This is a genomic window from Pseudomonas sp. GD03842 (assembly GCF_029841165.1).
Classification (GTDB): Bacteria; Pseudomonadota; Gammaproteobacteria; order Pseudomonadales; family Pseudomonadaceae; genus Aquipseudomonas.
Map to the genome: position 1 here is coordinate 227,138 of NZ_JAOCEA010000001.1, position 114,785 is coordinate 341,922.

At 62.5% G+C, this 114,785-nt stretch carries 107 protein-coding genes, 1 tRNA gene, 2 pseudogenes and 1 riboswitch (2 of these 111 running past the window's edge); of the genes and pseudogenes, 81 read left to right on the forward strand and 29 right to left on the reverse strand.

What is annotated here, in order from left to right; genetic code table 11:
• The 15 genes from phnD to N5D61_RS01120 all read left to right on the forward strand — a co-directional run.
• Positions 1-530, forward strand: partial view of a phosphonate ABC transporter substrate-binding protein gene (gene phnD, locus N5D61_RS01050; RefSeq protein ID WP_279890187.1) — the 3' portion only. 475 nt of this gene lie to the left of the window's left edge; the window shows 530 of its 1,005 coding nt (coding positions 476-1,005); the start codon falls outside the window, past its left edge; its stop codon occupies positions 528-530.
• Between the two features lie 177 nt (positions 531-707).
• Positions 708-1,496: a phosphonate ABC transporter, permease protein PhnE gene (gene phnE, locus N5D61_RS01055; protein ID WP_279890189.1), complete on the forward strand. Its 789-nt coding sequence runs from the start codon at positions 708-710 to the stop codon at positions 1,494-1,496.
• A gap of 38 nt (positions 1,497-1,534) precedes the next feature.
• Complete coding sequence (phnF, locus tag N5D61_RS01060) at positions 1,535-2,239, forward strand: phosphonate metabolism transcriptional regulator PhnF (protein WP_279890191.1); 705 nt, start codon at positions 1,535-1,537, stop codon at positions 2,237-2,239.
• Between the two features lie 39 nt (positions 2,240-2,278).
• Positions 2,279-2,746: a phosphonate C-P lyase system protein PhnG gene (gene phnG / locus N5D61_RS01065; RefSeq protein ID WP_108239824.1), complete on the forward strand. Its 468-nt coding sequence runs from the start codon at positions 2,279-2,281 to the stop codon at positions 2,744-2,746.
• Positions 2,746-3,363, forward strand: a complete 618-nt coding sequence (gene phnH / locus N5D61_RS01070; RefSeq protein WP_279890194.1) for a phosphonate C-P lyase system protein PhnH — start codon at positions 2,746-2,748, stop codon at positions 3,361-3,363. Before phnG ends, phnH begins: the two co-directional genes overlap by 1 nt.
• Positions 3,363-4,436: a carbon-phosphorus lyase complex subunit PhnI gene (locus tag N5D61_RS01075; RefSeq protein ID WP_279890196.1), complete on the forward strand. Its 1,074-nt coding sequence runs from the start codon at positions 3,363-3,365 to the stop codon at positions 4,434-4,436. Before phnH ends, N5D61_RS01075 begins: the two co-directional genes overlap by 1 nt.
• Positions 4,433-5,320, forward strand: coding sequence for an alpha-D-ribose 1-methylphosphonate 5-phosphate C-P-lyase PhnJ (locus N5D61_RS01080; protein ID WP_108239772.1), 888 nt, complete (start codon positions 4,433-4,435; stop codon positions 5,318-5,320). Before N5D61_RS01075 ends, N5D61_RS01080 begins: the two co-directional genes overlap by 4 nt.
• Positions 5,317-6,132, forward strand: coding sequence for a phosphonate C-P lyase system protein PhnK (gene phnK / locus N5D61_RS01085; protein WP_279890197.1), 816 nt, complete (start codon positions 5,317-5,319; stop codon positions 6,130-6,132). Before N5D61_RS01080 ends, phnK begins: the two co-directional genes overlap by 4 nt.
• A gap of 23 nt (positions 6,133-6,155) precedes the next feature.
• Positions 6,156-6,887, forward strand: a complete 732-nt coding sequence (gene phnL, locus N5D61_RS01090; RefSeq protein ID WP_279890199.1) for a phosphonate C-P lyase system protein PhnL — start codon at positions 6,156-6,158, stop codon at positions 6,885-6,887.
• Positions 6,881-8,050: an alpha-D-ribose 1-methylphosphonate 5-triphosphate diphosphatase gene (locus N5D61_RS01095; RefSeq protein WP_279890200.1), complete on the forward strand. Its 1,170-nt coding sequence runs from the start codon at positions 6,881-6,883 to the stop codon at positions 8,048-8,050. Before phnL ends, N5D61_RS01095 begins: the two co-directional genes overlap by 7 nt.
• Entirely contained in the window at positions 8,050-8,616 is a 567-nt protein-coding gene (phnN, locus tag N5D61_RS01100) for a phosphonate metabolism protein/1,5-bisphosphokinase (PRPP-forming) PhnN (protein ID WP_279890202.1), read from the forward strand. The genes N5D61_RS01095 and phnN overlap by 1 nt, the downstream gene beginning before the upstream one ends.
• A complete protein-coding gene (phnP, locus tag N5D61_RS01105) occupies positions 8,607-9,356 on the forward strand; it encodes a phosphonate metabolism protein PhnP (RefSeq protein WP_279890204.1) in 750 nt (249 codons plus the stop codon). The genes phnN and phnP overlap by 10 nt, the downstream gene beginning before the upstream one ends.
• Positions 9,357-9,568: 212 nt before the next feature.
• On the forward strand, positions 9,569-10,390 hold the full coding sequence (locus N5D61_RS01110) for an alpha/beta hydrolase (protein WP_279890206.1): 822 nt from the start codon (positions 9,569-9,571) through the stop codon (positions 10,388-10,390).
• Positions 10,391-10,559: 169 nt separating this feature from the next.
• On the forward strand, positions 10,560-11,225 hold the full coding sequence (locus N5D61_RS01115) for a GntR family transcriptional regulator (protein WP_108239779.1): 666 nt from the start codon (positions 10,560-10,562) through the stop codon (positions 11,223-11,225).
• A 14-nt stretch (positions 11,226-11,239) separates the two neighbouring features.
• On the forward strand, positions 11,240-12,091 hold the full coding sequence (locus tag N5D61_RS01120) for a DUF1989 domain-containing protein (RefSeq protein WP_279890208.1): 852 nt from the start codon (positions 11,240-11,242) through the stop codon (positions 12,089-12,091).
• A 21-nt stretch (positions 12,092-12,112) separates the two neighbouring features.
• On the opposite strand, the gene N5D61_RS01125 is transcribed toward N5D61_RS01120, so the two are convergent.
• Together N5D61_RS01125 and N5D61_RS01130 are read right to left on the reverse strand one after the other, a co-directional pair.
• Positions 12,113-12,514 carry a hypothetical protein gene (locus tag N5D61_RS01125; protein ID WP_108239781.1) on the reverse strand — a complete coding sequence of 134 codons (402 nt, stop codon included), beginning with the start codon at positions 12,512-12,514 and terminating at the stop codon, positions 12,113-12,115.
• Between the two features lie 104 nt (positions 12,515-12,618).
• Complete coding sequence (locus N5D61_RS01130; RefSeq protein ID WP_279890210.1) at positions 12,619-12,867, reverse strand: DUF3203 family protein; 249 nt, start codon at positions 12,865-12,867, stop codon at positions 12,619-12,621.
• A 140-nt stretch (positions 12,868-13,007) separates the two neighbouring features.
• Here N5D61_RS01130 and N5D61_RS01135 point away from each other — a divergent pair, with 140 nt between their 5' ends.
• Positions 13,008-13,553 carry an MgtC/SapB family protein gene (locus N5D61_RS01135; protein ID WP_108239825.1) on the forward strand — a complete coding sequence of 182 codons (546 nt, stop codon included), beginning with the start codon at positions 13,008-13,010 and terminating at the stop codon, positions 13,551-13,553.
• Positions 13,554-13,560: 7 nt separating this feature from the next.
• Here N5D61_RS01135 and N5D61_RS01140 read toward each other — a convergent pair whose 3' ends face one another.
• Positions 13,561-13,752 (reverse strand): hypothetical protein, encoded by a 192-nt coding sequence (locus tag N5D61_RS01140; RefSeq protein ID WP_108239783.1) that lies wholly within the window; start codon positions 13,750-13,752, stop codon positions 13,561-13,563.
• A gap of 314 nt (positions 13,753-14,066) precedes the next feature.
• Here N5D61_RS01140 and N5D61_RS01145 point away from each other — a divergent pair, with 314 nt between their 5' ends.
• The 13 genes from N5D61_RS01145 (at position 14,067) to N5D61_RS01205 (ending at position 34,725) form a co-directional block, all read left to right on the forward strand.
• Positions 14,067-16,100 (forward strand): alpha-1,4-glucan--maltose-1-phosphate maltosyltransferase, encoded by a 2,034-nt coding sequence (locus N5D61_RS01145; RefSeq protein WP_279890213.1) that lies wholly within the window; start codon positions 14,067-14,069, stop codon positions 16,098-16,100.
• A gap of 19 nt (positions 16,101-16,119) precedes the next feature.
• Positions 16,120-19,440 (forward strand): maltose alpha-D-glucosyltransferase, encoded by a 3,321-nt coding sequence (gene treS, locus N5D61_RS01150; protein WP_279890215.1) that lies wholly within the window; start codon positions 16,120-16,122, stop codon positions 19,438-19,440.
• A 2-nt stretch (positions 19,441-19,442) separates the two neighbouring features.
• Positions 19,443-21,677 (forward strand): 1,4-alpha-glucan branching protein GlgB, encoded by a 2,235-nt coding sequence (gene glgB / locus N5D61_RS01155; RefSeq protein WP_108239786.1) that lies wholly within the window; start codon positions 19,443-19,445, stop codon positions 21,675-21,677.
• Between the two features lie 248 nt (positions 21,678-21,925).
• Positions 21,926-24,991 (forward strand): formate dehydrogenase-N subunit alpha, encoded by a 3,066-nt coding sequence (gene fdnG / locus N5D61_RS01160; protein ID WP_279890217.1) that lies wholly within the window; start codon positions 21,926-21,928, stop codon positions 24,989-24,991.
• Positions 24,992-25,960 (forward strand): formate dehydrogenase subunit beta, encoded by a 969-nt coding sequence (fdxH, locus tag N5D61_RS01165; protein ID WP_279890219.1) that lies wholly within the window; start codon positions 24,992-24,994, stop codon positions 25,958-25,960.
• Positions 25,957-26,625, forward strand: a complete 669-nt coding sequence (locus N5D61_RS01170) for a formate dehydrogenase subunit gamma (RefSeq protein WP_279890220.1) — start codon at positions 25,957-25,959, stop codon at positions 26,623-26,625. The genes fdxH and N5D61_RS01170 overlap by 4 nt, the downstream gene beginning before the upstream one ends.
• Complete coding sequence (gene fdhE / locus N5D61_RS01175) at positions 26,622-27,563, forward strand: formate dehydrogenase accessory protein FdhE (RefSeq protein WP_279890222.1); 942 nt, start codon at positions 26,622-26,624, stop codon at positions 27,561-27,563. Before N5D61_RS01170 ends, fdhE begins: the two co-directional genes overlap by 4 nt.
• Positions 27,564-27,662: 99 nt before the next feature.
• Positions 27,663-29,108 carry an L-seryl-tRNA(Sec) selenium transferase gene (selA, locus tag N5D61_RS01180; protein ID WP_279890223.1) on the forward strand — a complete coding sequence of 482 codons (1,446 nt, stop codon included), beginning with the start codon at positions 27,663-27,665 and terminating at the stop codon, positions 29,106-29,108.
• Complete coding sequence (gene selB / locus N5D61_RS01185; protein ID WP_279890226.1) at positions 29,105-31,033, forward strand: selenocysteine-specific translation elongation factor; 1,929 nt, start codon at positions 29,105-29,107, stop codon at positions 31,031-31,033. Before selA ends, selB begins: the two co-directional genes overlap by 4 nt.
• A gap of 8 nt (positions 31,034-31,041) precedes the next feature.
• Positions 31,042-31,137 (forward strand) — tRNA-Sec (locus tag N5D61_RS01190).
• Positions 31,138-31,270: 133 nt separating this feature from the next.
• Positions 31,271-32,143: an AraC family transcriptional regulator gene (locus tag N5D61_RS01195; RefSeq protein ID WP_279890228.1), complete on the forward strand. Its 873-nt coding sequence runs from the start codon at positions 31,271-31,273 to the stop codon at positions 32,141-32,143.
• Between the two features lie 425 nt (positions 32,144-32,568).
• A complete protein-coding gene (locus tag N5D61_RS01200; protein ID WP_279890229.1) occupies positions 32,569-34,092 on the forward strand; it encodes a winged helix-turn-helix domain-containing protein in 1,524 nt (507 codons plus the stop codon).
• A 15-nt stretch (positions 34,093-34,107) separates the two neighbouring features.
• Positions 34,108-34,725 (forward strand): response regulator, encoded by a 618-nt coding sequence (locus tag N5D61_RS01205; protein ID WP_218565121.1) that lies wholly within the window; start codon positions 34,108-34,110, stop codon positions 34,723-34,725.
• 217 nt (positions 34,726-34,942) lie between these two features.
• Here N5D61_RS01205 and N5D61_RS01210 read toward each other — a convergent pair whose 3' ends face one another.
• The 5 genes from N5D61_RS01210 to N5D61_RS01230 form a co-directional block, all read right to left on the reverse strand.
• Entirely contained in the window at positions 34,943-35,731 is a 789-nt protein-coding gene (locus tag N5D61_RS01210) for an ABC transporter ATP-binding protein (protein WP_279890231.1), read from the reverse strand.
• Positions 35,728-36,759 (reverse strand): iron chelate uptake ABC transporter family permease subunit, encoded by a 1,032-nt coding sequence (locus N5D61_RS01215; RefSeq protein ID WP_108239797.1) that lies wholly within the window; start codon positions 36,757-36,759, stop codon positions 35,728-35,730. Before N5D61_RS01215 ends, N5D61_RS01210 begins: the two co-directional genes overlap by 4 nt.
• On the reverse strand, positions 36,756-37,772 hold the full coding sequence (locus tag N5D61_RS01220) for an ABC transporter substrate-binding protein (RefSeq protein ID WP_279890233.1): 1,017 nt from the start codon (positions 37,770-37,772) through the stop codon (positions 36,756-36,758). The genes N5D61_RS01215 and N5D61_RS01220 overlap by 4 nt, the downstream gene beginning before the upstream one ends.
• Positions 37,773-37,896: 124 nt before the next feature.
• Positions 37,897-38,093, reverse strand: a riboswitch (cobalamin riboswitch).
• Positions 38,094-38,249: 156 nt separating this feature from the next.
• Complete coding sequence (locus tag N5D61_RS01225) at positions 38,250-38,981, reverse strand: aspartate/glutamate racemase family protein (RefSeq protein WP_279890235.1); 732 nt, start codon at positions 38,979-38,981, stop codon at positions 38,250-38,252.
• 272 nt (positions 38,982-39,253) lie between these two features.
• Positions 39,254-40,249: an aldo/keto reductase gene (locus tag N5D61_RS01230; protein ID WP_279890237.1), complete on the reverse strand. Its 996-nt coding sequence runs from the start codon at positions 40,247-40,249 to the stop codon at positions 39,254-39,256.
• Between the two features lie 170 nt (positions 40,250-40,419).
• Between N5D61_RS01230 and N5D61_RS01235 the strand changes: the two genes are divergently transcribed.
• On the forward strand, positions 40,420-40,977 hold the full coding sequence (locus N5D61_RS01235; protein WP_279890239.1) for an ATP-dependent Clp protease proteolytic subunit: 558 nt from the start codon (positions 40,420-40,422) through the stop codon (positions 40,975-40,977).
• Positions 40,978-41,015: 38 nt separating this feature from the next.
• Entirely contained in the window at positions 41,016-41,171 is a 156-nt protein-coding gene (locus tag N5D61_RS01240) for a hypothetical protein (RefSeq protein ID WP_279890537.1), read from the forward strand.
• A gap of 63 nt (positions 41,172-41,234) precedes the next feature.
• Here N5D61_RS01240 and N5D61_RS01245 read toward each other — a convergent pair whose 3' ends face one another.
• Complete coding sequence (locus N5D61_RS01245) at positions 41,235-41,420, reverse strand: general stress protein (RefSeq protein ID WP_108239802.1); 186 nt, start codon at positions 41,418-41,420, stop codon at positions 41,235-41,237.
• Positions 41,421-41,699: 279 nt separating this feature from the next.
• Between N5D61_RS01245 and N5D61_RS01250 the strand changes: the two genes are divergently transcribed.
• From N5D61_RS01250 to N5D61_RS01345, 20 genes are all read left to right on the forward strand, one after another.
• On the forward strand, positions 41,700-42,038 hold the full coding sequence (locus N5D61_RS01250) for a hypothetical protein (RefSeq protein ID WP_177411119.1): 339 nt from the start codon (positions 41,700-41,702) through the stop codon (positions 42,036-42,038).
• Positions 42,039-42,089: 51 nt separating this feature from the next.
• Positions 42,090-42,986 carry a harpin HrpZ family protein gene (locus tag N5D61_RS01255; RefSeq protein WP_108239804.1) on the forward strand — a complete coding sequence of 299 codons (897 nt, stop codon included), beginning with the start codon at positions 42,090-42,092 and terminating at the stop codon, positions 42,984-42,986.
• A gap of 38 nt (positions 42,987-43,024) precedes the next feature.
• Positions 43,025-43,399, forward strand: coding sequence for a type III secretion system inner rod subunit SctI (gene sctI, locus N5D61_RS01260; protein ID WP_108239805.1), 375 nt, complete (start codon positions 43,025-43,027; stop codon positions 43,397-43,399).
• A gap of 9 nt (positions 43,400-43,408) precedes the next feature.
• A complete protein-coding gene (gene sctJ, locus N5D61_RS01265; RefSeq protein WP_108239806.1) occupies positions 43,409-44,215 on the forward strand; it encodes a type III secretion inner membrane ring lipoprotein SctJ in 807 nt (268 codons plus the stop codon).
• A 5-nt stretch (positions 44,216-44,220) separates the two neighbouring features.
• Positions 44,221-44,745 (forward strand): type III secretion protein, encoded by a 525-nt coding sequence (locus N5D61_RS01270; RefSeq protein ID WP_279890243.1) that lies wholly within the window; start codon positions 44,221-44,223, stop codon positions 44,743-44,745.
• Positions 44,746-44,783: 38 nt separating this feature from the next.
• Positions 44,784-45,368, forward strand: a complete 585-nt coding sequence (gene sctL / locus N5D61_RS01275; protein ID WP_279890245.1) for a type III secretion system stator protein SctL — start codon at positions 44,784-44,786, stop codon at positions 45,366-45,368.
• Between the two features lie 88 nt (positions 45,369-45,456).
• Positions 45,457-45,681: a type III secretion protein gene (locus N5D61_RS01280; protein WP_108239808.1), complete on the forward strand. Its 225-nt coding sequence runs from the start codon at positions 45,457-45,459 to the stop codon at positions 45,679-45,681.
• Entirely contained in the window at positions 45,668-46,099 is a 432-nt protein-coding gene (locus N5D61_RS01285; protein ID WP_279890247.1) for a type III secretion protein, read from the forward strand. The genes N5D61_RS01280 and N5D61_RS01285 overlap by 14 nt, the downstream gene beginning before the upstream one ends.
• A 1-nt stretch (position 46,100) precedes the next feature.
• Positions 46,101-48,197 carry a type III secretion system outer membrane ring subunit SctC gene (gene sctC / locus N5D61_RS01290; RefSeq protein WP_279890249.1) on the forward strand — a complete coding sequence of 699 codons (2,097 nt, stop codon included), beginning with the start codon at positions 46,101-46,103 and terminating at the stop codon, positions 48,195-48,197.
• Positions 48,194-48,400 (forward strand): HrpT family type III secretion system protein, encoded by a 207-nt coding sequence (hrpT, locus tag N5D61_RS01295; RefSeq protein WP_108239811.1) that lies wholly within the window; start codon positions 48,194-48,196, stop codon positions 48,398-48,400. Before sctC ends, hrpT begins: the two co-directional genes overlap by 4 nt.
• 17 nt (positions 48,401-48,417) lie before the next feature.
• Positions 48,418-48,774 (forward strand): type III secretion protein HrpV, encoded by a 357-nt coding sequence (locus tag N5D61_RS01300; RefSeq protein ID WP_108239828.1) that lies wholly within the window; start codon positions 48,418-48,420, stop codon positions 48,772-48,774.
• 220 nt (positions 48,775-48,994) lie between these two features.
• Complete coding sequence (locus N5D61_RS01305) at positions 48,995-49,411, forward strand: DoxX family protein (protein ID WP_279890252.1); 417 nt, start codon at positions 48,995-48,997, stop codon at positions 49,409-49,411.
• Positions 49,404-50,036: an antibiotic biosynthesis monooxygenase gene (locus tag N5D61_RS01310; protein ID WP_279890254.1), complete on the forward strand. Its 633-nt coding sequence runs from the start codon at positions 49,404-49,406 to the stop codon at positions 50,034-50,036. Before N5D61_RS01305 ends, N5D61_RS01310 begins: the two co-directional genes overlap by 8 nt.
• 148 nt (positions 50,037-50,184) lie before the next feature.
• Complete coding sequence (locus tag N5D61_RS01315; RefSeq protein ID WP_108239829.1) at positions 50,185-52,023, forward strand: amidohydrolase; 1,839 nt, start codon at positions 50,185-50,187, stop codon at positions 52,021-52,023.
• A 126-nt stretch (positions 52,024-52,149) separates the two neighbouring features.
• Positions 52,150-52,770, forward strand: coding sequence for an isochorismate family cysteine hydrolase YcaC (gene ycaC / locus N5D61_RS01320; protein ID WP_108239814.1), 621 nt, complete (start codon positions 52,150-52,152; stop codon positions 52,768-52,770).
• Between the two features lie 223 nt (positions 52,771-52,993).
• Positions 52,994-53,404, forward strand: coding sequence for an SRPBCC family protein (locus N5D61_RS01325; protein ID WP_279890255.1), 411 nt, complete (start codon positions 52,994-52,996; stop codon positions 53,402-53,404).
• 171 nt (positions 53,405-53,575) lie between these two features.
• Positions 53,576-54,193, forward strand: coding sequence for a transcriptional repressor LexA (gene lexA / locus N5D61_RS01330; protein WP_279890257.1), 618 nt, complete (start codon positions 53,576-53,578; stop codon positions 54,191-54,193).
• Entirely contained in the window at positions 54,193-54,810 is a 618-nt protein-coding gene (imuA, locus tag N5D61_RS01335; RefSeq protein WP_279890526.1) for a translesion DNA synthesis-associated protein ImuA, read from the forward strand. Before lexA ends, imuA begins: the two co-directional genes overlap by 1 nt.
• 7 nt (positions 54,811-54,817) lie before the next feature.
• Positions 54,818-56,248, forward strand: a complete 1,431-nt coding sequence (locus N5D61_RS01340; RefSeq protein ID WP_108239818.1) for a DNA polymerase Y family protein — start codon at positions 54,818-54,820, stop codon at positions 56,246-56,248.
• The gene (locus N5D61_RS01345) at positions 56,245-59,346 is read left to right on the forward strand and encodes an error-prone DNA polymerase (RefSeq protein ID WP_279890258.1); all 3,102 of its coding nucleotides are present in this window, start codon (positions 56,245-56,247) and stop codon (positions 59,344-59,346) included. The genes N5D61_RS01340 and N5D61_RS01345 overlap by 4 nt, the downstream gene beginning before the upstream one ends.
• A 123-nt stretch (positions 59,347-59,469) precedes the next feature.
• Here the strand turns inward: N5D61_RS01345 and N5D61_RS01350 are convergent, their stop codons facing one another.
• Together N5D61_RS01350 and N5D61_RS01355 are read right to left on the reverse strand one after the other, a co-directional pair.
• Positions 59,470-60,237, reverse strand: a complete 768-nt coding sequence (locus tag N5D61_RS01350; protein ID WP_279890260.1) for a 2-keto-4-pentenoate hydratase — start codon at positions 60,235-60,237, stop codon at positions 59,470-59,472.
• A gap of 127 nt (positions 60,238-60,364) precedes the next feature.
• Positions 60,365-60,637, reverse strand: a complete 273-nt coding sequence (locus N5D61_RS01355) for a DUF2790 domain-containing protein (RefSeq protein WP_279890261.1) — start codon at positions 60,635-60,637, stop codon at positions 60,365-60,367.
• Between the two features lie 294 nt (positions 60,638-60,931).
• On the opposite strand from N5D61_RS01355, the gene N5D61_RS01360 reads away from it, so the two are divergent.
• From N5D61_RS01360 to N5D61_RS01370, 3 genes are all read left to right on the forward strand, one after another.
• On the forward strand, positions 60,932-62,164 hold the full coding sequence (locus tag N5D61_RS01360; RefSeq protein ID WP_279890262.1) for an MFS transporter: 1,233 nt from the start codon (positions 60,932-60,934) through the stop codon (positions 62,162-62,164).
• 82 nt (positions 62,165-62,246) lie between these two features.
• Positions 62,247-63,536 carry a HAMP domain-containing sensor histidine kinase gene (locus tag N5D61_RS01365; protein WP_279890264.1) on the forward strand — a complete coding sequence of 430 codons (1,290 nt, stop codon included), beginning with the start codon at positions 62,247-62,249 and terminating at the stop codon, positions 63,534-63,536.
• Positions 63,537-63,753: 217 nt separating this feature from the next.
• Positions 63,754-65,283: a phospholipid carrier-dependent glycosyltransferase gene (locus tag N5D61_RS01370; RefSeq protein ID WP_279890527.1), complete on the forward strand. Its 1,530-nt coding sequence runs from the start codon at positions 63,754-63,756 to the stop codon at positions 65,281-65,283.
• A 67-nt stretch (positions 65,284-65,350) separates the two neighbouring features.
• Here the strand turns inward: N5D61_RS01370 and N5D61_RS01375 are convergent, their stop codons facing one another.
• The 8 genes from N5D61_RS01375 to arnB are packed head-to-tail and all read right to left on the reverse strand — an operon-like array spanning position 65,351 to position 74,178.
• Positions 65,351-66,745 carry a UDP-glucose/GDP-mannose dehydrogenase family protein gene (locus N5D61_RS01375; RefSeq protein WP_279890265.1) on the reverse strand — a complete coding sequence of 465 codons (1,395 nt, stop codon included), beginning with the start codon at positions 66,743-66,745 and terminating at the stop codon, positions 65,351-65,353.
• Positions 66,742-67,158: a 4-amino-4-deoxy-L-arabinose-phosphoundecaprenol flippase subunit ArnF gene (arnF, locus tag N5D61_RS01380; protein WP_279890266.1), complete on the reverse strand. Its 417-nt coding sequence runs from the start codon at positions 67,156-67,158 to the stop codon at positions 66,742-66,744. Before arnF ends, N5D61_RS01375 begins: the two co-directional genes overlap by 4 nt.
• Positions 67,155-67,499 carry a 4-amino-4-deoxy-L-arabinose-phosphoundecaprenol flippase subunit ArnE gene (gene arnE / locus N5D61_RS01385; RefSeq protein WP_279890268.1) on the reverse strand — a complete coding sequence of 115 codons (345 nt, stop codon included), beginning with the start codon at positions 67,497-67,499 and terminating at the stop codon, positions 67,155-67,157. Before arnE ends, arnF begins: the two co-directional genes overlap by 4 nt.
• A complete protein-coding gene (gene arnT, locus N5D61_RS01390; RefSeq protein WP_279890270.1) occupies positions 67,496-69,142 on the reverse strand; it encodes a lipid IV(A) 4-amino-4-deoxy-L-arabinosyltransferase in 1,647 nt (548 codons plus the stop codon). The genes arnE and arnT overlap by 4 nt, the downstream gene beginning before the upstream one ends.
• Positions 69,139-70,026: a 4-deoxy-4-formamido-L-arabinose-phosphoundecaprenol deformylase gene (gene arnD / locus N5D61_RS01395; protein ID WP_279890529.1), complete on the reverse strand. Its 888-nt coding sequence runs from the start codon at positions 70,024-70,026 to the stop codon at positions 69,139-69,141. Before arnD ends, arnT begins: the two co-directional genes overlap by 4 nt.
• A complete protein-coding gene (arnA, locus tag N5D61_RS01400; protein WP_279890272.1) occupies positions 70,023-72,014 on the reverse strand; it encodes a bifunctional UDP-4-amino-4-deoxy-L-arabinose formyltransferase/UDP-glucuronic acid oxidase ArnA in 1,992 nt (663 codons plus the stop codon). The genes arnD and arnA overlap by 4 nt, the downstream gene beginning before the upstream one ends.
• A complete protein-coding gene (gene arnC, locus N5D61_RS01405; protein WP_108236446.1) occupies positions 72,011-73,021 on the reverse strand; it encodes an undecaprenyl-phosphate 4-deoxy-4-formamido-L-arabinose transferase in 1,011 nt (336 codons plus the stop codon). The genes arnA and arnC overlap by 4 nt, the downstream gene beginning before the upstream one ends.
• Positions 73,018-74,178 carry a UDP-4-amino-4-deoxy-L-arabinose aminotransferase gene (arnB, locus tag N5D61_RS01410; RefSeq protein ID WP_279890531.1) on the reverse strand — a complete coding sequence of 387 codons (1,161 nt, stop codon included), beginning with the start codon at positions 74,176-74,178 and terminating at the stop codon, positions 73,018-73,020. Before arnB ends, arnC begins: the two co-directional genes overlap by 4 nt.
• 744 nt (positions 74,179-74,922) lie before the next feature.
• On the opposite strand from arnB, the gene N5D61_RS01415 reads away from it, so the two are divergent.
• From N5D61_RS01415 to N5D61_RS01450, 8 genes are all read left to right on the forward strand, one after another.
• On the forward strand, positions 74,923-76,173 hold the full coding sequence (locus N5D61_RS01415) for an aspartate aminotransferase family protein (protein WP_279890275.1): 1,251 nt from the start codon (positions 74,923-74,925) through the stop codon (positions 76,171-76,173).
• Between the two features lie 340 nt (positions 76,174-76,513).
• Positions 76,514-77,194 carry a GntR family transcriptional regulator gene (locus tag N5D61_RS01420; RefSeq protein ID WP_108236448.1) on the forward strand — a complete coding sequence of 227 codons (681 nt, stop codon included), beginning with the start codon at positions 76,514-76,516 and terminating at the stop codon, positions 77,192-77,194.
• Positions 77,195-77,290: 96 nt separating this feature from the next.
• Positions 77,291-78,097, forward strand: coding sequence for an ABC transporter substrate-binding protein (locus N5D61_RS01425; protein ID WP_108236449.1), 807 nt, complete (start codon positions 77,291-77,293; stop codon positions 78,095-78,097).
• 24 nt (positions 78,098-78,121) lie between these two features.
• The gene (locus tag N5D61_RS01430; protein WP_108236450.1) at positions 78,122-78,889 is read left to right on the forward strand and encodes an amino acid ABC transporter permease; all 768 of its coding nucleotides are present in this window, start codon (positions 78,122-78,124) and stop codon (positions 78,887-78,889) included.
• Between the two features lies 1 nt (position 78,890).
• Positions 78,891-79,670, forward strand: coding sequence for an amino acid ABC transporter ATP-binding protein (locus N5D61_RS01435; RefSeq protein ID WP_108236451.1), 780 nt, complete (start codon positions 78,891-78,893; stop codon positions 79,668-79,670).
• A gap of 20 nt (positions 79,671-79,690) precedes the next feature.
• Positions 79,691-80,782, forward strand: a complete 1,092-nt coding sequence (locus tag N5D61_RS01440) for a polyamine ABC transporter substrate-binding protein (RefSeq protein WP_108236452.1) — start codon at positions 79,691-79,693, stop codon at positions 80,780-80,782.
• 25 nt (positions 80,783-80,807) lie between these two features.
• Positions 80,808-82,418: a gamma-glutamyltransferase family protein gene (locus tag N5D61_RS01445; RefSeq protein WP_279890280.1), complete on the forward strand. Its 1,611-nt coding sequence runs from the start codon at positions 80,808-80,810 to the stop codon at positions 82,416-82,418.
• A gap of 156 nt (positions 82,419-82,574) precedes the next feature.
• A complete protein-coding gene (locus tag N5D61_RS01450) occupies positions 82,575-83,255 on the forward strand; it encodes a GntR family transcriptional regulator (RefSeq protein ID WP_108236454.1) in 681 nt (226 codons plus the stop codon).
• Positions 83,256-83,368: 113 nt separating this feature from the next.
• Here the strand turns inward: N5D61_RS01450 and N5D61_RS01455 are convergent, their stop codons facing one another.
• On the reverse strand, positions 83,369-83,695 hold the full coding sequence (locus tag N5D61_RS01455; RefSeq protein WP_108236455.1) for an NIPSNAP family protein: 327 nt from the start codon (positions 83,693-83,695) through the stop codon (positions 83,369-83,371).
• Positions 83,696-83,863: 168 nt separating this feature from the next.
• On the opposite strand from N5D61_RS01455, the gene N5D61_RS01460 reads away from it, so the two are divergent.
• The 17 genes and pseudogenes from N5D61_RS01460 to N5D61_RS01540 all read left to right on the forward strand — a co-directional run bounded on the left by N5D61_RS01460 (position 83,864) and on the right by N5D61_RS01540 (position 101,097).
• Positions 83,864-84,745: an NAD(P)-dependent oxidoreductase gene (locus N5D61_RS01460; protein WP_279890281.1), complete on the forward strand. Its 882-nt coding sequence runs from the start codon at positions 83,864-83,866 to the stop codon at positions 84,743-84,745.
• Between the two features lie 13 nt (positions 84,746-84,758).
• On the forward strand, positions 84,759-86,186 hold the full coding sequence (locus tag N5D61_RS01465) for an aldehyde dehydrogenase family protein (RefSeq protein WP_108236457.1): 1,428 nt from the start codon (positions 84,759-84,761) through the stop codon (positions 86,184-86,186).
• 94 nt (positions 86,187-86,280) lie between these two features.
• A complete protein-coding gene (locus tag N5D61_RS01470) occupies positions 86,281-86,676 on the forward strand; it encodes a carboxymuconolactone decarboxylase family protein (RefSeq protein ID WP_108236752.1) in 396 nt (131 codons plus the stop codon).
• 70 nt (positions 86,677-86,746) lie between these two features.
• Complete coding sequence (locus tag N5D61_RS01475) at positions 86,747-88,087, forward strand: MFS transporter (protein ID WP_108236458.1); 1,341 nt, start codon at positions 86,747-86,749, stop codon at positions 88,085-88,087.
• A gap of 18 nt (positions 88,088-88,105) precedes the next feature.
• Entirely contained in the window at positions 88,106-89,017 is a 912-nt protein-coding gene (locus tag N5D61_RS01480) for an NAD(P)-dependent oxidoreductase (RefSeq protein WP_108236459.1), read from the forward strand.
• Positions 89,014-89,403, forward strand: a complete 390-nt coding sequence (locus tag N5D61_RS01485; protein ID WP_108236460.1) for a cupin domain-containing protein — start codon at positions 89,014-89,016, stop codon at positions 89,401-89,403. The genes N5D61_RS01480 and N5D61_RS01485 overlap by 4 nt, the downstream gene beginning before the upstream one ends.
• A 101-nt stretch (positions 89,404-89,504) precedes the next feature.
• A complete protein-coding gene (locus N5D61_RS01490; RefSeq protein WP_108236461.1) occupies positions 89,505-90,269 on the forward strand; it encodes a carboxymuconolactone decarboxylase family protein in 765 nt (254 codons plus the stop codon).
• An 89-nt stretch (positions 90,270-90,358) separates the two neighbouring features.
• Positions 90,359-91,201, forward strand: a complete 843-nt coding sequence (locus N5D61_RS01495; protein ID WP_108236462.1) for an N-acyl homoserine lactonase family protein — start codon at positions 90,359-90,361, stop codon at positions 91,199-91,201.
• Complete coding sequence (locus tag N5D61_RS01500; protein ID WP_108236463.1) at positions 91,198-91,965, forward strand: SDR family oxidoreductase; 768 nt, start codon at positions 91,198-91,200, stop codon at positions 91,963-91,965. Before N5D61_RS01495 ends, N5D61_RS01500 begins: the two co-directional genes overlap by 4 nt.
• Positions 91,966-92,013: 48 nt before the next feature.
• A complete protein-coding gene (locus N5D61_RS01505) occupies positions 92,014-93,378 on the forward strand; it encodes an MmgE/PrpD family protein (protein ID WP_218565090.1) in 1,365 nt (454 codons plus the stop codon).
• Positions 93,371-94,252, forward strand: coding sequence for an NAD(P)-dependent oxidoreductase (locus N5D61_RS01510; protein ID WP_108236465.1), 882 nt, complete (start codon positions 93,371-93,373; stop codon positions 94,250-94,252). The genes N5D61_RS01505 and N5D61_RS01510 overlap by 8 nt, the downstream gene beginning before the upstream one ends.
• 78 nt (positions 94,253-94,330) lie before the next feature.
• Positions 94,331-95,422: pseudogene (locus tag N5D61_RS01515) on the forward strand (transglycosylase SLT domain-containing protein); the annotation flags it as partial.
• Between the two features lie 1,074 nt (positions 95,423-96,496).
• Positions 96,497-97,444, forward strand: coding sequence for a sigma 54-interacting transcriptional regulator (locus N5D61_RS01520; RefSeq protein ID WP_108236467.1), 948 nt, complete (start codon positions 96,497-96,499; stop codon positions 97,442-97,444).
• An 87-nt stretch (positions 97,445-97,531) separates the two neighbouring features.
• Positions 97,532-98,443 (forward strand): sigma-54 dependent transcriptional regulator, encoded by a 912-nt coding sequence (locus N5D61_RS01525; RefSeq protein ID WP_108236468.1) that lies wholly within the window; start codon positions 97,532-97,534, stop codon positions 98,441-98,443.
• A gap of 177 nt (positions 98,444-98,620) precedes the next feature.
• A complete protein-coding gene (locus N5D61_RS01530) occupies positions 98,621-99,745 on the forward strand; it encodes a GGDEF domain-containing protein (RefSeq protein WP_108236469.1) in 1,125 nt (374 codons plus the stop codon).
• Between the two features lie 76 nt (positions 99,746-99,821).
• On the forward strand, positions 99,822-100,181 hold the full coding sequence (locus N5D61_RS01535) for a helix-turn-helix domain-containing protein (RefSeq protein ID WP_108236470.1): 360 nt from the start codon (positions 99,822-99,824) through the stop codon (positions 100,179-100,181).
• Positions 100,182-100,482: 301 nt separating this feature from the next.
• Positions 100,483-101,097, forward strand: a complete 615-nt coding sequence (locus tag N5D61_RS01540) for a hypothetical protein (protein WP_108236471.1) — start codon at positions 100,483-100,485, stop codon at positions 101,095-101,097.
• 177 nt (positions 101,098-101,274) lie between these two features.
• On the opposite strand, the gene N5D61_RS01545 is transcribed toward N5D61_RS01540, so the two are convergent.
• The 8 genes and pseudogenes from N5D61_RS01545 to N5D61_RS01580 form a co-directional block, all read right to left on the reverse strand.
• Positions 101,275-102,219, reverse strand: coding sequence for a carbohydrate kinase (locus N5D61_RS01545; protein ID WP_108236472.1), 945 nt, complete (start codon positions 102,217-102,219; stop codon positions 101,275-101,277).
• A 30-nt stretch (positions 102,220-102,249) separates the two neighbouring features.
• Positions 102,250-103,731, reverse strand: coding sequence for a xylulokinase (gene xylB, locus N5D61_RS01550; RefSeq protein WP_279890288.1), 1,482 nt, complete (start codon positions 103,729-103,731; stop codon positions 102,250-102,252).
• Between the two features lie 7 nt (positions 103,732-103,738).
• Positions 103,739-105,238, reverse strand: a complete 1,500-nt coding sequence (locus tag N5D61_RS01555; RefSeq protein WP_279890290.1) for a mannitol dehydrogenase family protein — start codon at positions 105,236-105,238, stop codon at positions 103,739-103,741.
• 34 nt (positions 105,239-105,272) lie between these two features.
• Positions 105,273-106,376: a sn-glycerol-3-phosphate ABC transporter ATP-binding protein UgpC gene (gene ugpC / locus N5D61_RS01560; RefSeq protein ID WP_279890292.1), complete on the reverse strand. Its 1,104-nt coding sequence runs from the start codon at positions 106,374-106,376 to the stop codon at positions 105,273-105,275.
• Positions 106,377-106,589: 213 nt separating this feature from the next.
• Positions 106,590-107,423, reverse strand: a complete 834-nt coding sequence (locus tag N5D61_RS01565; protein WP_279890294.1) for a carbohydrate ABC transporter permease — start codon at positions 107,421-107,423, stop codon at positions 106,590-106,592.
• Between the two features lie 10 nt (positions 107,424-107,433).
• Positions 107,434-108,291 (reverse strand): annotated as a pseudogene (locus N5D61_RS01570) (sugar ABC transporter permease); the annotation flags it as partial.
• A 153-nt stretch (positions 108,292-108,444) separates the two neighbouring features.
• Positions 108,445-109,770, reverse strand: coding sequence for a sugar ABC transporter substrate-binding protein (locus N5D61_RS01575; RefSeq protein WP_279890296.1), 1,326 nt, complete (start codon positions 109,768-109,770; stop codon positions 108,445-108,447).
• Positions 109,771-110,011: 241 nt separating this feature from the next.
• Positions 110,012-110,917, reverse strand: a complete 906-nt coding sequence (locus N5D61_RS01580) for an AraC family transcriptional regulator (RefSeq protein WP_108236477.1) — start codon at positions 110,915-110,917, stop codon at positions 110,012-110,014.
• 172 nt (positions 110,918-111,089) lie between these two features.
• Between N5D61_RS01580 and cobF the strand changes: the two genes are divergently transcribed.
• Positions 111,090-111,851, forward strand: a complete 762-nt coding sequence (gene cobF / locus N5D61_RS01585) for a precorrin-6A synthase (deacetylating) (protein ID WP_279890299.1) — start codon at positions 111,090-111,092, stop codon at positions 111,849-111,851.
• A gap of 66 nt (positions 111,852-111,917) precedes the next feature.
• Here cobF and N5D61_RS01590 read toward each other — a convergent pair whose 3' ends face one another.
• Positions 111,918-112,613, reverse strand: a complete 696-nt coding sequence (locus N5D61_RS01590) for a pirin family protein (protein ID WP_279890301.1) — start codon at positions 112,611-112,613, stop codon at positions 111,918-111,920.
• A gap of 270 nt (positions 112,614-112,883) precedes the next feature.
• Between N5D61_RS01590 and N5D61_RS01595 the strand changes: the two genes are divergently transcribed.
• Positions 112,884-114,785 carry the 5' portion of a UvrD-helicase domain-containing protein gene (locus N5D61_RS01595; protein WP_279890303.1) on the forward strand. It continues 612 nt past the right edge of the window, so the window shows 1,902 of its 2,514 coding nt (coding positions 1-1,902); its start codon is at positions 112,884-112,886; its stop codon lies off the right edge, out of view.

Genomic DNA, 114,785 nt, shown 5'->3' on the forward strand with positions numbered 1-114,785 from the left:
ACTACGTCTTCGCCAAGAACCACGTCGATGCCGCGACCGCCTTCAAGCGCACCCTGAACTCCAGTCACGAAGTCAACGCCCTGAGCGTCGCCAAGGGGCAGCTGGATGTCGCGACCTTCAACACCGAAAGCATGGACCGGCTGGAAGTGACCCAACCTGAAAGCGCGGCAAAGCTCAAAGTGATCTGGAAGTCGCCCATTATCCCGGCCGACCCGATGGTCTGGCGCAAAGGCCTGTCCGACGCGACCAAGAACAGGATTCGTGATTTCTTCTCCCACTACGGCGACACCGAGCAGGAGCAGGCCGTGTTGAAGAACATGCAAATGGGCCGATTCCTCAAATCCTCGGATGACCAGTTGCTGACCATTCGCCAGCTCGAACTGTTCAAGCAAAAAACCGAGACCCTCGCCAATACGAACCTCAGTGCCGACGAGAAGGCCAGCCGCCTGAAGGACATCGACGCGGGCCTGACGAAACTGCAGGACCGTCTCTCCGAACTGGAAAAACAGAGCACCGCCAAGGCGGGCTGAAGGGCTGCGCGGGAGGGCTGACCTGCTCGGCAGTGGGCCAGTCGCCTCAATCATCATCATCTTCGCGCTTTCGTTCGTCGGGCGATCCGAGCTCGCTGCTGCACCGCGCCGTGCTTTGCGCAGGGCGCAGGACAGCGCCGCGAGGGGCGTCGACGCAAGCGTCACGGGAATTCTGTCATGAGCACGCACGCTGTATACGCTGACGCCGTCGGCAAACGCACCTGGCCGCAGTACCTGGGCTGGGGTCTGTTTCTCGCGATGATGGCCTGGGCCTGGCAGGGCGCAGAAATGAACCCGCTGGCCCTGTACCGCGATGCCGGCAACATGGCCACGTTTGCCGCCGACTTTTTTCCGCCGGACTTTCATGGATGGCGCGCTTATTTCAAGGAAATGCTGGTCACCGTGCACATCGCCTTGTGGGGCACCTTTCTGGCGATCGTCTGTTCGGTGCCGCTGGGTGTGCTGTGCGCTGAAAACATCACGCCCTGGTGGGTTCATCAGCCGCTGCGCCGGGTCATGGACGCCTTTCGCTCCATCAACGAAATGGTCTTCGCCATGCTGTTCGTGGTCGCCGTGGGGTTGGGGCCCTTCGCCGGGGTCCTCGCGCTGTGGATCAGCACCACCGGCGTGCTCGCCAAGCTGTTCGCCGAAGCCGTGGAAGCGATCGACCCGGGCCCGGTCGAAGGCGTGCGTGCCACCGGTGCCAGCGCCCTGCAGGAGGTGATCTTCGGTGTGATCCCGCAGGTATTGCCGCTGTGGATTTCCTACGCCCTGTACCGCTTCGAATCCAACGTCCGTTCGGCGACCGTGGTGGGCATGGTCGGCGCGGGCGGGATCGGCGTGATCCTGTGGGAAAACATCCGCGCTTTCCAATTCACCCAGACCTGTTCCGTGTTGCTGGTGATCATCGTGGTGGTGAGCGTCATCGACATCGGTTCCCAACGCCTGCGCAAGCAGTTCATCTAACGACTCGACAGGAGAGGGTGCGAACCCTTTTTTAAACCATGCAGTTGTCTAGACAATCCGAGCCGGTCTACCGCGAACTCGCACAGACCTTGCGCAATGAGTTGAACCGTTATGTTGCTGGCGAATTCCTGCCGGCCGAAACCCGCCTTGCGACCCGTTTCGACGTCAACCGGCACACGGTGCGCCGGGCCATCGACGAACTGGTGCGAGAGGGCTGTCTGCTGCGTCGCCAAGGCAAGGGCACGCAAGTGTTGGGGCGGCCGCTGGTATACCCGGTCGCGGCCGAGTCGGCCTACAGCCAGTCGTTGTCTGCCCTGGGCCATGGTGTCGAAGCGGTCCTGCTGCAACGGCGGGCCTGCGTCGCGACGCGCGAGGAAGCCGAACACTTGGGCCTCGCCGAACACGCGCCGTTGATCGAGTTGCAGACCTTGCGCCGTCTCGACGGCCAACCGGTCAGCCTGATCCGCCATCGCTTCTGCGCCAGCCGCACGGAGCTGGTCGCTGACTACACCAGCGGCTCGGTGCGCCACTACCTGGCGTCCCGCGGTCTGCCGTTGACCCGTACTTTTAGCCTTATCGGCGCACGCCTGCCCAGCCGTGAGGAGGCCAGCGTGCTGTTGATGCCGCGTCATCTGCCAGCGTTAACCGTGTTGACGCTGTCGCGCGATGCCGACGGCACGCCGGTGGAAATCGCCCACTCCACCAGCCGTTCGGATCGCTTCCAATACCAGATCGTCACCTGACGGAGATGCACCGCCATGACCACTTCGAAGGATGCTTCGATGACTGCTTCATCCCCCCCTTCGCTAACCGCCGAACAGACTGCGCGCCAACGCTGGATCGGTGTGCTGTCCCGGACTTCACGCGCCGATCTGTTGCCGTTCGAGGCGGCGTTGCGCGATGTCGATTACCAAGTGATTCGCGCCCCCGAAATCGGCATGGCCCTCGTCCGCGGACGCATGGGCGGCACGGGCGCGGCGTTCAACCTGGGTGAAATGACGGTCACCCGCTGCGTGCTGCGTCTGGCGGACGGTCGCACCGGCTACAGCTACCTCGCCGGGCGCGACAAGACCCACGCCGAGTTGGCCGCGCTGGTCGACGCGCATCTGCAAGGCCCGCAACAAGCTCACTGGCTCGCTGAACTGATCGAACCACTGGCGCAGGCCCAGGCTGAGCGCCGCTCCCGTGAAAACGCCGAAACCGCTGCGACCAAGGTGGACTTCTTCACCCTGGTCAGAGGAGAAAACTGATGAGCACGACACTCGCAACGGCCTCGCTTTTGCAACCCGCTTTCGCCGATCCGGTGCTGGACGCCCAACGCAGCTTTCGGGCTGCGCTCAAGGCGCTGGCCGGGCCAGGGGTGGCTCAGCGCCTGGCGCCGAGCCAGCTTCCGCCACACCTCGAAGGGCTGGCATCGGCCAGCCACGCCCTGTGCCTGGCGTTACTGGACGTGGACACACCGCTGTGGCTCGCCCCGCGGTTCGACACCCAGGCGATCCGCGCCAACCTGACCTTTCACTGCGGTTGTCCGATCGTCGGCGACCGGCAGAACGCCCGCTTTGCGCTGCTCGACGACAGCCAATTGCATGACCTGACCGGCTTCGATCTGGGCAATGACCGCTACCCGGATCAGTCCTGCACGCTGTTGGTACAACTGCCGAGCCTGCAGGGCGGTCGGCCATTGGCCTGGCAAGGGCCGGGGATCGAAACCCGGCACGCCGCCAGCCTGCCGCTGCAGGAGGCTTTTTGGGTCGAGCGCGCGGCGCGTAACGACTTTCCACGAGGCATCGACGTGTTTTTCGTCGCAGGCAGCGACCTGATCGGCCTGCCGCGCAGCACCCAGGTGCTGTCCATGGGAGGTGCCTGATGTACGTCGCCGTCAAAGGGGGTGAGCAGGCGATCGACAACGCCCACGCACTGTTGGCCAAACAACGCCGGGGCGATACCGCCGTGGCCGAGTTGGCCGTAGCGCAGATTCGCCAGCAATTGCCGCTCGCCGTCGCCCGTGTGATGACCGAGGGTTCACTGTTCGATGAAGAACTTGCCGCGCTGGCCATCAAGCAAGCGGCGGGCGATCTGGTGGAGGCGATCTTCCTGCTGCGTGCCTACCGCACCACCTTGCCGCGCTTCGGCGCGAGCCTGCCCGTCGACACCTCGGCCATGCACATCCGCCGTCGATTGTCGGCGACGTTCAAGGACGTGCCGGGGGGGCAATTGCTGGGGCCGACCTTCGATTACACCCACCGTCTGCTGGATTTCACCTTGTTGGCCGAAGGCGAATTTCCCGCGCCACCCACCCGTGCCGACGCGCACGTCGACGCCTGCCCGCGGGTCTCCGGACTGCTGGCCAAAGAGGGGTTGATCAAGGAAGAACCGGACACCGGCGCCCCGGTTGCGGACATTACCCGTGAGCCGCTGGAGTACCCGACCAGCCGCGCCGAGCGCTTGCAGGCGCTGGCCCGAGGCGATGAGGGCTTTCTGTTGGCGCTGGGCTATTCGACCCAGCGCGGCTATGGCCGTAACCACCCGTTTGCCGGCGAAATCCGCGTCGGTCAGGTCGAGGTCTGGATCGAGCCGGAGGAACTGGGTTTTGCGATCACCCTCGGCGTCATCGACGTCACCGAGTGCGAGATGGTCAACCAGTTCGTCGGCTCGGCCACCGAACTGCCGCAGTTCACCCGCGGCTATGGCCTGACTTTTGGCCACGCCGAGCGCAAGGCGATGGCCATGGCCCTGGTGGATCGCGCGTTGAGAGCCGGTGAGTACGCCGAAGAGGTGATTTCGCCCGCGCAACAGGAAGAGTTCGTGCTGGCGCACTGCGACAACGTCGAAGCCTCGGGGTTTGTCTCGCATTTGAAACTGCCGCACTACGTCGACTTCCAGTCCGAGCTGGAACTGATTCGCAAATTGCGCACACCTGCAAAGGAGCCGGCCCAATGAATGCCGCCACGCACCCCCGTCGCCTGCCACCCACGTCACGCGACGAGGCTTACAACTTCGCTTATCTGGACGAACAGACCAAGCGCATGATCCGTCGTGGCTTGCTCAAGGCGGTGGCGATTCCCGGCTACCAAGTACCGTTCGGTGGCCGTGAAATGCCGCTGCCCTATGGGTGGGGCACCGGGGGGATGCAACTGACGGCAGCGATTCTGGGCGCCGACGACGTGCTGAAAGTCATCGACCAGGGTGCCGATGACACCACCAATGCGGTATCGATCCGGCGCTTTTTCGCCCGGACGGCGGGCGTCGAGACCACTGAGCGCACCCCGGAGGCGACGATCATTCAGACCCGTCACCGCATCCCCGAAACCCCGCTGCACGCCGACCAGATCCTGGTCTTCCAAGTGCCGATTCCGGACCCGCTGCGCTTCATCGAACCGTCGGAAAGCGAGACCCGCACCATGCACGCGCTCAACGATTACGGGGTCATGCACGTCAAACTCTACGAAGACATCGCCACCTTTGGCCATATCGCCACGGCTTACGCCTATCCGGTGATGGTCAATGAGCGCTACGTGATGGACCCGTCGCCCATCCCCAAATTCGATAACCCCAAGCTCGACATGAGCCCGGCCTTGATGGTGTTCGGTGCCGGGCGAGAGAAACGGCTGTATGCGGTGCCGCCCTTCACCCGCGTCACCAGCCTCGATTTCGAGGATCATCCCTTCGCCGTACAGCAATGGGCGCACCGCTGCGCCATCTGCGGCAGCGAGGGGTCATTCCTCGACGAGTTGATTCTCGATGATCAAGGCACGCAGCGCTTCGTCTGCTCGGACACCGATTACTGCGCCCAACAGGTCGCCGCGGGGAGGGCAGAACCATGAGCCTGCCGCAAAAGCACGTGGCACTCACGGCCGCCGAACACCACCTGCCGCTGCTCAAAGTCGCTGGCCTGAGCAAGCTGTACGGGCCCGAAAAAGGGTGTCAGGACGTGAGCTTCGAACTCTACCCCGGTGAGGTGCTGGGGATTGTCGGCGAGTCCGGCTCGGGCAAGTCGACGTTGCTGTCACTACTCAGCGGCCGTTGCGCCCCGGATCGAGGGCGCATCGATTACCGCGACAGCCAGAATCGCTGGCTGGACCTGTACAGCGCCAGCGAGGCCCAGCGCCGCACCCTGTTGCGCACCGAATGGGGCTTCGTCGAACAGAACCCCCGCGACGGCCTGCGCATGGCCGTCTCCGCAGGCGCCAACATCGGTGAACGGCTGATGGCGCAGGGCGTGCGCAACTACGCCCGACTGCGCGCTGCCGGGCTGGACTGGCTGAGTCAGGTGGAGATCGACCCGGCCCGCATCGACGACTTGCCGCGCACCTTTTCCGGCGGCATGCAGCAGCGGCTGCAGATCGCCCGCAACCTGGTGTCCTCCCCGCGCCTGGTGTTCATGGACGAACCCACCGGCGGGCTCGATGTGTCGGTCCAGGCCCGCTTGCTGGATTTGCTGCGCGGTCTGGTACGCGAGCTGGACCTGGCGGTGGTCATCGTCACCCACGACTTGGCCGTGGCGCGCCTGTTGGCCGACCGGCTGATGGTGATGCGACGTTCCCGCGTGGTGGAAACGGGGTTGACCGACCAGGTGCTCGACGACCCGCAGCACCCGTATTCGCAACTGCTGGTGTCCTCGGTGTTGCAACCATGAGCCGAGCCTTGGAAGGAGCTGTGATGAATCCGCTGATCGAGGTCCGTGGCCTCTCGAAAACTTTCACGCTGCACCCACAGAACGGGGTGGTGCTGAAGGTCTTGAATGACGTGAGTTTTTCCGTACAGGGCGGTGAATGCCTGGTCCTGCACGGGCATTCCGGTGCGGGCAAAAGCACCTTGCTGCGCACGGTGTACGGCAACTACCTGCCCGCGGGCGGGAGCATCCGCGTCAAGCACCACGAGCGCTGGCTTGAGCTGGTAGGGGCCTCACCTCGTGAGGTTCTCCAGGTCCGCCAGCATACGGTGGGCTACGTCAGCCAGTTCTTGCGCGTGATCCCGCGGGTTTCCACGCTGGATGTGGTGATGGAACCTGCGCTGGCCCGCGGCTGGAAGCGCGACGTAGCGACAGCCCGCGCCGAGCATCTGCTGAGCCGTCTGAACATCGCACCGCATTTGTGGCAACTGGCGCCGAGCACCTTCTCGGGCGGTGAACAACAGCGGGTCAACATCGCCCGAGGTTTCATGGTGCCGTGGCCGATCATGCTGCTGGACGAGCCCACGGCCTCGCTGGATGAGCGCAATCGCCACGAGGTGTTGGCGCTGATCACCGAAGCCAAGCAGGCGGGTGCCGCAGTGATGGGCATCTTCCACGATCGGCTGGCCCGCGAGGCGCTGGCTGACCGAGTGCTCGACATGACCCCCCTCCAGGCCATCGACGAGTCCCCGTGTTTGACGGAGAAGCAACCATGCTGAACGAACAGATCCTGACCAACGCCCGGATCGTCACCGCCGAGCAAGCCTTTACCGGCACCGTCGTGCTGCGCGATGGCCTGATCAGCGACGTGCAGGCCGGGGTCAGCCAGGTGCCGCGAGCGCTGGACCTGGACGGCGACTACCTGTTGCCCGGGCTCGTCGAGCTGCACACCGATAACCTGGAAAAACATTTGAGCCCGCGCCCGGGCGTGGATTGGCCCTCTGCATCGGCGGTCATGAGCCACGATGCGCAGATCATCGCTGCCGGCATTACCACCGTCTTCGATGCGCTGTCCATCGGTGACGTCAACCCCAAGGGCAAACGGATGCAGCAACTGCCCGGCATGGTCGAGGCGATCGCCAAAGCCAACGCCGAGGGGCTGACACGCGCCGAGCACCGCCTGCACTTGCGCTGCGAGGTCTGCCACCCGGACACCCTCAGCGTATTCCGCGATCTGGTGGATGAGCCGCTGGTGCAACTGGTGTCAGTGATGGACCATTCGCCGGGCCAGCGCCAATTCGCCCTGGAATCGAAGTACCGTGAGTACTACATGGGCAAATACCACATGAGCAGCGAGCAAATGGACGCGTTCATCGTCGAGCAGGTGGCGAATTCCAAGGTCTACAGCGACCGCTACCGCCAAGCCATCGTCGAGTTGTGCCTGGCCCGCGGGTTGTCGGTGGCCAGCCATGACGATGCGACGGTCGAGCATGTGGAGGAGTCGGCGGGTCATGGCATGACCATCGCCGAGTTTCCCACCACCCTCGCGGCCGCCCAGGCCTGTCGCCGCCTGGGCCTGAACGTGCTGATGGGGGCACCGAACATCGTGCGCGGCGGGTCGCATTCGGGCAATATCGCAGCGGCGACCCTTGCCAACGAAGGGCTACTGGATATTCTGTCGAGCGACTATTATCCGGCCAGTCTGTTGCAGGCGGCATTCACACTCGGCGCTCAATTGGAGGGCCAGCAAAACGGGCAGGCGCCGGGGGCCGGGTTGGCCCAGGCGGTGAACACCGTCAGCCTGGCACCGGCGCGCTCGGCGGGGCTGGACGATCGTGGCGAAATCCGCGCCGGGCTGCGCGGCGATCTGATCCACGCCCGGGCCGTGGGCAACCTGCCGGTGATCCAGCAGGTCTGGCGAGAAGCGAAGAGGGTTTTCTGATGGCGGGCAGGTTGATCTATCTCATCGGACCATCCGGTTCGGGCAAGGACAGCCTGCTGGATGCGGCCCGTGAACCGATGGCCGCGCGCGGCTGCCGGATTGTGCGCCGAGTCATCACCCGCTCGGCGGAGGCCAAGGGCGAGGCGGCGCATGCTGTCAGCGCAGAGCGCTTCGCCGAATTGCAGGAGCAGGGGGCCTTCGCCCTGAGCTGGTACGCCAACGGGCTGCACTACGGGATTCCGAACGAGATCGATCAATGGCTTGCCGACGGCCACGATGTGCTGATCAACGGCTCACGGGGGCATCTTGCCCACGCCAGGGCGCGTTACCCTGATTTGCTGGTGGTGTTGCTCAGCGTCGATCATGCCATCTTGCGCCAGCGCTTGCTGGCACGGGGCCGGGAGTCTGCCGAGGAAATCGAGAGTCGCCTGGCCCGTAACGCACAGTTCACCGATGAGCTGCTGGCCGACGACGCGGCGCTCCTGCTGTTGGACAATTCCGGCCCACTGGAGCAGACCGTCGCCCGCCTGTTGCAAGGCATCGACCGCGAGCACGCATGCGTCTGACGTTGCTCGGCACGGGGGATGCGCGGCAAGTTCCGGTCTACGGCTGTCCGTGCTCGGCGTGCGCAGCGGCCCATGCCGATCCACGCCTGCGCCGAGGACCGTGCTCGGCGCTGGTCGAGCTGGGCGATCAGCGCTGGTTGATCGACAGCGGGCTGCCCGACCTCACGGAGCGCTTCCCACCGCGCAGCTTCAGCGGCATTTTCCAGACCCATTACCACGCCGACCACGCACAGGGGCTGTTGCACCTGCGCTGGGGGCAGGGGTGGGTCATCCCGGTGCACGGTCCGGCGGATCCCGAAGGCCTGTCGGACCTCTACAAACACCCCGGCATGCTTGATTTCAGCCAACCCTTCACAGCCTTTGAAACCCGCGTGTTTGGCGCGCTCGAAGTCACGGCGGTGCCGCTGCTGCATTCCAAGCCGACGCTGGGTTACTGGCTGCAAGGGGGCGGGCGACGCATCGCCTACCTCACCGACACCGTGGGTTTGCCGGAAGCCACCACGGCGTATTTGCAGCGCCAGGGAGTGGACGTATTGATCCTCGACTGCTCGCTGCCTCCGCAACCCCAGACGCCGCGCAACCACAACGACCTGAACCTGGCGTTGCAGATCATCGACGCGCTGAAACCGGGCAGCACCGTACTGACCCACGTCGGGCATGCGCTGGATGCCTGGTTGATCGAACACGCCGGTGAGTTGCCGGCGGATGTGGTGATGGCGTGGGATGGAATGGTCATTTGAGCGGCCTATGACGACCGGGCGCGTGGACGCTCAGGCTAGCCATGCGCGATTGGGCAGTCATGCCGTCGGCTCGGATCATCATTCCTTCCGTTTTCGGTTCGCTGGGCGCAGCGCACGGGCCGACGCTGCAAACCAGCACATATCTACAATGCTTATCCGCGAGCCGGGTCTACGCTGAATCCTCCCAGCACATTTCCCGAGGATTGCGACACATGGCTATCTTGACGCTGAAAGACGGCACCGAGTTTTTCTACAAGGATTGGGGCAGCGGTCAGCCCATCGTTTTCTCCCACGGCTGGCCGCTGGACGGCGATGCCTGGGATGCGCAGATGCTGTTCCTCGGCCAGAACGGTTATCGGGTGATTGCGCATGACCGCCGCGGCCACGGACGTTCGGGCCAGACCTGGGAAGGCAACGACATGGACACCTATGCCGATGACCTGGCGCAGTTGTTCGAAGCGCTCGACCTCAAGGACGCCATCATGATTGGCCACTCGACGGGGGGCGGGGAGGTGGCGCGCTATATTGGCCGGCACGGGACTTCACGGGTGGCCAAGGCGGTGTTGATCGGCGCGGTGCCCCCGCTGATGCTCAAGACTGCGGCCAACCCTGAAGGCCTGCCGATGGAGGTCTTCGACGGCATCCGCGCCGGTTTCACGGCCGACCGCTCGCAATTCTTCAAAGACCTGGCACTCCCGTTTTTCGGCTTCAACCGTGAAGGTGCGAAGGTTTCGCAGGGCGCCATCGATTCATTCTGGGCGATTGGCATGCTCGGTGGCGTGAAGGGTGAATTCGACTGCATCAAGGCGTTTTCGGAAACCGACTTCACCGAGGACCTGAAAAAGATCGACGTGCCGACCCTGATCCTGCACGGCGACGATGATCAGATCGTGCCGTTGGTGGCCTCCGGCCAGAAAAGCCATGGGTTGGTCAAAGGCTCGACGTTGCATATCGTCAAAGGGGAATCTCACGGCATGTGTGCTGTTCAGCCCGCCGAAATCAACCAGATTCTGCTGGCCTTCATAAAAGGCTGACCCACGACCAGCGGCTGCCTGCCGGCGGCATCGCTGACCGCGGGCAATGCTGCGCTGTACAACGCCAGTCCAGGCTGGCGAAACCGTTTGTCCCCGGTTGGCACGGCCTGTGCTGTCCTGAAGATCATCGGGTTGTTGAACAATCCCGCTTTCTTCAGGAATCCATGTCGTGTCGATTGCCCAACAAAGCGGCCTTTCGCTGGCCGATCAAGTGGCGCACGAGCTGCGCGAAGACATCATCCATGGCCGTCTCTTGTCGGGCATGCCGTTGGTGGAAAGTGAGCTGGTGCGTGGCTACAGCGCTTCGCGCAATACCGTGCGCGAGGCGCTGCACTTGCTGGGGCGCGAGGGCCTCACCCACTACGTCCGGCACAAGGGGGTGATCGTGCGACGGCTGAGCGTGGACGATGTCCGCGACTTGTTCCGCGTCCGGCGCACACTCGAATCCAGCGCCATCCTGACGGGCGCACCGGTCGTCAGTGGCATGTCAGGGCCCATGGCCAATGCCATCGAGGCCGCGGAACTGGCCTGTGAGCGGGAAGACTGGCGCGCTTTCGGCAGCCACAGTCTGCGTTTCCATCAGCAGATCGTGGGCCTGATCGGCAGCCCGGCATTCGACGAATTCTTCACCAACATCGTGGCGCAGATGCGCCTGGTGTTCTCCACCGCCCGTGACGAAGCGAGCTACCAGGCGCCATGGTTGGCCCGCGACCGCCACCTTTTTCAATTGCTCATCGAGAACCGCCGCCGGGATGCCGACGAGGCGATGGGCAGTTACCTCAACGATTCCGAACATCAGGCACTGGATTTACTGTCCCGTGTCGCCACCCCCTGAGCCAGGAGATGCCCATGCACAAAGATTACCCCGCCGCCTATCAGGTCAGTAAAGGTGCGGCACTGCAGGTCGACACGGCGTTCTATGCGCGCATTCGCGAGGCACAAGGCAGCCGTACCCAAGTGGAAGCGTTCCAGGTCCCGATCCGCACCGGGCGGGCATGGAAGGTCAGAGCGGGCCAGGTTTTCCGGGTCACCACCCCCATCGGCCCTCAGGTGGGAGACTTCAACGTGTGGAATGCCGACGATCCTCGCGAGCGTCTGTGGGCGGCACGCACCCGTCAATTGCAGGGCGCGCATGTCACCACCTATGACCGCTTGTGGTCGAACCTGCCGTTTCTGCGCCCCTTGGTGACCATTACCGATGACAGCCTGGCGAGCTATGGCATCGACGAACACGGTGGACGTTTGCACGATCTGCTCGGCACTCGCTGCGATCCCTACGTCAACAAGATGCTCACCGGAGAGGATTTTCATCATCATTGTCATTCCAACCTGACCCGCGCCGTGCTGCCCCATGGGTTGACCGAGTTCGACGTCCACGATGTGTTGAACATCTTCCAGTGCACCGGCTTGAACCATGACGACATGTATTTCATGAAGGCGTGTCCCGCGAAGCAGGGGGATTACCTGGAATTTTTTGCCGAAATCGATCTGCTGTGCGCGTTGTCGACCTGTCCGGGTGGGGATCTGTCGCTGCCCATGTGGGGGCCGGAGGCGCAGGATCCCTTGAGCGTCTGCCGACCGTTGGGCGTTGAAATTTATGACCTCGACCCGTCCTTGCTGGAGGGGTGGCAGCAGCCCCAGCGTGCCGAATACAACGGCCTGCACGGATTGAAGATCGACAAGGCGCCGTGGGAACAGTAAGGCAGCATCCCCGCTCGCCGGTCACGCGTCCCGCAACAGGTCGTGGGCGTCGAGCAAGCGCCAGGCGATTTCGGGGTTTTTCTCCATTCCTTTGCGGATGGCGGCCGGGATCGCCGCGCGGGTCTTGCGACACAGGCCGGGCAGCTCGGCGATGTCGATGACGATGCCGCGCATGCTGCGCACTTCGTTGAGCCCTGGCTGGACTTCGATGCGCAGCCCGAGCAATTCAAACATGCGCCGCTGCATGTGCCGCAGGTCTTCCAGGCTGGCAAGGTTTTCCAGGCGTTCCAGCAGCCGTTTCTCCTCTTGGCGGGTCAGGTCGAGGATGCGCCGATCGGCATCCAGCGTTTCCAGCAGCCGATCGCGGTCGCAGACGCAGGCGCCGGGAGGACAGGGGGAGCGGAGAGGGCGGTTAGCGATCATGGTGCGATCATAACGAGGCCGTGCTGCGATGCACAGCCACCTCCCTGCGGTCACGGTGCGGACGCGCTGGTTCAGCACGTCGGCAGCAGGTCGCACATCGGGCGTTAGATCACCGGCGAGTCTTCGCCCGGTTCAACCCCTATGGTGTGATGCCGCCGGTCCGTCGCTTTGTATAAGGTCAGGGCGTCGGCCTCGGCCTCAGTGATCGGAATCCTTCGACCGTCGATCAGTGCTTCGGACATGTGGGTGGCGTCGTTGGTGGTAATGACCACATCCGCCACCGCACAGCGGTAAGTGGCCTGGTCGACCACGGCCCAGCAGTGCGCGTGGGTGGCATCGAATTGCAGAGGCATGAACTGGCTCCCGTTCAGGCGTGTGGAAGGTTCGACTCAGGCAAGCGATCGAGGTTTCGCCTGTCCGACGCAGGGTCGACCGCACTCTCGGCGGCGTAGACGGTCCATTTCTGCAGCATCCGGCACAAGGGCAGCGGCAAATGAATGGTTGGTGGGAAGAAGTCGTCGACACGCTGCAATCGGAGTTCTCGGATATCACCGATGCGTCTCAGCTGACGAGGGTCACGGTCAGGCTGACGATCGCGGCATTGCTGGGGGGTGTGTTGGGTTTCGAAAGAGAACACAAAGGCAAGGCGGCGGGGGTGCGGACCCACATGCTGGTGTCCATGGGAGCCGCGCTGTTCGTACTGGTGCCGCAGTTGGCGGGGGCGGACGATGCGGCTTTGAGTCGAGTGGCGCAGGGAATTGTGGCCGGGATTGGCTTTCTGGGAGCGGGCACCATTCTCAAGGGGCAAAAGCTGGACACCGCGCAGGTCAAGGGGCTGACCACCGCCGCGGGTCTATGGATGACCGCCGCCATCGGAATGGCGGCGGGGATGGGCAGGGAGTTGACTGCCGTGCTGAGCACGGTTCTGGGGCTCGGTATCCTCAGCCTGGTGCCCATGGTGACCGACCGGCTCGATCCACCCGAGACGAGAGCCCGCCATCCCGACCGCAAGACTGGCGGCGACTCTCATCAACCCTGAGTCCGGTTCAGCGGCCGGGCGCTCCCTCGCGTCCGGCCAAGGTCATAACCGCAGGCGGTTCCTGACTGGGTGGATCGCCCTGCGGCGGCTCGATCACCGGCGGCATGGTCGGTGGCGGCGGTTCCTCTGCTGGCGGGACGGGCAGTTCCGGGTCATCGATATTGGGATCGGGCGTTTCTGCGGGAACGGGAATGGTCATGGTTTCACCTTCCTTTAGCGCTGTGGGGGGCAAGCGTGTGGAGGATCTCCCACGCATTCGCAGGGTTCGACCGTTGTCCTCGGCCAATGATTCACACCGATTGCGCAGCGCTTTTCAGCGGGGCGACTAAGCTGGCAACGGATTGATCCGGGTGCAGCGCAAGCTCTTTGAACTTTTCCCCGAACCCGGCGTTCGGAACCTATGCGGCCCCGTCAGGATGTGTTGAGTCCGGGAGCCTCCTTCTTTTGTTGACCACATACGAATCTACGGATAATCAATCAGGAGCGTCCCAGGGGCGTGAGGAGTGATGCTCGATGAATGTGACTGCTGATCAGCCATACGGCCCGGATTCCCTGGCCACTGATGTACCGCACCCAACCCGGCCCTTACCCCTGACCCAAGCCCTGCAACTGCCGCGTATCGTCATCGAAGACACGCAGCCGGTCATCGACGCTGGGCATCTGGCCGCCAAGGCGATCGCGGGTCAGCCCGTGACAGTGACCAGCAAGGTGTTCGCCGACGGTCACGACAAGCTGGCCGTGCGCATCTGTTACCGCGCCGCGGACGACCAAGAGTGGCAGACCGCGCCCATGCGCGACCTTGGCAATGACAGCTGGATCGGTGAGTTCACCCCGACAGTCGTCAGCCGCTACGTTTTCCGCCTTGAAGCGTGGATCGACCAGTTCGCCAGTTACCGTTACGAGCTGGAGAAGAAGTACTCGGCCGGCGTCGCGATCGGCCTGGAGCTGGAAGAAGGGCGCCTGCACCTGGTGCACGCAGCCGAGCGCAGCCAGCACGAGCTGCGCGGCCAGATCGACAGCCTGCTGAAACGGCTGGCCGAGAACACCGAACATGAGGCGCAGGTCGCGCTGCTGTTGAACAGCGAAACTGCGGCAATCATGGCCCAGGCCGACAACCATGCCTTCTTGAGCCGCAGCCTGGAATTCCCGCTAGATGTGGAACGGGAGCGGGCGCAGTTCGCCAGTTGGTACGAGCTGTTTCCGCGCTCGATCACCGATGACAAGCACCGCCACGGCACCTTCAATGACGTGCACAGCCGACTGCCGATGATCCGTGACATGGGCTTCGATGTCCTGTATTTCCCGCCCATCCACCCGATTGGCCGCGCGCACCGCAAAGGCCCCAACAACTCGTTGACCGCCGGGCCGGACGACCCCGGCAGCCCATACGCCATCGGCAGCCAGGACGGCGGGCATGAGGCGATTCATCCACAGTTGGGCACGCGCGAAGATTTCCGCAACCTGGTCAAGGCGGCTGCCGAGCATGGCCTGGAGATCGCCTTGGACTTCGCCATTCAGTGTTCCCAGGATCACCTGTGGCTCAAGGAGCACCCGGGCTGGTTCTCCTGGCGCCCGGACGGCACCATCCGCTACGCGGAAAACCCGCCGAAGAAATACCAGGACATCGTCAACGTCGACTTCTACGCGCCTGATGCCATTCCCAGCCTGTGGCTGGAACTACGGGATATCGTCGTCGGTTGGGTCGAGGAGGGCGTCAAGATCTTTCGGGTCGACAACCCGCACACCAAACCCCTGCCTTTCTGGCAATGGCTGATCGCCGATGTTCGCAGCCAGCACCCCGACGTGATGTTCCTCGCCGAGGCGTTCACCAAACCGGCAATGATGGCTCGGCTCGGCAAGGTGGGTTACTCCCAGAGCTATACTTACTTCACCTGGCGTAACACCAAAGCCGAGCTCAGCGAGTACTTCACCCAGCTCAACCAGTCGCCATGGCGCGAGTGCTACCGGCCGAACTTCTTCGTCAATACCCCGGACATCAACCCTCATTTCCTCCATGACTCAGGGCGCCCGGGCTTTTTGATCCGCGCCGCGCTGGCCACCATGGGCTCCGGGCTCTGGGGCATGTATTCAGGGTTCGAACTCTGTGAGTCGGCCCCCGTGCCGGGCAAGGAGGAGTACCTGGATTCCGAGAAGTACGAGATTCGCCCTCGGGATTTCACCGCGCCGGGCAACATCATTGCCGAAATCGCTCAACTCAATCGTATCCGTCGCCAGAACCCGGCTTTGCAAACCCATCTGGGATTGCGCATCTACAACGCGTGGAACGACAACATCCTGTACTTCGGCAAACGCAGTGCTGACGGCAGCAACTTCATTCTGGTGGCGGTCAGCCTCGACCCCCATAACGCTCAGGAAGCGCATTTCGAATTGCCGCTCTGGGAAATGGGCCTGCCCGACGATGCCGCCACCCTGGGTGAGGACTTGATGTCCGGGCATTCCTGGACCTGGTACGGCAAAGTCCAGTGGATGCGCATCGATCCGGCGTACCAGCCGTTTGGCATCTGGCGAATCAAGGCCGCCCATTAATCATTCTAAGGATGGCGTCATGGCGAAAAAGAACCGGAACGCTGCGTTTATCGACGATCCGCTTTGGTACAAAGATGCGGTGATCTACCAGGTTCACGTGAAGTCGTATTTCGACTCCAACGACGATGGCATCGGTGATTTTCCGGGGCTTATCGCCAAGCTCGACTACATTGCCGAACTGGGGGTCAATACCATTTGGCTGCTGCCGTTCTACCCATCGCCCCGGCGCGACGATGGCTACGACATTTCCGATTACCGGGGCATCCACAGCGATTACGGCAACATGGCCGATGCGAAGAAGTTCATCGCCGAAGCCCACAAGCGCGGGTTGCGGGTGATTACCGAGCTGGTCATCAATCACACTTCCGACCAGCATCCGTGGTTCCAAAGGGCGCGGCATGCCAAGAAGGGTTCCAGGGCGCGGGATTTTTACGTCTGGTCCGATGACGACCAAAAATACGATGGCACGCGCATCATCTTCCTCGACACCGAGAAGTCCAACTGGACCTGGGACCCGGTCGCCGGCCAGTACTTCTGGCATCGTTTCTATTCCCACCAGCCGGATTTGAACTTCGACAACCCGCAGGTCATGAAGGCGGTGCTGGAAGTGATGCGTTACTGGCTGGACATGGGGATCGACGGGTTGCGCCTGGATGCGATTCCGTACCTGATCGAACGCGACGGCACCAATAACGAGAACCTGCAGGAAACCCACGACGTCCTGAAGACGATTCGCGCGGAAATCGACGCCAATTACCCCGATCGCATGTTGCTGGCCGAGGCCAACCAATGGCCTGAGGATACTCAGCTTTACTTCGGCGATCGCAAGGGCAAGGACGGCGACGAATGCCATATGGCCTTTCACTTTCCCCTGATGCCGCGCATGTACATGGCGGTGGCTCAAGAAGACCGCTTTCCGATCACCGACATTTTGCGGCAGACGCCCGAGATTCCGGAAAACTGCCAATGGGCGATTTTCCTGCGCAACCACGACGAGCTGACCCTGGAAATGGTCACTGATCGTGAGCGCGACTACCTTTGGAACTACTACGCGTCCGATCGCCGCGCACGAATCAACCTCGGTATCCGTCGCCGCCTGGCGCCGTTGCTCGAGCGCGATCGTCGACGGGTGGAGCTCCTCAACAGCATGTTGTTGTCCATGCCAGGTACGCCGACCTTGTATTACGGCGACGAAATCGGCATGGGCGACAACATTTATCTCGGGGACCGGGATGGCGTGCGTACACCCATGCAGTGGTCCATCGACCGCAATGGCGGGTTCTCGCGAGCCAATCCGGCCAGCCTGGTGCTGCCGCCGATCATGGACCCGCTCTACGGCTACCAGTCGGTCAACGTCGAGGCGCAGGAGCATGACCCGCACTCGCTGTTGAACTGGACCCGCCGCATGCTCGCGGTGCGCAAGCAGCAGAAGGCTTTCGGCCGCGGCACCTTGAAGATGCTGTCACCGAGCAACCGCCGGATTCTCGCCTACACCCGGGAATACACCGGGCCGGACGGCAAGAGCGAAATCATCCTGTGTGTTGCCAACGTCTCCTCGGCTGCCCAGGCGGCCGAACTCGAACTGTCGCATTACGCTGGCACGGTGCCGGTTGAAATGCTCGGCGGCAGCGCTTTCCCACCTATTGGCCAGCTCAATTACCTGCTCACGTTGCCACCTTATGGCTTCTACTGGTTCCTGCTGGCCGCGGAGAATCAAATGCCCAGTTGGCACGTTGAACCGGCCGAAAGCATGCCGGACTTTCCAACGCTTGTGCTCAAACAGCGGATGGAAGAACTGCTCGACGAACCCCTTCGCCAGAGCATGGAGCAGACGTCCTTGTCGGTTTACTTGCCCAAGCGACGCTGGTTCGCAGGCAAGGGAACGGCCATCGACCGGGTGCACATCGATTATGGCGTGCGCTTCGGCACCCGTGAGCGCCCGGTGCTGCTCAGCGAGATCGAGGTGACGTCGGCCGGGGAGGTTGCCCGCTATCAATTGCCTTTCGGGTTCCTCGCCGAAGACGACTTCAGCAAAGCCTTGCCGCAACAACTGGCACTGGCCCGGGTCCGCCGCGGCCGCCAGGTCGGTCTGATTACCGATGCCTTTACCCTTGAGCCGTTCATTCGCGAGGTCATCAAGGGCATGCAGAACGACCTGACCCTGGCCACGGGATCGGGCGAGTTGCGTTTCCAGAAAACCTCGAAGCTGCTGCCGCTGGGGTTGAACGACGAGTCGGAAGTGCGGTACCTCTCCGCCGAACAGTCCAACAGTTCGGTGGTGGTAGGGGCGGCGCTGGTCTTGAAGATGATCCGCCGCGTGGCAGCCGGTACGCACCCCGAACTGGAAATGGGCGCCTATCTGACCGAAGCCGGTTATGGCCATATTTCCCCGCTACTGGGCGCTGTCGTGCGGGTCGATGGCGAGGGTCAAAGCAACCTGCTGATGATCGCTCAGGGTTATTTGAGCAACCAGGGCGATGCTTGGGAATGGACGCAGAACAATCTGGAACGCGCCGTTCGCGATGAGATGGCGCATGGTCATTCCAACCTTGAACAGCACGCCAATGCCTTGCTGGAACTGAAAGACTTCGCCAGCTTGCTGGGGCAGCGCCTCGGCGAGATGCACGTGGTGCTCAGTGCGCCGACGGACAATCCGGATTTCAAGCCGGAGGTCACCAGCGCCAAAGACAGCCAGGCCTCCGCCAACAGTGTCTCGGCTCAGGTGGAAAGGGCGCTGAATTTGCTGGAGCAGCATCGCGAAACGCTGGAACCCGGCGATCAGCAGTTGGTCAGTGAACTGCTGGGCAAGCGTCAGGCGTTGCTGGCTCACGTGAAGACCCTGGCCAAACAATCGGTGGGCGGCCTGCGGATGCGCGTGCACGGTGACCTGCACCTGGGCCAGATGTTGGTGGTCAAGGGGGATGCCTACCTGATCGATTTCGAAGGCGAGCCGGCCCGTCCATTGCAAGAAAGACGCGCCAAGTACAGCCCCTTCAAGGACGTCAGCGGCGTGTTGCGGTCATTCGACTACGCTGCGGCGATGGCGATGCGAAATGCCCACGCCACCGACACTTCGGAACAGGCGTCCGCCGCGCGTCGGCATGTGGCTGAAACGTATTTGTTACAAGCGCGGGAAGCGTTTTTGGCGGCCTACAAACAAGCCACCGTTGACGTTGCCCACGCGTTTAAGGATGCCAAGGGGGAAGCCGCCGCGCTGGCACTGTTCACCTTGGAAAAAGCCGCTTATGAAGTGGCCTACGAGGCTGAGAATCGCCCGACCTGGTTGTCGGTTCCGCTTCAAGGCCTGCGCGGGCTGTTGAACCTGTCTGATGGAGAATGAACATGAGTGCGTCTGACCAATTCGGCACGGGCAACCACAAGCTGTTGCCTACCGCCGGCGATATGGACGCGTTGATCCGCGCCGAACACCGCGACCCGTTCTCCATGCTGGGGCCTCACAGCGATGGCAAAGATGGCCAGGTGATTCGCGCCTACCTGCCCAATGCATTGGCGGTTCGTGTGCTGTCGCGGGACGGTGAGCGCGATCTGGGTGAGTTGAAGATGAGCGACAAGCCCGGTTTCTTCGCCGGGCACTTTGCGGTGCGTGAGCCGTACCTGCTGAAAATCAACTGGGCCACGGGCGAGCAGATCACCGAAGATCCCTATAGCTTCGGTCAGTTGCTGGGCGAAATGGATTTGTACCTGTTTGCCGAGGGCAACCACCGCGACTTGAGCAGCGCCCTGGGCGCCCAAGTGAAGACGGTCGACGGGGTGGATGGGGTGCGCTTCGCGGTGTGGGCGCCGAATGCGCGACGGGTCTCGGTGGTCGGGGATTTCAACAGTTGGGACGGCCGCCGCCATCCGATGCGGTTGCGCCATCCTGCCGGCGTGTGGGAGATCTTCATTCCGCGCATCGGCCCAGGGGAAACCTACAAATACGAAATCCTCGGGCAGCACGGCGTTCTGCCGCTGAAAGCCGATCCCATGGCCCTCGCCACGGCATTGCCGCCGGACACGGCCTCCAAGGTCGCAGCGCCGCTGAGCTTTGCCTGGCAAGACCATGACTGGATGCAGGGCCGGGGCGACAAGCAGGATATCCATAAGCCGCTCTCGATCTATGAGCTGCACGCAGGCTCCTGGAAATGGCATCACGGCGGCGAAGATGAACCGGACCGTCCGTTCAACTGGACAGAACTGGCCGATGAGTTGATCCCCTATATCAAGGGCCTGGGTTTCACCCACATCGAACTGATGCCCATCATGGAACACCCCTTCGGCGGTTCATGGGGGTACCAGTTGCTTTCACAGTTCGCCCCCAGCGCCCGTTATGGCACGGCCGAACAATTCGCCGGCTTCGTCGATGCCTGCCACCGTGCCGACATCGGCGTGATCCTCGATTGGGTGCCGGCGCATTTCCCTACCGATGCCCATGGCCTGGCGCAATTCGACGGCACTGCGTTGTATGAGTATGGCAACCCGCTCGAGGGGTTCCACCAGGACTGGGACACCTTGATCTACAACCTGGGGCGCACTGAGGTGCATGGCTTCATGATCGCGTCGGGTGTGCACTGGCTGAAGCATTTCCACATCGACGGACTGCGGGTGGATGCGGTGGCCTCGATGCTTTACCGCGACTATTCACGCAAGGCCGGTGAGTGGGTACCGAACCGTTACGGCGGTCGCGAGAACCTGGAGGCCATCGATTTCCTGCGCCACCTCAACGATGTGGTAGCGCTGGAAGCCCCCGGCGCGCTGGTCATCGCCGAGGAGTCCACTGCCTGGCCGGGGGTGACGCAGGCGACCCAACAGGGTGGTCTGGGTTTCTCCTACAAATGGAACATGGGCTGGATGCATGATTCGCTGCACTACATCCAGCAGGACCCGATCCACCGTCAGCACCACCACAGCGAACTGAGCTTCGGGTTGGTCTATGCGTGGTCGGAGCGCTTCATCTTGCCGATTTCCCATGATGAAGTGGTGCACGGCAAGCACTCGCTGATCGACAAAATGCCTGGCGACCGCTGGCAGAAATTCGCCAACCTGCGCGCCTACCTGGCCTTCATGTGGACCCATCCCGGCAAGAAGCTGCTGTTCATGGGCTGTGAGTTCGGCCAGTGGCGGGAGTGGAACCATGACACCGAACTGGATTGGCACTTCCTTCAGTACGCCGACCACAAAGGCGTGCACACGCTGGTCGGCGACCTCAACCGCTTGTACCGTTCGGAAAAGGCGCTGCACGAACAGGACTGCCAACCGCAGGGTTTTCAGTGGGTGATCGGTGACGACGCGGGGAACAGCGTCTACGCCTACCTGCGCTGGAGCAAGGAGGGCGAGCCCCTGTTGGTGGTGGCGAACCTGACGCCGGTGCCGCGTCACGGTTACCGCGTTGGTGTGCCGTTTGGCGGGCGGTGGGCAGAGCTGCTCAACACCGATGCCGAGGTGTATGCCGGTTCCAACGTCGGCAATGGTGGGGCGGTTTCCACCGACGACGTGAAGAGCCATGGCCAGCCCGTGTCCTTGGCACTGGACCTGCCACCCTTGGCCGTGGTGGTGTTCAAGCCTGTCGCCGAGCAGTAAGTCCGTTCAGGTTCCGCCTGCGCGGCGGCCCGTAGGCGGTGGCGGTCTGAACTGAGGCCGCCGCCGTCGAGGGATCCTCGGCGGCGGTCGGGCCCGCCTCCAGCCGGGTTTCACCTGGCTACCCCCCGATTTCATGTACCGCTTCGAAATCTCGTCTACGCTCCAAGTGTCGGCCCACTGACGCTGACACCGTGATCGACTTTCTGCCCGGCAACGTACCGGGCTTTACACCTGATCAGGAGTGCACGATGGATCTCAACCGTCGGCAGTTCTTCAAGGTCGCCGCCGTTGGCCTTGGAGGCTCGAGCCTGGCGGCGTTGGGCATGGCCCCGACGCCTGCGTTCGCCGAGCAGATACGCCACTTCAAACTCGCTCACACCCATGAAACCCGCAACACATGCCCCTACTGCTCGGTGGGGTGCGGGTTGATCATGTACAGCCTCGGCGACGCGGCGAAAAACGTCGCACAGCACATCATCCACATCGAAGGCGACGCCGATCACCCGGTCAATCGCGGCACGTTGTGCCCCAAAGGAGCAGGGTTGCTGGACTTCATCCACAGCCCAAGCCGCCTTCAGTACCCACAGATCCGCAAGCCCGGCAGCGACGAGTGGACACGCATTTCCTGGGACGAGGCGCTGGACCGCGTGGCCGATCTCATGAAGGCCGACCGCGACGCCAACTTCGTCGAGAAGAATGACAAGGGCCAGACCGTCAACCGCTGGCTGACCACGGGCTTTCTCGCGGCATCGGCGGCCTCCAACGAGGCGGGCTACATGACCCATAAGGTGGTCCGCGCCACCGGCATGCTGGGGTTCGATAACCAAGCGCGTGTCTGACACGGCCCGACGGTGGCAAGTCTTGCCCCGACGTACGGCCGTGGTGCCATGACCAATACCTGGACCGATATCGCCAACGCGAATCTGATTCTGGTCATGGGCGGCAACGCAGCAGAAGCGCACCCCTGCGGTTTCAAATGGGTGACCGAAGCCAAGGCGCACAATCAGGCGCGATTGATCGTCGTCGATCCTCGGTTCACACGGACGGCGTCCGTGGCCGACTACTATGCGCCGATCCGCACTGGCAGCGACATCGCGTTCATGGGCGGGCTGATCAACTATCTGATCACCCAGGACAAAATCCAGCACGAATACGTGCGCAATTACACCGACGTGTCGTTCATCGTCAATGAGGGGTTCAGCTTCGAGGACGGGATTTTCAGCGGCTACGACGCCAGCAAGCGTCTCTACACCGATAAGTCAGGTTGGGGCTACGCGTTGGGCGAGGATGGCTTTGCCAAGGTCGATCCGACCCTGCAAGACCCTCGTTGCGTCTATCAACTGATGAAGCGGCATTACAGCCGTTACACGCCCGAACTCGCCAGCCTCACCTGTGGCATGCCGCAGGCGCAGATGATGAAAATCTGGGAAGAGATCGCCACGTGCTCGGCACCGGGCAAGACCATGACCATTCTCTATGCGCTGGGCTGGACGCAGCATTCGACCGGGGCGCAGATCATCCGCAGTGCAGCGATGGTGCAGTTGTTGCTCGGCAACGTCGGCATGCCAGGCGGCGGGGTCAACGCGTTGCGCGGGCATTCCAACATTCAAGGGCTGACCGATCTGGGCCTGCTCTCGAACGCGCTGCCCGGCTACCTGACCCTCGGGATGGACGCCGAACAGGATTACAACGCCTTCATCGCCAAGCGCACGCAAAAGCCGCTGCGTCCTGGGCAACTGTCCTACTGGCAGAACTACAGCAAGTTCCATGTCAGCCTAATGAAATCCTGGTACGGGGCCAATGCCACAGCCGAGAACAATTGGGGCTATGACTGGTTGCCGAAGTTGGACATTCCTACGTACGACATCCTGAAAATGTTCGACCTGATGGGCAAGGGGCAGGTCAATGGCTACGTCTGCCAGGGTTTCAACCCGATTGCGGCGCTTCCCGACAAGAACCGGGTCATGAAGGCCTTGGCCAAGCTGAAGTGGCTGGTGGTCATGGATCCGTTGGCCACGGAAACTTCCGAGTTCTGGAAGAACGTCGGCCCTTACAACGATGTGCAGTTGCAGGACATCCAGACCGAAGTCATCCGCCTGCCCACCACCTGTTTTGCCGAAGAAGACGGTTCGCTGGTCAACAGCAGCCGTTGGCTGCAGTGGCATTTCAAGGGCGCGGAGGGGCCGGGGGAGGCGATCACCGACATTCGCATCATGAGCGAGCTGTTCCTGCGGCTGCGCAAACGCTACCAGGAGCAGGGCGGGGCCTATCCCGAGCCGCTGCTGAAACTCAGTTGGCCATACAAAGTGCCGCAGGAGCCGTCTCCGGAAGAAATCGCCAGGGAAATCAACGGCTCGGCCGTCGTGGACGTCACCGATGCCACCGGAGCGGTCGTCAAGGGCGGGGCTCAACTCGCCGGTTTCGCGCAATTGAAGGACGACGGCAGCACGGCGTCCGGTTGCTGGATTTTCTGCGGCAGTTGGACCGAAGCCGGCAATCAGATGGCCCGCCGTGACAACAGCGACCCTTATGAGATGCACCAGCATCAGGGTTGGGCGTGGGCCTGGCCGAGCAACCGACGCATTCTCTATAACCGGGCATCTGCCGATCTCAAGGGGCAGCCGTGGGATGCGAAAAAGCGCCTGATCTGGTGGAGCGGCAAGGTCTGGACGGGCACTGACGTGCCGGATTTCGCCGTGACCTCGGCACCGGAGGCCGGGATGAACCCGTTCATCATGAACCCCGAAGGGGTGGCGCGTTTCTTTGCCGTAGACAAGATGAACGAAGGGCCTTTCCCTGAGCACTACGAGCCGTTCGAAACGCCCATCGGCATCAATCCGTTGCACCCGACCAACAAGAACGCGACCAGCAATCCGGCCGGGCGCATTTTCGACTCAGTGTGGGATTCGCTCGGAGTGGCCAAGGACTTTCCGTACGCAGGCACCAGTTACCGGCTCACCGAACATTTTCATTACTGGAGCAAGCATTGTCGTCTCAACGCAATTGCCCAGCCGGAGCAGTTCGTGGAGATCGGCGAAGCCCTGGCCAAGGAAAAGGGCATCGTGGCGGGCGATCGGGTGCGGGTCAGCAGCAAGCGCGGTTTCATCGAAGCCGTGGCGGTGGTCACTAAACGTATTCGGCCATTGCAAGTGAACAACCAGGTGGTGCATCAGATCGGCATTCCGATCCACTGGGGCTTCACCGGCACCACGCGCAACGGCTACCTGGCCAATACCTTGGTGCCGTTTCTTGGCGATGGCAACTCGCAGACCCCGGAATCCAAGTCGTTCCTGGTCAACCTGGAGAAGCTCTGAATGGCCATTCAAGACATCATTGCCCGTTCAGCGACCACTACGGTGCCGTCGTCGGTCCGCCAGATGGACGAAGTCGCCAAGCTGATCGACACCACCAAATGCATCGGTTGCAAGGCCTGCCAGGTCGCTTGCTCGGAGTGGAACGAGCTGCGCGACGAGGTCGGCCACAACCACGGCACTTACGACAACCCCCAGGACCTGAGCGCAGAGACCTGGACGCTGATGCGCTTCACCGAACATGAAACCGCCGACGATACCTTGGAGTGGCTCATTCGCAAGGACGGTTGCATGCACTGCGCCGAACCCGGCTGCCTGAAGGCCTGTCCGAGCCCGGGAGCGATCATCCAGCATGCCAATGGCATCGTCGATTTCAATCAGGACCACTGCATTGGCTGCGGCTATTGCATCACCGGTTGCCCGTTCAACATTCCACGCATTTCGCAGAAGGACCACAAAGCCTACAAATGCACGCTGTGTTCGGATCGGGTCGCTGTCGGCCTGGAGCCGGCCTGCGTGAAAACCTGCCCGACCGGGGCAATCGTGTTCGGCAGCAAGGAAGACATGAAAGTCCATGCCGCCGAGCGAGTCGTGGATCTGCAGTCCCGAGGCTTCGACAACGCGGGCCTTTACGACCCGCCGGGCGTCGGAGGCACCCACGTGATGTATGTGTTGCATCACGCCGACGACCCGAATCGCTACGCCGGGCTGCCGCAGGACCCGCAGATCAGCCCGCTGGTGAGTCTTTGGAAGGGCGCGACCAAGCCCCTGGCGCTGCTGGCGATGGGGCTGGCCGTGCTGGCGGGATTCTTCCACTACGTTCGGGTCGGACCGCAGCGTGAAGAAGATGAGCAGGACCCTGGCCCCGACCCGGTCGTGCACGAAGTCGACCCGGCCGTGCATGTCTACGACCCGCAGCAGCCGAGGGACACCCACACGAACCGAGGGGATGAAGGAGAGCCGCGACCATGAGCGACCACCGTGAACCCGGTAAAACCATTCTGCGGTACAACGCCAACGAGCGGACGAACCACTGGATCGTTGCGATTCTGTTTTTCATGGCGGCCCTCTCAGGCCTGGCGTTGTTTCACCCCGCACTTTTCTGGCTCACGCATCTGTTCGGCGGCGGCCCGTGGACGCGCATTCTGCACCCGTTCATGGGGGTGGCGATGTTTCTGTTCTTCATGGGGCTGGTGGTCCGTTTCTGGCGTGCGAACCTGTTCATCGCCAATGACCGGTTGTGGCTCAAACGCATCGACCGGGTGATGAAAAATCAGGAGGAGGGCGTGCCACCCATCGGTAAATACAACCCCGGTCAGAAGTTGCTCTTCTGGACCTTGCTGCTGTGCATGCTGGGGCTGTTGGTCAGCGGCGTGATCATCTGGCGCGCCTATTTCAGCGCCTACTTCGACATTGGGGTGATTCGCCTTGGCGCGCTGGTCCACGCGCTGGCCGGGTTCGTATTGGTGACCAGCATCATCGTGCACATCTACGCCGGCATCTGGATCAAGGGGTCGGTGGGCGCCATGCTGCACGGCTGGGTCAGCCGCCGCTGGGCCAGGAAGCATCACGCACTGTGGTACCGGCAGGTGGCCGAGAAAGAATCTTCGTCGGACCGAGTGGGTAAAAAAGGATGACCTCGTCAGACCGGATTCGTGAACCCGAACAGATTCAGGCCGAGGCCGGGGGCAATGCCTTGCCGTTCTTGCACCTGCCGCCGAACGACCTGTTCGCTTTGCGTGCTCGACGGCTCGAACGATTGGCCGACGGCCATCCGCTGGGTGAATACCTGCGGCTGTTGGCAGGTGTGTGTCGAGCACAGCAGCGTCTGATCGATCAGCCACCGGCTCACTGGGCGCCTGATCCTCAGCGCCTGAGCCAGTGCATTCAGCACGGATTACCACCCTTGTCAGCTGAGACCCTGGCCCGGGAGGACGCCTGGCAAGTGTGGCTGGATGCGTTGCTGTTCGAGCTTCCGGACTCTGTCTCTGCCCCAGTGCAGCGGGCGATGACGCGGCTGCGTGAAGCCGACAGGGGGCAGCGCCGGGCATGGGCCGTTTCACTGCTCGGCGGCCAGTATTCAGGTGTCCCGGCGGCGCTGGTACCCTTTCTCGGCGCCGCGTTGCAAGCGGCGTGGAGCCATGGATTACTGACCCTGCCGAGCCATGACTTCAAGCCGGGTGACAGCCTCAGTCAGTGCCCGGCCTGCGGCTCGTCGGCCATGGCCGGGGTGATTCGCCACCGCGGCAAATACAACGGGCTGCGCTACTTGGTATGTTCCCTGTGCGCCTGCGAATGGCATGTGGTGCGGGTCAAATGCGTGTACTGCGAACAGAGCGCGGCGCTGCGGTACGTCAGCCTGGAAGATGACCGGGCGGCGGTGACCAAGGCGCCCGTACGCGCCGAGGTCTGCCCGACGTGCAACGGCTACCTCAAACAGGTCTATCTGGAGTGCGAGCCGGACGCCGAAGCGCTGTCCGCGGACCTGGCCACCCTGATGCTGGACATGCGCCTGGATGAGGAGGGCGTTCATCGTCGCGCACCGAATTTACTTTTCGCACCGGGCGGCGATTGAGGATCGGCGACTACACTCCTTGGATGATCGCCTTTGGATTCCGGCCTGGCTGTTGAGGCCGGTGTCGAAAGCCAAGTCAGCCCCTGGTGGAGTGAGTGAATGGCGCAACCCGTGAATGCCGAAGCCCCTCGATTACCCTCCGTCGACAGCCTGTTGCGTCATCCTGCCTGCCAGCCTCTGCTTGAACGCTATGGCCGTGACGCGGTGCTGACAGCCTTGCGTCAGTTGTTGGACGACCTGCGTGAGCCCGTTCGTACGGGGCAGATCGGCGCTGCCCAAACCGCTAGCGAGGTCATCGTGGGCAGGCTGGACGAACGCCTGACCTTGCACCATCAGAGTCGGGTGCGCCGGGTGTTCAACCTGACCGGCACGGTGCTGCACACCAATCTCGGCCGAGCGCTGCTGCCGGAAGAGGCGATCGAAGCCATTCAGTGCGCTGCCCGTTACCCCCTCAACCTCGAGTTTGACCTGAACACCGGCAGGCGCGGTGATCGCGATGACCTCATAGAAGACCTGATCGGCGAGTTGACGGGTGCCGAGGCGGTCACGGTCGTCAATAACAACGCCGCCGCCGTCCTGTTGGCCCTCAACAGCCTGGGCGCGAGAAAAGAGGGCATCATCTCGCGCGGCGAATTGATCGAGATCGGGGGAGCGTTTCGCATTCCTGACATCATGGCCCGGGCCGGCGTCAAATTACGCGAAGTCGGCACCACCAACCGCACGCACCCCCAGGACTACGCCGAGGCGATCAATCCTCGCAGCGGATTGTTGATGCGGGTCCACACCAGCAATTACAGGGTGCAAGGGTTCACCGCTTCGGTGTCGACGCCGGAACTGGCGCAGATTGCGCAAGCGCATGGGCTGCCGCTGCTGGAAGACCTGGGCAGCGGCAGCCTGGTGGATCTCAGGCGCTGGGGCCTGCCTGCCGAACCCACGGTGCGCCAGGCGCTGGCCGAAGGCGCGGATCTGGTCACCTTCAGCGGCGACAAGCTGCTGGGAGGGCCCCAGGCCGGTTTGATCGTGGGTCGCAAGGCGCTGATCGCGAAGATCAAGAAGAACCCGCTCAAGCGTGCACTGCGGGTCGATAAACTGACCCTCGCAGCGCTGGAAGCGGTGCTCAGGCTGTACCTCGATCCCGATCGCCTGGCCGAGCGCTTGCCCAGCCTGCGAGCGTTGACCCGGTCCCGGGACGACATCCAGGCCCAGGCCCTGCGCCTGCAACCGGCGCTCGTCCGCGCGGTGGGGGCGGGTTGGGACGTAACCGCAGTGCCGACGCTGGGCATGATCGGCAGCGGCAGTCAGCCGGTGGCGCGGCTTCCCAGCGCCTCGCTGTGTTTACGACCGATCGTCTCGAAGAAGTGGCGAGGACGTCATTTGCACGGCCTGGAAGCCCAGTTGCGGGCGCTGCCGATTCCGGTGTTGGGCCGCATCGATGATGACGCGCTGTGGCTGGACCTGCGCCAATTGGATGACGAAGCGGGCTGGCTGGAACAGTTGCACCGGCTTCGATTGAACCGTTCGTCCACGCAGGAGGGTTCAGGGTGATCGTCGGTACCGCAGGGCATATCGACCACGGCAAGACCGCGTTGCTGGAGGCGCTCACCGGGCAGGCAGGCGATCGGCGTCGCGAAGAGCGTGAGCGCGGCATCACCATCGATCTGGGCTATCGCTATGCCGCGCTGGAACCTGGCGGGCCGTTGACCGGCTTCATCGATGTGCCGGGGCATGAACGCTTCATTCACAACATGCTGGCCGGCGCGCAGGGCATCGACCTGGTGCTGCTGGTGGTGGCTGCTGACGACGGCGTGATGCCCCAGACCCGGGAGCACTTGGCGATCGTCGAGCTGCTGGGCATTCCCGAGCTGCTGGTGGTCATCAGCAAGTGCGACCGGGTCGATGGGCGACGTGTAGAGGAGGTCTGGATGCAGGTCCGAGCGCTGCTGGCGCCGGGGCGCTATGCCGACGCCCTGCAGTTCGAAGTGTCCAGCCACACCGGTGAAGGCATCCATGCATTGCGTCGCGCCTTGCTGCTGGCGCACGGGGAAGTGCAGGCGCGCAGCGATCAGGGCGGTTTCCGCCTGGCGGTCGACCGGGCATTCAGCGTTCCAGGTGCCGGCATCGTGGTCAGCGGCACCGCACTGGCCGGTCAGGTGACGGTGGGTGACACGCTGCTGTTGGGGCTGGCCGGTAAAGCCGTCCGGGTGCGGGGGCTGCATGCGCAAAACCGGAAGGCGGCGCAAGCGTGGGCGGGCCAGCGGGTGGCGCTGAACCTCAGTGCGGACAAGCTGACGCTCGATCAGATTCATCGCGGCGACTGGTTGCTGGCCGAGTGGCTGTTCGCGCCGACCCAACGGGTCGACATCGAGATGCACCTGCTGTCGAGCGAAGTCCGCGCCTTCGAACACTTCACCCCGGTGCATGTGCACATCGGCACCCAGGATGTCTCGGCGCGCGTGGCCTTGCTCGAAGGGGCGCGAATCGAGCCGGGCGGACGCATGCTCGCGCAGCTGCTGCTCAACGCCGCGGTGCAGGCGGTGCATGGCGATCCACTGGTGCTGCGTGACCACAGCGCCCAGCGCACGCTGGGTGGCGGCCGCGTACTGGACCCATTTGCACCGTCCCGGCACCGGCGCCACCCCGCGCGCCTGGCCCAGTTGCGGACATTGACCGCCGCCACGAGCCTGGAGCAGGCGTTGCCGCCGTTGATCGCCCAGAGCGACAGCGGCCTCGACCCGCAGCGCCTGGAGCGGCAGTTCAACCGATTGCGGGCGACGTGGCGGCTGCCGGACGACGTGCGCCTTATCGCCACGCGTCAAGGCTCGCTGCTCTTCAGCCAGGCGCGCTGGGCGTCTCTGCAGGAGCACCTGTTGCAGCATCTGGCGAGGTTCCACGAACAGGAGCCCGATCAACTGGGGCCGGATCGCGACCGCTTGCGCCGCTTCGCGGCGATGGCGCTGGAACGCCCGGCATTCCTCGCCTTGCTCGACGAGTTGCTGGCCGATGGCAGGGTGGTCAGCAGTGGACCCTGGCTGCAGCGTCCGGAGCACCGGGTGCAGCTCAACGAGCAGGACGCTGGGCTGTGGGTGCAACTGCAGCCATTGATGGAGCAGGGCGGCTTCGATCCACCGTGGGTGCGGCATCTGGCTGCCAATAGTGGGCAGACGGAAGCGGACGTCCGCCTTCTGCTGCGCAAACTGGCGCGGATCGGCCAGGTGCATCAGATCGTCAAGGATCTGTTTTATCCCGCCTCCACACTCGAACGAATGGCGACTATGCTGTTGCAACTGTCTGACGCCGATGCGTCAATCTCGGCCGCCGCGTTTCGTGACCGGCTCGGGATCGGGCGCAAGCGCAGTATCCAGATTCTCGAATTTTTCGACCGTATCGGCTTGACCCGTCGGGTCGGCGACCAGCGCCGGTTGCGCCCTGAAAGCGCCATGGCACAGCGGCGGGCAGTCGATTCGGCTTAAGCGATCATGGAAGGCAATCGCGCCCGGTGGCGCGGCCGGGCTTCAAACCCGGTGGGGGACGGCATCCGTTCCCGGGCAGGTTCGACTCCGGCTGCCTTCCGCCATTTCTCGCCGCACCGCGCATGGCGCCGAAGCGGCGCGCCGGGGCGGGCGTCATCCGGTCCGCCTTGCCCATTGCACAATCGGCCGGACTTGGCGAAAGTGCGCGAACGATCGCCCATTGCACAGGAGCGGAATGTGAGCGCACCCCTGATCAGCCAGTTGAACGGTGAGGCCTTTTCAGCCGTTCGCGTTCGTCAGTCCATGCCCGACCCCGACGCGATCGTCGAAATACCTCAGGTCGACGCTTTTTCGATCATTGTCCAGTTGCAGGACTTCCAGGCGCATCGCCTGTGGCGCGGACGTCGCCTGAGCTACGCGGGAGGTTACCGGCAGGGCGCCGTGTCACTGCCGTTCATGGGTGACCAATTGCGCTGTCAGCACCGATCCGGGTATGACAACCTGCGCCTGATCCTGCCTCGGCAGACGCTGGATGAGCTGCAGTCAGAGCAGGGTGGCAAGCGGGTCGACGTGTTTCGCTACGATGCGGGCGGCGTGGAGGATGCGACCCTCTACCACTTGGCCCAAGCGTTACTCCCCGCCTTGCAGCGCCCCGAGTTGGCCAACCGTCTGTTTCTCGACCATATGCTGATGGCCATCGCCACGCACTCAATCGAGCGCTATGGCCGGGTGGCACCTCCCTCCGGCAGGTTGCACGCCAGCCTGACGGCGGCGCAACTGGCCGTGGCCAAAGAACTCATCGCCCACCACCTGGATGGTGAGCTTTCGGTTGAACGCATCGCTCAAGAGTGTTCACTGACCCGCAGCCATTTTTCCCGCGCGTTCAAGCAGGCCACCGGCATGGCGCCTCACACCTGGTTACTCCACAGGCGCGTCGAACGTGCCCAGGCTTTGCTGCGCGCCGTGCCGCCGATGCCGATGGCGCAGATCGCCCAGGCCTGCGGGTTCGCCGACCAGCCCCATATGACGCGCGTGTTCACGCGATTGGTGGGCGAGCCGCCGAGTGCCTGGCGCAACCGCCATCAGGCGTCGGTGTTCCTGCCTCGCTGAGCCGCTAGCCGCGCGGCGCCTCCTTGGGTCACCCGGCCTGCGCGCAGCCCCCCGGCGCCGACAGCCCGCTGCCAAAACCCGGTTCAATCCGTAAACCGGAGCCCCCGAGCGTGAGCGGTGGGATCAAAGAGGGGGCGATCCGGAAAACATGCTGAATAGACACCTGTGCCCCACGGGGCACTCAGTCAATAACGCCTGGACTTGTTATAACTTTAAAAGAGGGGCATAACGGTCACAGGTCACGATTATTAAGTTGTTCTCCGTGCACTACCCCAACAGGTAATATCACGCCGCACCGTTTAATGTTTAGATGAACGCTGATGACAATTGGGTCAGTGACATGGATCCTGTTCGCGATGCTTTAACGTGAGCATGTTCGATGACATCGGAGCGGCCGAACCCACTTTAAGGACTGCGCAACTATCATGATAACGCTCGGTCAGGCTACCGTGTCCCTGGCGCTCAGGGATGTGTTCAAAGACGGCGTCGCGCTGCGGATCGGCACCCGTGCCTTCGACATTCTCGAGTTGTTGATCCGCCACCAGGGGCAGTTGCTGAGCAAGGAACAGATCCTTCAGTGTGTCTGGCCCGACACGGTCGTCGAAGAGAACAACCTGCAGGTGCATATCTCAGCCCTGCGCAAGGCGCTGGGCAGTGATCGTGACCTGATCCGCACGGTTCCCGGCCGCGGCTACATGCTCCTGGGAAGCGAAGAGACGGCGGCGGACAGCGCGGGGCAAGACAATTCCCGGGCGCTTCCGCTGGCGCGCAACACAGGCAGCCTGGCTGGCCAGCACCTGCCGTCGGCGGTTGAACTGGTCGGGCGTGACATGCTGGCGGATGAAGTCCATTCAGCCTTGCGTGACGCCCATGCGCTGATCACCTTGATCGGCCCTGGCGGCGTGGGCAAAACCAGTCTGGCGGTGGCGGTGGGGCGGCAATGGCTGGAGCGCCATCAAGCGCCGGTTCATTTCGTTTCGCTGGCCGAGCTGCCGACGGCGGATCATCTGCCGGAGGCCCTGGCCAGCGTTCTGGGGTCGGGGCACAGCCTCGATTCGCTCATCCGGCACCTGGCCGAGCGCCCTGGGCTGATCATCCTCGATAACTGTGAGCACCTCATCGACCCGATTGCCGGCTTTGCCGAGCAATTGCTGCAGGGCGCGCCGGGCACGAAGATCCTCGCCACCAGTCGCGAGCCGTTGAGGATCGCCGCAGAGCGCAGTCTCCAGGTCCCGCCGCTGGCGATTCCCGAAGCCGATGCGACGCGCGCGGCGATTCTTGGTGCCAGCTCGGCGCAGTTGTTTCTGCGGCATTGGCGTGCGCTGGATTTCCACATGGCCGACACCTGCGACGCCGCACTGGACAATTACAGTGTCGACCTGGTCGGTCAAGTCTGTCGGCGCCTGGACGGTATACCCCTGGCACTCGAAATGGCCGCCGCCCGGGCGTGTGCCCTGGGCCTCTACCAGTTGCTGGAGAGCCTGGACGAAAGCATGCACCTGCTGGCCGCCAGCCGTCGCACGGCACCCGCCCGCCAGCAAACACTGGATGCCTCGCTGTCCTGGAGCTACCGCTTGTTGAGTACCGATGAGCGTGCGGTGTTGCGCCTGCTGGCCGACCTTGATGGCCCATTCACCCTGGAGCAGGCGTGCCATGCGCTGCAGCGCGCAACGCTGGCACGCAGTTGCATCATGGATTGCATGGTCAGGCTGGCGACCAAGTCGTTGCTGATGGTGACCGCGCAGGGTCCGTTCCGTGTGTATCGCATGTTGGCCTCCACCCGTGCCTGCCTGCGCGTGGTGCAGACCCAGGAAATCAGCGGAGAAACCCTCAGGCTCGACCCCCGCTACCGGGCAACGTCCGGGATATCTGCCGCCTTCATGGCTGTGCCTGTCGAGGCCGACAGGTATCATGCCCGCCATCAAAGAGGCATGGCGGCCAACCGCTGAACGACGGATATGTGCATGAGCGTGAACCCCAAGGTGTATGTGGTCGATGACGACGCCGCGATCCGCACCGCCCTGCAACGCTTGTTGAGCTCGGAAGACATCGCCTGCCGCGCCTTCGACAGCGCCGAAGCCTTTCTTGGGCATACCCTGGAGGAGGCGCCCACCTGCTTGCTGCTGGACGTCAACCTGGCGCAGGGGTCCGGCTTCGATCTGCAGCATGAACTGCACGCGCGCGGCCAGCACTTTCCGATCATCTTCATGACCGGTTTCGGCACTATCGCCATGTCGGTGAAGGCGATCAAGGCCGGTGCCCATGAATTCCTGACCAAACCTTTCGAGCCTGAGCAACTGCTCGACCTGATCCGTGAAGCGTTGGCCGCCGACGCCCTCAATCTCAGTGAACGGCAACGGGTGTGCGACGCGCGAGAGCGCTTCAATCAACTGACGCCACGGGAAAAGGAAGTCATGGCGTTATTGATTACCGGCAAGATGAATAAACAGATTGCGTTGGAACTAGGCACCAGCGAAGTCACCGCAAAAGTTCATAAGAAGCACGTGATGACAAAGATGAATGCACGCAATGTCATCGAACTATTGAAACTGCACGAGCGGCTTGGCGAAGTCTCGCAATGATTGAGCGCACAATTGTCCATGTGCGCCGAATTTAACTTGGTATGTCATCTAACATGTCAAACGGGCCAACTAAGCCGTCGCCGAAGTTCGCTGGTTGATGCCCGCGCCTTATCGATTAGGGCCTGCATGAAAAGTTTCGGGGCTTTTCATACGGGCCCTAATCGTGCATTCAAGGCGTCAGCGGGGCGCCGTGACGGGGCCTCGCCATCGGCTGCGGTCAGGTGGACTGCAAGCGCAATATCCGGGCGCCGTCGTGCGGATCGGTCAGCCAACGCCCCTTGACGCCGAACGTGCTGCGCAAGCGCTCCGGTGTCAGCACGTCGAACGGCGATCCCAACGCCACCAGTCTTCCACGCTCCATCACCGCCAGCCGATCACAGGCCAAGGCCTGATTCAGGTCGTGCAGGGCGATGATCGTGGTGACGGGCAGGCGATGCACCAGCTTGAGAATCGCCAATTGCTGCTGAATGTCCAGGTGGTTGGTCGGTTCGTCCAGCAGCAGAATCTGCGGCCGTTGGGCCAGTGCGCGGGCAATGTGCGCGCGTTGCCGCTCGCCGCCGGACAGCGTGTGCCAGGCTCGATCGCGCAGGTGTTGCAGGCTGACATCGGCAATCGCCTGGTGAACGATCCGGGTGTCCTCCTCACCCCAGGGAGCCAACGCCGACAGCCAGGGCGTGCGACCCAGTTCGACCGCTTGCACCAGGCTGATGGCATCGCTGGTTTCGGCCTGTTGCTCGACCACCGCCAGGCGTTGCGCGATGTGGCGGCGCGGGAGGGTCGTCAGCCGTTCGCCGAGCAATCGCACCTCACCTGTGGTGGGCACAGTGATGCCGGCCAACAGTTTGATCAGTGTCGATTTGCCGGAGCCGTTCGGGCCGACGACGCCCAGGTTTTCGCCGGCACGTATTGCCAGCTCGACCCCCTCGAGCAACGGCGTTCCTTTGATGCGGTAGCTCAGATCGAAGGCGGTGAGCACGCTGACCGCCTGGTCCATGGGAGCGTTCATCGGCTGCGGTTCCCCCGAATCAGAATCAGGGCGAAGACCGGAGCGCCCACCAGCGCGGTGATCACCCCGATTGGCAGCACCTGGCCTTTGATCAGGGTGCGTGAGACCACGTCGGCCGCGACAAGAAACAGCGCGCCGCTCAAGGCGCTCAGGGGCAGCAGCCGGGCATGCCGCACGCCGGTGGCCATCCGCACGGCATGAGGAATGACCAACCCGACGAAGCCGATCGAGCCGACGAGAGAGACCATCACGGCGGTGATCAGCGCCGTGCTCGCGATCAGCAGGATCTGCACCTGGCGCACCGGAATGCCCAGCGACGCGGCTGCGTCGGTGCCGAAGGTGAAGGCATCGAGCGACCGTCGATGCCACAGGCACACGCCCAGCCCGAGCAGCACCACGGGCACCGAAAGCGCCACGGCACTCCAGCGCACGCCACTCAGGTTGCCCAGCAGCCAGAACAGAATCCCACGGGCCTGTTCGGCATTCGCCGATTTGGTGATCAGCAACGAGGTCAGGGCGTTGAACAATTGTGAACCGGCGATGCCCGCCAGAATGATCTGACCGGTCGCAGGCTGGCCACGGGACACGCGAGCGAGCAGGGCGACCATGGCGAACGCGGCCGCGGCCCCGGCAAAAGCGCCCATGGACAAGGACACCGCGCCGCCGCCGACCCCGATCACCGCCACCAACACCGCGCCGGTGGAGGCCCCCGCCGAGATGCCCAGCAGGTACGGGTCGGCCAGGGCATTGCGCAGCAAGGATTGCAGCACCACACCAGACACCGCCAGACCGGCCCCACACGCGGCGGCGACGATGGCGCGGGTCAGGCGGTAATTCCACACGATACCTTCATCGATCGGATCGACGGCGAACCCCGCACCCCAGAGTTTGTTCGCCAGCACCTGAGCGATGATCGACACGCTGATGGGCGTCTCGCCGATGGCCACGCCCGCCAGGATCGCCAGGAGCAGCACCGCGCCGACCCACAGCCCATGGCCCAGCAAACGGGCGATGCTGGGCAGCTTCATGGCCCGGTGGTGGCCGCGGCCAGTTGTTCGATGCCGTCGAACAGCCGAATACCAGATTCCATCGCGCTGGCGTCCATGATGACGATGCGGTTGTTTTTCACCGCGTCCATGTTGCGGGTCACCGGATCGGATTTGAGAAAGGCCAGCTTCTTCTCGTGGTCGTCCGCCGGGTAACGCCGACGGTCCATGCGGGCGATCACCAGAATCGTCGGGTTGGCCTTGGCAATGGTTTCCCAGCCCACGGTCGGCCACTCTTCGTCGGACTGGATGACGTTCCGCATGCCCAGGGTGTCCAGCATGAAATGGGGGATGCCTTTGCGCCCGGCCACATAGGGGTCGCTGTGCAGATCGGGGCTGGAGAACCAGAACACCGCCGAAAGAGGCTCGGCATTTCGACGCCGGGTCTGCTCGACGGCATCGGCCAGACGGCGTTTGTATCCCTCGATCAACTGCTCGGCGCGGTCCTGGACATCGAAGATCTGCGCTTGTTGCCTGATGCTCTTGTACAGCGTATCAACGCCAAAGGCCTCGGTGCGCGTGCCATCGGCACCGACCCGATTATTCTTCCCCTCGCAGTCCGACGGCAGAATGTAGGTGGCGATGTTCAGGTCCTGGAACTGTTGCCGGGTGCCCACGGCACCTTGCGGGCCGACCATCCACTCGAACTGCACGGGCACGAAGTCAGGACGCTTGCCGATCACCGATTCAAAGCTGGGGGCGTTGTCGGCCAGGCGCTCGATCCGGGCGTTCTGCGCGCTGAATTGGGGGAGGGTGTCGTTGAACCAGAGCGAGGTGCCCACCACCTGCTGGCCAAGGCCCAGTGCGTAGAGCATCTCCGTGGCCGCCTGGCCAATGGTCACGATACGATGCGGGGCGTGAGCGAACGTCAGCGGCACGCCGCAGTTGTCGATGGTCAAGGGGTAGTGCGTAGGGGCGGCAATGGCAGCGGACATGAACAGTGCGCTGGACAGCGTCAGACCGGTGAACAGCACGGCAAGGGGGCGCAACGACATCAAGGCGTCTCCAGTGGACCTGTTGAAGGGCGCAGGCACTGGAAAGCACATCCGATAGGCTCCACGCGAGCGGAGGCGGCGCAGAGTACGCAGACGGAAGTCCTTCCCCGGACACCCCGCCGGTGAATGATTGACGCTGGCCGGCAGGTCTCCTGACTGGCGCGTCGTTGCCTCGCTTCGGCCTTCCCGGTGTGAACCAGTGGCAATCGGGAAGCAGGGCTCAGCGCCTACAGTTGCGGGGACAGTTCCGTTTCAGCCTCACGCCGAGGCTGTTGGATTCCCTATTAATTCCGTGTGGAAACCGGCGGGGGGATACTAAACGATTTGCGGCCGACCGAACACGTCGATCTTGCCGCCTGATCGCGATTGCTCAGCCGTACGACGGCGTCAACGGACCTGCCGGTTGCAGGGCACGACACGGGTGTGAGGCCCAATGGCCCCCCCGAGGCGGCGGACCGGCCGCAGCCTGCATAGCCGTCATTGGACGGGAAAGTTGAACGGCCAGCCTGACACGCGTTTCGGGCGCGGCGTGGCATAGGTGCGCACCTTGGACGTCTTCAACCCCAGCCGCACCAAGGATTCGGCCAGCGCCACCGCAGCCGTCACGCCATCGACCACCGGCACCCCGGCGCGCTCGCGGATCAGTTGCTCCAGCCCGGCCATGCCGCCGCACCCCAGGCAGATGACTTCGGCCTTGTCCTGTTGAACGGCCTCGACCGCTTGCTCGGCGATTGCGTGCAGTGCGCGATCCGGGGCTTGCTCCAGTTCCAGCACGCTCATGCCGCTGGCGCGAACCGAGGCGCAGCGCTCGTAGACCCCGGCCAGTTTCAGTCGGTCTTCGATCAGCGGCACGGTGCGGTCCAGCGTGGTGACAACCGAATAGGCATGGCCCAAGAGCATGGCCAGACTGGCGGCCGCTTCGGTAATGTCCACCACCGGCACCTCAAGCAACTCCTGCAAACCTTCTCGACCATGCTCGCCATAGCCGGCTTGTATCACCGCGTCATAAGGTTGATCGTACGACAGCACCCGGTCCATCACGGCCAAGGCGGCCAGGTAGCTCTCGAAATTGCCCTCCACCGATTCGGCGCCGAAGCGTGGGGTCAGGCCGATGATTTCGGTGCCCGGGGAGGCGACGCTGCGCGCCTGTTCGGCGATGGTCTGGGTCATCGATTCGGTGGTGTTGACGTTGACGATCAGAATTCGCATGAGCGGCGGCCTCGCGGTAGGACAAGATTGAGCGGTGTGCACGATTTATAGGCGCTATGTATACAGGGCGAGGGCAAGGCTAACCCAACGCACGCGGTTTGTGGGAACGGAATCGAGGTTGGCGCACGAGGGGGAGGGAGGTCAGCGCGTTGGATGGCACATGAACCCAAGGCCTTCGCTCAGGTGTGTCAGCCGGCAGCGCCGTCATGACAGCCCATCGCGCCAGACATATTGAGCTGGAGCCAAACTGACTCCAGCGCTGTGAGAGGCGGTCAGAATTTGCTTGGCACGGGCGCCTGGCTGGCAATGAAGCCCTGATCGCGCATGGCCTGCCAGAATCCGTCAGGCACCTGGGCCTCGACCGCGGCCACATCCTCGGCAATCCGCGAGGGGCGGCTGGCCCCGGGAATCACCGCAGCGACCAAGGGGTTGGCCAGCACGAACTGCAACGCTGCGGCTTTGATGTCGACCTGATACTGCCGAGCGATCTCCTGTATGTGCGCCACTTTGTCCAGCATGGCCTGGGCAGCGGGCTGGTACTCGAAATGCTTGCCGCCGACCAGCACCCCCGAACTGTAAGGCCCGCCCACGACGAACTCGGCGTTGTGTTCGCGCGCCTTGGTGAACAGGCGTTGCAGTGGCTGGTCGTGATCGAGCAGCGAGTAACGTCCGGCCAGGAGAAAACCATCGGGTTGTGCTTCACTCAAATCCAGGGTGAGTTCACAGGGTTCGACGCGGTTGACGCCCAGTCCCCAGGCCTTGATCACGCCTTCCTCACGCAGGCGCGTGAGGGTACGGAAGGCGCCGGTACGGGCGACATTGAAATGCTCGATCCACTCATCGCCGTGGGCGTCCTTCGCGATGTCATGAACGAACACGATGTCCAGCCGGTCGGTCTTCAGTCGTTCAAGGCTGGCGTCGATGGAGCGCAAGGTGGCGTCGGCGGAATAATCGGTCAGGATCTTGTTCTTCAAACCGTCCGTGAACGGACCATTGCGCGGTTGCGTGTCGAGTGCCTCGGACACCAGCCGGCCCACTTTGGTACTGAGGGTGTAGGCGTCCCGGGGCAGGTGAGTCAGCGCCCGGCCAAGGCGCTGTTCGGACAGACCGGCCCCGTACAGCGGCGCCGTATCGAAATAGCGAATGCCTTGGTCCCACGCCGATTGCACGGTGGCGGCGGCTTCTTCTTCGCCAATGTCGCGAAACATGTTGCCCAACGGAGCCGAGCCGAAACCCAGGCGGCCGATGATCTTGTCGTGCAGACTCATGAGAGTGTCCTGTCTGGCGTCATGAAATACCGGCCGACGAGCGGAGCGGCATGGGTAAAGATCCTCGTGCGGGGCGGGAGTTCGACCGGAAGGGCAAATGCAACTTTTCCCGAGCGCGTGGCTTCCAACTTCACACGCGGTTTCGATAATCCGGAAAGGGAGGGCAGTCGATGAGTGAACACATCGTCCATTTCCATTGTGGGGTCGATCAAGCCAGCACCGAGCATTTTCGCGACCGCTGTCTGGAGGCCCTCGACAAAGGCGCCACGGGCCTGTTGCTGAACCTCTCGACCGCCGGTGGCAGCACCGCGCTGGGTTTTACCCTTTACAACTTTCTCAAGTCGCTGGCGGTGCCGATCCGCGCGTTGAACAGTGGCAACATCGAATCGATGGGCATCGTCATGTACCTCGCCGCCAATGAGCGAATCGTCTGTCCTCACTCGCGCTTTCTGATCCACCCCATGAGCTGGTACTTCAATCAGAGCTCCGTGGACCATTCGCGGATTCGCGAGTACTTGCGCAGCCTGGACAACGACCTGCAGCGCTACGTGAACATCTATTCGAGCGAAACCCAGGGTGCCCCGCAGCCGCTGGACATTGGCCGCTGCCTGTCTGCCGAGGAAAAGGTGATCAGCGCCGAGGAGTCCATTGCCTGCGGCATCGCTCATCGGGTCGAACAACTGAAATTTCCCGAGGACGCCGTCCACTGGACGGTGACGGGCAACTGAACCGCCGCACTGACCGAACCGACACAAAGGAGCCTGCCATGCAACACACCCTGCACACAGCAATGCACACGGCGCCGGACGCGCCGGACGAAGAAGATCTGGAAGTGGACGTGGACAATGATCCCGGCAATGAAGACCCGGGTTCGCAGTTCGATCGCGATGCTACTGTGCCGTTGATCGATCCTGACGAATGAGGGTTGGCCCAAACTAAAAGAGCGAGAGCTTTCGCCCTCGCTCCTTGCGCTGATCGTTATCGATCAGGATTTGCGCCCTGCGCCGCCTTGTGGCATCGAGCCACCTTTCTTGTTGGCGTCGGATGCTTTCTGCCGGTCGTCGGCCACGTTGCTGCCGCCCGAAGCCTGGCCGCCTTTTTTGCCTGCTTCAGAGGCTTTCTGACGATCGTTCGCGAAGTTCCCAGGGTTCGATTTTCCGGTATTAGCCATGATTACGTACCTCTTGTTATGAGAAGGGCGAGTCATTCGGCTCGCCTTTATTCGGATGGATCAAGCGGCAGTTGGTTTAAACAAACGGCGTACAACCGGACAGACGGATGGAGTGGCCAGTCGCCTCCTTTCCGAACGCGCGCAGCGTGGCGCAACGTCTCAGCCTCCCTCCATCACTGCCTGAAAAATTATGCCCGCGAGGGCGGAACCGATTCAGACCTGGGTGCCACCCATCGACACCAAGCACTTTCGCTGGTGATGACCCCAGGAGTAATCGACATGCCAGGTATTAACCCGATTTCGATGGCAGGCAATTTTGTAAACGGCGCGATCAACGGTGGTGGCCAGATCGCTCAGCAGTTGGCCGGTGCTCACTCCAACCTCGACCAGGAGAAAAACATCGCCGACTCGAGCGGCCCCTCCAAGGCCGAGCAGGCGCAAAGCGCGGCTACCGAGAAGGCCGATGCCAGCCAGGCGCGCCTGATCGCCATGCAGACGGAGGCCGACATCCGCAAGCAGACCAATGATGTGCTCAGCGCCATTCGTTCCGGCAAGGAAGACAGCGCGAACAAGGCAATCAGCGCCGAGGCGCAGAACGCCAAGGGCATCAGCTACTGATCATCGCGCGCCCCCTGAACAAGGGGGCATCCACCTGACGTTGGAGGTTTCATGCTTAGTCTCAATGCCAGTCTCAACCCGCTGCAGAACGCTCACATCGGTACCGCCCTTTCCACGGGCAGCATCGGTGGGCAGCACGGCCCGCAGCAGTCCTTGAAGGATGTCATCAACCAACTGGCCGATGCGCTGACCCAAGGCGGTCATCTGGACCAGGACTCGCCGTTGGGCAAGATGGTGGGTGACCAAATGAAGAAAATGAACCCGCTCGCCGCAATGATGGGAGGGGGCTCGCCGGACATGGTCAAGGCGGCCCTCAGCGACCTGATCAAAGACAAGCTGGGTGACAATTTCGGCGCGGCGGCGGATTTTGGCCTCAGTGGCGGCGCGGGCAAACCAGACCTGATGAACCAGGTGCTCAACGGCCTGGGTAAAGCTTCGTTGGATGACCTTCTCAGCAAGCAGGGTGATGGAACGAAGTTTTCCTCTGATGACATGCCGCTGCTGGACAAGGTCGCGCAGTTCATGGACGAAAACCCGAGCAAGTTCCCGGCGCCGGATTCCGGTTCCTGGAAAAACGAGCTGAAAGAGGACAATTTCCTCGATAAAAGCGAGACCGGTGCCTTCCGGGCGGCGCTGGACATGCTCGGCGGCCAGCTCGAACAGCAGCAGAACGGCGTCAGTGACAGCAGCGGCCCGCTGGGTGGTCCGCTCAGCAGCCCACTGGACCTCGCGCCTTCCGGCGGGCAGTCCGGCCAGAACGCTGTTCAGGAGCTGGGCCAGTTGCTCGGTGGCTTGATTGAAAAAGGCCTGCAAGCCACGCAGGGCGGTGGCGAAGGCATCACCGGCCAGAACCCGCTGTTTGCTCAACACGATCTGCAAAACAGTCTGGCGCAGGCGGCCAATGCCATCGTTTCGACCCTCTTGGGCGCTGACAAGGCCGTGGCCTGATTCGACCCCCGTTCGACACCGTCTGCTGGAGAAGCCCTGTGACCGTTTCCAATCTCAATCACCTCAAATCGCCATCCCCCGATCTTGAGCCGCAGCTGGATCAGGGACTGGTCAGCGGGCCTTCGCAGGCGGATGTCGACCTGTTCAATGCGGCGATGCGCCCCGACGCGGGGTTGCAGCCCAGCCACCTGTCCGAGCAGATCGCCAGCGCACTGTCGGAGCGCCTGGGGACCATGGACAACTTTTCCCATCAGGCCATGCGCAAGATGAAAAAGGCGTCCACCACGGACGATCCGCTCGAGATCGCTCAGATGAGCCGATCCCTGTCCCAGTATTCGTTGCAAATGGCGTTGACCACCAAGGTGGTCAACAAAAGCGCTCAGGCGTTCGACAAGCTGACCAACCTTCAGTAGAGGCCTGGCGTGAATTATCTGACCGCGGCTCTGATGTGCCTGATGCTGCTGCTCAGCGGCTGCAGCGACGAAACCGATCTGTTCAGTGGCCTTTCCGAACAGGATGGCAACGATGTGATCGCCAGCCTGGCCGACCAGCACATCGATGCCCGCAAACGCACGGAAAAGACCGGCGTAGTGATCGCCGTGCCCACCGCCGATATCAATCGCGCGGTACGGGTGCTGGACGCCGCCGGCCTGCCGCGTCGTTCGCGCAGCAGCCTGGGTGAAATCTTCAAGAAGGAAGGGGTGATCTCCACCCCCCTCGAAGAGCGCGCCCGCTACATTTACGCCTTGTCTCAGGAACTGGAAGCCACGCTGTCGCAGATCGACGGGGTGATCGTTGCGCGGGTGCATGTGGTGCTGCCCGAACGCATCGCCCCCGGCGAGCCGGTTCAGCCGGCGTCGGCTGCGGTATTCATCAAGCACACCTCGGCACTGGATCCGGACAGCGTGCGCGGGCGCATTCAGCAGATGATTGCCAGCAGCATTCCCGGGATGTCGGGTGAGCCCCTGAACTCCAAAAAATTCGCCATCGTCTTCGTACCCGCTGCCGAGTTTCAGGACACCGAGCACCTGGCGCACTTCGGTCCGTTTCTGGTGGACAGCGAACAGCTGGCGTTCTGGAAAAGCATGCGATGGATCGCGCCCGTGGCGGGCCTGCTGTTGATGGCCTTGCTGATTCTGATCCTGCGCAGCGATTGGCGAAACGCCGTATTGCAACGCTTCGGCTTGCAGCGCGGCGAGCGCTCGCGCCTGCCGGTGCGCGCAGGGTGATCGCAGTGGATGAACACTGGATCCAGTGGTGGTGCGCGCCGTGGCACGAGGCCCATCGCGGCTGGATCGAGCCGTTCGTCGAGGCCTGCGGTTGGCCCATGGCGCAGGCCCACCAACTGTTGCTCGGTCGGCACAGTGCGTTCTTGTCCAGCGTGGGCATTGCCCCGACTCAACCCCCCGAACCGAACGAAGGTGTGGTGCAGTGGTTGCGGTTGACCGACGATCAACGGCATCAGGCCCTGCAACTGGCGGCCAGCATCTGCCTGGGTCTCAGGGTGCCGGATGAGGGGGGCGCAGCGGATGAGACCTGGTGCCGCGCCGTCGCCAAGGCCCTGCGCCCGGGCGCCTGGCTCGATCCGGCCACGCAGGACCCGCGGGCTTTGCTGGCGGCGTGGGCGGGTGAGGCGTGCTGGTCCCGGCTGCGGTTGAGCTGGGCGCCCGACGCGTTACAACCTGCCTTCAATGACCTGCCCTCGAACAAACTGCAGACCCTCTGGCAGGCCGTGCTGTGGCGTGTCTCGCGGGGGTGAATCCCGAATCACAGCTGGTTTGAGAAAAGGAACCCGACATGCTCGCCAAACGCAGCCTTTCACTGGCGTCCTTCGACGTGCTGGCCGAACCTGTCCTGCGACGCGAGGACATCGCTGACATGCAACGTGCGTGCGAGGTGTTGGACACGGCACGACGCGAAGCTCAGCAGCTCCTCGCCGACGCGGCCGAGCAGGCGCAACGGGAGCGGGAACAGGCGCTGGCGCAGTTCTGGACGCAGGCCAACGCCGTGCTTGAAGAGCTGGAACTGCAGCGTCAGCGGTTGCAGCAAGACGCATTGGAAACGCTCGAAGCGCTGCTCAATGAGTCGCTGGCCCGGTTGCTCGACGAGGCTTCGCTGGCCGAGCGCACCCGTGCGGTGGTGCGCAACCTTGCCGACAGCCAGCGGCATGCAGTGCTGGCCACCCTCAGCGCCCACCCGGATCGGCTCGACGACCTGGCCGCATGGCTGGCGCAAAGTCGGTTCGCCGAACACTGGCAATTGAAGGGCGACCCCTTGATGCCCGACGACGCCTTGCGCCTGAGCGATGAGCAGGGGGCTTTCGACATCGACTGGGCCTCGTTGCGCAGGGGATTGTTGGGTGCGGACGCCGCAACGGCCTAGCGGACTCGACCTTTTTTGCCCCGGAACGGGAACCGGACGTCGGGTGATTTCCACTCAGGGAATGAACCCTTACCCCGGAGTATCCGCAATGATCAGTTTCAAATCCCTCCAGAACCACCTCGACCATGCCTACAGCCGGGCGCAGAGCGGCATGGAAGAGGCCGCCGAAGCCGCATCGGAAAGCGGCACCATGGAAGACCTCCAGGCTTTCAACGACGCCACCCAGCAGACCAACGTCGCCAACATGATTCTCAATGAAGGGCTGCGCGCCAAACACGGCATCACGAAAGCGATCATCGATGGAATTCAGTGACTTCACGGCGATCCTCGCCCGGTGGTGTGAGCAACGTCCGCTCACACCGCTGGACTGCTGGATCGACGACGCCAATGCACGGCTGGCGGTACTCGGCAATGGTGTGAGGATCAGCCTGGACCTGCTCGACCCCTACGACGGGACCGACCCGCAACGTCTCGAGGCAATGCTGACTCAAGGGGGCGCCAGTGTGGCCTGTGCGTGCGCTGGTGCGTTGGCCGTCGACCCGGACAGCCGCTGCGTGGTGCTGACCACTTGGCTGGCCGATCCCTGCGGCCCCGACGATCTGCTCGATCGACTGGAACACCTGGCCAATCAACGCGCCGCCTTGCTGAGCCTGCTGCAAACCTCCCTGCGCCATGCCACGGCCTTGCCGTCGGCCCGCGCGTCCCTCAATACCTGGCAACCAGGAGTATGAAATGCGCAAGGCTTTGATGTGGTTGCCTTTGCTGATGATCGGGGTGGCAAACCCCGTGCTGGCGGCGGTACCGGATGCCTGGAAACACACCGCTTACGCCTACGATGCGCGGCAGACCGACCTGGCCACCGCGCTCAAAGACTTCGCCAAGGAGTTTGGCATCGGCCTGGACATGGCGCCGATTCAGGGCACGCTGGACGGCCGCATCCGGGCTCAGAACCCCCAGGCGTTTCTCGATCGGCTGGGGCAGGAACACCACTTCCAATGGTTCGTCTACAACGAAACCCTCTACATCAGCCCCACCGGCGAGCAAACGTCGGCGCGCATCGAAGTCTCGCCCGAGGCCGTGGATGACCTTCAGCAGGCGCTGTCCGACGTCGGGCTGCTGGACAAGCGTTTCGGCTGGGGCGCACTGCCTGACGAAGGGGTGGTCCTGGTGCGCGGCCCGGCCAAATACGTCGATTTCATCCGCACCTACAGCAAGAAGGTCGAGACCCCAGAGAAGGCAGAGAAGCAAGACATCGTGGTCTTGCCGCTGAAATATGCCAACGCCGCCGACCGCACCATTCGCTACCGCGACCAGCAACTGACCGTAGCAGGCGTCGCCAGCATCCTTCAGGAACTGTTGGAAAGCCGCTCCCGGGGCGAGTCGATCAATGGCGTGAACCTGCTCCAGGGGCAGGGCGGCGGGCGCTTGTCCGGCAGCAGCTCCGCAGGCCTGAATTACGGCGGCCTGGAAAGCGGCGGCTTCGACACCAACGCGCTGGAGCAAGGGCTGGACCGGGTATTGGGCAGCGGTGGGAAGCGCGGTGGCACTGCCAGCGCCAGCGGCGGCCGCTCGAAGATCCGCGTCAGTGCCGACGTGCGCAATAACGCGGTGCTGATCTATGACTTGCCCAAGCGCAAGGCGATGTACCAGAAACTGGTCAAAGAGCTGGACACCCCGCGCAATTTGATTGAAATCGATGCGGTGATCCTGGATATCGACCGTAACGAGCTAGCCGAACTGTCCAGCCGCTGGAACTTCAATGCCGGCAGCGTCAGTGGCGGGGCCAATCTGTTCTCGCAAGGCACCAGCTCCACGCTGTTCATTCAGGACGCCGGGAAGTTTGCCGCCGACCTGCACGCGCTCGAAGGCAATGGCGCGGCCTCGGTGATCGGCAATCCCTCGATCCTCACGCTGGAGAACCAGCCTGCGGTGATCGACTTCAGCCGCACTGAATACCTGACCGCCACCTCCGAACGCGTCGCTGACATTCAACCGATCACGGCGGGCACCAGTTTGCAGGTGATCCCCAGGTCGCTGGAAAAAGGCAACAGCTCCCAGGTCCAACTGATCGTCGACATCGAAGACGGCCAGATCGACACCTCGACGATCAACGAAGACCAGCCCGCGGTGCGCAAGGGCAACGTCAGCACCCAGGCGGTCATCGCTGAACACGGCTCGCTGGTCATCGGTGGCTTTCATGGCCTGGAAACCAATGACAAAGTGAACAAGATCCCGCTGCTGGGCGACATCCCGGTGATTGGCAAGCTGTTGTTCCAGAACCGCAGCCGCGAACTCAGTCAGCGCGAGCGGCTGTTCATCCTGACGCCACGCCTGATCGGCGATCAGGTCAACCCGTCGCGCTATGTCGAAATCAGCAATCCCCACGACGTCGACGACCAGATGAAACGCATCAAGCAGCGCCGCGATGGCGGTGAAACCCCGACCCGTGGCGATGTGCAGAATGCGTTCACCCAGTTGCTCGACGGCGTTGCGCCGGTGGGCTTCAACAGCGGCGAGACATTGCCCTTCGAGCCCGACAGCCTGTGCGATCCGGGCGATGGGCTCGCGCTGGATCGCCAGCGTTCGCAATGGTTTTCCCGCAAGGACTGGGGCGTAGCCGTAGTGGTGGCAAAAAACACCACGGCCAAGCCGGTTCGCATCGATGAAAGCCGTTGTGGGGGGCGTTGGGTGATGGGCGTCAGCGCCTGGCCGCACGCCTGGTTGCAACCGGGCGCAGAAAGCGAAATCTACATCGCCCTGCGTCAGCCTCAGGTGTCGACCCAGGCCAAACAGAACCGACCTTCGCTGCTCAAAGGGGCTCCACGATGAATCTGCGCGGTTACGTCATTCTTCTCCTGCTGGTCGCCACGCTGGGTGGTTGTGCCAGCCATTCGGGCTGCGCGGGCTATGCCTGCAAACGCCCGGACTCCACCGACCGCGAGCTGGTGATCTGGTGGCCGCCCGACATGCGCCAAGGCATCGATGAGCGCGATCACCAGCAGGATTACACGGTTGTGCCGCTAAAGGACTGACGGAGAAAGGGTTGACCATGATTCGAGTATCGGAAAAACACGCGTTCTATTCCCACGTGGCCGCCGAGCGCGCGGCGATCTGGCCGGTGGCGAGCGGTGTGGCGTTCGTCAGCCGCCGCGAGCACCGGGACTGGGGCATCGCGCTGCACATCGAGGGGCGGGCCCTGCGTCCGGATCAGTTGCGCGATGCCCTGGAGCGACGCTTCGCTCAGGCCGAAGTGTTCGACGAGTACTTCCTGTTTCTCGATGTGCAACGGGATTTCGTGGTCTGGCATGCGGTGCCAAGCCTTGCGGATTCGACGCTCAGTCTGGACAGCATCCGCCAGCATGAATTGATGCTGGCGGGGCTGGAGCATCTCAACGACGGTCTCTAGCCAGGAAGCAGAGGAGCAGCGCAACGCTGCGCCGAACAAACGCACAGGCCCTGCATGGGCCTGTCATGTCTGGAAACATTTCCTCTTCACCGTTCACACAAACGGTCCAAGCGCAGCACGTCTGTTCAAGACCTCCAACGCCTCCCGCGACACTATGACTCATCCCTCGTCGCCGGTTCCTTTGCCGGTGGCGGGCTTTTGATGATGACTGTGGTGTGCAATGACCTCTTCCTTTGCCGGTGACCGTGCGCAAGACCTCGGCCTGCTGTTTTTGCGGATCAGCGGCGCACTGTTCGTGCTGTTCGTGCACGGCCTGCCCAAGCTGCTGGACTTCAAGACGCAACTGACGCTCATCGAGGACCCGTTCCATATGGGCGCGACCTTGACCCTGTGCCTGGCGATCTTCGCTGAAGTCCTCTGTCCGTTGTTCATTCTGACCGGCGTGCTGGCACGCCTGGCCTGTCTACCTATCCTCTTTCTGTTGCTGGTGGCGCTGTTGTGGGTTCACCCCGAATGGTCCGTCGAGCAGGGGCAGTTCGGCTGGTTGCTGATCATTCTTTTCACCACCTTGTTGATCGCCGGGCCTGGCCGTCTGGCGCTGACTGTTCGCTTACCGGGAGCACTCCGTCATGCATGAGCCCACCGTTTATACCGACCTCACCCCGACCGCCGCGGCGGCCCCGCAAGAGGTGGTCACGCTGCTGGTCAAACACCGCGTCAAAGCGGGCATGGAAGACCGGTATGAAGCCTGGTTGCGCCAGACCGTCACCCTCGCCAGCACCTTTGCGGGGCATCTGGGGGTCGACGTCATTCGTGGCAAGGCGGGCGGCCTGCACATGTTCACGTGCGTGCTGCGGTTTGCCTCCGCCGACGTGATGCAGCGCTGGCTCGACTCTCCCGAGCGCCGCGAGCGGGTGGCGGAGGCCGCTCCCATGCTGGCCGATGGCGACGTGACCGAAATCAATCGCCATAACGAATTCTGGTTCGTCCCTGCCAGCGAGTTCCCACCCCCACCTCGCTGGAAACAGGCGGTGGTCACCTTTTGTGTGATCTGCCCGCTGACCCTGCTCATCCCCCTGCTATGGGGCCCGGTGTTCAGTGCTTTCCCCGCACTGAGCAATTACGTGATCAGCACGGCGCTGGTCACCGTGACCATCGTCTTGCTGGTGGTTTATCTGCTGATGCCGTTGGCCACCCGGCTGGCCGCCCCCTGGTTGAACGCCCGGCCGGAGGCTTTACCAGGGCGCGATCATGAAGGATGACCTCGAGGGCGATTCGCTGCCCAGCAGCGGGCGCCGTGCTTTCGTCGCCAAGGGGTCCCTGCTCGGCGCAGCGGCGGCCGTTCTCTCTTCACTGCCTGTCGCCGGCCTTGCGGCCGGCGCTTCAACCCTTTCTGCCGATGGAGGCACGATGAACGTCGATCTGATTCTCTACAACGGTCAGTTCCATACGATTGACCCGCAACAGCCCAGGGCCAGCGCAGTGGCCATTGGCGGTGGCAAGTTCGTCGCCGTCGGGAGCGATGCCGATATCATGGCCCTGCGCGGCAGCGCGACCCAAGTCATCGACCTGAATAGACGTACGATGATCCCGGGCCTCAATGACTCGCACCTGCACCTGATTCGAGGTGGTTTGAACTACAACCTGGAGCTCCGTTGGGAAGGCGTACCGTCCCTGGCCGATGGCTTGCGCATGCTCAAGGCCCAGGCCGATCGCACTCCGACCCCGCAATGGGTGCGTGTGGTGGGCGGCTGGAACGAATTTCAGTTCGCCGAAAAGCGCCTGCCGACCCTCGAAGAGCTGAACCAGGCCGCGCCGGACACCCCAGTATTCGTGCTGCACCTGTATGACCGCGCATTGCTCAACCGCGCCGCGTTGCGGGTGGCGGGCTACACCCGCGACACACCCAACCCGCCGGGCGGTGAGATTGTGCGTGACAGCAATGGCGAGCCGACCGGTATGCTGGTCGCCCGCCCCAATGCGATGATTCTGTACGCCACCCTGGCCAAGGGCCCCAAACTGCCGCTGGAGTATCAGGTCAACTCCACGCGCCAGTTCATGCGTGAACTCAACCGTCTGGGCCTGACCAGTGCCATCGACGCCGGTGGCGGCTTCCAGAATTACCCGGACGACTACGAGGTGATCAACCAGTTGGCGCAGGCCGGGCAACTGACCGTTCGCATCGCCTACAACCTGTTCACCCAGAAGCCGAAAGAGGAACTCAACGACTTCAAGCACTGGACCAGCACCGTGCAGTTGCACCAGGGCGATGACTTCCTGCGCCACAACGGCGCGGGGGAAATGCTGACTTTCTCCGCGGCGGATTTCGAAGATTTTCTCGAACCGCGTCCGGACCTGCCGCCCGGTATGGAACAGGACCTGGAGCCCGTGGTGCGCCACCTGGTCGAGCACCGTTGGCCGTTCCGTCTGCACGCGACTTACGATGAATCGATTTCGCGCATGCTCGACGTGTTCGAAAAGGTCAATCGCGACATCCCGTTCAACGGCATTCCGTGGTTCTTCGACCACTGCGAGACCATCTCCCCGAAAAACATCGAGCGCGTGAAAGCACTGGGCGGCGGTATCGCCATCCAGGACCGCATGGCGTTTCAAGGGGAATACTTCGTCGACCGTTATGGCAAGCAGGCGGCCGAAGCCACTCCGCCGATCAAGCGCATGCTGGCCGAGGGCGTTCCAGTCGGGGCCGGGACCGATGCCACACGGGTCTCGAGCTACAACCCTTGGACGTCCCTGTACTGGATGGTCAGCGGTCGCACCGTGGGCGGGTTGGAACTGTATCCCGAAGGCCTGTCCCGTGAGACCGCCCTGGAACTGTTCACCCGTGGCAGTGCCTGGTTCTCGTCCGAGCAGGGCAAGAAAGGGCAGATCAAGGTGGGGCAGTTGGCGGACGTCGTGGCCTTGTCGCAGGATTTCTTCAGCGTACCGGAGGAGTCGATCAAGTGGATCGAGTCGGTGCTGACCCTCGTTGACGGCAAGGTGGTGTACGCCTCGGACGAGTTCGATCATCTGGCCCCGCCCACGGTGCCGGTGCTGCCGGACTGGTCGCCGGTGGCGAAAGTCCCGGGCCACTGGCGCCCGAGCGCTCCGCTGAGCGCCGCCGTGCACCAGTGCAGCGGCCCTTGCGCGGTGCATGCCCACAGCCATGACAAGGCGCGCCAGTCCAAGGCTCCGATCAGCGATTTCCAAGGGTTCTGGGGAGCCTTCGGCTGCTCCTGCTTCGCGTTCTGATGCGCCACTGACAGGCGCATGAAACCCCTCGCCGGTGCCAACGGGCGAGGCCATGGGCCAGCGCCGTTCGCTGGCCGCCCGCAACCCGCAAACAGACACACTCACTGACATTCAATGGAGTCCATCATGACCGTTCCCTACAAGCGTCTGGATATCAACGATGCCGTCGTGCTGCTGGTCGATCACCAGACGGGCCTGATCTCGCTGGTGCAGGATTTTTCCCCGAACGAATTCAAGAACAACGTGTTGGCCCTGGCCGACTGCGCCAAGTTCTTCAAACTGCCGACCATCCTGACCACCAGCTTCGAAACCGGCCCGAACGGCCCGCTGGTGCCTGAGCTCAAGGACATGTTCCCGGACGCGCCCTACATTGCCCGTCCTGGCCAGATCAACGCCTGGGACAACGAAGACTTCGTCAAGGCGATCAAGGCCACCGGCCGCAAGCAACTGATCATTGCCGGTGTGGTAACGGACGTCTGCGTGGCGTTCCCGACCCTGTGCGCCCTGGAGGAGGGCTTCGATGTGTTCGTGGTGACCGATGCCTCGGGCACGTTCAACGAGGTGGTACAGCAGGCCGCCTGGGCGCGCATGTCCGCCGCCGGTGCGCAATTGGTTAACTGGTTCGCCGTGGCCTGTGAGCTGCAACGCGACTGGCGCAATGACATGGAAGGCTTGGCCAACCTGCTGTCCCAGCGCATCCCCAACTACCGCAACCTGATGAACAGCTATTCGGCCTTCAACAAGTAACGTCGCAACGACGTGCTGCGTGCCTGGGGCGAGTCGTTCATCGCGTTCGTGGGCACCTTCATCCCGGCAGAAATGATCGTCCCCACCCGGCGCGTGGGGATGATCATTCCTGTCCGCTGTGCACCCCCTTCGTTTATCATCCCGCGCGACATTGAAGGCGACGCGGTCGTCAATCCCGCTCGGCCGCCCGGCGACCGCAGCGACCATCGATTGGAGCATCATCATGGCAAAAGCCTCTGCAACTGTGCGTGTCCCGGCATCGGCGGACAAGGTCTGGCAACTGATTGGCGGGTTCGATGCGCTGCCTGACTGGCTGCCGTTCGTGAGCGAGAGCGTGGCGGCTGCCGGGGGGCGGATCCGGCAATTGACCACTCAGGACGGCGCCAGGATCAGTGAGCAACTGCAACGGTTCGACGAGCAGGGACGTACCTACAGCTACTCGATCGTCGAAGGGCCTTTGCCCCTGACGGACTACCTGGCCACCTTGACCGTCCGCGCCGACGGCGCCGAGGCGGCATTCGTCGAATGGTCCAGTACGTTCACCCCGGTCGGCATCTCCGACGCCGAAGCTGAAGCCTTGATCCTGGACGTCTACAACGGTGGGCTGGGAGCGTTGAAAGCTAACTTTGGCTGAGCCGGCCTGTAGGCCGATCCACCCGGGCTTCGGCGCGCCGATTCATCGCCCGGGTTGCAGTGCTCAGATTGCATTGTCCGGGATGCGTCGCTGCGCGACGGCGCATCGACACCCGGGTGAATGACGCAGGCGATGAATGACGCTAGTCAGGTCAAGTCGAAAAGAGTACAAATGTACTCCATGACGACTTTATCTCCCCGACGCGCTGCCATTCTGACGTTCATCCGGGATCGCATCGCCCAACATGGCCAGCCGCCCAGCCTGGCGGAAATCTCCGAAGCCTTTGGATTCGCTTCGCGCAGCGTGGCGCGCAAGCACATCGTGGCGCTCAGCGAAGCCGGTTTCATCGAGGTCATGGCCAATCAGGCCCGCGGCATTCGCCTGATCGAGCCGCGCACACCCACCGACATGCTGGAAATTCCGGTGCTGGGCCGGGTGGCCGCCGGTGTGCCCATCGGCCCCGACATCGATATTCACGACACCTTCACCCTCGACCGTCGCACGTTCCTGCGAATTCCCGATTACCTGCTGCGGGTCAAGGGGGATTCGATGATCGAAGACGGCATCTTCGATGGCGACCTGGTGGGCATTCTGCAAAGTGCCGACGCCAGGGACGGACAGATCGTCGTGGCCCGCCTGGACGGCGAGGTGACCATCAAGCGTCTCGAACGCGGCGACGATCAGCTTCGCCTACTGCCGCGCAACCCGGCCTATGCGCCCATCGTCGTTCGTCCCGATCAGGATTTCGCCATCGAAGGCGTGTTCTGCGGGTTGGTGCGCCGGGAATGATGGGCGCGGTGGTCAGTCTCGACGCGCTGCTGGACGAGCGCCGCGTCTGGAAAGGGCGCCCACAGGTTCAGCCGGTGGCGGCACAGCCTACCGGCCACCGGCTGTTGGATGCCGCATTGCCCATGGGCGGCTGGCCCCCCGCAGCCTTGACCGAAATCCTCATTCCAGCGCCGGGCAGTGGCGAGTTGCGCCTGCTGTGGCCGACCCTGGCACGCCTGGCGGACCGTGGCGAACGCATCGTGCTGGTGGCACCGCCCCATGTTCCATACCCCCAGGCCTGGTCTTGCGCGGGGGTGGACGTGCGCCAGTTGGCGATCATTCAGGCCCGCGATACGGACGCCTTATGGGCCGTCGAGCAGTGCCTGCGGTCGGGCAGTTGCGGCGCGGTGCTGTGCTGGCCGGGCAAGGTGGACGACCGGGCCCTGCGCCGTTTGCAGGTGGCAGCGGAGACCGGCGAAACCCTGGCTTTCGCCTGTCGCGGCCAGCAGGCGGCCGTGAACCCGTCGCCTGCGGCGTTGCGCATTGCCATCGACACGCGCCCCGGTCAGTTGCGCGTCCTCAAATGCCGGGGCGGGCTGGCTCCCGCCTCACCGATTCCTTTCAACCACGACGCTTGAGGTGTCCATGCTCTGGGCCTGTGTCCTGCTGCCGCAACTGGCACTGGACGGCGTCATGCGTCGTCGTGCCGAACCCGAACGACCGCTGGCGCTGATCACCGGCCCGGCGCAACGTCGCGTCCTGCAGACCGTCAATGCGGCCGCCCGAGGGCTGGGCCTGCGGGCCGGTCAGTCGCTGACCGCCGCCCAGGCCATGACCCGCGAATTCGATACAGTCGAGTACGATCCGGCGCAAACCGAGCATTGGCACCGGTTGCTGGCGGCCTGGGCGTATCGCTTCAGCTCCAGCGTCAGCCTGAAATACCCTCGGGTGTTGCTGATGGAGGTCGAATCCAGTTTCGGCCTGTTCGGCCCCTGGCCGTTGTTCGAGGCGCGCCTGCGACATGAGCTGACCGCCATGGGGTTCAGCCATCGCATCGTTGCCGCGCCCAACCCGGTAGCGGCGCGGGTGCTGGCCAACGCCTACGACGGCTTGGCCGTCACCTGCAACGACAGCCTGCGGCAGAGGCTCGAACAGATGCCGGTCAACCGCATCGGGCTGCCGGCCGATGTGGCGACGGCACTGAGTCGCATGGGCCTTCAGCGGTTGCATCAGGTGCTGGCATTGCCCCGCGACACCCTGGCCCGGCGGTTTCCGGCGAGCATGCTGCAACACCTCGATACGTTGCTCGGCCAGAGGCCGGTGGCCTTGGCGTGCTATCTGCCACCGGATCATTTCGAAACCCGCATCGAGCTGAATTTCGATGTGGAGTCCCATCAGGCGTTGCTGTTTCCCCTCAAACGCATGATCGCCGACCTGGCGCTGTTTCTGGGCGGGCGTGACAGCGGCGTGCAGCGTTTCATCATTCACCTGGAGCACGTACCCAGCGTCGGCAGTGTCGCGCCGGACACCTTGATTCCCGTGGGCCTGCTCAGTGCCGAGCGGGAGGCCGACCGGTTGTTCGAACTGGCGCGCGGGCGCCTGGAGCAGGTACAGGTGCCGTCGCCAGTGCGGGCCTTGAAGTTGCTGGCCAAGGACCTGCCCGCGTTCGTGCCCACTCACCGAGAACTGTTCGATGCCCGGCCACAGCAGAATCTGCCGTGGGAGCAACTGCGCGAGCGCTTGCGGGCGCGGTTGGGGGATGAGGCCGTCATCGGCCTGAGCTTTCATGCCGACCATCGGCCCGAATGCGCATGGCGTCCGATGTCCCACGGCAAACTGGCCGAGGGTTTCAGGCCGGTACCGCGCCCGGGGTGGTTGCTGCGTGAGCCTGAACCGTTGCCCGAGGCCGGCTGGCGAATCCTGGCAGGGCCCGAGCGCATCGAGTCCGGCTGGTGGGACGGCGGGGATGTGCGTCGCGATTATTACCTGATCGAAACCCGCCAGGGGCAGCGGGGTTGGGCCTGGCGCGATGTGGGCCGTGACGGCAGCCTGTGGCTGCAGGGGTGGTTCGCATGAGTTGCGAGTACGCCGAGCTGCATTGCCTGTCCAATTTCAGCTTTCAACGCGGTGCTTCCAGCGCAGAGGAATTGTTCGAACGGGCCAAGCTGCATGGCTATCACGCCTTGGCGATCACCGATGAATGCACCCTGGCAGGGATCGTGCGCGCCTGGCAAGCATCCATCAAATGCGCAATCCCTTTGATCGTCGGCAGCGAGATCTGCGTGGAGCTCGGGCCGAAGATAGTGGTGTTGGTGGAGAACCTCACGGGCTATCAGGCACTGTGCAAACTGATCACCTTGGGGCGCCGACGCAGTCAGAAAGGCGAATACCGGTTGCTGCGCGAAGACTTCGATTTCGCCCTGGATGGCCTGTCGGTCTTGTGGCTGCCTGATATGGACCAGCCGGTCGAAACGCGAAACGAGCAGGGCCAGTGGCTGTGTCGGGTCTTTCCTGAAGCCCTGTGGCTGGGCGTTGAACTGCACTGCGGGCCGGACGACCGCCAACGGCTCGACCAGTTGCTGGCGCTGGCGGCCGGATTCGGTATTCCGGCGGTGGCCTGCGGCGACGTTCACATGCACGCCAGGGGGCGCCGCGCCCTGCAGGACACCATGACCGCCATTCGGCATCGCACCACGGTGGCCGAGGCCGGGCAGCGGCTGTTCCCCAATGGCGAACGCCATTTGCGTTCTCCCGCGGCGCTGGCGGAGCTGTACCCGGCCCATTTGCTGGCCGAAACCCTGACCCTGGCACGGCGTTGCACCTTCGACTTCGATCAGTTGCGCTACCAATACCCCCGCGAGCTCGTGCCGGAGGGGTACTCGGCAACCCGTTGGCTGCGCGAACTGACCGAGCGTGGCGCGCGCAAACGCTGGCGCAACGGGATACCCGACGTGGCTCGGCAAAACATCGAGAAAGAGCTGCGGATCATCGCCATCAAAGGTTATGAAAGCTACTTTCTGACAGTGCACGACATCGTCCGCTTCGCTCGGGACCGAGGCATTCTGTGCCAGGGCAGGGGCTCGGCGGCCAACTCGGCGGTGTGTTTCGCGCTGGAGATCACCGAACTGGACCCGTCGACATCCCAACTGCTGTTCGAGCGCTTCATCTCCGAGGAGCGCAACGAGCCGCCGGACATTGACGTGGACTTCGAGCACGAACGCCGCGAAGAGGTCCTGCAATACGTGTTTCGCCGCTATGGCCGACACCGGGCCGCCTTGACTGCCGTCGCCAGCACCTACCACGGTGCCGGCGCGATTCGCGATGTGGCGCGCGTGCTCGGGCTGCCACCGGATCAGATCAACGCCTTGGCGGGCTGTTGCGGGCGCTGGACCGACACATTGCCGCCCGCCGAGCGCCTGCGGGAGGCCGGGTTCGAGCCGGACAGCCCGATCCTGCATCGGGTGTTGACCCTGGCAGGTGAACTGATCGGCTTTCCCCGGCACCTGTCGCAGCACCCTGGTGGGTTCGTGATCTCCGAGCAGGCGCTGGAGACGCTGGTGCCGGTCGAAAACGCGGCCATGGCCGAACGCACCATCATCCAATGGGACAAGGACGACCTGGACCTGGTCGGGCTGCTGAAGGTGGACATTCTTGCGCTGGGAATGCTCAGCGCGTTGCGGCGCACGTTCGATCTGATCGAACTGCACCGGCAGAGGCGCTGGACCCTCGCCGAGATCCCGCCCGAAGACAAACCGACCTATGACATGATCAGCCGCGCCGACACGGTCGGGGTGTTCCAGATCGAGTCGCGGGCGCAGATGTCGATGTTGCCACGGCTGCGGCCGAAAACCTTTTATGACCTGGTGATCGAGGTGGCCATTGTCAGGCCGGGGCCGATCCAGGGCGACATGGTGCACCCGTACCTGCGCCGTCGTAACGGTGAAGAAGAGGAAACCTACCCTTCGGAGGAACTCAAGGCGGTTTTTAAACGCACCCTCGGCGTGCCGCTGTTTCAAGAGCAGGTGATGCAACTGGCGATCGTCGCCGCCGAATACACGCCGGGCGAGGCCGATGAACTGCGCCGTTCCATGGCTGCCTGGAAGCGCCATGGCGGGCTGGAACCTCATTACCAGCGCCTTAGCGAGCGGATGACGGCGAAGGGGTACGGCAAGGATTTCATCGATCGCATCTTCGAACAGATCAAGGGCTTCGGCAGCTATGGTTTCCCTGAGTCCCATGCCGCCAGCTTTGCCTTGCTCACCTACGCCAGTTGCTGGCTCAAGTGCCATGAACCGGCCGCCTTCACCTGTGCCCTGATCAACAGCTGGCCCATGGGGTTCTACAGCCCCGATCAGTTGTTGCAGGATGCGCGCCGCCATCACATCGACGTGCACCCGGTGGACATTCGCTACAGCGATTGGGATTGCACGCTGGAGCCGGTCGAAGGGCGTGTGTACACGGAGAATCTGGCGATCCGCATGGGCCTGCGCATGATTCGCAGCTTTCGCGAGGAGGACGCCCGGCGCATCGAGCAGACACGCCAGCAACGCCCCTTCAAGGACGTCACCGACCTGTGCCTGCGCGCCGGGCTCGACCACCGGGCACGCGCTTTGTTGGCGGACTCCGGCGCGCTTCGCGGCCTGAGTGGCCATCGTCACCGGGCACGTTGGGAAATCGCCGGGGTCGAGGTGCAGCGGCCTTTGTTCACGGACGATTGTTTCGGCGAAGAAGCTCAAGTGGCGTTGCCGCTGCCGAGCGTGGCGCAGGACCTGATGGCCGATTACGACACCCTGGGTACGACGCTGGGGCCGCACCCCTTGGCGTTGCTACGGTCCAGGCTGGCAGCGAAGCGATTTCGCAGCTCGAAGGACCTGCTCAACGAAACCCACGGCAGGTACTTCAGCGTCTCCGGCCTGGTGGTGGGGCGCCAGCGACCGGGGACCGCCAGCGGAGTGACGTTCGTCACCCTGGAAGATGAACACGGGATGATCAACGTGGTGGTCTGGCGGGATCTGGCCGAGCGCCAGCGCAAAGTGTTGGTGGGGTCGCAGTTGATGCAGGTCTTCGGCCGGTTCGAATACGAGAAAGGCGTCCGTCACATTATTGCCCAGCGCCTGTTCGACCTGACGCCGCTGCTGACAGGGCTGGATGTGCGCAGCCGGGACTTTCGCTGAGGCGCGAGCCGCCTTCAAGCCCCCACACCGCAGCCCCCACGGCTCGCGGACAGGCGTGACGGCACCGTCAGGCTGCGTCCGTGCACAGGTAAAGAGGGCGGACGCAACGCAGAGGCCTATCGGTCAGATCAGTTCCACCGACACCGGTGGCAGCCCGCGAATTTCGCCTTCGGCCAGGCCAGGGGCCTTGATCGGGTGCATGCCGGTGTAAGAGCCCGTGGTGATGACCCACTCCGGCGTCACGCTCAGGCCTTGTTGAGTGTGATGGTTGACCAGCCAAGGCAGCAGACGGCGAGGGTCGCCTGCCGGGTTGGCGCCGTCGCCCGGAACGATGTCCTCGCCGGCGTAGACAAAGCTCAGCGCCGGTTCCAGGAAAGGGAACTCGGGGTCATAAGGTACGAAATCACCCACGATCAGCGCGCCGTGGTTCAGCAGGTCGCCCAAGGCCAACAGCGGGTCGATACTGGGCCAGGCGATAAAGCGGCTGGAGACGATTTCAATGGTCGCCCCCATCGAGCCGATGCTGCTCAGCACCTCGTCATCGCTGTACGGCTCAGGGCGCGGGGTAAACTCGCGGTTCAGGCGGAAGGCGATTTCCAACTCGAGGATCGGATGAGGGTAATCGATCATTTCCACTTGGCTGCCACTGGCGAACAGGCCGTCCTCGGGCAACAGCGATCCATTGATCGGCCCACCCTGGGTGGATTTGGAACCGACTTTCCAGCCGCCGACCGTTGTGTCACGCAAGCGCAGGATGTCTCGTTGGAGCGCGTAGGCCCCAGCGGCGTCTGCAGGAACATATTCGGGACGAATCTCGGTGATTTTCCGACCGTCGCGCATGGCGTCGACAATCAATTCGGCAATCTTGGCAGGAGGGGACGGTTGATTCACGCGGGAACTTCCTTCAGTCAATTGATGGAAAGCGCCCCGCGACCGAACTCAGGGACGGGCCGGTTGCGGAGCCAGCGCGTCTACTCTAACCCCATTTGCCGACGACACAGAACCCTGCGTCGGCCATTCAACCTTTCTGGCAGTCGTCGCCCAGACGGGTGTATTCGAGTTGATGGCTGACCCCGTTGCTGTCGACATACTCCATGCGCGCCTTGACCGGCCCGCATTCGGCCGATGCCGCGCTGGCGTTGCTGATCCGGACGATCTTGGCGATGTCCAGGTCATGGCTGTAGTCATACTGGGCTTCCTGCGGGGTGGTCGTCGTCGCAGCGCTCGGCTGATCCGCAGCCGCGGCGAACAGGCTGACCCACGACAGTGTGACGAACAATGCGTATTTCATGGCGAACCTCGACTCATCCGAAGATGCGCAACGGGCAAAAGGGCGACTCTCGATGGCGTCAGTTTAAAAAGGGCGTTTGCGGTGAAGAAATATTGTCTGTCGATAGGCTTCATCGACCGTCGTGATGGCCCTCATCAGGGAGGGCGTCAGCGATCGCCGTGGCTCACGGTTTCGTGACAGGCGGGGCCGGTTACGCTATTCCCTTGAGGAATCCGCTGCATAAAAAACATGAATTTTCTTTATGGTCGATGAGCTTCTACTGTGTGCGGATCACCCCTCAACAAGGAATCGGCCATGCCCTCGGCGCCCTCGAATGCCTCGTTCGAACGACACTGGAAACGTAATCTGGCGGTGTGTGTCGTGGGCGCGTTCACCACCATCGTTGCGATGACGCTGCTGTTGCCTTTTCTGCCCGTGTATGTCGAACACTTGGGCGTGAGCGATCCGGCGGCCGTGGTGCAGTGGTCGGGGGTGGCGTATGGCGCGACGTTCCTTTCCGCTGCGTTGACCGCGCCCTTGTGGGGCCAACTGGGCGACCGTTATGGGCGCAAGCTGATGTTGATCCGCGCCAGCCTCGGAATGGCCATCGCCATGTCGCTGATCGGCCTTGCAGAGAACATCTACCAATTGGTGGGCCTGCGCCTGTTGGCGGGGCTTCTGGGTGGGTACGCGTCCGGGGCGACGATCCTGGTCGCCACTCAAACGCCCAAGGAGCGCTCGGGCTGGGCGCTGGGCACGTTGTCATCCGGCATCATGGCCGGGAACCTTGCCGGCCCCTTGATCGGTGGCTCGCTGCCGCCGTTGATCGGCATCCGAAACACCTTTTTTCTTGCGGGCGGTGTCATTTTCATCACGTTTCTGGCCACGCTGTTTCTCATGAAGGAAGCCCCACGCCCCAAGCCCAAGGCCGACGTGGCATCCCCAATGAACACGCGCCCGTGGGACCTGATCACAGACCGCAGGCCGGTCATCGCAATGTTTGTGGTGGCGAGCCTGGTGATGTTCTCGATCATGTCCATCGAGCCGATCATCACGGTGTACCTGACGCAGTTGCACACCCCGAACGTGACATTCATGGCGGGCCTGGTCATGTCGGCGACCGCGCTGGCGAGTGTGTTGTCAGCCTCGCGCATCGGCAAGCTGGCCGACCGGGTCGGGCACCGCAAGGTGGTGATTGGGTGCCTGGTGACGGCAGCGGTTCTGCTCGTCCCTCAAGCCTTCGTCACTGCGGCCTGGCAGTTGGTGGGGCTGCGCTTTCTGATGGGCATCGCGCTGGGCGGGCTGTTGCCGTGTATCGCCGCGATCATCCGCCATTCGGTACCGGATGCGGTGGCGGGGCGGATGCTGGGGTATTCGACGTCCAGTCAGTATGTCGGGCAGGTGCTGGGGCCGTTGACGGGTGGCTACCTGGGCGGGCATTTCGGCATGTCGATCGTGTTCATCGTCACCAGTGCCCTGATGGCTGGCTGTGCCGTGGCCATGGCGGTGATGCAACCTCTGGCCAAGGCTCAGCCGCAGACCCGTTGACGAAATAATCACACGGGTTTGCGGATAATCTTGCGTGGCGGTGGATGGCACCGCTTTTTGCGCAGCGTGATGTACGGGATTCATGGATATCAAACACAGCCTCAAACAACGGATCGTGATTGTCTTTGCCCTGATGAGTGCGCTGGTGGCCGGTGTGTTCGGCGTGGGCGTCATCGCCACCGTTCACGTGGTCGAAAAGCGCCTGACGATCATGAGCCTGAGCGGCAATCTGCACCGGCTGCTCACTCAGGACCGCGTCGAAGACTGGCGACATCGCCCGGAAAAGGGCGAGCTGTTCTACGCCGACGACGGCATCGATGACGTGGCCATGGCCGATGACCTTAAATCCCTGCAACCAGGGTTTCAGGAATTTTTCCGCGGCACCAAGGGGTATTACGCGATGGTCGAGGACGTGAACGGCCGTCGTTACGTCTTGTTGCGTGACCAGCGCAGCACCCGAAAACGCGAACGCATTCTGTTCGGCATCGTGCTGGTGGGGTTTATCCTGAGTGTCTTGCTGGCGATTCTGTTGGGCCGACTGCTGGCCTCGCGCGTGATGGCGCCGGTTTCCCGCCTGGCCAGTCAGGTGCGGCACCGCGATCAATTGCTGCAACTGGCGCCGGTGCTTGCCGACGACTACGCACGAGACGAGGTCGGTGCGCTGGCCCGTTCCTTCGACGAAACCCTGGGGCGCCTGCGCGCTGCCTTGGGACGGGAGAAGCTGTTCACCAGCGATGTCAGCCATGAGCTGCGTACGCCGTTGATGGTCCTCGCGACGTCCTGCGAATTGCTGCTCGAATACCCGAGGCTCGATGAGCGCTCGCGCACTCAGGTGCAACGGATCAGCAAAGCGACGGCGGGAATGAACCAACTGGTCGAAACCTTTTTGCTGCTGGCCCGTACCGAAGGCAACCATACCCCGAACGGGCAGCAGGCCAGCGTTCTTCAGGTCGCCGAAGAGTTGGTCGAAATCTGGCGTGGGCCGATTCTGGAAAAAGGCCTGGCGTTCATGTTCGAACCCTGCGCCGAAACGGCCAGCCGTTACAACGCGGCATTACTGCGCTCGGTGATGGGCAACCTGCTGCGTAATGCCTGGCACTACACCGACGAAGGTTTCATCCGGCTGACCCTGAGCGCTGACGGTTTCAAGGTGGAAGACAGCGGGATCGGCATCCCGCTGGAAAAACAGAGGGCAATGTTTCAGCCGTTCGTGCGCGGCGATGAGCAACGCGGCGAGGGGCTGGGGCTGGGGCTGTCGCTGGTCCAGCGTATCTGCGCCAGTCAGCATTGGAGCGTCGAGCTGACCAGCCGTGAACCGGCGGGGTGTTGCTTCTCGGTAGGGCTGGGCACCCCCGCGGCGCTGGCGTTGTAAAAACGGCTTGCGACGATGGCGGGATCCGTTGCCGTTGGGCGTCCAGCGCTGCCGCGGTCTGCGGATCGGGGCTACTCTGTTGTCAACCATCGAGTGCCGATGCCGCTATAAGGGGTAAGTATTGACTGCCGTTGCTTCCGAGTTCCTGTCTGGCGTCACCCCGCAGCGGGCCAGACGCCACGCGATTCAGGCGGGCGGGCTGGCCTTGTTGCTGTTCATGGCAGCCAGCTGGCACCTGAGCATCATCGGCTTCGACTCGCGTTTCGTGCTGTTCGCCCAGGAAATGCTGCGCCACGGCCCTAGCGCCTTTCCCACCACTTACGGCGCGCCGTACCCGGATTATTCGGGGTTATCGACCTGGCTGATTTACCTGTTTTCCCTGCCGTTCGGCGAGGTCTCCAGCTTTTGCGCCTGGCTGCCGACGTGCATCGCATCCGCCGTGACGGTGGGGCTGATGTATCGCCTGCTCGCACCCTATTCGCGACGCTGGGCATGGTTGAGCATCGCCTTGCTGTTGCTGAGCAACACGTTCATCACCGAAACCCGGGCGGTGTCGCTGGATCAGATGCTGGCGACGGTCTCTTTCTCCGCCTTCTACCTGGCCTATTCCCACGACCATTTCGCTGCCCGCCGACGGCTGGGCTGGATGCTGGGCTTGCTGGTGCTGGGGTTCGCGATTCGCGGCCCGATCGGTTTGGTGGTGCCCGCCGGGGTACTGTGCAGTTATTACCTGCTGAGCCGGCAATGGCGACGGCTAGCGACCTTTGCAGCCACGGCGTTGGGGTTGTTGATCGCCTGCATGGCGCTGTTGCTGCTGTTGGCCTGGTTCAGCGGTGGGCCGGCGTTTTTCGATGAAGTGATCCGCATGCAAATCACTTCACGGCTGGACGGTAGCGAAGGGGCCAGCCCGCTGCTGTGGTATTTCGGCAGCTCGTTGGGCAACTACGCGCTGGCCTATCCCTTGGCGCTGGCGGTGATGGGCATCGTCCTGCTGTCGGGGCGCAGGTCCCCGAGCGAGGCGCGCAGCCTGGTGTACCTGTGTGCATTCGCGGGGTTGACGGTCATGGTCGGCCTGTCGATCCCGCAGGCGAAGAAAGCGCGCTACATCCTGCCCATGCTGCCGCTGGCCGCCGTGGTCGCGGCGTATCCGTTTCAGGTCCGGGCGGGGCGTGCATACGCGTGGATGCGTGGCGTGATTCTGACGCTGTGCTGCTTCATTCCGGGTGCATTGCTCGCCGGCCTGTTGGCGGTGCGCCCTCGGTTTCCCGAAGGCTTGAGCGATATCGGGCCGGTGCTGACGGCGCTGGGGCTGTTGCAACTCATTGCCTTGCCGCTGCTGATGCGCCCCCGCCTGAGGCTGTATGGCCTACCGGCCTGTGCCGTGCTGGCCGTGTGGATCGGTTACATCGGCGTCTTCGAGAAAGCCGAGCGCATCCTGTACGACACCCGTCACTTCACCCAGGCGGTGCGTGATGTGACCCGTTCGGAACATGCGCCGCTGGTGCTGCACGGCATGGGCAGGGATGCCAAGGGCATCAAGTTCATGGTCAACGTCGATGAAGACCTGCAACCGGTCTTCACCGAGACACCCGAACAACTGCAGGCAATTGCCGGCCCGGCTTACGTGGTGATGAGCAATAACGACCTGCAGCAGCTTCAAGGCACCTATTCCGCGGAACTGCCGGTCCTGCTCAGCGGACGGTTCGACAAGGAGGACTACGTTCTGCTACGGGTGCCGGGGCGTTGAGTTCATGCCAGCGCGTCAAACAGGCGGCAGGGAGTTGCGCTGCCCAGGCACAGCCTGTGTCGGTTGCCTAGACCGCGTGATGATTGGCCAGCAATTCGTACGGGGCCCACTGCTGCAACGGGATGGGCAAGTGACAGGAGTCGCCGCGTCCGATCGGAAAGTACTGGAAGCCCCGTCGGGCCATGCGTTCGGTGTCGTACAGATTGCGCCCGTCGAACACCACGGGCGCTTTCAGACGTTGGTGGATCAAGTCGAAATCCGGTGCCTTGAATTGCTGCCACTCCGTGCACACGATCAACGCGTCAGCCCCTGACAGGACCGATTCCGGCGTCCCCATCAGCACCAGATTCGGCTGGTCGGCGTACAGCCGCTGGGTTTCCTGCATGGCTTCCGGATCGAACGCCCGCACGGTGGCCCCCGCCGCCCACAGGGCCTCCATCAGGACACGGCTGGGGGCATCGCGCATGTCGTCGGTGTTGGGCTTGAATGCCAGGCCCCACAGGGCGAAGGTCTTGCCCTTCAGCTCGCCCTGATAGAACGCGTTGATGCGGTCGAACAGCTTGTGCTTCTGCCGCTCGTTGATGTCTTCCACCACGTTCAGCAGGTCGTTGGAACAGCCCGCTTCGCGCGCGCTGTGGATCAACGCGCGGATGTCCTTGCCGAAGCATGAGCCGCCATAGCCACAGCCGGGATAGATGAAGTCATAGCCGATTCGCGAGTCGGCGCCGATGCCCAGCCGCACCGACTCCACGTCTGCGCCCAGGTGTTCGGCCAGTTCGGCGATCTGGTTGATGAAACTGATTTTGGTCGCCAGCATGCAATTGGCGGCGTATTTGGTCAGCTCGGCACTGCGCAGGTCCATGAACAGGATGCGGTCATGGTTGCGGTTGAACGGCGCGTAGAGTTCGCGCATGACCGCAAACACCTCCGGGTTGCCGCAGCCGATGACAATACGGTCAGGGCGGCGACAGTCCTTGACCGCCGAGCCTTCCTTGAGAAATTCGGGGTTGGAGACGACATCGAATTTCAGCAGCCGCGCCGACTGGCGCAAATGATGGTCGATATGACTGCGCAGCGCGTCCCCGCTGCCCACCGGCACGGTGGACTTTTCCACGACGATCACCGGCGCCACACGATGCCGTGCGATGGCTTCGCCTACGGCGAAGAACCCGCTGAGGTCCGCCGAGCCGTCCGGGCGTGACGGCGTACCCACGGCAATGAACAACACCTCGCCGTGCTCCACCGCCCATTGCTCCTGCGTGGTGAAGTGCAACCGGCCGGCCTCCAGATTCTCCCGTACCAGCGTCTCAAGGCCCGGTTCGTAGATCGTCACGTGGCCCTTGCTCAACCGCTCCACCTTGGCGGGGTCGATGTCCATGCACACCACGTCGTGGCCGACTTCCGCCAAGACCGTCGCCTGCACCAGGCCCACATAACCACTGCCGAATACACTGATTTTCATCGGGAACACTCCTTGGCGCTGTGACTCAGGTCACGCCGGAAATTGATCGTCACCACACCGAGGACGATCAGGGCCACACCCACCGTTCGCGGGACGGTGAGTGTCTCGTTGAAAAAGGGCAGAGTGGCCGCAAGCAGGTACACCAGCGCATAGCTGATGCTCAGCCACGCATACGCACGGCTCAGGGGCATGTCGCGCAGGGCGCCGAGCCAGCAGAGCATCGACAGGCCATAGGCGGTGATCGCCCCGGCGAGGACTGCCAGTGCGACTGGATCGACACGGCCAGCCTGCACGGCGTCCAGCCACTGGGTCGGGGAGGGAAGTCTGAGCATGCTCCAGCGCATCGCCAATTGCGCAGCACTGACCAACGCCACGCTGCTCGTTGCCAGCAGCAGGCCTTGCCGCAGGCTCATGCCTGACGCCCCAGCAGGGTCACGCCCAGCAGGATCAGCGCCACCCCCAGCCAGTGGCGAGCGTCGACGGGCTCATCGAAGGCGTAGCGCCCGATCAGGGTGATCAGTACGACGTTAAGCGCCAGCATGGGATAGGCCAGGCCGACGTCCAGGCGTTGCAACACCAGCAGCCACAGCGCCAGCCCCGCGCCCAGGCACGCCAGGCCGACCCAGAGCCAGAGGCAGCGCCACCCCCTGCGCACGCCAGGGAAACCAGTGCCCCAGCGCTCGACGGTCAGCTTCTGTGCCAGTTGGCCCAAGCAGGTCAACAGACTGGCGCAAAACAGCAGAACGAAGGTCATGACGGCGTCCTGTCAAAGATCAGAATCAACAGATTGCCTTCCCGATATTGCTGTCCGTCGGTGGGTAGCAAACTCAGCGCATGTTGTTGATCGGGGCCATCGCCACGCATGACTACACCGACCGAACCCTCCCGCCGGGCCTGGCGCATCCAGGCCTGCACCTGGGTCCAGTCCACTTCGCGGGGCGTGGCCTGCGGATAACTCAAGCCGTATTCCAGCTCGCCTCGGGTGTCGTAGAACACCACGTCCTGACGTTGCAGCCGCCAAGACAGCGCGGCGGCAACGCCCAGGTCATTGCTGAGCAGGTGCCGGGTGGCGGCCAACGGTTGCTGATATCGGGCGATGAACCGGTCTGGCGTCTTGTTGAACACGACGTCATGGGGCAGGGCCATGGGCAGCAGGGCCACCAGTAACCCTCCGCCCAGGGCGGGCAGGGCCCAGAAGCGCCTCGGCCTGAGCGCTTGCATTACGTTGCAGGCGACCCACAGCAACAGCAGCGTCACGGCCAAGGTCAGGTGCTGCGGCTCATGAAAGTAGAGCGGCTTTTTGATCTGCATGAATCCCAAGGCAGCCAGTGCAAGGCCACCCAGTGCCGCATTGAACAGGCCGTTGCAGCGTACCGACGCCATGGCCCCTGTGCGCAAACGGTCCACCAGCGCGCTGCCCATCAGCAGGGCCAAGGGCACGAGGCAGGGCAGAATGTAGGTGGGCAGTTTGCCCTTCGCGGCACTCAAAAAGATCAGCGGCACCCACAACCACAGCAGGAGGAAGCCGGTCGCGTCCAGTCGGCGCTGGTGCCACGCTTGACGCAACGTGGCGGGAAGCAGCACGGCCCAGGGCACGCAAGCGGCTATCAGCAACGGCAGATAAAACCACCAGGGTTGCGCATGTTGGGCGTCCTCGCCGGCGAAGCGGCGGATGTGCTCGTGCCAAAAGAAGAAGTGCCAGAAGTCCGGCTCGCGCACCTGCACCGTCAGCACCCAGGGCAAACTGATGAGCGTCGCCACCAGCACCGCGAGCGGGCCGAAGGTGAACAGCTCGCGCAAACGGCGCTGCCAGAGCATATAAGGCAGTGCGACGAGCACTGGCATGGCCAGGGCCAGGAAGCCTTTGGTCATGAAGCCCAAGGCGCAGGCGACACCCAGCAGCGCCCAGTACAGCAGCCTGATGTTCCCGGTCCGATGCACCGCGAGCCAGAAAGCCGCCAGCGACAGGCTGACCCACAAGGTGAACTGCGGATCGAGGTTGGCATAGCCAGCTTGACCGGCCACGAACATGAAGCTCAAGAACAGCAGCGCGCAGGCGAAGCGTTTTTGCGCGTCCTCCCACAGCTGGCTGGCAAGCAGGTAGACCAGCACGCCTGTCAGGCCCGTGGTCAGCGCCGAGGCGAAGCGCACCCCGAACAGATTCTCTCCAAAGATGGCCTGGGAGACTGCAATCAGCCAGTAACCGGCGGCGGGTTTCTCGAAATAACGCAACCCCATGAAATGGGGCGCGGCCCAGTTGCCACTGTGCAACATCTCTTGGGCGACCTGGGCGTACCGGGTTTCGTCGGGAATCCACAGGCCGTGAAAACCCAGTGGCAGCAGATAAGCAAGCCCGAACGCAACGGCGAGCATTCCGATCGACTGGGCACGGGTCATGGGTGCTGCACTCCCAACCAACCCTCACGCCCTGGCAGCGTGCCGCGTACCAGATGCCCGGTGGGCACACGCTCGAGGGTGTCGGGGAGCGAGTGGCCCAGAGGGCGGAACTGCACACCACGGTGCTTCGCCTGGCGAAGCAGATGACGAAACGCGTCGGCCATGACGATGCCTTCGACCTCCGCGTGCACGGTGTAGACGTTCAGTTTCGAGGGCTGGAACTGTCGCAGCAGGTAGTCGTTGAAGGCGGCAGCGTCCAGATGGGGCCCGATCACTTCATCGAACGTCGGCAGGTCCACCGGAATCTGCGGGGTGCCCGCCCGGCCGTCGGCCAGCAGCGGACGAAACACGCTGCGGCCCCGGCAGTCACTGTTGTAGCGAAACGCGAAGGCCTGTTTGGCCTGCACCACGTGCTCATCGGCACGCCAACCGGCGGCGGCCGAGCAGGTCACCGGTTGCCCGAGGATGTCGGCCAGGCAATCGACCCCTCGCTCGATCTGGCGGGTCAGTTGCGACACAGACCACTGCCCGGCATGGGCCTGCCAGCCGTGATGATCCCAAGCGTGCAGGCCGATTTCATGGCCGGCCTCCTGTGCGCGGCGCATCAGCGGCCCGAGGTCGCGGGCGATCGGTTTGCCTGGCCAGGCGGTCCCCGCCAGCAGAATGTCCCAGCCATACAGGCTGGCGGCGCGGGAGCGCAGCATTTTCCAGAAGAACCGCGGCCGCATAAGGCGCCACAGATGGCGCCCCATGTTGTCCGGCCCGACGCTGAAAAAGAACGTCGCCTTGACCTGGGCTTCGTCCAGCAGCTCCAACATCCGCGGCACGCCATCACGGGTGCCGCGGTAGGTGTCCACGTCAATGCGCAGGCCGGCGGGAATCACTGCGCGCACGCCTTTTCAGCCATGGCCTCACGCAGGAAGAAATCCAGGGTCTTGGCGATGGTTTCGCCCAATTCGATGCTCGGCTGCCAGTCGATCAGACGCCGGGCATTGTCGATGCTGGGCTTGCGGTGGCTGACGTCTTGATAGCCTTTGCCGTAGAACGACTGGCTCTCAACATCGCGGAAACCGGCGAAGGGTGGAAAGTGTCCGCGCAAGGGGTGCGCCTCGAACTGACGCAGCAACGCTTCGCCCAACTGACGAATGCTCGCTTCGTTGTCCGGGTTGCCAATGTTGATGATCTGGCCGTCGCAGCGGCCGTCGCGGTTCTCGATGATGCGCGCCAGGGCTTCGATGCCGTCGGCCACGTCGGTGAAGCAGCGCTTCTGCGCGCCACCGTCCACCAACCGAATGGGGGTGCCCTCGACCAAGTGCAGGATCAGTTGCGTAATCGCCCGGGAGCTGCCGATGCGCGCCGAGTCCAGACGGTCCAGGCGGGGCCCCATCCAGTTGAACGGACGAAACAGCGTGAAGGGCAGGCCTTTCTGGCCATAGGCCCAGATGACCCGGTCCAGCAGTTGCTTGGACACCGAGTAGATCCAGCGCTGTTTATTGATCGGCCCGACGACCAGATTCGAGGTGTCTTCATCGAAGCTCGGGTCCTGGCACATGCCATAGACTTCCGAGGTCGAGGGAAAGATCACGCGTTTGTTGTATTTGACGCAGTAGCGGACGATCTTCAGGTTTTCCTCGAAGTCGAGCTCGAACACCCGCAGCGGGTTACGGGTGTATTCGATTGGCGTCGCGATCGCCACCAGCGGCAGCACGACATCGCATTTCTTGATGTGGTACTCGATCCACTCGGTGTGGATGCTGATATCGCCTTCGATGAAGTGAAAATTCGGGTGGCTGCGCAGCCGGTCGATTGCATCGCAACCGATGTCCATGCCGTAGATTTCGTAACGGTCATCCTGCAACAGGCGCTCGGACAGGTGATTGCCGATGAAACCGTTGACGCCGAGGATCAACACGCGGGTGCGGCGCGTGGCCCGGCGCATGCCGGCGCCCGACAGGCGCGAGCCGTCGACCAGACCGAACTCGCGCGCCAGTTGCGGCCCGCTCAGGAACAGGCCCTGATCGCCACGCTGCCCCGCGCTGATCACCAGGGAATCTTCACCGCAGGCGATGCGCAGCGGCTCGCAACCGATCACTGTGCCGGGTGCCTGACCGCCGTTGCCCGCCTGCACCTTCGCCGCCCACACGATCAACTTGTGCTCACCCACTGCACAGAATGCCCCCGGATAGGGCTGCGTGACGGCACGCACCAGGTTGTACAGCGCCGAGGCCGGTCGCTGCCAATCGATCTGGCCATCAGCGGCGGTGCGCCGTCCGAAATACGAGGCTTTGGATTCGTCCTGCGCGGCGCCGGGCAACAGGTTTCTGGCCAGCAGCGGCAAGGTCTCCAATAGCAGGTCGGCGGCCGTGGTGCGCAGCTTGCCGTGCAGGCTCAGAGCGGTGTCGGTCGGGCTGATGGCGATGCGTTGTTGTGCCACGATGGCGCCGGCGTCGGCGCGTTTGACCATGCGGTGCAGGGTCACACCGGTTTCGGTTTCGCCGTTGACCAGCACCCAGTTGGCCGGTGCCCGGCCACGGTAGCGTGGCAGCAGCGAACCGTGCAGGTTGAAACCGCCCTGACGGGCGCAGGCCAGCAGCGGCTCGCCGAGCAGGTGCCGGTAGTAGAACGAGAAGATGAAATCCGGCGCCAGGCTGCCGATGCGCTCGACCCACAGCGGGTGATTGGGATCGTCCGGGGCGTGCACCGGTATCTCGTGGCGGGCGCACAGTTGCGCAACCGAGTCGAAGAAGGTGTTTTCCCTCGGGTCGTCGGCGTGGGTGAACACGGCCGCAACGTCATAACCCGCGTTCAGCAGGGCTTCGATGCCCACGCAACCGATATCGTGATAGGCGAAAACGACGGCTCTGAGGCTCATGGCGCAACCTTATTCAACACAGGGGTAGGGGAGTCGTCTTGGCTGACCGGCACGACGGACGCACTGCGCACGACCTTTTCGATGAAGTAACGGGGCCGAGCGCGCACGTCGCTGTACATGCGGCCCAGGTATTCGCCCAGCAGGCCCATGCCGATGAACTGGCCGCCGGTGAACACGAACAGCACAGCGAACAGCACGAAGGTGCCGTGCCCGGCCCAAGGGGCACCGAAGATCAGGCGCAGCACAATCAGCATCGTGGCGAATGCCAGGCCCAGAAACGCCATGCCGAAACCGATGACGCTCAACAGGCGCAGCGGCGTGGTGGTCATGCAGGTCACCAGGTCGAACATCAGGTTGATCAGCTTCATCGCGCTGTACTTCGATTCGCCGTGTTCGCGCTCGGCATGCCGGACCACCACTTCGGTGGTGTGGCGGGCGAAGCTGTTGGCCAGAATCGGAATGAAGGTGCTGCGCTCGCTGCAGGCCAGCATGGCGTCGACGATGGTGCGCCGGTAAGCGCGCAACATGCAGCCGTAGTCGGTCATGGCCACGCCGGTGGAGCGTTGCACCGCCAGGTTGATGAGTTTCGAGGGCCAGCGTCGCAGCGCAGAATCCTGACGGTCGCCGCGTACGGTGCCGATGACGTCATAACCCTCACGGGCAAGGCTGACCAGGCGCGGAATTTCCTCGGGCGGGTTCTGCAGATCCGCATCCAGGGTGATGACCAGATCGCCCGTGCACTGGCCGAAGCCGGCCATGATCGCGGCGTGCTGGCCATAATTGCGGTTGAGAATGACGGCGACCACCGGGCTGCCTGGCCTTTGACTGGCCTGCACCAGAAGTTCGGCGGATTGGTCGCGACTGCCGTCGTCCACCAGAATGATTTCCGCCGGGACGCTCAGTTGCCTGCAGGCGGCCTCGGTCCGTCGCAGCAGCTCGGGCAGGCTCTGCTGTTCGTTGTAGACGGGAATGACGATCGACACGCGTTCGATGGGGTAGGGCTTCATCGGCGGGCGCCACCTGCTGGGGCAAGAATCGTTTCGATGCTGCCGACGACGCGGTCGACATCGGCCTCGGTCATGTCCGGGAACAGCGGGATGGAGCACAGCCGAGCAGAATTCCATTCGGTGTCTGGCAGGCTGACGTCGGGAAAGCGTTGCCGGTAATAGCGGTGCAGGTGGGTGGCGATGAAATGAATGCCACTGCCGATGTTCTGCGCTTGCAGGGCCTTCATGAAGGTGTCGCGGTCCAGCCCGCAGCGTTGTGGATCGATGCGCAGGATGAACAGGTGCCAGGCGTGCCGATGGGGGTGGCTCGGCGTCGCGAGGGGCAGCGCAGGGCTGCCGGCCAGGCGGTCGAGGTAGCGGTGTGCAAGTGCTGTGCGCCGTTCATTGATGGCATCCAGGCGCTGCAGCTGGACCCGCGCCACCGCGGCATTCACGTCCGCCAGGTTGTATTTGAACCCCGGTTCGATCACCTCGGCCTGGGGCTTGCGGCCGTGGGTCATGCGGTCATAGGCATCGACACCCAGCCCATGGAATTTCAAGCGGCGCACCCGATCGGCAAGTTCTGCGTCGTCGGTGACCAGCATCGCACCCTCGGCGCAGGTCATGTTCTTGATCGCGTGGAAGGAGAAAATAGCGGTGCCTTCTGCCCCCACCGGCCTGCCCTTATAACGAGTGCCGGTGGCGTGGGCGGCGTCTTCGATCAGGGCGATCCGATGGCGACGGGCGAGTGCGTACAGCGGGTCCAGGTCCAGTGCGGCACCCGCGTAGTGCACCGGGACAATGGCTTTGGTTCGAGGGGTAATCGCCGCCTCGATGCGCGTCGCATCCACCATGAGCGTGTCGCGGTCCACGTCGACGAAAACGGGTGTGGCCCCCAGCAGGCAAATCATGTTGGCGGTGGACACCCAAGTCTGCGATGGGGTAATGACTTCGTCGCCCGGGCCGACACCCAGGGCGAGCAAGGTGATGTGCATCGCGCCGGTGGCAGACGACAGGGCAACCGCCTGCTCTGCGCCGCAGCGCTCGGCGAATTCTCTCTCCAGACGTTGGGCTTCGGGACCGGTGGTGATCCAGCCCGAGCGCAGCACGCGACTCGCCGCAGCCACTTCCTCGTCACCGATGTTCGGGCGGGAAAACGGCAGAAAGTCCTGATTCATATCCATCCCCTCGGGCACGCCGCCGATAAGCGGGCGCGCAGGCATCCGCGGTCGATCCTTACGCCAGGAAAGGGCCGCTGTTTATATTGAAAATGGCAACTAAGTTAATGTGCGAAGTGATCAAAAGTTTTTTAAAACTTCCTGCGTGAGGGCGCGTTTTCTAATAGGCCCCATGCGCAAGATAAAAGGATAAAGATGAAAATTCCGTTGACGCCTCGTGGGTTTTTTATTGAAGTCTTGAAACGCGACTGCCTCATCTAATGTTCTTTATCGTGAAACGCTACAGTCATCTTTCGCCCTTATGCTCAGGGGTCGCTATTGCCCGACGGCGCCGGCTCACAAAGGCTTTGGCCACCGAGGGTGAGCGTTCTCCGGGGCGCGTATGCCCGCATCGCCATGAATGGGAATCCCTGAACTTGAATGAAAGCGTACGCCGGTCAAGCTGAACGCAAACTGAAAACCTTTCCGAAATCTTCGGGCATGGGTAGGGCGTCGAGTCAAGTAGTGAATCAACTAAGCCGTGCCTGTTCAGCACGAACAAGTCCGTTATTAAAAGTTGTGACCCCGCTGAAGAGAGTGCGTAGCGTCGTGGGACACGTGAGCGCTCTGTCCAGGGTCTGGATCAAAGCTTTTCAGCCTTACACGTCAGTCCTTCGTGGAATAAACCCCTGCATTTATTTCGCTTGTCGGCCGGCCGGATTCATTGCTTGATACCGCCATCCTCATCGTTAACAGGGCCCGAACATGGCTTTTCCTGCGGTCAGTCATTCCATTTCCTTCGTTCATCCCGTCAGCCTGACCCACGGCAAAAATGCAGAGGTCTGGGATGACGAGGGCAAGCGGTACATCGATTTCGTCGGCGGCATTGGCGTCTTGAACCTGGGGCATTGCCATCCGGCGATCGTCAGCGCCATCTGCGAACAGGCACAACGCATGACCCACTATGCGTTCAACGCCGCGCCCCACGTGCCCTACCAACGATTCATCGAACGCCTAGCCGCATTCATCCCGGTTAATTACCCGGTGAGCGGCATGCTGACCAATAGCGGTGCCGAGGCGGCGGAGAACGCCTTGAAGATCGTGCGAGGTCACACCGGCAAGTCCGCAGTGATTGCGTTCGACGGCGCCTTTCATGGGCGGACGCTGGCCACCTTGAACCTCAACGGTAAGGTGGCGCCGTATAAGCAGAAGGTCGGCCTGCTGCCTGGGCCCGTTTATCACCTGCCGTACCCCAGCGTGGACAGCGGGGTCTCGGTGGCGGAGGCGGTCAAGGCCATGGATCGCCTGTTCAGTGTGGAAATCGACATTGACGAGGTGGCGTGCTTCATCATCGAGCCTGTGCAGGGCGAGGGTGGCTTCCTCGCGCTGGACCCCGAGTTCGCTCGCGTGCTGCGCGCACTGTGCGATGAAAAAGGCATCGTGCTGATCGTCGACGAAATCCAATCCGGGTTCGGACGCACCGGGGACCGCTTCGCCTTCAGCCGCCTGGGCCTCGAACCGGACCTTTTGTTGCTCGGTAAAAGCATCGCAGGGGGCGTGCCACTGGGCGCGGTGGTGGGACGCAAGGCGTTGATGGATACGCTGCCCAAGGGCGGGCTTGGCGGGACCTATTCGGGCAACCCCATCGCCTGCGCGGCCGGGCTGGCGACCCTCGACCAAATGAGCGACGAGCGCCTGGCCACCTGGGGTGAGGCCTATTCCACAGCAGTGGTGCAGCGCTACGAGCGCTGGAAAAGTCAGAACTTGACGCCCTGTCTGGGGCGCTTGACCGGCGTGGGCGCGATGCGCGGCATTGAGCTGTGCACCGCTGACGGGAAACCGGGCACTGCGCAAATGGCCCAACTGCTGGAGAGCGCCCGCGAGCGGGGTCTGCTATTGATGCCCAGCGGTAAGTCCCGGCACATCGTCCGATTGCTGGCACCGCTGACCATCGAGCCGCAGGTCATGGAGGAAGGATTGGACATTCTCGAGGCTTGCCTGGGCGAATTGACGTAAAGCGCAAACCGTCCTCAGCGCTTGCTGCTGAAAGGCGCTGAGCCGACCGCGAGCAGGGTGGGCAGATCATCGCTCACTCCTGCACGGATCGCGTGACATCCGTTCGACGCCATCCGCGCTGGCCATGGCGTCCCCTCTGAAGCGGTTTCCCAGCGCACACTTGTTGTGCGAGTTCGTTCGCGGCTGGTCCGTTAAGTAGCAGCCCACCGAGCCGGTTTGGCTCAACCCTTCGGTCCATTGCTCCCAACATCAGTCACTTAGCTCGACAGGGTGAGACTGGCATCGCTTTTGCTTTGATGTATCCGTGGATAATTGGATACAAAAATTCAAAGGTAACGCCATGCGTCTCGTCTCTGGATACACCCCGTCTGCACCCGCGACCGCCGAAGAAGAGGCGTACGCGTTTCTGCTCGATGCCATTTGCAAGGGCACCTACCGGATGGGGGAGCGCCTGATTGCCGAAGACATCGCCACCGAGATCGGGATGAGCCGCATGCCAGTGCGCGAGGCATTCCGGCGCCTCGCGGCGGAAGGGTTGGTGACGCTGCGCCCCAATCGGGGCGCGGTCGTCAGTGGCCTGAACATCGAGGAGATGCGAGAGGTCTTCGAGATGCGCAGCGCCTTGGAAGGGCTGGCGATTCGTGTCGCGGTGCCGAACGTTACCGAGCGGCACTGGGTTCACCTGGAGCGCCTGCTGGATGACATGGACGATTACCGCCACGACAGCTCGGAGTGGGTCAGTCGGCACCGTGCATTCCATGAGTTCCTCTGCAGCCTGAGTGGGCGGTCGCGCTTGATGCGTCAGATATCGGCGCTCTACACCGTCATCGAGCCGCACATGCGCGTCTGGCTCGAACACGGCGAGAAGCCGCTCAGTGCGCGGGATGAGCACGCAGTGATCCTTGACGCCGTGCGGGCCGGTGATCCAGAGCAGGCCGAACGCGTCCTGAAGGATCACATCGAGGGCACTGTCCCCAGCCTCATCGCTTTTCTCGAGCAACAGGCCAGACCCTCACCCTGAAAACCAAACCAGAGCGGCCCCCATCCGCCCCGCAACCCGTACCCCTGTGACGTTCAGAACTGCCCTTACTTTCTTACCGAAACCGGAGCTTTCGTCATGCATAAAATCGCCGCGCTGGCTGCGCTTGTGTCCTTGAGCCTGTGCACACCGCTCGTATCCGCTGCTGTGGCCGTGCCAGACCGTCTGCAGAAGGTCGACAAGCTCACATATTGTTCGGGCATGGATTCGCCGCCGCTGGTGTCCTTCGATGCCGCGCAGAAACCGGTGGGCCTGACCATCGACTTGGGCCTCGAAATCGCCAAGCGGCTGGGTGGCAAAAAGGTCGAGTGGCGAGTGATTCCTTTTTCCGGTCTGGTGCCTGCGCTTCTCGCGCAGCAGTGCGACATGATCGTCGACCAACTGTTCGACAAGCCTGAGCGCCGGGAAGTGATCAACATCGTCAACTACATGTACTCCAGCCAGTCGGTGGTCGTGCCCAAAGGCAACCCGAAAGGCATCACGTCACTCGACGATCTGTCCGGGAACAAAGTGGCGGTGCTCAATGGCTCGACCATCAAGTCGCTGCTCGATGCCCAGAATGAATCCCTGACCAAAGCCGGCAAGCCGCCGTTGAAACTGGTGGTCTACAACACCGATACGGACGCTTTCCAGGCGTTGCGCATTCATCAAGTCGACGCCTACGGCACGACCGTCGAAACGGCGGGCTATTACGCGGCGATGGCGCCTGACCTGTTCCAGGAAGGCGTGCCTGCGTTCAGCCGCATATTGACCGGGTTGGGCATTCGCAAGGACGACCCGCAATTGACGACCGCCGTGCAGCAGGTCCTCAACGACATGCGCAGCGATGGCAGCTACAGCCAGTTGCTCGCCAAATGGCACGTCGAAAGCGACAAACTCGACTGATTCACGGCGGAACGGAAAAGACCGATGAATTTCAATTGGGAAGTGTTCTGGCAGTACCTGTCGCAGCCCAGCGGCGTGTACCTGACCGGCTTGTGGCTGACCTGCCTGATCAGCGTGCTGGCGATGCTGATCGGGTGCGCACTGGGGTTGATCGCAGCGTTGATGCGGCTCTCGAAAAATCCATTGTTGAACCTGCCCGTGCGCTTTTACATCTGGCTGATGCGGGGCACGCCGTTGCTGGTGCAGATCGTGTTTCTCTACACCGCGCTGGCGGCGGGCGGGATCTTCCGCTTCGAGGACATTGACCTGGGTTGGGTGGTCGTGCCGGGCAATATCCAGGCGGCGATCATCGCCCTAGGCCTCAATGAAGGGGCGTACATGGCCGAGATCATCCGCGCCGGCATCGGCGCCGTGGACAAAGGCCAGTACGAAGCCGGTCGGTCACTGGGCATGACCTTCGGCAAGCTGATGCGCCGCATCGTACTGCCCCAGGCGTTCCGGGTGATCGTCCCGCCCTTGGGCAACGAATTCAATGTGATGTTGAAAAACACCACGCTGGTCAGCGTAATCGGCGTGCAGGAATTGCTGTTGAGCACACAGATTATTACGTCGGCCACGTTCCGTGTGTTCGAGCTGTACCTGGTGGTCGCGATCTATTTCCTGATGCTCACCACCGTGTGGGGCTTTTTCCAGCGCTGGCTGGAACAGCGGTTCGGCCAGTCGGATCGTCAGCCGCCGGCAGCCAGGCGCCTGTTCGGACGCAGCGCGATGAAACTGCTGAGGGGGCGTTGAAATGGCGAATCAGAACGACGAGTGGATCATCGAGGCGCTGGACGTGCACAAGTCCTTCGGTGATCTGCAGATTCTCAAAGGCGTTTCGCTGCACGTGCGGCGAGGCGAAGTGGTGGTCCTGATCGGCGCGTCCGGCTCGGGCAAGACCACGTTCATCCGCTGCATCAACCTGCTGGAGGACATCCAGTCCGGGCGCATCCGGGTCAACGGTCAGCTCATGGGTTACCGTGAGCGGGCCGACGGCCGTCTGGTCCGGGATTCGGAGCGCAACATCGCCCGCCAGCGGCGAGACATCGGTATGGTGTTCCAGCGTTTCAATCTCTTTGCTCACATGACCGCGCTGGAAAACATCATCGAGGCACCGATTCACGTGTTGGGCATGACCAGGGAAGCCGCCCTCGACGAGGGGCGCGCGCTGTTGGCCAGGGTCGGGCTGGCCGACAAGGCCGGGCACTATCCGTCCATGCTTTCCGGCGGGCAGCAACAGCGCGTGGCGATTGCCCGTGCCCTGGCGATGAAACCCAAGGCCATGCTCTTCGATGAGCCCACCAGTGCCCTTGACCCGGAAACCGTCGGCGACGTATTGCAGGTGATGAAAGCCCTCGCTGAAGACGGCATGACCATGGTCGTCGTGACCCATGAAATGGGCTTCGCCCGCGAGGTGGCCGACCGGGTGGTGGTGCTGGATCAGGGTGAACTGATCGAGCAGGGGCCGCCCGAGCAGATATTCAGTCGCCCTCGGCACCCGCGTACCCAGGCGTTTCTGAGCCGCGTTCTCTAACGTTCACAAGGAAAACCGTCATGCGTTCATTCTGCTGTGTCGCTGCTTTGTGTACCGCTGTCTTCCTGCCCGTCGCCCAGGCCGCCGAGGGGGTGATGAAAATGTACAACTGGTCCGATTACATCGGGCCGGACACCTTGAAAAATTTCCAGCAGGAGACCGGCATCAAGGTCGAATACGACATTTTCGACACCAATGAAATGCTCGAAGCCAAGATGCTGTCCGGGCATTCGGGTTACGACTTGGTGGTGCCTTCGAGCCAATTCCTGTCCAAGCAGATTCGCGCCGGCGCTTATCAGCCCTTGCAACGTTCGCTGTTGACCCACTGGAACCACCTGGACCCGCGTTTGCTGCAGCGCCTCGAAGCAGCCGATCCGGGCAACCGTTATGCCGTGCCCTACCTGTGGGGCACGGTTGGCATCGGCTATAACGAAGCGAAAGTGCGCGCGGTGCTCGGCAAGGATGCCGTGCTCGACTCCTGGTCGATGGTCCTCGACCCCGCCAATCTGGCCAAGCTCAAGTCCTGCGGCGTGGCTTTTCTCGATGCCCCGGTGAAAATCATTCCCCAGACCTTGCAGTACTTGGGGCTGGACCCCAACAGCACGCGGCCGGAGGACTACAAGAAAGCCTCGGCACTGCTGATGAAGCTGCGCCCATCGGTGACCTACTTCAATTCCTCCAAATACACGGCCGACCTGGCCAACGGCGACATTTGTGTGGCGGTGGGGTATTCCGGGGACGTGATGCAGGCCCAGAGCCGTGCGCACGAGGCCGGTAAGAACATCGACATTCGCTACCTGATGCCCAAGGAAGGAGTGAACCTGTGGTTCGACATGCTGGCCATTCCCAAGGACGCCACCAATGTCGCCAATGCCCACGCGTTCATCGACTACCTATTACGGCCAGAGGTGATTGCCAGCGTCAGCGATTACGTGGGCTACGCCAACCCGAACAAGGACGCGACGCCCCTGATGGACAGTAAAGTCAGCGGTAATCCCAGCATTTACCCCAGTGACGAGGTCATCGACCACGCCTTCGTTTCTGCGGATCTGCCGGACACCATTCAGCGGTTGATCACCCGCGAATGGAACCGCATCAAGTCCGGCCAATGATTGACGTTTTCGAAGAGTCTTGCGCATGTTGAATTTTTCAGCCCATGAATACCCGTATCCCTCCCGTCGCCAGAGCGTTTTCGCACGCCGCGGGATGGTGGCGGCGTCCCAACCGCTTGCGGCGCAGGCCGGCATCGAAACGATGCAAAAAGGTGGCAATGCCATCGATGCGGCCATTGCCACTGCCGCCGCCCTGACCGTGGTCGAACCCACCGGGTGCGGCATTGGCGGCGACGCGTTCGCGCTGGTCTGGTGCAAGGGCCAGTTGCATGGCCTGAACGCCAATGGTCATGCGCCGGCAGCACTCAATATCGACGCCGTCAAGGCGTCGGGTCATGAGCAGATGCCATTGTACGGCTGGACGCCGGTGACAGTCCCCGGATGCCCTTCGGCCTGGGCCGAGCTGTCACGGCGCTTCGGCGCGCTGCCCTTCGCTGAGCTGCTGCAACCGGCGATCGCGCTGGCGCGGGACGGTTTCCCGGTGTCGCCGGTGGTCGCCCATCAGTGGCAGATCGCGCTGGACGAATTCAGCGCCCACCGCAGCCCGGCGCTGCAAAGCTGGTTCGACACCTTTCTCCTGGATGGACGGGCGCCGAAGGCGGGCGAACTGTTCGCCAACCCGGCTCAGGCGCGAACCCTCCAGGAACTGGCCCGCACCGAATGCGAAAGCCTCTATCGGGGCGAACTGGCGCAGCGGATCGACGCGCATGCTCGAGCGACGGGGGGCTACCTGCGCGCCGAGGACCTGGCCAGTTATCACCCTCAATGGGTGGACCCGATCAGCATCAACTACCGGGGGTACGATGTCTGGGAAATTCCGCCCAGCGGCCAGGGCCTGGTGGCCTTGATGACGCTGAAAATTCTGGAGGGGTTCGAATTCGATCATCGCGACAGCCAACTCACCTGGCACCGTCAGTTGGAAGCGATGAAGCTGGCGTACAGTGACGGCCTGCATCACATCACCGACCCTCTGCACATGCGCGTGGCGGTGGCCGATCTGTTGAGCGACCGCTACACCGAGCGGCGTCGGGCCTTGATCGGCGAGCAGGCACAAGCCCCGAACCCGGGCGACCCGCATGCCAGTGGCACCGTCTACCTGGCCACCGCCGACGCCGAAGGCAACATGGTGTCGTTCATCCAAAGCAACTACCACGGCTTCGGCTCTGGCGTGGTCCTGCCGGACAGCGGCGTCGCGTTACAGAACCGCGGGCAGGAATTCAGCCTCGATCCCGGCCACGTCAACTGCCTGGTGCCGGGCAAGAAAACCTTCCACACGATCATCCCCGGCTTCCTGAGCAAGGATGGCCAACCCGTCGGGCCTTTTGGGGTGATGGGCGGTTATATGCAGCCTCAAGGGCATGTGCAGATGGTGATGAACCTCGTGGACTTCGGCCTCAACCCGCAAGCGGCGCTGGACGCGCCCCGCTGGCAGTGGCTGGGCGCGAAGAAGGTCGGGATCGAGCAGGGCGCTTCTGCGGACCTGGCCGCAGCGTTGGCCCGCCGAGGACACGACATCAGCATCGCCTACGACTCCACGGACTACGGCCGTGGACAGATCATCGTGCGAGACCCGATGACGGGTGTTCTGTGCGGGGGCACCGAGCCGAGGGCGGACTCGAGCATCGCGGCCTGGTGATCCGTCAGCAGCGGAATTATTTTTCCGAAATGGCCTGTAATACAATACGATGGCTTCAGCGGGGCTGAATCATGAGGATCGGCCCCTTGATCGATTGAAGGGTGGCCGTGCGCGCCCTTCAGCCTCATCGCATCCACAGGTCTTCGGGAATACAGCATGAAAGTACTACGCCAAGCGTCTTCTTTGCGGCATCAAGTGCAGGATGCACTGCGCAACGAAATCATCTCGGGCCGTTTCAAGCCCGGCGATCGTCTGGTGGAGCAGCAGTTGTACACCGCGCTGGATGTCAGCCGCACCTCATTGCGCGAAGCCTTGCGGCAATTGGAGGCCGAGGGGCTGGTCGAGCAAGTGCCCCACCGAGGCGCCTACGTCGCTTCGGTCGACGCCAAGGATGCCGTGCAGATCTACGATGTGCGCGGCGCCCTGGAGGTGCTGGCGGTGCGCAATTTCGTCCGTCATGCCACCGATGAAGACGTGGGTGAATTGGTGGAAGTCTTCGACGAATTCGAGCAGCAGTCCCATACCCGCTGCGTCGACGGCACAGCGTTGCTGGACATCAAGCGCCGTTTCTACCATGTGCTGCTGGATATCGAGCAAAGCCGGGTGGTCGGCGGCATGCTGGAACAATTGAACAATCGGGTGAGCCTGTTGCGCGCATTGTCGCTGGGCAGGGAAGGCCGGATGCCGCACACCTTGGCAGAGCTCAAGGAAATCGTGCGCAACATCGAACGTCGAGATGAAGAGGGCGCCTGCGCCGCGGCCTTGCTCCATGTGGCGAATGCTTCGAAAAACGTGCTGGCGCTGCTGGCGGAGAACGGCGGGCATTCGGGAGAATGAGCCCGCTGTTTTCACCTCCTTGCCGGGCGCGCTGTCAGCCGCAAGTCTTCTGCTGAACCTGCCCGCGCCGAGCGTGGGCAGGGTCGTCCGCTACCACGGGCAAGCACTGCCCATCAGCGCAATGCCGAATACGCGGTCGGGGTCAGGAACTGGGTTTCTATCCGCTCGACGATGATAGCCTGCGCCTCGCTCTGCGCGCGTTTGGCAATCCATTCTGCGTCGCTTTGAAACGCATTCCACTTGGCTTCCCGTTCCGCCAGGCTTTCCCATTGCAGCAGGTAGGTCAACGACTGGTTGGTCGCGCCGGTCAGGTTGGTCCAGAAGCCGATCTGCCGGATCCCGTATTTCTCGAAAAAGCCCAAGGTCGTGCCGGTAAAGCGGTCATGCAACGCGGGCAGTCGGCCGGGTGCACAGTGGTAAATCCTGAGTTCGACGATCATGCATTCAACTCCTCGTGAAGTGCTGCGGGTAGAAAACTGTAAATTAGCCTATTGACCGATTGTATGACAGTCCTATAATTTTGTCTCATTGCTGGCGATGGTCCCGCAGCGTTAGCAGGCATCGCCTCGACCCGATTGACAAGAACACAAAAATCAAAGGGCACGAACATGACGCAACCTCAACGGATCGGCTTCATCGGATTGGGCATGATGGGCACACCGATGACCGCTCGCTTGGCCGCTGCTGGCTTCCAACTGTTTCTCGCCGACGCTGATGCCAAGCGCCTGGCTGAGGTGCAGGCTACGCTCAATGCCAGCGCCTTGACCCCGGAAAATGCGTCGGACCTCGACGTGCTGATCACCATGCTGCCCAACTCGGACATTGTCGAGCGTGTGCTGCTGGGCGAGGGAGGCTGGGCCCGCCTGCTGTCGCGCCACGCGGTGGTCATCGACATGAGCTCATCGGAGCCCGCCCGTTCGCGCGAGCTGGGCCAAACCCTTGAGACCCTTGACCTCCATTATCTGGATGCACCGGTGTCAGGGGGCGTGAAACGTGCCGTCGACGGCAGCCTGGCCATCCTGGTCGGCGGCGAACCTGACGTGCTGCAGCGCTGTCGCCGGCTGCTCGAGGCAATGGGCAAGAACATTCTGTCCATTGGCGGGGCAGGTTCGGGCCACGCCGCCAAGGCGTTGAACAATTTCGTATCGGCAGCCGGGCTGATGGCCACGGTCGAAGCCCTGCATGTCGCCAAACGGTTCGGCATCGATCCCGATGTCATGGTGGACGTGCTCAATGCCTCCAGCGGGGGCAGCAACACCTCCCTGAACAAGGCCAGGCAATTCATGCTCAGTGGCACCTTTGGCTCCGGGTTCTCCATGCAACTGATGAACAAGGACCTCAAGATCGCCAAAGGACTGTCCGACGCCTTGGATTACCCGCTGATCTTCGGCCGGAGCGCGATCAAGGTCTGGAACGATGTCGCGCAACAGGCGACCCCGGCCACCGATCACACCGAGATGTACCGCATGCTGGCCAATGAAGGCGAGTGAAGGGAGCCGAGCCATGTCACACACTGCTTCTTTTTACATCGACGGACGATGGGTCGAACCGGTGGCACCCAGTTGGTTCGACGTGATCGATCCGGCCAGTGAACGTGTGGTCGAGCGGCTGGCATTGGGTAACGCCACGGATGTCGATCGTGCCGTTGCCGCCGCCCGTGCGGCCCTTCCAGCCTATTCCCAGACGCCGGTTGCAGAACGTGTCGCGTTGCTCAGGCGCATCGTGTCCATCTACCAACGGCGGCAGGAAGAATTTGCCCAGGCCATGCGCCTGGAGATGGGCGCGCCGATCACCTTTTCTCGCCAGTTCCAGGTTCCCCGGGGTTGGCTGCACCTCAACGCATTGATCGAGGTGCTGGAGCGGTTCGCCTTCGAGGAAACGCGCGGCACCACCCTGATTCGCCACGAGCCTGTCGGCGTGTGCGGGCTGATTACGCCCTGGAACTGGCCGATCAATCAGATCGTGGTAAAAGTCGGCCCCGCCTTGGCGGCTGGCTGCACCATGGTGCTCAAGCCCAGCGAATATTCACCTTTGAGCAGCCTGCTGTTCGCGGAGGTGCTGGACGAAGCAGGTGTACCGCCCGGCGTCTTCAATCTGGTCAACGGCGACGGACCGGGCGTGGGGGCGGCGCTGTCGGCGCATCCGGACATCGACATGCTGTCATTCACCGGCTCGACCCGGGCCGGGGTGCTGGTCGCGAAATCCGCTGCGGATACGGTCAAACGCGTCGCTCAGGAATTGGGCGGCAAGTCCGCCAACATTCTCCTGGATGACGTCGACCTGCAGGACGCCGTGACGCGCGGGGTGGCGGCGTGTTTCACCAACAGCGGCCAGTCCTGCTCGATTCCGACCCGCATGCTGGTGCCCCGGACGCTGATGCACGACGCCGCACATATCGCCAAAGTCGCCGCCGAGGGCTACCGCGTCGGCGCCACGACCGATGAGACCACTCAACTCGGCCCGCTGGTCAATCGCGCCCAGTTCCGTCGCGTGCAGGCGCTCATCCAGAACGGCATCGATGAAGGCGCGCGACTGGTCACCGGGGGCACTGGCCTGCCCGACGGCATTGATCGTGGCTATTACACCAAGCCGACGGTGTTCACGGACGTCACTCCTGGCATGACCATCGCGCAGGAGGAAATCTTCGGCCCGGTGCTGTCGATGATCCCTTATGACACCGAGGCGCAAGCCATTGCGATCGCTAACGGCACTCACTATGGGTTGGCCGCGTACGTGCAGTCGGCCGATCACCAGCGGGCCCGCGACGTGGGCCGACGACTGCAGGCCGGCACCGTGCACCTGAATTACCCGCCAGCGGATTTTGCGGCGCCCTTCGGTGGGGTCAAGCGCTCCGGCAACGGTCGGGAATGGGGCGAATACGGGTTGCGCGAATACCTGGAGGTGAAGTCAATGGTGGGTTACGGCGCTTGACGCGTATTCCGTCGAGCACACTGCAGTCCAAAAAAATTTGACGATTTTATCTGTATGACAATCTGTCGATAGTACGGAATAGGGTGGAATGACGATGGAAGATAACGAGCGTTTCAATCAGGGCTTCAACAACCGCAAGGAAGTGCTGGGTGACCGGCATGTGGAAAAGTCCTGGGCGGCGGCGGACGACTTCAACCGCCCGATGCAGAAGCTGGTCACCGAATACTGCTGGGGCGAAATCTGGGGCGACCCGACGCTGCCCTTCAAGACCCGCAGCATGATCAACATCGCCATGCTCACCGCCATGAGTCAGCACCATGAATTGAGCGTTCATGTGCGCGGTGCCTTGCGCAACGGGGTGACCCAGGACGAGATTCGCGCCGTGTTGATGCAGGCCGCGGTGTATTGCGGCGCGCCGCTGGGCCTGGCGGCGTTCCGAGTCGCATCGGAGGCCATCAAGGCCTATGAGGCCGAAATCGGAAGCAGCTGACCCTTCGCGCGGCTTCAGGGCCGTGGTTCGACCCCGAACATGCGTTCAACAATAACTACAAGGAAACGTCATGAGCACATACGCCCCGGCCACTGCGGTGGCTGAAACCGAGCAGTCGATCGAAAAGAAAAGAAGGAATGCCATCAAAGGGGCGTTCTTTTCCGAATACATCGACATGTTCGACATCTACCTACCGGTGGTGGTGTTGTCACCGGTCCTGTTTTACTTCCAGCCCGCCCAGCTCTCGCCCGGCATGGCCGCGATACTCGCGTCGCTGGTGTTCATCACCACGCTGCTGGGACGCCCGATCGGCGCCTTGTTGTTCGGGATGATCGCCGACAAAACCGGACGACGCATGGCGTCGATCTATTCGGTGTCCGGTTTTGGCGTGGTCACCCTGCTGATTGCGCTCTTGCCTGGCTACGAGACCATCGGCATCGCGTCTTACTGGGCGTTGGTGTTATTGCGTTTCGTCGACGGCATTTTTCTCGGCGGTGGCTACACCGGTGCCATGCCGCTGGCCATCGAGTACTCGAAGAAACACCAGCGGGGCTTCGTGGGCGGTTTGATCATCGCCGGCTTTCCATTGGCCTACGTCAGTATCAACCTGGTGGCGATGCTGATGTTCATGCTGTTCCCGCTGGACGGCTCTGGCTCGCCGTACGTGCAGTGGGGCTGGCGGATTCCGTTCGTCATCGGCGCGCTGTTGGCGGGGGTGCTGGCGCTGTATTACGTCTATGCGGTTTCCGAATCGGAAATCTGGGAAAGCGAAACCGGCAACAAGCCTCGGGAAAAATTGCCGCTGACCGATCTGGTCAAGGGCAAGAGCGGGCGCAATCTGCTGCAAGTGCTGTTGATGATGACCGGCTTCTGGTTGACCCAGAACATCATCACCATCTTCCTGCCCACCGGCCTGCTGGTGAATACCCTGCACCTGTCCGGGTTGCAGGTGACCGGGACGTTGCTGCTGGCCTATTCGATTCTGTTCTTCAGCTACATCGCTTCAGGGATCCTTGGGCAAAAGATGGGACGGCGACGGTTTTTCATCACCCTGGGGCCGATCATCGCCACCGTGGGGGCAGGGATCATGTACGTCCTGGCCAACGTACCCGGCTTGTCACTGCCAGCGATCATGGCGCTGGTCTGCGTGTTGTCAGTCCTGGTGACCGCTCCCTGGGGCGTGATCGTGACCTACATCAACGAGCGGTTCGTGACCGACGTGCGCGCCACGGGCTTCGGCGTCGGCTTCAGCCTGTCGGTAATCATTCCTTCTTTCTACGCCTTCTATATGGCCTGGCTGGGCCAGTTCATCCCGTTCACCGTGACGCCCGCCGTGCTGCTGGTGATTGGCGGGGTGATCGCGACCATCGGCGCCTACATGGGGCCAGAAACCAAAGACGTTGATTTCTAATCCACGAGGAGAGCTGTCGTGAAGAGCAAAACCGTGGGTTTCATTGGGCTGGGCAACATGGGCGGGCGCATGACGCGCTGCCTGGTGAACGCCGGGCTGCCTGTGCTGGGTTTCGACACTGACCCCCTGCGCGCCAAGGCCGCAGGGGCCCAGGTGGCTGCGTCGATGGCCGATGTGATGGCCGAGGCGAATGTGGTGCTGCTGTCACTACCGGACAGCAAGGTGGTGGAAGCGGTGGTCGAGGGCGCCGACGGCTTGCTGGCGCATTGTCGTGAAGGTCAGATTGTCGTGGATCTGAGCACGGCGGCGGCCAGTTCGACGATTCGCCTGCACGGTCTATTTGCCGAGCGCGGCGTGCAGTACGTCGATGCCGGGATTTCCGGGGGCGCTGCGGCGGCGGAAAAGGGTGCGTTGACCCTGATGGTCGGCGGCGACGCAGCCACGGTCGAGGCACTGGCCTGGGTGTTCGAACCCATCGCCAGCAAGGTGTTTCTGATGGGCGACAGCGGCGCCGGGCATACCACCAAACTGCTCAACAACTTTCTCAATGCCGTCAGCCTCGCAGCCACGGCGGAGGTGATGGTCGCAGGCAAGAAGGCCGGCCTGGACCTGCATCGGCTGCTCGACGTGCTCAACAACAGCAGCGGGGTGAACTTCGCCACGCTCAACCGCTTTCCGCACATCGTCGACGGCAACTACCTGGAAGGCGGCCTGACCGGCAAGTTGATGAGCAAGGACGTGGTGCTCTATCTGGACCGCGTTCGCGAGTTGGGGGTGGCGTCGCTCAATGCGTCCGGGCCGCTGGCCAGTTTCGGGCTGCAGACGGCATTGGGTTATGGCGACCTGATCAGCAATCGCGTGGTAGATGCCATCGGTGACATGTCCGGTGGCGTGCGGCTTTACGCATCAAAAGAAGGAGACAAAGCATGAAGGTGTTTCACGGCAGCGTCGAAGGCGCGATTTCCGAGCAGCGTGGCGCCACGTTCACCGGCGTGGTCTGGGCCGATCCGGTGATGCCGACCACCGATGGCGTGACCATCAACAATGTGTCGTTCAACCCCGGTGCGCGCACCCATTGGCATTACCACGAACAGGGCCAGGTGCTCTACGTCACGGCGGGCAGCGGCTGGATTTGTCTGGAAGGCAACGACCCGCAACCGATCCGCCAGGGTGACACGGTGTGGATCGGCCCCCATGAGCGGCACTGGCACGGCGCCAACACGAAAAATTTCATGGTCCACACCGCGACGTCCATCGGCAACACCGTGTGGCAAGAGGCGGTGGCCGATTCCGACTACCTGCGCAGCGCGGAGTGAGCCGGCTCATGGCGCGATGCGGAGCCCGCCAGGCGTCCAAGTGTGGCGGGGCCCTCGGTGGTCCGCGTCGGGTCGGTTACCCCCGATAAAAGAGAACGATCATGACCTTGAATGAACAACAGGAAAGCGCCAAGGCGGCCTTCGAACGCAGCCAAGGCACCTGGAATGCCGGGTGGGACAGCCTCCTGCGTCTGGACCCTGCCTTCGTGGCAGCCTATGCCGACTTTGCCGGTGTGCCCTGGCAGAACAATCACTTGTCGGGGAAGGTGAAAGCCTTCATTGCCCTCGCGGCAGACGCTGCGGCGACGCACCTGTATCGGCCGGGCATGCAAGAGCATCTCGCGATGGCCATTCGTCACGGTGCGACGCGGGAAGAATTGGTTGAAGTAATCGAGTTGATCAGCACCGTCGGCATCCATGCCTCCAACGTTGGGGTTCCGGTCTTGCTGGAGGTGCTCGAGGAGGAAGGCATGCGCGAGGGGCCTGTGCCTTTGGATGCGCGCCGCGAAGCGCTGAAGGCCCGCTTCATCGACAACCGCGGCTACTGGCATTCGTCCTGGGAAGGGCTGCTGGAGCTGGACCCGGAACTGTTCGAGGCCTACGTGTCGTTCTCCTCGGTGCCGTGGCGTACCGGCGTTCTCGAGCCCGTGGTGAAGGAGTTTATGTATTGCGCCTTCGATGCCGCCGCCACGCATCTGTATGTACCGGGGCTCAAGTTGCACATGCGCAACGCGCTGCGTTATGGCGCCACGGCGGCCCAACTCATGGAACTGCTGGAAATCGTCAGCCTGATCGGCATCCACGGCGCACTGGAAGCGGCGCCATTGCTGGAACAGGCCTTGGAACGCAGCGCCGCCCCGCAGTGATCCGCTGCACACATCGCCACGGCGCGCCATTTAGGCGAGTACGCCGTCCCAGTCCCGATACCTGAAAACCCGAGCAGGGAGAACGAATAATGAACGCGCCCATACAGCCCGCCAAGCCGGACTGGACCGACCCCGAAGTCATCGTTGTGCGATACGGCACCCGACAGACCACCAAAAGCGAGTGTTATTACAACTTCCGCGCCTATCGCGAGCCCGATGCGGAAATCACCATGGATTACTTCTTCTGGATTTTCCGCAACGCCGAGCAAACCATCGTCATCGACACCGGCTTCAGCCCCGAAGCGGCTGTGGCCCGGCGGCGACAGCCGGTGGTTGCGCCAGCGGATGCGCTGGCACGGCTGGGCATCGATCCGGCAGACGTCCATCTGCTGGTCCTCACCCACGCCCATTACGACCACGCTGGGAACCTGGGGCTGTACCCCAATGCCAAGATCGTCATGTCGCGCACCGAGTATGAGTTCTGGGGCACCGACATGGGCAAACGTCCGCAATATGGCCATCACATCGACCCGCTGGACATCGAGCGTATCCAGGCGCTGCATCGAGAAGGTCGCATCACCTTACTCGACGGACCGCGTCACACCTTGATTCCCGGTATCGAACTGCATGTGATCGGCGGCCACACCCCTGGGCAGATGGCCGTGGTCGTGGAAATGCCCGAAGGGCCTGTGATTCTTGCCTCGGATGCCATCCATTATTACGAGGAACTGACGCTGGATCGTCCGTTCGCAGTGCTCGACAGCCTGGCGGACATGTACCGCGGCTATGAGCAGATGCGCGAATGGATGAAGCGGCCTGGCGCCTTGGTAATTCCGGGCCATGACCCGCAAGTGATGAACCGTTTCGCGCCGGTCGATCCCCAAGACCCCCAGTTCGCGGTGCGCATCGATGCGCATGGGGCCGGGGTATGAAAGGCAAAACGGCCCTGGTGACCGGGTCGTCCGATGGGCTCGGGCTGGCCATCGGCGCGCGCCTGGCGGCGGCGGGTTGCCAGGTGGTGCTGCATGGATTGGCGGCAGCGGACACGATGGGCCACACCTGTGATGAATTGATGAGCAAGCATGGGGTGAATGTGCGCTACGTGTATGCCGATCTGTCGGACATCGATCAGATCGAGCACTTGTTTGCCGAGGCAGGCCCCGTCGATGTGTTGGTCAATAACGCCGTGGTGCGGTATTTCTCGCCGATCGAAGACTTCCCGCTGGCCCACTGGAATCAGGCGCTGGCGGTGAACCTGACCGCCGCTTTGCGTGCCATTCAGAGCGTGCTGCCGGGTATGCGTGCTCGCCAGTGGGGACGGATCGTCAATCTGTCCTCGGCGTACGGCGCGCGCGGCATTGCCAATCGTGTCGATTACGTCACCACCAAGACCGCGCTGCTCGGGATGACCCGGGCAGTGGCGGTGGAAACCCAAGGCCAAGGCATCACCTGCAATGCGGTCAGTCCTGGCTCGGTCCTGACACCCAACATCGAAGGGCGCCTGAGGGCGCTGATGGCAGACAAGCAGCTGGACCGTGACACCGCGACGCGGATGTTCCTGCAAGGCAAGCAGGCGACCGGCCGCTTCGTCGACGCCTCTCACGTGGCGGATTTGATCGTCTACCTGTGCAGCGAGTCGGCCGGCTCGATCACCGGCGCGACCCTGCCCGTGGACGACGGGTGGATGGCCGGCTAGGCCCGGATAGCCTTTGATATGGACCCCCTGACAACGGTGAAAAAGCCCATGAGCAGCACCCTGAGCCTCCAGTTGGCTGAGTTCATCGAGCGTAGCTGCTGGGCCGATCTGCCCACGGCGGTACGGCACGAGGCCCAGCGGGCATTGATCAATTATTTCGCAGCGGCGCTGGCCGGCTGCAGCGACCCCGATATGGCTACGGCGACCCGGTTGATCAGCCGTTTCAGCGCGTTGGGACCGGCTCACGTCGTGGGTCGGGAAGGGACACTGGACATGCTCGGCGCCGCATCGCTGAACGCAATGAGCGCCAATGTGTTCGATTACGACGACACTCACATGCCCACCATCCTGCACCCCACCGCACCTGTCGCGGCAGCGCTGTTCGCAGTGGCAGAAACCCGGAAGGTATCCGGGCCGCAACTGTTGCTGGCCTTCGCGTTGGGTGTCGAAGCGGAATGCCGGTTGGCCATGGCCATTTCTCCCGAGCATTACCGACGGGGTTGGCACATCACCGCAACGTGCGGTGTGTTCGGCGCGGCGATGGCCGTGGGGAAATTGCTAGGCCTGACCGCAACGCAACTGCGGTGGGCGCTGGGCAATGCCAGTGCGCAGGCCTCTGGCCTGGTGGAAACGCTCGGCACTGCGGCAAAAAGCATGGGGGTGGGCAATGCAGCCCGCAATGGATTGCTGTCGGCCTTGCTCGCGCAGGACGGCTTTGCCGGACCTGATCAGCCGCTGGAAGGCGAGCATGGGTTCCTGCGCGTGTTCGGTGAACAGCCACGCGTCGACACGATCTGTGCCGGTTGGGGCGAGCACTGGGCCTTGATGGCCAACACCTACAAGCCCTGGCCCTGCGGCGTGGTGCTCAACCCCGTCATCGAAGCCTGCCTGGCGCTGGCCCACGGGCGAACCTGGTCGCTGGATGACATCGCCCGGATCGAGCTGACTGGGCATCCGCTGCTGCGGCAACGCACCGACCGGCCCGGCGTCCGGGAGGGCCGGCAGTCACAGGTCAGTGCCCAGCATGCCGTGGCCGTCGCCCTGGCAACAGGCAAGGCAGGGCTGGCGGAGTTCAGCGATGCGGCGGTGAACGACGCCCGCCTGCGGGCGCTGCATGAACGGGTGCACTTCATTGACGACGACCGTTACCGGGTCGAGGCAGCACAGGTTCAGATCCACTTTCATCATCGAGAACCGTTGACCCATCGGGTCGAGGCGTCATTGGGCAGCCTTGGTGCCCCTCTCAGCGACCGTTTTCTCGAAGACAAACTGCGCGAACTGGCGGCGCTCGGAGGTTCGGGCTGCCTGCCTGACCCCTTGATCGATGCCGTGTGGGCGCTGGAACATTCATCCGACGCGGGCGCCGTCATGCGCTTGGCCAGTCACTCATTCGCAGGAATTCATCATGGCTGATCAACCCTTGGGCTTCATCGGCGTGGGGGTCATGGGGCGGCCCATGGCTCGCCGTCTATTGGAGCAAGGACATGCCTTGGTCATCTATGACCAGGATGCCAATGCCGTCGCTGAATTGGGCACGCTCGGTGCTCAGGTCGCCGGGAGCGTTAAAGAAGTCGCGGACACGGCGTCCGTGATTTTCACCAGCCTCCCGAGCCCGGCTATCTTCAAGACCGTGGCGCTGGGCGCCGGCGGGATCGTCGAGGGACGCGCGGTGCGCATCCTTGTGGACCTATCGACGGTCGGTTCGCGTGCCGAACGCGAGGTCGCTGCCGGTCTGGCCGCCCACGGGATCGAAACCGTGGACGCGCCCGTGAGTGGCGGTGCTGCGGGCGCGAGCAAAGGCACCCTGGCGCTGATGATCGCGGGCAAGCCCGCCGTGGTCGAGCACGTGCGCCCGCTGTTCGACGTCTTTGGCAAGGTGTTCATCGTCGGCGAGCAGCCCGGGCAGGGGCAACTGCTCAAGCTGCTGAACAACATGCTGTCCACCACGGCGTTCGCGATCACCAGCGAGGCCTTCGTGGCCGGTGTCAAAGGCGGGCTCGACCCCGAGGTGATGATGGCGGTGATCAATGCCGGCAGCGGCAAGAACGGCGCCACGTTGGACAAATTCCCCAAACATGTGCTGCCAGGGAGCTTTGATTTCGGCTTCCCGGTTGCCAGCGTCTGCAAGGACATAGGGCTGGCAGTGGAAGAGTGCCAGGCCTTGGGCGTGCCAATGTGGTTAGGCAACGCTGCGCGGCAATTGTGGGCCGTCGCCGCTCAGCAGGATGGCGGCGACCGGGACCTCACCGAACTGGTGCGCACTGTGGAACGCTGGTCGAAGGGCTGATGCGCGGCTGGCGTAACCGCAGGGAACCGCTTGGCCGCGCGGGCCACCCAAGGAGATCGCTTTCCGGACCCGCACGCCATGCCACCCGTTCCGCTTCCCTTCAGCACCCCCTTCAGGTTCCTTCGTCAACTGCGCGGCAGCGCGCTGAGCGTCACGCTGATGTGCACGGCGGCCTGTCAGGCAGTCGACTATTCGGCAATGGTGGGCTATCCACCTGCACCGTCGGTGGAGCGCACCCCCCGGCTGGTGGCGGGCCTCAACCGCTCGTCCGAAAGGGACGTCGCGCCAAGGCGCGCCGTTCCCGTGGCGTACGATGGCAACGACATCTGGGGTCGGTTGGGGCAGGGGTTCACCCTGGTGGACCAGAACGGCCTGAATGCGCGTATCGAACGTCAGCGCGACTGGCTGCTGAGCAAGCCGGGGTTTTTGCGCACTGCCAGTCTGCGGGCGGGCCCTTATCTGCATTTCATCGCCGAGAGCCTGGACGTTCGGGGCATGCCTCCCGAACTGGCATTGCTGCCCATCGTGGAAAGCGCCTACAACCCTCAAGCCAATTCAGTACGGGATGCCGCCGGTCTTTGGCAGTTCATGGCGGCCACCGGTCGTGATTTCAATCTGCGGCAGACGGCGTGGTACGACGGGCGGCGCGACGTGGTCGCGTCCAGCAAAGCGGCGATGGACTACCTGACTCGGCTGCATGACCAATTCGACGGAGACTGGCTGCTGGCGATGGCCGCCTATAACGCCGGTGAAGGTACGGTGGGGCGCGCCATTGCCGCCAATCGACAACGCGGTTTGCCCACCGACTATTGGCATTTGAGTCTGCCGCGAGAAACACAAGACTACGTGCCCCGGTTGCTCGCGCTCTCGATGTTGGTACGCGAGCCGGGCGCGTACGGGGTCGACCTCAACCCTGTGGCCAATTCGCCTTATTTCATGGCCATCGAACTGTCCCGCCCCGTGGACCTTCGACAACTGGCCTCCACGGCGGGAATCGACGAAGCGGTGCTCTTGAGGCTCAACCCAGCGTTCCTGCGGCAACGAACGGTGGACGGCCCCGCACATTTGCTGGTACCCAGGGAACAGGCGAGTCAGGTCAAGGCGGGCCTTGCCAGGTTGAGCCCAGCGCAAGGCGAAGCACTGGCTGTCAGCGGCACCCCGGTGACACCGTCCGTCAGGTCGCTGCCCTGAAGCCGGCCTCTTCGCCACCAGTGGAATGATTCGAACCTGCGCAAAAATGCGCGATTCCCTCGCGCGAAGCACCGAAACGGGGCGATTTTTCGCCGACATTTTTGCTGACGTTCCGACAAGCGTTCAGTAACGGCAATTATCGCTGTAGAAGCCTGTTTTTTGCGGTGAACTTTTTGCGACCCGCGCAACCCTACGTCGATACCATGGGAAGTGGCTTAGTTCGACATATCCTGAAACATCGTTTTCTTGGTCGTTAGCCTACTAATGAATGCGGCGACATGCTCCCACCACACTTCCAGATGGCCATCTTAGTTGGATCCCAAGGGCCCGGCGTCGCTTCGATGCACAAACGATTTAGCAGGTGCTCATCGAAAGTCTGACCTGAGTGAGGCGCCAGCCCCCCTAAAAATGGGGGCTTCGCGCCATGATCTAACACCCGTCCATGTTTCGTTCGGAAAACCGAATAGGCTTAGTTGGTTTTCCGAACGCATGAGTTGATTAATCTTCGGGCGCGCTTTCGATGTGTCTGAATTAATTTATTTAAGAAAGCGCACGCTCGGAAATTTCTGACAGGTCATTTCAACTGCTGATCAGGATAATTTAAAACTTCGGGGTGGCTTTTTATTAATCTTTAATGTGCCGCTGATATATAAAGCTTTCTCGGTTTGCGCTCGGCATGAGAGCGATTGCTTAAGATAAGGGTAAACATCTCGTGACCCGGTCTGACTCATCGGCGCGGGCTTGGACGAGCATGGAAGAATTGACAATAAAGTGCCGTAAGTCATTGATATCAAAGGGTATAAATCGATTTCGATATCCTGTGCTGTGGTCGGATTCCCATTAAGTCAACCCGCAAAATAAGGCAAGCTGAAATTTTAAATAAACGTTTGAACGGCAGCCTCGGACAGGGGTAAAGGTTTCAGTGAAATCATACTGATATCACTTACTGAGCTGTGACAGGGTTCTCATCAAGTACGGGAACTAAAATTAAATATTGCTGCCTTTGTAAAGCGTGATACTAATAACTCGCTTGCACCCACTTGAGAGGTATCGATGAAGGAAGAAATCGATGTAAGCGGTTGGGCGTCATTTGGGGGAAACGCAGCACTCGATATTCATCAGATCGCAATGAACACTGCGAACTTGAGTATGGATCTGTTGTTGTGCGGTGAAACCGGAACGGGGAAGGATACGCTGGCCAAGTGTGTTCACGCGCTGTCAGGTCGCACCGGTGCCTTCGTTGGCATGAACTGCGCCGCCATCCCTGAGGGGCTGGCCGAGAGTCAACTGTTCGGCGTGGTGAATGGCGCCTACACCGGGGTCAACCGTGCGCGAGAGGGGTACATCGAGGCGTCCAGCGGCGGCACCCTCTATCTGGACGAGATCGACAGCATGCCGCTGAGCCTACAGGCCAAGCTGTTGAGGATCCTGGAAACTCGAGGCATCGAGCGGTTGGGCTCCACTACCTTCATTCCGGTAGACCTGCGGGTCATCGCCTCATCTCAGAGGCCGCTGGATGAACTCGTGGAACAAGGGCATTTTCGTCGTGATCTGTTTTTCCGGCTCAACGTGCTGACCATTCAAACGCCAGCCCTGCGCAATCGCCGCGAACAGATTTTGCCGTTGTTCGACCAGTTCACCCAGACGATCGCTCGCGAATTTGGCCGCGCGGTGCCTGTATTGAGTAACGGTCTCGTGCAGTTGCTGCTCAGCCATGCCTGGCCGGGCAACATCCGTGAGCTGAAATCAGCGGCCAAGCGTTTCGTTCTCGGGTTTCCGCTGCTGGGCGCCGACATCGAGCCGGACCGCGATCCTGAGACGGGGCTGAAAACCCAGTTGCGGGTGATCGAGAAGATGCTCATCGAGGACGCCTTGAAGCGTCACAAGCATCGCCTGGATGCCGTGCTGCAGGAACTCGAGATTCCTCGCCGGACGCTGTACCACCGTATGAAGGAACTGGGCCTGTCGTGCCAAGGCGCGGCCGACCCCTTGCTGTCTTAATCGCGCAAGCCTTGTGGTCTCGTGATCCGTGTCAAAGGTCTGCTATGCCCGTGAGGCTGCCGGCGCTTGAACTGCCAGAGGTCGTGAATGAGTGTGTACGATTTTTTCGATGAGCAATTGGAGGACGATCGTCATCTGCCGAACCTGACGGTCGTGGCTCAAAGCATTTCGCAACTGGGGATTGACGTGCTGCTGTCGGGCGAAACCGGTACCGGGAAGGACACCGCGGCCCAGCGCATCCACGAGTTGTCCGGGCGCAAGGGGCGGCTGGTCGCGATGAACTGCGCGGCAATTCCGGAATCGCTGGCGGAAAGCGAGTTGTTTGGCGTCGTTACCGGGGCTTACACCGGCGCGGACCGTTCCCGGGTTGGCTATATCGAAGCCGCCCAAGGCGGAACGCTGTACCTCGACGAAATAGACAGCATGCCCTTGAGTTTGCAAGCCAAGCTGTTGCGGGTGCTGGAGACTCGGTCCGTGGAGCGGCTCGGTTCAACGTCCCCGATTGCCTTGGACGTGTGCATCATCGCGTCCGCGCAGCATTCGCTGGACGAACTGGTGGAGGCGGGGCGTTTTCGTCGAGATCTCTATTTCCGTCTTAACGTATTGACGCTCAAGCTTCCCCCCTTGCGTGCCCGCCGCGAACGGATTTTGCCTTTATTTCGCCGCTTTGCCCTGGCTGCGGCGAGGGATGCAGGGCTGGCCATGCCTGAGGTTGGGACGGTGCTGAGCCATGTCCTGTTGAACCACGACTGGCCGGGCAACATCCGGGAACTGAAATCGTCCGCCAAGCGCTTCGTATTGGGTGTACCGCTGCTTGGCAGCGCGACAGAGGAAGAAACCGAATCGTCGACTGGGCTCAAGTCACAGCTGCGGGTGATCGAGAAGGTCTTGATCCAGGCCGCCCTCAAGCGTCACAACAACAGCATCGATGCCGTGAGTCAGGAGTTGAACATTCCCCGGCGCACGCTCTATCACCGCATGAAGGAGTTGGACGTCTGAAGGGAGCCCCTCATTCGGATGCAGGGCGGGAAATGGAGGCGCGTTTCGAGGGTAATGTAACGGGCGTTAGCGCTTTCACCGTCCTTTCTTCTTCGTTTATCGCTTGGCACGTTGTCTAGCGTTATGGCAGGGTGCCACAATCTCTGTCAGTCAGGGTGACGTAGGCAGGCCTATCCGATGTATCTCCTAGAGTTTCAACACGAGCGCGATGGCCTGATAAACGCTCAGGTCAGAGCGGATCGTTTGCATTTGCTGTTTCGCCAAAGCGTGTTCTCGGTGACCGGCAGCCTGCTAGGCGCGCTGATGCTGAGCGGCTTGTGCTGGGCGCGCGTTGACCACGCGCTGGTCATTACCTGGCTGTCCCTGCTCAGCGGCTCGACGCTGCTGCGCGGGCTGTTGCTCTGGGCGTGGTTCCGCAGCCCGCTCAACCTGCGCACGCCGGAACGTTGGGAGATGAAGTATTGGCTCACCCTGGCCTTGTCCGCGGGCATCTGGGGCGGTGGCGCCGTATCACTGATGGGGCCGGTGGACGTGGTGACGCAGGCGTTGGTGCTGTTATTCGCCGTGGGTATGTCGGTGAGTGCGGTGTCCTGTTACTCGGCTTACCGGTCCATGACCATCGTCGCCATCGGCCTTGTGCTGCTGCCCTGCACATTGTGGCTATTGTGCCAGCCGGGTGGCATTCAGGTCGGCATGGCCGTGGCGTCTCTGGTGTTCGCCTCTTTCGTGGTTAGCGCAACGCGCAAACTCTCGGAAGCCATGGAAAGAGCTTTCTACACGACGCGGGAAATGGAATATGCCCACCGCCTCGCCAGCCATGCTGCGCAAACCGACGAACTCACGGGCTTGAAAAACCGCCGGGCTTTTATAAGGCAGGCCGAGAAGACCTTCGACCATTGCAAGCGCCACTGTCTGGCGCTGAGCGTGGTGATGTTGGATATCGATCACTTCAAGCGGATCAACGACTCGTACGGCCACCAGGCGGGGGACCAGGTGCTGCGGCAGATCGGCGCGGCCATCCGCGACTCGGTTCGGGACGTCGACATCAGCGGCCGGCTCGGCGGCGAAGAGTTCGCGCTGCTGCTGACCGATGCCGCGGCTGACGACGCGCAGAAGCGAGCTGAGCAGTTGCGCGATGCCATCGCTCGATTGACTTGCGATCACGGCGAGGTCATCACCGCCAGCCTGGGTGTTGCAACGATGACGGCCCGTGATCAGACGTTCCAGACGTTGCTCAATGACGCCGACAAGGCGCTGTTCTGCGCCAAGGCGCAGGGCCGTAACCGCACGGCGGTGGCATGACCCGTGGCGGCAGACTCGGTCGGTCTGCCAGGCCTCAAGCTTTCCTGCCCGGCAGACCCTTGCTAGACTCCGACCCATGCCTGACATCGAACTCGACCCCTCGGAAACCTTTCCCACCTACGCCTTTTGCCCGGTGATGACTGCGCTGGACGTGATCGGCGAACGCTGGGTCATCCTCATTCTGCGAGACCTCCTGCGCAACCCCGCTCGCCGCTTTCAGGACCTGCAGGCGTCGCTCAAGGGCTGTGCGCCGAGCACGCTGTCCACGCGGCTCAAGGCGCTCGAAGCCCATGGCTTGATCGAGCGTCGTATGTATGAGCAGCACCCGCCGCGCCTGGAATACTTGCTGACTGCCAAAGGTCGCGAGGTGGGTCCGGTGGTCGCCTCCTTGCGTGACTGGGGTCTGCTGCTGCAGGCACAAAACCCGCCGCGATAAGTGTTCTTCCCGCTCGCCCCGTGACCCTGGCAGACGTTTTTTTCGCGTCACCTGGCGCTGTGCCCGAGAGGTACACGGGATGAGCGCCCGGTCATCCGGCGAGAGAGCGAGTTTGCCGCCCCACGTGAGGGGCGGCCAGCGGCTGCCGCCAGCGGCAACAAAGGGCCGTGCGCCAGGCCCTCGCCGAGGGGGCATCGATCGGTGAAACTCACCCGCACGGGGCGCACGGCGTCTCTCAGCTCATATGGCACTGCTTTTGCTGCACCCCATTCGCATCGATGACCTGATAAGGAGGTGAAAGATGATCATTGGCAGCAGTGCCATTCAGCATTTCGTGTCCAGAGTCGTGTCTCACACGCCGCACGACACGACAGACCGGGATGCGTACACCGCCGCGGCATTGGCGGGCGCATCGGCGCCGGTGACAGGCGTGGCGAACATCGCTGACGGCTCGACCCAGAGCAGCAACGACTCAGGCTACAACGAGTCCTTCGCCAAAATGATGGTGAACCTCAAAGCAGCGCTGGCCAACACCACCGCTTCGGTGTCGGACGACGACAAGGCAGCAGCCGCTGCGGCGTTCTCCGCCAGCAGCGACAAGCAGGTGGCGGCCTCGGACAGCGTGAGTCAAACGGTTGATCAGGAAATGGCGGCCGTCGATGGCGTCAGTGATGGCGGCGCTTCCAGCACCTTTGCCCAGGCAAGGTTCTTGGCGTACATGAACCAGACCGATGCCGAGAAAATGCGCCAGCAATTGACCGGTGTCTCGAAGGAGGAGTACGACAAGATGACGCCCGAGCAGCAGGCGGCCGTGGACAAGAAAGTCGCCGAGTTGCAACAGCAGAAACAGGAGCAGCAGATCGCCGAGCAAGAGGTCAAGGCCAGGATTGCCATGGCGAAGGCCGAAATGGCCTGAAGTCGATAAGCATGAAAGAAAAAGGGGCAGCGCTCTTGGACCGGCTGCCCCTTTTTCATGGATGAATGGTAAGGTCGCGCCATTCTGGCGAGGCTGCAGCGGTATGAACTTACCCTGGGTCTGTAAAAAGGCTTTCCAACGCGGCATCACCAAGTATCAAGGCTTTTCCTGCAGAACCTAGATCACCTGATCCCGATACGGCAGATCCGGTCCGACCCGGGTGCAGGTCACCGCAGCGGCGGCCACGGCGAAATTCAGCATGTCGGTCAGGGTTTCACGGCTCAGTGTCGTCAGGCTTGCCGGGTTGTCGAGCTGCCGTTCGGTGAGGAAGGTAATCAGCGCCGCCTGGAACGTGTCGCCGGCACCGACGGTATCGGCGGTCTTCACTTCGCGCGCGGGCACCGACCAGTGGCCGAGTTCGCGGGTGAAGACGGTCGCGCCCTGCCGTCCTCGGGTCATGATCACCAGTTGGCAGTTATGCTGCAGCCAGCCCTTGGCTACCGTTGCCGGCTCGATGTCCGGGTACAGCAGGCCGAGGTCCTCGTCGCTGACTTTAATGATGTGTGCGTGCTGGGCGAACTTCGCCACTTGGCCGCGCCAGCGTTCGATGCTCGGTGCCGGATTCAGGCGCACGTTGGGGTCGAAAGTAATCAGGCGCTTGCCGCTCTCACGCTCGACGAGCGCGAGGAGGGTGTCGGCGACCGGCTGCACCACCAGCGAGAAGGAGCCGACGTGCAGCCCGCGCACGTTGTCGTCCAATGCCGGCAGATGCTTGGGCGCGAGCAAGCGGTCGGCGCAGCCTTCGCCCCGGAAGCTGTAATGGGGTGAGCCGTCCGCTCCGACCGCGACCATCGCCAAGGTGGTGGGCGCATCGAAGTGAACCAGGAAGTCATCGCGCACACCTTCTTCATCCAGTACCGCTTCCAGGCGCTTGCCGAGGTAGTCGGTGGAGAGGCCGGCAAAGAAGCCAGCGTCCACTCCCAGGCGGCGCAACCCTACGGCGACGTTGAACGGCGAGCCGCCGGCAATGGCCTGAAAGGCGACTTTGTTGCTGTTACTCGCTCCGTTAGCGTCCGGCTGACTGAAAAAGTCGAACAGTGCTTCGCCACAGACCAGATACATAGGTGCTCCATTAAGGGCAGACGGCCAGCGTCAGAGGCCCTGCAATTGATTGCGATAATGCTGATAAACCTGTTGATAGGCGGCCACATGTTCGGCGATCGGTTGCGTTTCACTGTCCGGATCGAGGCTGACGCATCGCTCGCTCAGCGCCTGCAGCGACTCGTTGCCGCCGACGCTATGGGCGTGACACCAGGCCGCCTGAATCGCAGCGCCCAGTGCGGCCGCTTCGGTCCCGGTGGTGCAGATGACCGGTGTGTCCATGATATCAGCGACGATCTGCCGCCAGATCGCGCTTTTCGCACCCCCGCCGATCAGGCGGATAGTGGCGCTTTTGATGCCGCTGTCGCGCAGCAGGTCGAGGCCGTAGCGCAAGCCGAAGGTGGTGCCTTCGACCACTGCGCGGCACAGGTTGGCTTGTGTCAGGTTGGTGCTGTCCAGGCCCAGGATGCTGCCAGTGGCATGGGGCAGGGCAGGCACGCGCTCGCCGTTGAGGAACGGGAGCATCAGTACGCCTTGCGCACCAATTGACGACGAGGCGATGGCGGCGTTGAAGGCGCCGATGTCCAGTGCGAACAGTTCGCGGATGGCGCTGGTGGCGTTGGTCAGGTTCATGGTGCAGATCAGCGGCAGCCATCCACCCGACGACGAGCAGAATGTCGCGACCGACGGTTGGTCGCTGACGGTGCCCTCGTCGCTGAAGGCATACACCGTCCCTGACGAGCCCAGGCTCATGGTGATGGAACCCGGCGCGATGTTGCCGGTGCCGATGGCGCCCATCATGTTGTCGCCGCCTCCACTGGAGACGATGGCTTTAGGGTTGAGGCCCAGGCGCTCGGCGATCGCAGGCAGAATTCTGCCGACCGGCGCATGGGCTTCCAGCAGGGTCGGCAAGGCGTTGACCAAGCGCCCCGCGGGATCGATGTGGTTAAGGATGTCCAGGTCCCACTGCCGGGTCCGTACATTGAAATAGCCGGTCCCGGAGGCGTCGCCGAATTCACTGCAACAGCGCCCGGTCAGCCAGTAATTGAGGTAATCGTGGGGCAGCAGGATCTTGTCGATCCGAGCGAACAGGTCGGGAAACTGCTCCTTGGTCCAGAGCAGCTTGGAAACGGTATAGCCGGGGGCGATGGCAATGCCCAGCCGCTCCAGCGATCCGGTTTCGCCGCCGAGGTACGCCAGCAGGCGGTCATTCTCGGGGGCGGACTCGGTGTCGCACCACAGCTTCGCCGGACGCAAGACCTCGCCGTGTGAGTCAATCATCACCAGCCCGTGCTGCTGGCCGGACACGCCAATGCCCTGAATCTCGGCACCGGAAACGCCCGCCTGCTTCAATGCGGCGGCCGTCGCCTGTTCGAACGCGTCGAGCCATTCCTGCACATCTTGCTCGCGCCGCCCGTTGGCCCCGCTGATCATGTGATGCGCGCCCGAGCCTTCGCCCAGAACCTTGCCGCTGGTGGCATCCAGGACGATCGCCTTGGTGCCTTGAGTGCCGCAATCGATGCCGAGAAACATGTTCACCTCACACGGTTTTCGCCAACAGGTTTTCCAGGGTTTTGCTGACGCCCAGCTGCTTCAGGCTATTCAGGTTCTTTTCGAACGAGGCGACGAACGCCGCCGACTTGGGAATCGCGGCGCCGAAGATCTCTTCGACCTCCAACAGACGCTGGGTGATCAGCACGTCATCGGCCACCAGCGCCTTGCAGAACTCGGCACGCGGGTCGACCACCTTGTACTCCACACCGTTCTCGCCTTTGAAATCCCCGTTCCTGTTGCCCTGCAGATAGAGGGCCCAGGCCGCGACGACCAGTGAGGCGCGGTCCAGGTTGCCTTGATCGACAATCAGCCGGTTGATCGTCGGGACAGTGAATTTTGGAAATTTCGACGAACCATCGGAACAGACACGCTCCAATTGGTCCGCGATCGCCTGGTTGGAAAAACGCTCGATGAGCGTCTGCTTGTACTCCGTCAGGTCGATGCCGGGCACTGGCGCCAATTGCGGCGTGACGTCCAGGTCCATGTAGGTGCGGATGTACTCGACGAACAGCGGATCGTTCATGGTTTCATGGACGAAGCGGTAGCCCTTCAGCGCGCCCAGGTAGGTCAGCGCCAAGTGGCTGCCGTTAAGCAGCTTGATCTTCATTTCTTCGTAAGGGGTCACGTCGTCGGTGAACTGCACGCCGACTTTTTCCCACGCCGGGCGGCCATTGACGAACTTGTCCTCCAGCACCCACTGCACGAAGGGCTCGCAGACCACTGGCCAGGCGTCGTCGATGCCCTTGGTGTCATGCAACTGCAAGCGGTGGGCGGTGCTGGTCATCGGCGTGATGCGGTCGACCATGGCATTGGGGAAGCTGACGTTTTCGGCGATCCAGTCATGCAGTTCCGTGTCGCGCAGCCGGGCGAAGGCCAGCAGCGCCTTGCGAGTCACGGCGCCGTTGTGCGGCAGGTTATCGCAGGACATCAACGTGAATGCCGGTATGCCTTGGGCTCGGCGCTTGGCCAGGGCCGCGCACAGGTAGCCGAACACCGTCTTCGGGGTGGCCGGATGGGTCAGGTCATGCTGGATCTGCGGCAGATGGCTCATGAACTCGCCGCTGCTGTCGTCGATGCAGTAGCCGCCCTCGGTGATGGTCAGCGAGACAATGCGAATCTCGGGGCTGGCCAGTTTGTCGATCAATGCCAGATCGTTGTCGGTGGACATCAACATCTGACTCATGGCACCGATGACCCGGGTCTCGGTATCGGGTGTGTCGCCCAGTTCGAACAGGGTGTAGAGAAAATCCTGGCCTTTCAGGGCTTCGAAATTGTTGCGGTCCTCTTCGCGCAGGCTGACGCCGCAAATGGCCCAGTCCAGGCCCTCGCCGGTGTTCATGAGCGCATCGGTGTAAAACGCCTGGTGAGCGCGATGGAAGCCGCCCACGCCGATATGCGCGATGCCCTGGCGGCGGTCTTCGAGGGCGTAGCCGGGCACCGCGATACCAGGGCCCAGATTCGACAGGTTCTGTTTGTTCAGTTTCATGACGGCGTTCTCGATTCGGGTAAATGCCGCGGTTTCAGGCCGCGGCTTGCATGGCTTTGCGGATGACCTGCCCCTGAGCGTCGAACAGGTGGCAATGGGTGCTGTCCAGGTGCAGGTTGAGGGTTTCCCCATACTGGCTGGCCAGGTCACCGCGAATCCGCATGGTGAGGGCTTCGCCGGAAGCCGTCCGGAGGTGGCAATAGGTGTCGCTGCCTAGCCGCTCGCTGACATCGGCCACCACCTGCAGCTGGCATTCGCCGGGTTTGGCGATTTCCAGATGCTCAGGACGGATACCCAGGGTGACGGCATCACCGACGCTCTGTTGAGCGTTGGTGAAGGGCAGGCTGATGGTGGTTCCCGCGTCCAACGTGACTTCACAGCCGCTGGCCTCGACCCGGCTGACCTTGCCTTTGAGGAAGCCCATCTTGGGTGTCCCGAGAAAACCTGCCACGAACAGGTTCGCGGGGTGGTGATAAAGCTCAAGCGGAGAGCCCACTTGTTCCACGCGGCCGCCGTTGAGCACCACCACCTTGTCGGCCAGGGTCATGGCTTCCACCTGATCGTGAGTGACGTAGATCATGGTGGCTTCCAGCTCCTTGTGCAGTCGCGACAGCTCCAGGCGTGTCTGCACCCGCAGCGCGGCATCGAGGTTAGACAGGGGTTCGTCGAACAGGAAGATTTTCGGGTTGCGCACGATGGCACGTCCGATGGCTACACGCTGGCGCTGGCCGCCCGAAAGCTGTTTGGGCTTGCGTTCCAGCAGCGGGCCCAGTTCCAGAATGCGTGCCGCCTCGGCGACCTTTTTCTCCACCTCGGCCTTGGGCGTGCCTGCCAGGTCCAGGGCGAAGGACAAGTTCTTGCTCACGGTCATGTGGGGGTAAAGCGCGTAGGTCTGGAACACCATCGCCAGGTCGCGTTTGGCCGGGGTGACTTCGGTGATCTCCCGCCCATCGAGCTCGATGCTGCCACTGGTGACGTCTTCCAGCCCGGCGATCAGCCGCAGCAGGGTGGACTTGCCACAGCCGGACGGACCGACGAAAACGACGAATTCACGGTCTTTGACGTCCAGGTCGATGCCTTTGATGATTTGGTGGCCGTCAAAGCCTTTTTGCAGATTTCTGATGGTCAGGTTAGCCATGTGGGGCTCCAGTTTTATTCTTCCAATACGGCGGAAAACACGGCCCGTAGGAGCGCGCTTGCCCGCGATTGCGTTTAGGAGATCGTTCCCACGCTCTGCGTGGGAATGCCGCCCTTGACGCTGTGCGTCGGCCTGTGGACGCGGAGCGTCCGGGTCACGGTTACCACGCGGAGCGTGGGAACCATCATTTACAGGGTGAGATCGTGGCTTGACTCATTTCACCGCACCAAACGACAACCCGCGAACCAACTGCTTCTGGCTGATCCAGCCGAAAATCAGGATCGGCGCGCAAGCCAGGGTCGACACCGCCGAGAGCTTGGCCCAGAACAAGCCTTCGGGGCTCGAATAGGAGGCGATCAACGCGGTCAGCGGCGCGGCGCTTGAGGAAGTCAGGTTCAACGACCAGAACGCCTCGTTCCAGCACAGGATCAACGACAGCAATGCGGTCGAGGCCAGGCCACCCTTGCAGATCGGAATCAGCACCCTGAAGATTTCCTGCCCGGTGCTTGCGCCATCCAGACGCGAGGCCTCCAGGATTTCGCCGGGGATGTCCTTGAAGTAGGTGTAAATCATCCAGACCACGATCGGCAGGTTGATCAGGGTGTAGATCACAATCAGCGCGATGCGCGAATCCAGCAGGCTGAAACTCTTGGCCAGCAGGTAAATCGGCATGAGCACGCCCACCGGCGGCAGCATTTTCGTCGAGAGCATCCACAGCAAGGTTTTCTTGGTGCGCTTGGTTTCGAAGAAGGCCATGGAGTAAGCGGCCGGCACGGCGATCAGCAGGCACAGGATCGTGGCGCTGAACGAGATCAGGATCGAGTTCCAGGCGAAGTGAAAGTAATCGCTGCGTTCCTGGATGTGCAGATAATTCTCCAGCGTCGGGGTGAAGAACAATTGCGGCGGTGTCGCGAAGGCGTCGATCTCGGTCTTGAAGCTGGTCAGCACCATCCAGAAGATGGGGAAGAAGATCAGCGCTGCGATCAACCAGGACAAACTGCCGAGCAGCAGGCTTTGCAGGCGACGGGATTGCTTGAGCGTCATCATGTCCGTGCCCTCAGGATTTTTCAGTGAGGTTTTTGCCGATCATCCGTACCAGGATGATCGCTGCGATGTTGGCGATGACCACGGCAATCAAGCCGCCCGCCGATGCCATGCCCACGTCGAATTGCAGCAGCGCCTGGTTGTAGATCAGATACGCCAGGTTGGTCGACGCGAAGCCCGGGCCGCCGTTGGTGGTGGTGTAGATTTCAGCGAACACCGAGAGCAGGAAAATGGTCTCGATCATCAGCACGACCGCGATGGGGCGCGCCAAGTGGGGCAGGGTCAAATGCCAGAAAATGGCGATGGGGCCCGCACCGTCCAGGCGCGCCGCTTCTTTCTGTTCCTGGTCGAGCGATTGCATGGCGGTCATCAGAATCAGGATGGCGAACGGCAGCCATTGCCATGACACGATGATGATGATGGACAACATCGGATAATTGGCCAGCCAGTCTACCGGCTGGGCCCCGAACAGCTTCCAGACCCAGGCGAGGATGCCGGACACCGGGTGAAAAATCAGGTTCTTCCAGATCAGCGCGCTGACCGTGGGCATGATGAAAAACGGGGAAATCAGCAGCACACGGACGATGCCGCGACCGAAAAACTCCGTCGCTTCCAGCAGCGCTGAAATCAGCACGCCGAGGATGACGCTGATGGCCAGCACGCTGCCAACCAGCAGCAAGGTGTTCATGGCGCCCGGAAAAAAGCCTGAATCGGTGACGAAAAACTCGAAGTTCTCGAGGCCGACGAACTCGTTTTCACCCGGGTTGAGCAGGTTGTAGCGGATCAGCGAAAAGTAGATGGTCATGCCCAGCGGGACGATCATCCAGACCAGCAGCAAGGCCACAGAGGGGCTGACCAGAAACCAGCCAGGTTTGGTGACGCTGGCTTTTTTCGGGTCTTTTCCGGCGACAGAAGACGCAGGAGGCGGAAGGGTTGAGGTGTTCATGGTGACTCCGAACCGGGGCATGGGCGGAAGCGGGGCAGCGACCCAACTGAGCCGGGCGCTGCCTGGAAACGAGCGGGATCAGCCCTTTTTAGGGTAACCGGCGCGCTTCATTTCACGTTCCGAGACGCTCTGGGCGTTGGTCAGCGCCTGGTCGACCGAGGCGGTGCCCACCAGGGCGGCCGAGAATTGCTGACCCACCGAGGTGCCGATCGACTGGAACTCGGGAATGGTCACCAGCTGGATGCCGACGTAAGGCACAGGCTTGAGCGTCGGTGCTTTCGGCGTGACCGCCTTGAGCGATTCCAAGGTGATGTCAGCGAATGGCGCGGCTTTTTTATAGGCGTCGGTGTAGGTCGAGGCACGCGTGCCTGGCGGCACGTTGGAGACGCCGTCTTTCTCGGCGACGAGGGCCGCGTATTCTTTGGAAGTCGCCCATTCAGTGAAGGTACGTGCGTCCTTGTCGTTCTTGGCACTGGTGGGAATGGCAAGGGCCCAGGAGTACAGCCAGGCCGAGCCTTTGTCGGTGACTTCATGGGGCGCGTAGGTGAACCCTACGTTGTCGGCGACCTTGCTCTGGGATTTGTCGGTCACGAATGAGCCGGCGACGCTGGCATCGACCCAGATGGCGCACTTGCCGCTGTTGAACAGGGCCAGGTTTTCGTTGAAGCCGTTGCTGGAGGCGCCGGGTGGGCCGTCCTTCTTCATCACGTTGGTATAGAAGGTCAGCGCGTTTTTCCATTCTGGCTGATCGAATTGTGGCTTCCACTGTTCGTCGAACCAGCGGGCACCGAACGCGTTGGCGACGGTGGTGATCAACGCCATGTTTTCGCCCCAGCCGGCCTTGCCGCGCAGGCAGATGCCGTATTGCTCCTTGGACTTATCGGTGAGCTTGTCGGCGAATTCGGCGATCTGGGTCCAGGTCGGCCGCTCAGGCATGGTCAGGCCCGCGGCCTTGAACAAGTCCTTGCGGTAGTAAGTGATCGAACTTTCTGCGTAGAACGGCAGGGCGAAGAGCTTGCCGTCGACTGAAAGCCCATCACGCACCGAGGGGAATACGTCGTCCAGCGCGTAGGACGCTGGCAGGTTGTCCATCTCTTTGAGCCAGCCCTTGGCGCCCCAGAGTGAGGCTTCGTACATGCCGATGGTCAACACGTCGAACTGACCGCCTTTGGTCGCGATGTCCGTGGTCAAGCGCTGACGCAGGACGTTCTCTTCCAGGACGACCCATTTGAGTTTGATGTCGGGATGCTGTTCTTCGAAGGTTTTCGACAGCCGCTGCATGCGGATCATGTCGCTGTTGTTGACCGTGGCGATGGTCACGTCGCCCGCTGAGGCTGTGGTGCTGAGGGTCAGGCCGAGTGACAGAGAGGCGCAAGCAAGCAGAACGTTTGCAGAGGTCTTCATGTATCTCTCCTCTTCTGCGCCTCGCGGCAACAGAAGGTTGGTTTATTGTTTTTGTTCCTTCCAAAAGACCTGGAAGAAGTCCGTTGATTACAACGGTCCGCACAGACGATGACAAATCCTGCGACACACTTGAACTGATACTTTCTTGCACTCAGAGTTCAAGTGGCAACGCGACGGAATCGCGTTCCGGCATGGCGCGGCGCAGTGCCAGCGTAGTCGATGGGGGCGGGCAGGCGGCGAATCAGTACAGGTTTTGTTCGGTCAAACGCTGCACGGCGAGGCGTCGGTAATGCGATGGCGTCATGCCTTTGAGTTGCTGGAAGCGCCGGTTGAAGTTGGAAATGTTGTTGAAGCCGGATTCGAAGCACACGTCGGTCACCGGTTTCTCGCCGTCGGCGAGCAACTCGCAGGACTTGCTGATACGCAGGCGATTGACGAATTCGACGAAGGTGCGGCCGGTGGCCTGCTTGAATACCCGCGAGAAATAGGTCGGTTTCATCCCCAGATGCTCCGCGACCTCTTCCAGGGTCAGCTCGCGGGCGTAGTGGCTGAAGATGTAATCCACCGCTTTGTTGGTGCGCTCTACTGCATGATCGTCCGACAGCTGCGACGCTGTGGTGCCTGACAGCAACTGGAAGTCGTCGCTCGCCGCCAACAACTCCAACAGGATGAAAAAATGCCCCAGTCGGGTCATGCCGCTGGAGTCGGCTATCTTCTGCATCAGTTTGCTGGCCTGGCGGATCGTCCGTTTGCAGCGGAACTCGATCCCGTATTGCGCCCGCTCCAGCAGGGGCGTCAAGGTCTTCAACTCGGCGAACACCTGATTGCCACTTTCCAGTAATTCCTCGGTGAAGTTCACCAGCATGTCGCGCTTGGGCACCACCTCGTCCTCCCCGACCTGGCTGATCCAGTTATGTGGCAGGTTTGGCCCGGTGAGAAACAGGGTGCCTGGGTGGAAGTTGCCGATGTAGTCGCCGACGAATACCTTGCCGGAGCTGGCGACGATCAGGTGCAGCTCGTATTCCTTGTGGAAATGCCAGCGGACCAGCGGGCAGGGGAATCCGTGTTCGCGGTAGATGATCGATAGACCATTGTGGTCGTCCATCAACTCGTAGGAAGGGTCGGTGACTTTTGTTGTTTTGGTCATGCGAAAGGCCTAGGTAGCAGGGGACGCTTGACCCTTAATGTGCACTATTTCTGCCAGGCGTTGCATCCGATCTGACAAAACTCGCCGCTCTCGCCCGAACCGCTTCGGGTTGGTGGATACTACACACCTCGGCCACCCCGATTACCCTGCGGCAGCACCGGACGCCCCCTTCATGAAAAAAATCCTCCTCATCGGTATCGGCGCCGGAGATCCGGACCACATCACGCTTCAAGCGATCAAGGCGCTGAACCGGGTGCAGGCCTTCTTCGTTCTCGATAAAGGCTACGACAGCGACGATCTGCTGCGCCTGAGGCGGGACATGTGCGAACGCTTCATCGAGGGGGACGACTACCGGTGGGTGCAAGTGCGTGACCCTCAGCGTGAAGAAGATCCGGCTTCGTACCGGGAGGGCATCGCGCGCTGGCATGCTCAACGCGCGATACTGTTCGAGCAATTGATTGCCGACGAGCTGAATGACGGTGAGACCGGCGGCTTTCTCGTCTGGGGTGATCCGGGGCTGTACGACAGCACACTGCGTATTCTGGAGCAGGTATTGGCCCGCGGTCGGACGTCTTTCGACTACGAAGTGATTCCCGGCATCACCAGTGTGCAATCGCTGGCCGCCCGGCATCGGGTTGCTCTAAACCGCATTGGCGAGCCGATCCGCATCACCACCGGCCGACGGCTCGAGCGGGACCCGGTCGATTCGCTCGATAACGTCTGGGTGATGCTCGATGCCAAATGCACGTTCACGCGCTTCGTCGATGAGCAACTCTGGATTTACTGGGGAGCCTACGTGGGCACGCCGGACGAAATCCTGATTGCAGGCCCGTTGAGCGAGGTCAGCGAGCGGATCAGGCACACCCGGGACGTTGCCAGGCGCGAAAAGGGCTGGATCATGGACAGCTACCTGCTGCGTCGGCCAATGGACTGATCCACAAAAAAAGGCGCCGGTATCAAGTGACACCGGCGCCTTTGTTTCGAGCCTCTCAGGGACGCTTTACGCGACATCCACCAGCACAATCTCGCTGTCCTCGAGGGCGGTCACTCGCAGCACACGCTCCTCGGCGACCGCCACACCGTCGCGGGCTTCGGCACGCAACCCGTTGACTTCGATCAGGCCAGTGGCCGGCACCAGGTATGCGCGGCGCCCTTCGTCCATGGCGTACTCGGCGGTTTCACCGGCTTTCAGGTTCGCGGCCACCAGCCGTGCATTGGCGCGGATGCGCAATTCGATGTCATCGTCTGCCTTGCCACTGGCCAGCGTCACGAAGCCCTCACGATTGCCTTTCGGGAAGGGTTTGGCACCCCAGGAAGGCGGTGCACCGACCTCGTCCGGCATGATCCAGATCTGAAAGATCTTGGTGTCTTTGGCTTCCAGATTGTATTCGCTGTGAGCCACGCCGGTGCCCGCGCTCATCACTTGCACGTCACCCGCTTCGGTGCGGCCACGGTTGCCCAGGCTGTCTTCGTGGGTAATCGCGCCTTCCCGGACGTAGGTGATGATTTCCATGTCCCGGTGCGGATGGCGCGGGAAGCCGGTGCCGGCTTCGATCACGTCGTCGTTCCAGACGCGCAGTTGGCCCCAGTTCATACGGGCAGGATCGTAATAGTTGGCGAATGAAAAATGGTGATGCGCGTTCAGCCAGCCGTGGTCCGCGCCGCCAAGGGATTTGAAAGGGCGAAGTTGCAGCATGATTCAGTTCCTCCATTAGCAGTGCCGGGCCGTTGAGGTGGGGCGCCGCTGTTAGTTGATGAGCCCATGATCCATCAACTAAATATCGATAAAAAGCGTAAGATTTGCGTGATTATGATCGAAATATCAGATAGTAACCCTCGCGGTCTCGCGTGATCTCACTTGCAGTTGATCGGCTAACTCCATGACCCACAAGCTTTTCGCTGGAGCTCGGCGCTGAATGAGGCGACCATAGCGACCTCTCGATCCAAGCTGATATTCGGAGCCTGCGTGTCACACGATTTTCCAGCCGAACCTGCCCATGACCTGCCCCCAGATCTCAAATCGCCGCATCGATTGCCCTTCCTCAAACGTCTGCTCGCCCGCCTGATCGGACGAGGGCTGACACGCCTGCAGGCGCAGCATCTGCCGTCCTGGGAGTTGGGCCATGCCGATGGGTTTCTCAATGGGCATGCACAGGGCATGGATGAGGGGTATGCGGAGGGTCGGCTTGACGGTGTCGAGGAGGGGCGCCGGGTACTGGTCATCCGTGATACCCGCCCGCAAGCTCATCGCGGACCTCAGGTGGATGACCACCTGTTCGATGACTGGCGCTTGCCGCTGACCCCTGAACTGAAGAAGCGCATCAAGGCCGACGTGGCGCAAAAGCTGCCTGCCCATGCTCAGCCCACGACGGCGCAATGGAAGATGATCTTCAGCGATACGCCGTCCACGTACGTCATTGCCGGCGCGGGCGCTGGGAAGTCGACTTCGCTGGTGCTGCGGGTACTGTTGCTGCACCACTACTTGGGGTTCGAGCTGGATGCCATGACCGTCGTGACGTTCACCCGTGAGTCGCGCAAGGATTTCATCGGCAAGCTGATCGAGGTCTTGGGCCTGTGGGGCCATGAGCTGTCGCCGCGGCAGGCCCGCGAGGTGGTTCGCACCTTTCATTCGCGCATTCTGCCGTTGGTGCGCAGCTTGCCGGGCTTCGAGCAGTTGCAGGCATTCGAGACGCTGAGCAGTCAGAATCAGGATCTGTTCGGCCATCCAATGACGGACACCGAGGTCGACACCAACCCGTTCGATCTGCGCATCAATGATGCACAGCGTCAGCAGATGAACCTCTGCTATCGCGACCTGTACGCGGCCAACCCCCGCTTTCGCGAGCTCATTGCGCCGCTGTACCGACAATCCATGCAGCTCAAGACGCTGGACCGCGACCATCCGGACGTGCAGAAACGCATCACGGTCATGGGGCTGTCGTCTTCACGGGACGAAGAACTGTGCGATGTCATCGAGGACCTGTGGATCCGCAAAGGGATGTGGCCGATCCAGGGGGTGGAGCCCATGCGTCAGGCCGTCGAAGTCAGCGGGTTGACTTTCCACGTCCACGGCTATGCGGCCGAACTCGATGCCTGGATCGTTCTGGGCTTCGACCCCAGCGAGGATCAGCAACTGCGCCGAGTCGACGCCAAGCTTCCCGTGCGCGCCGAGTGGGCCATCAAACGCACGCTGTTTCAGGCGTTTTGCCGTAAACCGGTGATCTGGCTGGAGAACTACGAAGCGTCACGGGGCATGATGCAATCCTTGTCCGGGGCGGCGGTGGCTGGGCCGGGCTTCGAGTACAAGGTCAAGGGCGAGCTGAGTGCGGCGCCGTTGCTGGACAGCTTCGTTGCCGCTGCAGGATTCATCGAAAACCTGGGCCTGGACGTGCCCGACGCGGTTGCTCGCATGCGCTTCTCCGATCAGGATCCGGATCGCTTCTTTTTCGAGGCCTTGAGTCTGTACTGGAGGGCGTTCGAGGATCACCTGCTGGGGATGTCGCCACCGGTGATGACTTACAACCGGATGTTCGCGCTGTTCGGCGAAAATGCGCCGGAAAATCTCAAGTTGGTCAGCGATGCCGGCCTGCGGCCGCTGTCCCACTTGATGATCGACGAATTCCAGGATGTGTCGCCGCAGATCGTCTCCTGGCTGCGCGCCAGCCTGCGCGAGGTGCGCAGCCGTGGCGCGTCGCTGCATCAAGGCAGGGGAGCCCAGCGTTCCTCGCTGCTGTGCGTGGGTGATGACTGGCAGTCCATCTACGGTTGGCGGGGCAGTTCGCCGAAATTCTTCATGGAATTCGCCAAGGAATTCCCGGCGCCTTCTACCACGCGCGTGATGCTCAGCGACAACTTTCGCAGCCACCAA

Coding starts and splice junctions, on each gene's coding strand:
- N5D61_RS01200 (WP_279890229.1), top strand. CDS start 32,569: ATGATAACGCTCGGTCAGGCTACCGTGTCCCTGGCGCTCAGGGATGTG.
- N5D61_RS01465 (WP_108236457.1), top strand. CDS start 84,759: ATGTCACACACTGCTTCTTTTTACATCGACGGACGATGGGTCGAACCG.
- N5D61_RS01300 (WP_108239828.1), top strand. CDS start 48,418: ATGATTCGAGTATCGGAAAAACACGCGTTCTATTCCCACGTGGCCGCC.
- N5D61_RS01210 (WP_279890231.1), bottom strand. CDS start 35,731: ATGAACGCTCCCATGGACCAGGCGGTCAGCGTGCTCACCGCCTTCGAT.
- N5D61_RS01520 (WP_108236467.1), top strand. CDS start 96,497: ATGAAGGAAGAAATCGATGTAAGCGGTTGGGCGTCATTTGGGGGAAAC.
- N5D61_RS01460 (WP_279890281.1), top strand. CDS start 83,864: ATGACGCAACCTCAACGGATCGGCTTCATCGGATTGGGCATGATGGGC.
- N5D61_RS01075 (WP_279890196.1), top strand. CDS start 3,363: ATGTACGTCGCCGTCAAAGGGGGTGAGCAGGCGATCGACAACGCCCAC.
- N5D61_RS01565 (WP_279890294.1), bottom strand. CDS start 107,423: ATGATGACGCTCAAGCAATCCCGTCGCCTGCAAAGCCTGCTGCTCGGC.
- N5D61_RS01415 (WP_279890275.1), top strand. CDS start 74,923: ATGGCTTTTCCTGCGGTCAGTCATTCCATTTCCTTCGTTCATCCCGTC.
- N5D61_RS01305 (WP_279890252.1), top strand. CDS start 48,995: ATGACCTCTTCCTTTGCCGGTGACCGTGCGCAAGACCTCGGCCTGCTG.
- selA (WP_279890223.1), top strand. CDS start 27,663: ATGGCGCAACCCGTGAATGCCGAAGCCCCTCGATTACCCTCCGTCGAC.
- N5D61_RS01575 (WP_279890296.1), bottom strand. CDS start 109,770: ATGAAGACCTCTGCAAACGTTCTGCTTGCTTGCGCCTCTCTGTCACTC.
- N5D61_RS01490 (WP_108236461.1), top strand. CDS start 89,505: ATGACCTTGAATGAACAACAGGAAAGCGCCAAGGCGGCCTTCGAACGC.
- N5D61_RS01145 (WP_279890213.1), top strand. CDS start 14,067: ATGAATGTGACTGCTGATCAGCCATACGGCCCGGATTCCCTGGCCACT.
- cobF (WP_279890299.1), top strand. CDS start 111,090: ATGAAAAAAATCCTCCTCATCGGTATCGGCGCCGGAGATCCGGACCAC.
- arnB (WP_279890531.1), bottom strand. CDS start 74,178: ATGAATCAGGACTTTCTGCCGTTTTCCCGCCCGAACATCGGTGACGAG.
- N5D61_RS01355 (WP_279890261.1), bottom strand. CDS start 60,637: ATGAAATACGCATTGTTCGTCACACTGTCGTGGGTCAGCCTGTTCGCC.
- phnL (WP_279890199.1), top strand. CDS start 6,156: ATGAATCCGCTGATCGAGGTCCGTGGCCTCTCGAAAACTTTCACGCTG.
- N5D61_RS01360 (WP_279890262.1), top strand. CDS start 60,932: ATGCCCTCGGCGCCCTCGAATGCCTCGTTCGAACGACACTGGAAACGT.
- N5D61_RS01220 (WP_279890233.1), bottom strand. CDS start 37,772: ATGTCGTTGCGCCCCCTTGCCGTGCTGTTCACCGGTCTGACGCTGTCC.
- N5D61_RS01535 (WP_108236470.1), top strand. CDS start 99,822: ATGCCTGACATCGAACTCGACCCCTCGGAAACCTTTCCCACCTACGCC.
- N5D61_RS01435 (WP_108236451.1), top strand. CDS start 78,891: ATGGCGAATCAGAACGACGAGTGGATCATCGAGGCGCTGGACGTGCAC.
- N5D61_RS01205 (WP_218565121.1), top strand. CDS start 34,108: ATGAGCGTGAACCCCAAGGTGTATGTGGTCGATGACGACGCCGCGATC.
- N5D61_RS01590 (WP_279890301.1), bottom strand. CDS start 112,613: ATGCTGCAACTTCGCCCTTTCAAATCCCTTGGCGGCGCGGACCACGGC.
- N5D61_RS01370 (WP_279890527.1), top strand. CDS start 63,754: ATGGCAGCCAGCTGGCACCTGAGCATCATCGGCTTCGACTCGCGTTTC.
- glgB (WP_108239786.1), top strand. CDS start 19,443: ATGAGTGCGTCTGACCAATTCGGCACGGGCAACCACAAGCTGTTGCCT.
- arnE (WP_279890268.1), bottom strand. CDS start 67,499: ATGACCTTCGTTCTGCTGTTTTGCGCCAGTCTGTTGACCTGCTTGGGC.
- arnC (WP_108236446.1), bottom strand. CDS start 73,021: ATGAAGCCCTACCCCATCGAACGCGTGTCGATCGTCATTCCCGTCTAC.
- arnA (WP_279890272.1), bottom strand. CDS start 72,014: ATGAGCCTCAGAGCCGTCGTTTTCGCCTATCACGATATCGGTTGCGTG.
- N5D61_RS01555 (WP_279890290.1), bottom strand. CDS start 105,238: ATGAAACTGAACAAACAGAACCTGTCGAATCTGGGCCCTGGTATCGCG.
- N5D61_RS01315 (WP_108239829.1), top strand. CDS start 50,185: ATGAACGTCGATCTGATTCTCTACAACGGTCAGTTCCATACGATTGAC.
- lexA (WP_279890257.1), top strand. CDS start 53,576: ATGTACTCCATGACGACTTTATCTCCCCGACGCGCTGCCATTCTGACG.
- N5D61_RS01340 (WP_108239818.1), top strand. CDS start 54,818: ATGCTCTGGGCCTGTGTCCTGCTGCCGCAACTGGCACTGGACGGCGTC.
- N5D61_RS01280 (WP_108239808.1), top strand. CDS start 45,457: ATGATCAGTTTCAAATCCCTCCAGAACCACCTCGACCATGCCTACAGC.
- phnE (WP_279890189.1), top strand. CDS start 708: ATGAGCACGCACGCTGTATACGCTGACGCCGTCGGCAAACGCACCTGG.
- N5D61_RS01420 (WP_108236448.1), top strand. CDS start 76,514: ATGCGTCTCGTCTCTGGATACACCCCGTCTGCACCCGCGACCGCCGAA.
- N5D61_RS01545 (WP_108236472.1), bottom strand. CDS start 102,219: ATGTATCTGGTCTGTGGCGAAGCACTGTTCGACTTTTTCAGTCAGCCG.
- N5D61_RS01325 (WP_279890255.1), top strand. CDS start 52,994: ATGGCAAAAGCCTCTGCAACTGTGCGTGTCCCGGCATCGGCGGACAAG.
- sctC (WP_279890249.1), top strand. CDS start 46,101: ATGCGCAAGGCTTTGATGTGGTTGCCTTTGCTGATGATCGGGGTGGCA.
- N5D61_RS01130 (WP_279890210.1), bottom strand. CDS start 12,867: ATGCCTCTGCAATTCGATGCCACCCACGCGCACTGCTGGGCCGTGGTC.
- N5D61_RS01170 (WP_279890220.1), top strand. CDS start 25,957: ATGAGCGACCACCGTGAACCCGGTAAAACCATTCTGCGGTACAACGCC.
- N5D61_RS01495 (WP_108236462.1), top strand. CDS start 90,359: ATGAACGCGCCCATACAGCCCGCCAAGCCGGACTGGACCGACCCCGAA.
- N5D61_RS01230 (WP_279890237.1), bottom strand. CDS start 40,249: ATGAGTCTGCACGACAAGATCATCGGCCGCCTGGGTTTCGGCTCGGCT.
- N5D61_RS01250 (WP_177411119.1), top strand. CDS start 41,700: ATGCCAGGTATTAACCCGATTTCGATGGCAGGCAATTTTGTAAACGGC.
- N5D61_RS01580 (WP_108236477.1), bottom strand. CDS start 110,917: ATGACCAAAACAACAAAAGTCACCGACCCTTCCTACGAGTTGATGGAC.
- sctL (WP_279890245.1), top strand. CDS start 44,784: ATGCTCGCCAAACGCAGCCTTTCACTGGCGTCCTTCGACGTGCTGGCC.
- N5D61_RS01470 (WP_108236752.1), top strand. CDS start 86,281: ATGGAAGATAACGAGCGTTTCAATCAGGGCTTCAACAACCGCAAGGAA.
- N5D61_RS01140 (WP_108239783.1), bottom strand. CDS start 13,752: ATGACCATTCCCGTTCCCGCAGAAACGCCCGATCCCAATATCGATGAC.
- N5D61_RS01080 (WP_108239772.1), top strand. CDS start 4,433: ATGAATGCCGCCACGCACCCCCGTCGCCTGCCACCCACGTCACGCGAC.
- N5D61_RS01120 (WP_279890208.1), top strand. CDS start 11,240: ATGCACAAAGATTACCCCGCCGCCTATCAGGTCAGTAAAGGTGCGGCA.
- N5D61_RS01455 (WP_108236455.1), bottom strand. CDS start 83,695: ATGATCGTCGAACTCAGGATTTACCACTGTGCACCCGGCCGACTGCCC.
- N5D61_RS01215 (WP_108239797.1), bottom strand. CDS start 36,759: ATGAAGCTGCCCAGCATCGCCCGTTTGCTGGGCCATGGGCTGTGGGTC.
- N5D61_RS01505 (WP_218565090.1), top strand. CDS start 92,014: ATGAGCAGCACCCTGAGCCTCCAGTTGGCTGAGTTCATCGAGCGTAGC.
- phnN (WP_279890202.1), top strand. CDS start 8,050: ATGGCGGGCAGGTTGATCTATCTCATCGGACCATCCGGTTCGGGCAAG.
- fdxH (WP_279890219.1), top strand. CDS start 24,992: ATGGCCATTCAAGACATCATTGCCCGTTCAGCGACCACTACGGTGCCG.
- phnK (WP_279890197.1), top strand. CDS start 5,317: ATGAGCCTGCCGCAAAAGCACGTGGCACTCACGGCCGCCGAACACCAC.
- N5D61_RS01485 (WP_108236460.1), top strand. CDS start 89,014: ATGAAGGTGTTTCACGGCAGCGTCGAAGGCGCGATTTCCGAGCAGCGT.
- phnH (WP_279890194.1), top strand. CDS start 2,746: ATGAGCACGACACTCGCAACGGCCTCGCTTTTGCAACCCGCTTTCGCC.
- fdhE (WP_279890222.1), top strand. CDS start 26,622: ATGACCTCGTCAGACCGGATTCGTGAACCCGAACAGATTCAGGCCGAG.
- N5D61_RS01510 (WP_108236465.1), top strand. CDS start 93,371: ATGGCTGATCAACCCTTGGGCTTCATCGGCGTGGGGGTCATGGGGCGG.
- N5D61_RS01445 (WP_279890280.1), top strand. CDS start 80,808: ATGTTGAATTTTTCAGCCCATGAATACCCGTATCCCTCCCGTCGCCAG.
- phnG (WP_108239824.1), top strand. CDS start 2,279: ATGACTGCTTCATCCCCCCCTTCGCTAACCGCCGAACAGACTGCGCGC.
- N5D61_RS01255 (WP_108239804.1), top strand. CDS start 42,090: ATGCTTAGTCTCAATGCCAGTCTCAACCCGCTGCAGAACGCTCACATC.
- N5D61_RS01125 (WP_108239781.1), bottom strand. CDS start 12,514: ATGATCGCTAACCGCCCTCTCCGCTCCCCCTGTCCTCCCGGCGCCTGC.
- N5D61_RS01240 (WP_279890537.1), top strand. CDS start 41,016: ATGCAACACACCCTGCACACAGCAATGCACACGGCGCCGGACGCGCCG.
- N5D61_RS01450 (WP_108236454.1), top strand. CDS start 82,575: ATGAAAGTACTACGCCAAGCGTCTTCTTTGCGGCATCAAGTGCAGGAT.
- N5D61_RS01345 (WP_279890258.1), top strand. CDS start 56,245: ATGAGTTGCGAGTACGCCGAGCTGCATTGCCTGTCCAATTTCAGCTTT.
- N5D61_RS01110 (WP_279890206.1), top strand. CDS start 9,569: ATGGCTATCTTGACGCTGAAAGACGGCACCGAGTTTTTCTACAAGGAT.
- N5D61_RS01440 (WP_108236452.1), top strand. CDS start 79,691: ATGCGTTCATTCTGCTGTGTCGCTGCTTTGTGTACCGCTGTCTTCCTG.
- imuA (WP_279890526.1), top strand. CDS start 54,193: ATGGGCGCGGTGGTCAGTCTCGACGCGCTGCTGGACGAGCGCCGCGTC.
- ugpC (WP_279890292.1), bottom strand. CDS start 106,376: ATGGCTAACCTGACCATCAGAAATCTGCAAAAAGGCTTTGACGGCCAC.
- N5D61_RS01525 (WP_108236468.1), top strand. CDS start 97,532: ATGAGTGTGTACGATTTTTTCGATGAGCAATTGGAGGACGATCGTCAT.
- arnF (WP_279890266.1), bottom strand. CDS start 67,158: ATGAGCCTGCGGCAAGGCCTGCTGCTGGCAACGAGCAGCGTGGCGTTG.
- N5D61_RS01375 (WP_279890265.1), bottom strand. CDS start 66,745: ATGAAAATCAGTGTATTCGGCAGTGGTTATGTGGGCCTGGTGCAGGCG.
- phnF (WP_279890191.1), top strand. CDS start 1,535: ATGCAGTTGTCTAGACAATCCGAGCCGGTCTACCGCGAACTCGCACAG.
- N5D61_RS01225 (WP_279890235.1), bottom strand. CDS start 38,981: ATGCGAATTCTGATCGTCAACGTCAACACCACCGAATCGATGACCCAG.
- N5D61_RS01425 (WP_108236449.1), top strand. CDS start 77,291: ATGCATAAAATCGCCGCGCTGGCTGCGCTTGTGTCCTTGAGCCTGTGC.
- N5D61_RS01310 (WP_279890254.1), top strand. CDS start 49,404: ATGCATGAGCCCACCGTTTATACCGACCTCACCCCGACCGCCGCGGCG.
- phnP (WP_279890204.1), top strand. CDS start 8,607: ATGCGTCTGACGTTGCTCGGCACGGGGGATGCGCGGCAAGTTCCGGTC.
- N5D61_RS01135 (WP_108239825.1), top strand. CDS start 13,008: ATGAATGGTTGGTGGGAAGAAGTCGTCGACACGCTGCAATCGGAGTTC.
- N5D61_RS01235 (WP_279890239.1), top strand. CDS start 40,420: ATGAGTGAACACATCGTCCATTTCCATTGTGGGGTCGATCAAGCCAGC.
- N5D61_RS01245 (WP_108239802.1), bottom strand. CDS start 41,420: ATGGCTAATACCGGAAAATCGAACCCTGGGAACTTCGCGAACGATCGT.
- N5D61_RS01540 (WP_108236471.1), top strand. CDS start 100,483: ATGATCATTGGCAGCAGTGCCATTCAGCATTTCGTGTCCAGAGTCGTG.
- xylB (WP_279890288.1), bottom strand. CDS start 103,731: ATGTTTCTCGGCATCGATTGCGGCACTCAAGGCACCAAGGCGATCGTC.
- arnT (WP_279890270.1), bottom strand. CDS start 69,142: ATGACCCGTGCCCAGTCGATCGGAATGCTCGCCGTTGCGTTCGGGCTT.
- N5D61_RS01095 (WP_279890200.1), top strand. CDS start 6,881: ATGCTGAACGAACAGATCCTGACCAACGCCCGGATCGTCACCGCCGAG.
- treS (WP_279890215.1), top strand. CDS start 16,120: ATGGCGAAAAAGAACCGGAACGCTGCGTTTATCGACGATCCGCTTTGG.
- N5D61_RS01365 (WP_279890264.1), top strand. CDS start 62,247: ATGGATATCAAACACAGCCTCAAACAACGGATCGTGATTGTCTTTGCC.
- hrpT (WP_108239811.1), top strand. CDS start 48,194: ATGAATCTGCGCGGTTACGTCATTCTTCTCCTGCTGGTCGCCACGCTG.
- ycaC (WP_108239814.1), top strand. CDS start 52,150: ATGACCGTTCCCTACAAGCGTCTGGATATCAACGATGCCGTCGTGCTG.
- N5D61_RS01475 (WP_108236458.1), top strand. CDS start 86,747: ATGAGCACATACGCCCCGGCCACTGCGGTGGCTGAAACCGAGCAGTCG.
- N5D61_RS01500 (WP_108236463.1), top strand. CDS start 91,198: ATGAAAGGCAAAACGGCCCTGGTGACCGGGTCGTCCGATGGGCTCGGG.
- N5D61_RS01430 (WP_108236450.1), top strand. CDS start 78,122: ATGAATTTCAATTGGGAAGTGTTCTGGCAGTACCTGTCGCAGCCCAGC.
- N5D61_RS01530 (WP_108236469.1), top strand. CDS start 98,621: ATGTATCTCCTAGAGTTTCAACACGAGCGCGATGGCCTGATAAACGCT.
- N5D61_RS01285 (WP_279890247.1), top strand. CDS start 45,668: ATGGAATTCAGTGACTTCACGGCGATCCTCGCCCGGTGGTGTGAGCAA.